Genomic DNA, 115,343 nt, shown 5'->3' on the forward strand with positions numbered 1-115,343 from the left:
GATTTAGGTGACTATAAACATTCTAACATCTAAACCCTATATCTAGTAGAATGTCTAAAAAGATGGAGAGAAAGATGTCCTAGTGAAGCAAAAGGACAATATACTGTTTTAAAAAGCATCTTCTCTAAAGGGATTGAATGGAAATTAATTAAAGATAATCCTATGGACAAACATTAAATCTTCTCGTTTGGAACCTAAAAAGAAGGACTTAGAATTTTACAACGAAGAACAGTTAAAACATCTTTTCAGAGTATTAGAAAACGTAAATCCTAAACTCAAGCTCCAGATTAAGTTGGCAGCAATGGTTGGACTACGACTAGCAGAAATAGCAGGATTATGTGTGGAATCTTTTGATTTTGAAAATAATACTATCTATGTAGACAAAACCCTTCAATTTGATATTGAAGTTAGAAAACTAAAAATTTTACCCCCAAAAAACAAAAAGCCTCGATTAGTTAACGTCCCAAAGAGTTTGATGCGTGAACTAAAGTTATTTGTTGATGGCTATTAGGAACTAAAAAATGAAAAGAGTGATGCTTGGAATCTGATAAAAGATGATGATGGAACTCCCTTAAACTTAAACTTTACAAAAATCAGATGGTAATCCATCAAAACCTGCTGCTATAAATCTTGCTTGGAGAAGAATTATTGAAAAGTACAGTTTACCAAAGTTGAATTTTCACGCATTACGACATTCATATGCCTCATTTATGGTCAGTCGGTATGTAAATTTTAAGATCATACAGGAGCAACTCGGTCACTCTGATATAAAAATGACAATCAACACATATAGTCATTTAACCAAAAAGGATAAAAATGAAGCAAGCGACCATTTCGATGACTTTTTGGTCACTTGCTCAATTTTTCATCATATTTCTGCGCACATAACTCCCTAAAATTACAGCCCCGACAATGCCATTTTTCTTGTGTTTGTTCAAAGTCCTCGATGTCCACGGGCTCGTTGGAAAAAATATCAGCCTGATACTTTTTCATTTCTAAAACACTGCGCTGAAACGTATACAAAATGTTCTCCATATCGATGTCTGTAAAACTATATTTCTTGCGCTTGCCTGTTAATAAATATTCATTATAGACCTCGATTTGCGCTAGAGACACACGGTATTTTTGCTGAACATAGTAAGCGTAGAGGGCTAATTGCTGACGGTCATCATCAGATTCTCTACCGGTCTTCCAGTCAACAATAATCCATTTATCCCTCAATTCATCATAATAATGAAAGTCCATAACAACGAATACCTGGACATCTTCTATTTTCATGGAGCGGAATTGCTCTGGTTCTCCGATACGGAGAGAGCCTTTTTGTGAGGTGATTTGCTGGAATGTTTCACTCATTAAAAAATGATTAAAAACTAGTCGTAAACGTTCTTTATAGTCTTGCACAAGCTCAGGAGAAAGGGTGCCATGATAATAGATTTCCTGCATCATATAATACTTATTTGGTTTTTGCCTCCAAAATTCAAGACGACGAGTGGAGTCAATAAAGGCTGCATTCAGCTGCCCGCGCCCCAATTGAATTAGCTCCTCTACTGTTGGAGCTTTTCCTGTTTGTAAATAATCATTAATGGCCTGCTCAATGTATCGATGGACAATTTGCCCAAATAAAATAGGCATCGATTGCAGCTTTTTTAAGCGATACACCTGTTGATGATATGGCTCCACATTGTAACTGAGCCACCCGTTATGTGAAAAGTAATATTCATAGCCGTATTTGCGGGCACAGCTTGTCAATGTTTTATGACGCGATAACGACCACGAAAAGGTTGGATAGGGTGAAATTTCAAACAGGACAATCACCTCCTAAAGCTGATGGATGAAATCATAAACAAGCTGTATAATCAGCACAATCGTTACAATACGCAGTAAAAGCTTTACCTGATGTGCTTTCACTTTTCTGGCTAGCACAAGCCCAATTTGTGCACCAATCGTCGAGCCAATCATTAAAATAAGCGTTAACGGCCATTCGATTTTCCCTGTAGCAATATAGGTAATCGCTGCTCCTGAGCACATTGCAAATACCCCTACCCGTGATAGCCCCACGGCTTTAATATAGGAAATCTTCTCATGTGCATATGTATAAAGCGCCAATGTACTACTGCCCGGACCAAACATACCGTCATAAAAGCCAACTCCAAGAAGGATAGGACCGTTTTTTCGATTCATCGTAAAACGTTCCTTGTCGCCAAAATCAGCTCCACCCATAAAGGACATGACAAGCGCAAAGCCAAGTAAAATAATAGCAATGAACGTTAATGATTGACTACTCATGAATGAAGCGAAAAGTCCCCCCAATGTACCTCCGATTAAAGAGACAAGTAACACCGAACGCATTTCGTTCCATGCTAATTCCTTACGTTGATAAATTGTATAAAAGCTTGAAAAAGCACTCACCATATTGGACACTTTATTTGCGCCAATAGCCGAATGGACGGGTACACCCATTAGCATCATCGTTGGCAAGGTAATTAAGCCACCACCCCCAACTAACGTACCAATGACATTCCCAATGATGCCAATAAGTAAAAACAACAAGTATTCCATAATATCCTTCTTTCTCTAACACAAAAAGCAATCATTCTATGATACAGTATAACAGATTGTTATTATCAATGATGATGGAAATGAGGAGCAAGGATGCATATACAACAAAAAACACCCACACCACGCTTTTGTCACCAGCTAACGGTTATTGTGGCGACTATTTTTCTAGCCGGCATTACAGCGACACTCATTCAATACGGCAAGCTCCCTGCCATGATTCCTGTCTTGCAAAACTTCACGAATGACCATGCCCAATTCGGTCCGAAAATTGCTATTTTTTATTTACCCTTTGTCGCTCTTATGCTCTTTCTACTCTTACACTATTTAGAGATAAAGGCAGCTTATCCTGTGATGCGTAAAAATAAAGCACCGCTCTCCCATAAACAGCGACAAAATGGCATCCTTACGTTTTGTCTCATCAAAAATAGTATTCTATTGTATTTTACCTACTCCCTATTCAATGACCTGACGGTAGCTCTAGGTCGTGAACGTATTTTACAACAATGGCATGCTTACTTATTTTTACTGCTGTTATTTGGCATCTTCATGATAGGGATTGTGCGAGGCATTTTGTTGGCTAAAAAAAGTTAATGTAAAAAAAGAGAGCATGTTTTAACAATGAACATGCTCTTCTTAGACTAATTATTATTCAATGGATGTCATTAATTCATAAAAATACTTTTTCTCCTGCGTCTCATAAAGCTTATACCAAGCATGTAATGTTTCAGGTGTAAAAACATCGAGCAGCCTCAAAACATGGTAGGCAAAATCCAACGGTGCAATGCCAGATGCCGTTACTAAATTCCCTTCAGTTACGGCTGGCTTCTGTTTAAAATGTTCATCCCCAATATAATGTGGACAAAGCATCTTCAAGTATTCGAGATCGTTGCTCGTATGTTGTCTTCTATCAAGCAAACCAACCTTTGCGAGACCAAATGTTGCACCACAAATTGCAGCTACGAAAACATTTTCGTTCAACGCTTTTGAGACTTCATTCAATACAGGCTCATGAATAGATTCTAGCCATGTATTGCCTCCTGGAAGAATCAAGACATCCATGCTATTCAAGTGACATTCAGCAACGGCCATCGTTGGAAGTATGGTGATGCCACCCATCGTCGTAACTGGACTTCTATCAATCCCTACTGTCATCACCTCTAAAGGCTCTAATCCCTTTTTAAAATATCTACCTGTATTTAATTCGGCCATTAAATACCCTATCTCCCAATCTGCCATCGTATCAAATACATAAAGATACACTTTTCTTGTCTGCATAATAAACACTCCTTTTATTGAAACTATGCTTAGTATAAAAAAACTTTACTGACATTCTCCGTCAGTAAAGTTTTCATTTTCATAAAAATGTATGAGCTCATATAGAACGTCAATTATCTTTTGCTTTAGACTTATTGGTTCTACTACTTGGATTGATTTTCCATAGGGAAAAAGTAAATAGGGTACATAGGTATGTAGTGCTTCCTCATCTACTAAAAATATTGCGTTCTTATTGGTGCGTTCTTGGAGGTGATACTTTAAAAACCAATGCTGACTGATTGCATCCACAGCACTTGTCTTTCCACAAATGATGAAGGGCACAAGGTTCTGTTTATCTTCGGCTTGGGGAAAAAGGCTTTTCATAAAAAAATCACTGGCAGAGAAAGATTGTGGTCGTTGGAAGGGAATGCCTGTTTGATGCAGACTACTAATTCGGCCTACTTTAAAAGTACGGATTTCATTTCTTACATGACAAAATGCAACGACATACCAGTTTTGTTTCCAATAAACCAAACCATATGGATTAACCACCCTAGACTTAGATTGCTCTTCATTATTAGTATGGTATTCCATTTCTATAGATGTTCCCTTTACTATACTCTCTTCTAATTTTTTTAACAGTGGCTCCAAGGAGGATTCATCAGGACCGATTATCTCGAAACCTTGTAAATGCTGTTGAATCATTTTTTCTTGCTCTTGATTTGAATACATTGTAAGCTTTGCTGTTGCACTGTTTAATGCCTCATCTAAAAAATAGCCAGCTTCTTTTGCAAAAATAGAAGCATGAAGTAATGCCGCTTTCTCATCAACATCAAAAATAAGAGGACTTTTAATAAAATTATTCAACAGGGTATATCCTCCATGATGACCTGTTTCAGCTATAATCGGCACACCACTGGCAGAAAGTGAGTTAATATAGCGGTAAACGGATCTAATATTAATCTCTAATTTTTCAGCGATTTCTTTCGCGGTAATTTTCCTACCTGAATTCAACATCCATAAAATCTGCATCATATGATCCATTTTAGACAAACATTTTCACCTCATTGAAATAATTTATGATTTCTGACACAAAATCAGGCTACCTGATACTGTTATCAAGTAGCCCTTCCATTATGCCTTTACCAATTCATCTTCCATTTGCTTAAAATTATGTATTAAACCGTATTTCTGTATGCCACGTGCTTGTTGGATGCTAGCATCCGCGAATTGGCGGAAATTAGCCTGATCCTTTATTGTACAGGCATAGATCGCTTCAATTGCAGGTTGCATCCACGGCTGTGTTAATTTATCACTTCTCATATCGGCCGCTCGACCTTCCAGCGCAGCAATATAGCATAGTGCATAGCTAGTTAAAGGCTCCTTATCAATTTGTCTTGCGGCTACTTTAGCAGCACCAAGATTCTCCTCCATAATGGCCTTAATAAAGAGGTAATTGTACTTAATGGCTGGCTGCTTATAATGATGGATGATGACATCGATTGCCTGAATCTGTTCCTCTTTTGTCCCGTAAGCTGATGCATAGAGAGCAGCAAATATAGGCTCTTTTCGGTGATTTTTAACCCATTTATCCACCTGCTCCATATTGTTTGTGCGATATAAAATATGTATATGGCGATAAATCATCCCTACCGCAATTAATGCAAATATCCCAAGAGAGATGGATAGACGAACACCCGCTAAGGACAGCGTCAATGCCAATAAAATAATAGCTAAATAAAAGAATGTTAATTTAACAATTTTCATATTACCTCCTACTGTAATTTCCTACGCATTTTACGAGAAAAGATATAGCCTGCCCCTATAAAAAAGATAAGAGCCATCACTTTCATAATAGGAATAATAAACAGCTTGCTAATAACGACTACAACGAGGATATAATAGACAACCATCGCCAGTAAAAACAATGTCAGCTTATTCACGAAGTTCCCTACTTTCCTTTAGTGCCGCCTCAATCGCTGCTAAAGCTTTTGGACCCATTCCATGAAGATGAGCTAATGTAGAAAGCTCAACTCTTTCTAGCTGCTTCAATTCTGTATAGCCCGCTGCATGTAATGCGCGAATTGCTGGTTTTGCTACTCCCTTAGGCCACTCTGTCATGCTTGCACGTCCCTTCACGAAAAAATCTTCTCTGCCCTATTATGCAAGTGACAGCAAAGAAATGCAAATAAGTCAAAATTTAAACATATACAAGCACGCCGCTATGAAATTTACAATACTATGGATACTCCAGCTAGTGACAATGGAACCTCCAGCAATTCGTTCGTTCACCCAGCCCATCACATAGCCAGCAAGCGCTGTAGTAAGCACAACTAATAAGATTACATGAAGCGGAAGCACCGACCATAGCATGGCCCCATGAACACAGCCAAAAACAATACTTTGCAAGAGATTTGCTACTTGAAAATCAAAAATCTTCATCAATCTCTTTAATAAAAAGCCGCGAAATAATAGCTCCTCTGATAAACCTGTTTGAATAATAGCGTAGAAAAGTGCTGGAATGACGGCAGCAGCTCCAAGTCCCGCGAATTGATTCGCCGCTAGCAAGGAGCGATCAATATAGAAAAAGACTAGCGCAAAGCTCGGTATTAACATCGTGAAAGTAGAAAGTACAATGTACATAGCATACCTTCCCTTGTGCACAATAATAGGCTTTTGCAATCCTATCCACGTTAAAAAGGGCTGTTTTTTTCTCGCTGTACAAAGCCACCAAATAAACGGAATCACTGAAAATAACATCACTTGCAAAATGGCACTGATTAAACTATTCATCATCTTATTTCCCCTCCTGTTTACTACAAGCATAGAAGAAAGTGCCATTTTTTTCAATAGTTATTTAACGATAAACATTAAATTATTTATCTTTATTGTTAATTATTAAATGTTTTACAATAAAAAAACGAAGTCAAAGGGCTTCTCCTTTGTCTTTTCAGTTATTTTCATTTATACTCTATTACAGATATTAAAGGTCTGTAATAGAGATGATAAAACACTGGAGGCTATCACAATGCGTACATTACCTACACATTTATTAGAAAAGGCACAAACATATGAGCACAGCACAAGAATTTCAGTGCCTGCCTATGACACATTATTTGCCGTGACACAAGCCTATTTCCGCATGCATTTAGGAGAACAAGAAGCATCCCTGCTTGTTGTAGGAGCTGGTGGGGGCAACGAGCTTTCTGCATGGGGACCAACAAACCCTAAATGGATGTTCACTGGGGTTGATCCATCTGAGGAAATGCTCCAAATTGCACAACATAAAGCCGTGCAACTGGATATTGAAAGTCGCGTTCAGCTACTACAAGGAACAATTGAGCGCTTACCCCAATCAACACCGAAATTCGATGCGGCAAGCTGTATCCTAGTTCTTCATTTTATTGAAGATCGACAGGAGAAACTCCATCTACTGCAAAATATTCACAAGCAATTAAAACCTGGAAAGCCCTTTGTCCTCGCTTGTGCCTACGGAGAACGAGAAAGTGACGAGCTACAAGATCGCATCAAAATATGGCAAAGCTACTTTTTAGAGGCCGGCTATACAAAAGAAAAGGTAGATAGCATGGGCAAGGGCATCATGAATATTTCCTTCCTCTCCGATCAAGAAATCCAACAGCTATTAAGTGAAGCGGGCTTTCAAAATATTACCCGCTTTTTCTCCTCAGGTCTCTTCGCAGGATGGATGAGCCACGCATAACCACAATGCCCCCACCATAGTCACAATCAATGGTGGGGGCTGAAACTTAGATTTATAGTCACATCGAAAAAAATTACCAATAAATACTGTAATAATAAACAGTTTCATCAATCGTCATGCCCATTTTTTCATAGAGCTTCTGTGCTTGGACATTATCTCTGGCAGTTTCTAGCATCATGTAACGAGCATCTTCCTGCTGACAATAGATATAGCATTGCTCCATCAACGCCTGTGCTACACCTTGTTTTCTGGCTTGTTTCGCCACAAATAAATCATTTAAGAGAAACGCTCGTTTCATAGCTACGGATGAAAAGACTGGAAACAATTGTGCAAATCCAACTGGCTCCTCCTCCAAATATGCCAGGAAAATAATAGACTCTGCTCCCATTACTCGCTCCTGTATAAACTGCTCAGCTTGCTGTAAATCAGATGATTGTCCATAAAATTCACGATAGGCATTAAATAATGGGACTACGTCTCTCATCGTTTGCTGTGTCACCATACAAATTTTCATATTTTAATCTCCATTTCATTTTGATTGTCCTTCTAGTATGATGGTAGTAAATAATCTGACATTCCAAAAGAAACAGTTCCAAACATTTTAACATGTCAAGGTGGTGCCTTATGGACGATTTTATCTTTCTATTAACAGAAAAAGAGGCAAAATATAAGCAAGTGTACCAGCAAATTAAAGCACTTATTATGCAAGGTTCACTTCAAACAGATGATTCCCTGCCCTCTATACGAAAACTTGCAGATACTTTACAGGTCAGTCGTAATACTACATTAACCGCTTATGAACAGCTTGTAGCAGAAGGATATATACGTGGGGAGGGACGAAAAGGCTATTTCGTCAATGCACTAGAGCAGGTTTTTCTAAAGGAGCAGGAACAGCCCCCTACGACACAGCCAAAAAAGAAGGCTGCATCCTATCTTGTAGATTTTCGCGCTGGGGCTGTCGATCAGCAACATTTTCCCATGAAAATATGGCGCCAAATTGCCAATCAAGTATTACAGGAATCAACCTGTTACGAATATGGAGAACTGTTTGGAGAATCAGTGCTAAAGGAGCAGCTTGTGCAATATTTACTGCAAGCAAGAGGGGTTTATACAACGAGCGACAATATCGTTATTGGTAGTAGCACACAGCAAATGCTCTTGTATCTTGGCTTTTTACTAAAAGAATCTTTCCCAAGCATTCTTTTGGAAGACCCTGGCTATGATGGTGCACGTGAAGCCTTCCAGTTACATCACTTCGAAATAGAGCCACTACCTGTAATGGAAACAGGAGCTCAACTTGACATACTCCAAAACTGTCAATCACGCTTAATGTATGTCACCCCGTCACATCATTTCCCATACGGTGTGTCCATGTCTATTCAGCAGCGACAGACCTTAATACAATGGGCTCAACAAGTCGATGGTTATATTCTAGAGGATGATTATGATGGAGAGTTTCGCTATACGCAACAGCCATTTCCTGCCCTTGCTTCCATCGACTCATCAAGGGTAATCTATCTCGGCACCTTCTCCAAATCGTTTTTACCAGGTGTGCGTTTAAGCTATATGGTGCTACCAAATGCACTTGTTCAGCCCTATAAAGAGCGTTTTGCTCATTTTGAACAAAATGCTTCGTCCCTCCATCAACGCACAATGGCCCAATTTATGGCGCAGGGAGAATGGTCACGCCATATTAAACGAATGCGTTTGACCTATAAACAAAAAATGCAGCACCTTGTACAGGAGCTACAACGACATTTCGGTCAGCAAATATCCGTGTTAGGCGAGCAATCAGGACTATATGTATTAGTGAAGATAAAGTCTCCGCTTTCCGAGCAGCAGCTGATCCAACGAGCGGCGACTTACGGTGTGAAGGTTTATCCGACAAGCCCCTTTTTTATCCATCAAAAAAATGAGGAACCAATGCTGCAATTAGGCTTTAGTAAATTAGCGTTGGAAGAAATCAAGCTGGGCATTGAGCTGTTAAAAGAGGCGTGGCAGCCATAACCGTCAACGTTATGGCTCTTACCATACCACTTAAAAATAATCAATAAATGTTGGGATACCTACTGGTAAAACCGCCTCGAGCAATGCAATTTCCTCTGCACGTCCCTGTAATCGTTCAATTCTTTCTAAATAGGTTGGACGTTTGTAGCCTAACAGCATAGTAGCCAGTGTTTGCACTGTTAAATGCACAGCATTCATGTCCAACGTCTCACTTACCTTCTGCACAGAAAGGTTTCCATCTTTCATTTTGATGATGTAGGTGCCATTATTCCACGCCACAGTGCGATCACTGACAGCTAGCTGAAGCTCGAAATTCTGACCAATAAATGGATAGCGCAGTAAAAATTCTTTGACATCGACGATTCTTGCCATGAAATAAGGCGATACCTTTTGAATGATCTCACTGTCCTCTAATAGAAAGGCTACCGCTTCATTACCGGTTGTTTTCCCGTAGACATTGTAGACCATCGAGCTGTGAGCCGAGACGAAATTCCATAAACCTTTACGAGCCTCTTCCTGCAAATAGACGATTTCATCAATGTAATAATTTTCCTCCATAATACGATAGAACATGTAGCCCTGTGCCACATCTTCTTCATCATAGTAGACCGCTGCCTGAAGGTTCACATCACTATCTATAAATTTCTCCTCCCAGAAATCCTCCTGAAATTTCTCGTTCCAGGCAATACTATTGCGCACCATTACCCCGTGCGTTTTCTGCGCATAACGTGCGTAGATATCCACCACATCCTCATGCTTCGGATCAACTCGGCGAATTTTCCCATTAAGCCCTGCATAATGTGGAAGCTGTGTATCCTTCACTTGAAATTCCACAATATCACTCATAATTTCCCATCCCTTTTTGCGGTAATAAGGGATAGAATATGGAAATAAATAGGATATATACTGTCCTTCATTTCGCATACTTTGCAGACTTTCAATTATCAAGCTCTCCATTAAGCCATGCCCTGAATATTCAGGGTATGTCCCAACTGCTGTGATGCCACCCATTTCATAAATCTTGCCATGCACATTCACCTCAAAAGGCAAACTTAAAATTTGCGATACAAGCTGTGAACCATCAAACCACCCGATAGCATGCCCTTCATTAAATTGCCTACTCTTAGCATTCACAAAGCGACGATCCTTGTGAATGGACATTGACATTTGAAAGACATAATTCAGTAAATCAATGGACTGTGCCATTTCATCCAATCGAATTTCTCGCATGATTAAGCCTTTTCGTTGATTCATGATTCCCTCTCCTCATCAAATAACTCTCTTAATATCGACTGTGGTGCATCCAAAAAACGTTTAGTCACAATGTAATGAATGGTATCCTCATAGCGAATAGATTCAACTTCTCCTTGATCAAAACTATAAATCGTTGCATTCGGATAGCCAAGCAAAATGGGTGAGTGTGTAGCAATAATAAATTGTGCCTCATGCTCAAGGTCCTTCATTATTTTCAGCAAGCTCAGCTGCCTCGTTGGTGACAATGCCGCCTCAGGCTCATCCAATAAATAAATGGCTTTACCCTTAAAACGATTCATAAATAACGCAAGAAAGGATTCACCATGAGATTGATGATGTAGTGATTTCCCACCAAAAGCGTTATATCTCCTTGGATCTTCTATCAAATCAATATGACTGGCAAATTGATAAAATGTTTCTGATCGAAGGAAAAACCCATTCGATATTTTCGGCAGCCACGACAAACGGATATATTCCCCCAATGAAGATTCCGCCTTATGTACTTCATATAAATTTTGACGACCGCCACCAGCCGTATTGAAATCGCAACGATCAGCAATCGCCTCCAGTAATGTTGATTTCCCCGAACCATTTTCCCCAACAAAGAACGTCACATTCGTTGGGAACTCCAGCTCATGCAAATCCTGCAAGCTTGGTATATTAAAAGGATACTCCTGTTTATTGGGAATCGTATCCTGTAACACCTTACATGATTTTAAATACATTTCATTTCCTCCTTACTCTTATTATAGCGAACATCCCCCTAGCTGAAACGTATTCCACCCACCTGTTTGATTAAAATTACACCTTTTTATGTATCCATTCGATCCAGCCACCACATAAATAGCCTAAAACAGCTTACGAAGTCCCTATCATTTTCACTATACACTATGAGATATTTCCCGAGAAATAAATAAAAAACATGTCGAAAGTCGCAATTTCTAAAGGTAAAATCATGTCATATTTTTGATTTTCTTATAAAATAAGCGGACATTGACCTCCTCTCTAACTGATTAAGTGAATGATTTCCCTGCAACATGCAGTAGTGTTTTCCATTGCAATTTTATTTCGCAGTGGCTTGCTGAATAAGCGGGGTGCCTCTCTTTTCGATCACCTTGGTTTCCTTTCTGAGCGATTCCATCCACTTTTGGATTACTTTCATTACCCAAATTGATCCGATTCAAAAAAAGGCTCAATACCTATTTCTTTTAATAAGAATTTCCGATGACTTCTTTTATCTACCAAATGTTGTTTAGGTATTAAAATTTCTTCTCTTAATCGCTGAAACAAATTCGGGTTATGCTCTGGAAACCATTCCTCATATCTGATCCCTTGATTTATTTCTATTTTTATTAAAAATAAAACAATATCTTTATACATATAGGGGAATTCTTTCTCTATCTGCTCATGATGTGCTAACAATGCATAAAGATAATCTTTTAAACGATAAAATCGCTTCTGGTCTAATGGATTTGAGCTCCATTTTTTATTTTCCTCCCACTCTTGTATGGGCTGAAATATCTGAAGAGAACCCGTTTCCCAAGTACCCAGCATACAAGTAAATGCAGCTATAGCGTATTTTCTTGTTTCATCATCTGGATCTCCAAAATATTTATAGTAATCCTCCCGATACTTACTAAAATTTCCGCTAGTATGATAACCCCCAATAGCAAAACCCTCCAACCCTCGTTTTGCTTGTTCAATGATATTATTTGTCATTCTACTTACTCGCCTCCTTTTCTTTACTATCTAATTATGTTAATATAACGTGATATTAACATAATTAACCAACCCGAAATGTAAAATATATTTATTCCATTCACCCACAATATGACTATTAAGTATTGTATGGGATTCTACGCCTCTTTCCCCTCACTAAGTTATAAACTTCTATAGGAAACTAATTACTAGTTTTCCTCTGTGCTTGGCTCTCTCATTTTATGATTACCTTCAGTAACTCGATGAGCGGGTTTCCTCTCTTTATGATCACCTCTAACAGCTTTTCGAGCGGTTTCATTCATTCTTTGCTCACCATCTCCAAAGTTCTAACTATTATCCCTCGCTCATAAATTGAGTAACAATCAAAAGTCAGAAGGAGAATCGCGATGTTTGTGACGCATTACTACGAAAACAAGACGTCTGTTTTAAGTCAATTGCTCGTCAAGCTACCTACTGTGGAAGAAGATATTCGCATTAAAGGGCGCAAGGCAAAGGTGTTGGAGGTACTTCAAGTTGATGACAACAATTTTCATGTGAAGATATTATTCGAAAAAATCCCTAAAAAGCAGCCTCTTAAAGAGCTTGGAAAGAAAAAGAGATAATCAACTAAAACATGGTTTATTCCCTTAATTGTCGGGAATAAAATAGGTAATGATTGCGAATCATTCACTTTAAATTTCTTCAAGCAAAACCGTTGACTTTTTAATTGATAACAATTATCATTATCAATAGATTATTTCTTTTTCCAAATTGCTTCATTCAGAATCCCCCTCTTTTTTGAATAAGCATGTATCAAACGGATATTCTTACATCAGACTAAGAGTATCCGTTTTTATCTGTACATGAGGAGAACTTTACATACTAAAGGAGCTGTTTTGACATGGATTATCGTATTGAAAAAGACACTATGGGTGAAATTAAAGTACCTGCTAATAAAATTTGGGGCGCGCAAACACAGCGCAGTAAAGAAAATTTCCAAATTGGTACAGAACAAATGCCAATCGAGCTTGTGCAAGCTATGACGATCCTAAAGAAAAGTGCGGCGATTGCGAATAATAAACTAGGCAAACTTTCTGATATTAAAGCAAATGCCATCGTGCAGGCTGCAGATGAAATTTTAAATGGTCAATGGGATGATCAATTCCCTCTTGTGGTTTGGCAAACTGGTAGTGGTACACAATCCAATATGAATGTGAATGAAGTCATTGCTCACCGTGCGAATCAATTATTAGAGGATGCTGGTGAAGCGGACCGTATTCATCCAAATGATGATGTCAATAAATCACAAAGCTCAAATGATACATTCCCAACAGCATTGCATATTGCGGCTGTTTTAAAAGTGGAAGATTATTTATTACCAAGACTACGTTTACTAAAGGCAACTTTGGAAAATAAAGCAGCTCAATTTAAGGACATTATTAAAATTGGTCGTACGCATTTACAGGACGCGACACCTCTCACATTAGGTCAAGAAATTAGTGGTTGGGCTGCCATGCTCTCAAAATCAGAGCATATGATTATCCAAAATATTGACTATATGAAGGAGCTTGCAATTGGTGGAACAGCGGTCGGTACAGGAATCAATGCTCACCCTGAATTTGGTGATCGTGTGGCTGAGGAAATTAGTGAGCTAACAGGCAAACAATTTACATCAGCTGCAAATAAATTCCATGCCCTAACGAGTCATGATGAAGCAGTTGTAGCACACGGTGCATTAAAGGCTTTAGCGGCTGATTTAATGAAAATTGCCAATGACGTTCGCTGGCTAGCAAGTGGTCCTCGTTCAGGTATTGGGGAAATTACGATCCCAGAAAACGAACCAGGCTCTTCCATTATGCCAGGTAAAGTAAACCCTACCCAAAGTGAAGCAATGACAATGGTCGTCACGCAAGTAGTTGGAAATGACGCAACGATTGCCTTCGCCGCTTCTCAAGGTAACTTTGAATTAAACGTCTTTAAACCAGTCATCATTTACAACTTCTTACAATCAACTCGCCTATTAGCGGATACAATGAAATCATTTAACGACCATTGTGCAGTAGGCATTGAGCCAAACAAAGAGGTACTCGATCATAATTTACAAAATTCATTAATGCTTGTAACAGCGTTAAACCCATATATTGGCTATGAAAACGCAGCAAAAATCGCAAAACAGGCCCACAAAGAAGGCACGACCTTAAAGGCAGCAGCCATCGCAAGTGGCTTACTTACAGAAGAACAGTTCGATGAATATGTAGACCCAGCAACAATGATTTATCCGAATGTAAAATAGAAGCAATGCACGTTGACTACGTAATGCCTTTAAAACATTGATATATCAACGCCTCTGATAATATCACCCATTTTGAGCAACGAATGTTAATGTATTTTACGGCATGTTTTTGGGGCTAAGTGGGGCTAGATTGGGGCTAAAAAATACGGCGAGCGTGTGTACAGGAATGTGTGAGTTAAAAAAAGATTGAGGCAATTTGCCCCAATCTTTTTTGTTATTCAATTATATTAGTAGCTCTATTAATAAAGATTTCGCTTGTTACAGCATTGTACCCAGATTGTATAATTGTAATTTTGGTTAACTATCTTTATTTCTATCACCTGGCATAAATTCACCATTACACCAACGAACAAAGTTACTCGCATGCAGTAAATAGGTAGCTTTTGTATTTGGTGCTAACAATGCTTTTTTTTCTTTTTCTAAGACAACCTTTTCATACTCTTTTAATTTTTCATCTAATTGAGCTAAAAATAGTTGTTCCTGTAAATTAACTATCTCTTTATTATATTTTGTCATATATTATCCCCCTCTCTCCTACTTCGCTTCGACAATAGGAAATAATCACCTTCTCAACTTGACAAATAAGCAGAAAATTATCTTACTATTCTCATAACAAAGAAACCTGTAGTAGTTGACTATATTTTTGTGGTCATCTTTAACTTTTATTTTAAGGACTTCGCAATTTTGAGCAATCCCCATCTTTGTGTTAAAGTGTTATTTAGATTGTATTTCCTTAGTCATGTTGGCGCATCGTCTTTTATATTTTTGTTCACTTTTTATAACCATTTTATATAATTCTTCAGCATGAATATTTAGGGTTTCAATATCTTTTGACATTTCTTTAAACAATGGATAGAATCCCATATCAATTAAACGAACAGTATCTCGTATTTCATCAATCACAAGACAAGCCATTCCCCGGTCTTTATCCCAACCTTTGTGAACTATATCATCAAGTCTTACTATCAATCGTGCCACAGCACCCTGGACAACTTCTAATTGAATCATTTGTGCTGATAAGTTATAGGCATTGTGACTATTTTCATGTACTAATGATTTTACCTTTTCTGCTACTTGTTCCATTCTGATACCTTCTTTCACTGTTTATTTGTTTGCTACTGCATGTAGTAGTAATTGCTTGTTGTGTTCTGACATGACACACCATTCTTTAGCGGTTACTTTCATGTGTCCTCACTTCCTTCATATTAAAATACTATTAGTTGGTCCATCTCGTTCAGTTAGCCAGTTGTAGAAGGGCATCGGACGCTCATTTACGTGTTTTTGAGCTATCGTTGATATATGCCCATCTCTACGTTGTAACGCCTTCTTATGAGCCCCTAGGAATATGGCACGTATGGTTTTAGTGACCATAAGCACACCTTCTTTAATTTCATTAGCGATTTTAAAGATGATGTTCTTGGCCAATATAAATTCCCGAATGTTACTTACATTGGATGCTAATACAACCTTGTGCAAATCGTCTTTTACGTTATCTGGGATAGGCAATGAGTACTTAAATTCAAATAGCATTTGTTGATACTCATTCATGAACTCTTTGCATGCTTCTTTTTCAGCATGAGCCTGGTTATATGCTTCATGTAATGGAACACCCTCACATTCCTCAAAAGGCTCATAATGGCTTTCACATGCTTCTAATTGGTACAGCAAAATAATATAGATATTTGCACCACGTCCTCCCTTTACCTTTGTAGTTTTCTGTCTCTTAATGATTCCTAGCGATTCCAGTTTGAAATAGCACGGTAAACTGTCTTCGTGCTGATTTCCAATGCTGCAGCAATAGTAGCAGCTTTCAAATGACAAGCACCTGGGTATTCCAATGAATGACTAGCAAGCTTGAAAACGATTGCACGTTCACTTTCCGTTAAGTCATAGTAATGAGCTGCCATGTGATTCTCTACAGCGATGTCCATATCTGCTACTGATTCAAATGTTGTGTATTGCGCTAAGTATTCAAATGCCATCGTTTTCACCTCACTTCCCTTTAATACCTATAACTTTACTTCTCTACAGATGACTATATTTTGTTGTCACAAATATATCACTGACTATATTTTATTGTCAACTATATTTCATTGTCGCTTTGTTATTATTTTTAGTATAAAATTATAGGAGAGGTGATATTGTGAGTACTCGAGCAAAATCAAGGTTAAAAATAATCTTGGATGAGAGGAGAATTTCCATCCGAAAATGTGCAGAACTTGCTGATTTAAAATTTGAAACAGTTCGTAAAATGTACAACGATGAAGCTAAACAATACCAACGTGATACACTTGGATCATTATGCAAAGCATTGGAATGCGAAATTAGTGATCTTTTAGAACTCATTGAAGAATAGAAACACAAAAGCATCTACTCTATTTGGAGTGGATGCTTTTTTTTATAAAAACTATAAAATGCTTCTATTTTTACGGAAGCAATCATATTAAACAACGAATACTTACCAATGATATTAAATTCCCTTAGGTTGGAGGCAAAATAAATGCAGCAGTTACAAGTAAATATGAAGATTACTATACCTGAAGAATATGTACTCATAACAAAGTTGAATTTGAGCATTTGCAACAAGAAAAGTTAAGTGGCCAGTATTGGACTATGAAAGACTTAGAAAAACGAGTAGGAAAAGAGTGGCGTTGGATAAAGGACAACATTCTGTATTCACCAAGATTTAAAAAGATCTTAGATGTTAATAACGGTGGTTTTGTCTACTATCCTGAAGGAAGGGGCAAAAACTGGTCTTTCCACGCTAGTAAAATGGCTCAATTTTTGGATGATAATTTTCATTTAATATTTGGTAGATAAAATAAACATAAAACAGCTACTCATTATGAGGGCTGTTTTTTGGCCATAATAAAAAGCAACCACATTTCTGCAGCTGCTTGAATATATATATATTTATTAATAGCATGTTTTAAACGATTAAAAGAATTAATGAAAAAAATCAAATTTCATCGTTTAAGACATACTCCCGCATGAGGTTTCAGCATTTATACGCTAGGACATTGCGGTGGGACAAAAAAAGTAACGCTTTTTGATTGTCCGTTTTTTATTTTTTCAATAAAATTACAACAAAGGGGATATACCACTAAACATACTAGGAGGAAAATATGGATATAGCTTTTTGTACTTTTAATAATACTAGATATAATTCTTACGATTTTAATTTACTACCAGAACCAGAAAAATTATTTCTTAGACAACATTTAGAATGTATTGAATGTAAAGGAAAAGCACGCTTTCGAAAAGCTTCCACTGATAACAAACCGCCTTGTTTTGCTGCAAATCATATTGGCAAGTGCTCAAAGGAAAGTTCATCAAAATCTATATCAAGTAGCCCTGGAAAAAATAAAGTGTCTAAAATAATTGTCAATCCAAATGAAATTAAACTAAAGAAAACGAATTTTTTCACAACATCCAGTTCTGTTACTCAAACGCAAGGAACAGGGAATGTTGGTGCAAAAAAAGGGCACAATAGAAATTCCTTTACGCTTGACCCTGCAAAAAAAACAACTAAAAGCAAAACTTTAAGGAATATATTAAATCTGCATTTAGAAGGTGCTTTAAATAATACCAAGTTGAATATCACTGTAAATAATAAAAGTTTCCCATTAAAAGACATACTCTTTGATTGGGATAAAATGATTATTCATAATATATCAGGTATTTATTGCGGATATATCAGAAATTCTAATAAACGAATATGGCTAAATACTAACTCAAACAACAACCTTAGTATTCTACTTGATGATACTGTGGCAGATATTATTTGGAGTGATTTACCTTATAAATCTGGTTCATGGAACAATGGGGTTCCAGTGATCGTATACGGAACACCTCGGGTGAGCACTAATGGGAAAACATTTATCAAAATTTCTGACATAGAAGATATATACATTTCTAAAAAACATTATAAAAAAGTTTGTGCTTAAACACTATTGGAAACTTAAACAGAACAGTATGATAAATTATATAAAGGGCTCATCACTATTACTTCCTTTTTTATTTCCACAATTAACTACATAATAAAAAGTAACGTTTAATAAATATGATTTGAACCTAAATTATAGCCAAAGGAGGAACTATATGATCGGTGTAGTAGGTATTGCCTCTATAGATTCCTGTTATTCAAAAATTGAAAACAATACTATCGTTGAAAATAATTCTGCAACAATAAAAGTCTTAAGGTCAAACACCAGAATCCTTGACGGAGAAAATTATACCGATTGTGAAGTTAAATTTCTTATTCGTATGCAAACCAATCTTGAGTGTAAATCTTTAGATGACTATGTTGGACATGTCTATCCATTCCTTAAAAATTTAATAAAAGGAACTGTAACCCGTGTTCAAATCATAAAAATTATTGATTTAGGGCCAGCTCCCTTAAAGCACATATCTCAAATATAAAGAGTTGTTCAACTGGATGGTCTCACATAAAAAAACTATTCACAAAGTATAAAGATTATTTCACGATTATTCCCCGATACTTTCTATTACCACTGTATATTTGGACTACATAAGTAAGACCACTCATCACACTGAGTGGTCTTCTATATATTCTATACTTGTCCATTAGTTATAAATGCCATTGTTATTGCTGCTAAAAATTCTTTGAAATTAGTCTAATGAGCGTATAGAAAACATGTAGTTATAATATAGAATTATGAATATACAGATGATTCTATATCAATATAAACCATAATTACCGTGTTGCTCTCCATCAGATATAATACTCTCAGTCCCTCAAAAATGATTTAGATTATCATTTAGGTACATCTGATATCCCTCATGTAAATTACTACTTAGATTGTGCGTATAATTTCTTGAACTTGCGGCAGACAACTGTAAAAGATAATCACATTCATAATTTTTCCTTTCCTTTCTAATTTTTGTCCTACCTTCCCAAAATGCTCCAATCACACCTATCCCTAATCCTAATTTTACCATGTGTTGATTTGTAGTATCAGACATAGTAACTAGCTGTTGCATTACTGGAAGTAGCGCTGGAACCATTAAACTCCTAACTCCCATCCATCCCAAAACTTTAATATCAAGCATACTTTTCTTATACTCTCTTTCAGATTCTTTTATTTCTTTAATGTGATCTTCAAAAATATCTCTGATTATTTGCTCATCTTCACATGCTGATATTTTAACACTCAATTCCTTAATACTGTTGAAAAATCGATGTCTTTCATCTTTTCGTTTTTCTCTGAATTTAATTAAATCTCTTGGCTCAATATCCATTATATTAATTGGTATAAAATTATTAATCGTTAAGCACGCTAATTGAGTTTGTGATTCGTGTTCATAATCCGAAATATTCCCATCATATTGAAAAAAGTTAGATCCACACCAAGCTTCTGCATAATCTGTAGATAAAGATATGTCATTTCTTTTTGCAATGTAATTCGCTAAAAATAACATATATATTGAAGCCATATCGTGTGGGACATTAATCCAATCATTATTTTTTGTATCTTTAGCAAGTATCATTTCACGTAATTTTACATCAGCCTTATCTTTGTGCAGTTTTACATACTCTTTTTTTGTATAGTTTGAATTATCTAGTGCCGCTGCCCACCAAGTTTCCTTCTTGCACCCCTTTATAAATTCTTCACATGCTTTTGATGAATATACACTAGGATCAATGTTCGATATAAAATCACTATTTGATATTAGTTCTTTAATATTTTTACTATCTTTGGGTTGATAATCATTTGGAACAATTCTATATACTCGATCCCATATTAATGCTGCAGACCACAACCATTTTGGATTATTAAACTCAATTGTTGGATAATATAAAGTATAATTATTTATCATTCTAGATCTCCTATCTTTGTCTTATTTAAATGTTTAGTTTAAGAAATTCATATTACAGATATTAATTACCCTGTTATAAATTTCATCCTACCATACTCCATATTCTATAGATTGTAATATTTTCCTTTAATTTAGTTACCTCTTTAACTAAAAATAAAAATATCACTTGCTTTTTCATACTGAAAAGTAAGTGATTTTTAATTTTTGTACTACTGTATTAGCCTCATTGATATTTATCACAATATCTCTTCTTATGTAGTTCTATTCTGTCATTTCTTAACATGTACTCTTACATTCAGGAAGCACTACACCGGTCCTAATACTTCGTTTTAGGCACTAGTCCATCAATCTTTGCACTGATCTCTTTTGTCCGTTCCTCGGCTGCCCTTGTGTCAGATTCATAAACTGCCTCTATCGTTGTGAGGTGTTTTTCAATAATTTCGCGCAACTGCTCATAATCCACCTTCTGAGGCTTTATATAAAACGCTCGTATGCCCTCTCTAAACGGTCTATTTGTTGTTTCCTGTTCTCTTTCTCCGCAATAATCATTAAAGCGAGTCGTTCTGCTCTTTAAATTGTTAAACTTTTTGCAATATAACATCACTTCGGGTTCAATAACTCGTAAAACATTTTTAGCTCCGTTTTCTCTCAATATTTCTATACTAACAATTCCGAAGTAAAATTTTTAAAATATAAATAGGCAAGCCGCGAGCGTCGCTAGCCCCGCATAACCCCTCCCTCCAAGGAAGGACCCAAAGCCTTGGCATCACTAACTTTTCTGTCCTTATTTAATGTTGTATCACTGGCTGAATACTATTTATACAAATGGATATAATATACTTCATAGGTGGTGAAAATATGCCAATATACATTAAAGTAAAGCTCAGGTACATTGAACTTCTATTAATACTATTTATTGTGAAGTTCCTTTTCTTCTAAGAAATCTCATGACAGGACCATAAATATTCGGTACTGTCAGCAGAAACGTTATCTAAATAAATACATAAAAAACGCATAACAAAAAGCCACACCTTGTTAGATGTGACTTAAAGTTCATTATTCTCCAAAAACTAAAACATAACTTTCATAAAATTCTATTCCTTCAATAGTTATACTAAATTTAGTTTCACCATTTCGATTAATAAAGCCTTTCATACTTAAGTACTCTAATGCACAAGCAAATTCTTTATCAGTTTTAATCTTTTCATCAAACTCTAAATAATTTTCACGCTTTTGAAACTGATTTTTATATATTAAAGTAATTAAGTTTCTACGTAATTCTTTTTGTTCATTTACCCATTTCACATCTTCTTCTGTAATATCAATATCCCTATTTAAAGTATTCATAACCTCCACCTCCCTCCACACTAATCATAATGCGAATGGAATCATATGTCACTAATAGAAATTCAAAGAATTCTTTAGATCTAATAAAAGTAGCCTTCTTTTCTCTAGTACAATTTACGGATTAATTTCCTGTTATAATAGGGAAAAGGAGGTGATAAAATGGAAAAGAGACCAGCTAGCAAACCTATTTCTAAACCTAGTGGTTTGCCATCAGATAGAGTTACTCATTCTGCCGATAAGCCATCTTATACTAGCAAACCATCAAGACCTGTAACACCTAAGAAGTAATTCCATTAGGGAATCTTTGGTTAAACTCACTTTGTGCCTCAAGAGCTCTAGTAAGATTGTAGATATTTATAACGATTCCATTATCTATGTCTACATAAGTATGATCAATTTCAACATCATAGTAATCCATAATATTTGTCCAATGTTCTACCGCCTCGAGCACAATCGATTTTCCCACTTCGTGAGCTCGAGGTACTTTTATTAAGCAACCCTTTATTGACTCCGTTTCCCCATATCTTTTATACTCTATTATTTGACCGGTGTTATTTAGAAAGATTGAATCCCATACAGTCGTATGTATTCCTAAAGGGGCAATATTATTCATCTTCCTAACCTCATTTACTTGATCAATCATTCTCTTATAAGCAAACTTTGAAATGAGCTTTGCTAAGAAAAAACTTACGATAACCGTTAATAAAATATAAAATAGAATAAACCATATACTTCCTGATAGTTTTGTTAAACCCTCTAAACTATCAATATATCCCCAGTTTTTTTTTAAAATTGGTATATCAAAGGTTCTAGGATGAATTGTTTCCAAACGTGAATAAAACGCAAGCAAATTATAAAACATCAGAACAATACATACTATTGGAATCCACAACAGTATACTAATTGCTGCTACTTCACTATTATTTCTTTTTGTGCTAGGTGTAATTCCAAATAGATTAATCCAAAAATATGTAATCAATCCTGGTACAGTAAAAATAATTAATGTAATGATTTTTTCCAAAATGAACTTCCCACCTTTTTAGCTATCTCTCCATATCATAGGTTAAATGGAACGTATTTTCATTATAAAACGAAACTACCGAATAGTAATAATTGTATTCATCCTCCATTACAGATGCTTATAACAAGTTAAAATTCTCTCAGCTTATCTCATTCAGCTTTAAATTAAACGACAATTCATCGTCAATCAAATTATATGTATTACTTTTTTCTTGTTTAGATAATTTAGAGATATAATGATAGTAGTTTGGTAATATTTCAAAATCATAATTTAAATAATCTCGTATTAATTGGTCATCTTGAAATTTTGAAACATCCCCGTCTAACAAATCATGTTTTATTAACTCTTTAGTATTGTTAGTAAAATCAGATACTACGTATGACAGAACATTGTTCTCATATCGTAAGTTTTCAGAAGCACCTGAATAATTTAGTAAAGATAGTAATGTCGCATTATTAAAATTTTGTTGGTCAATTAAAGTTGAAACCTCCATTAAGTAAATCGATTCAAGGTGGTCATGATAAGGATTTTCAATATCTACTCTTTTATACATTGCTTGTTTCTCATAGGGTCTAATTCTCCCCGTTTTTAATAGTAAAAAATGGTGATGATTGCTTAGATAGATGTTTTTGGACGTATCTAATCTAAGTAAATTATCTCCGTTTGGAAGGTAAGGATTTAATCGTTTTATCTCTCCTGTTGAAGTGTTTATCAAAAAAATACATTGATAAAAAGGACGTCCATAGTTCATTTCTCTTTTCGTAATAAAATACAACAAATATTGATGATTGAGGTAAATTAACTTGGAATAATAGCTTTCCTCCTTAAGTTCTTCAGAAGAAAAATAATTGTTTAAGTCTAATGTTATTGCATTGATTTGACTGAATGTTTGAAGATTAATTCTATGAAAGTTTATGCTATTATTAGCTTTTAGACTAAAACAAAATTCATTATTCACAGTATCCAAAGCAAATTCGTCATAGCGGGTGTCTAATCGTTGTTTATTTTTGATCGTGCCGTTTTTTAAATTAATCTCACAATGCGCAATACTAGCATGTTCTAATAAAATAGCCTCAAACTCTTCTTTAATTTCATTTGTAGGAATTAGTTGTTTATTATTCAAAATATCCCCCTTCAATATAGCTAATAAATATTTCACTTTGAGCTTTTACTCCTTTCTGGCTTCTGTATAAAGAAGTTTTTCGAGTTCGTCCACCTTGCTCCCGTCTAATTGGTGTGTGAGCCCATATGTTTCACCCTTGCCATCGTTATTGATGATTACGTTGAGATCGTGAAGTAATTCAGTGAAATACGTAAAACACTTAGTTAATTCTTCATAGGACTCAGCTGTATCAAGACCTTGCTGTTTCTCAACCGATATTACATAATCCAGATGTCCCATCAAAATTTGCAGTACATTTAAATTTTCAAAATCCTTTTGAAGGTCTTCCCCTTGAACCCTAAAATATAGCATTTCCTTCGTGAGACGATCTGCCCTTAGATAGTATTCGTCTACGTCTGTTGTTTTGTTAATATCTTGGGCATGATAGGCAATCCAAGCTTCCAACGTTGGTTCAATCTCATAGTTATTGAAGCCTTCAGGGGTTGATACATCACTCCAGATTTTCGAAGGGTTTACTGCTGCTACGTGTTTGATTGTTGTTTCTTCTGTTTTTACCTGTTCCCCTTTCGTTTCTCCTTCCTCGGTACAACCTATTAACAATCCACTTATCAATAGTCCTGTCAATACAACATTTACGAGCTTAATCTCTCTCACCCCTCTTTAGAAGGTTAGCCATTTATTATAATAATACCTTACACTAGTTAATTTTTATAATATTTTCCATTTAAAAGTTACGTTTAACATGGCTGATTCTCTATGTATCTCGCAGTAATAGCAAAATTAAAAGCCACCCTCATGATGAGAGCGACTTTCCTAACCTCCTAATATTCACTTTTCAATAGGGAAAAGATAGCGAGATCCACATACTTCCCTTTTTCAAATTCATGTTGCCTCAAAAGACCCTCTTGAGAAAAGTTTAATTTTTCCAATAGTTTGATAGATGCTGTGTTTTCTGGCTCTATTTTTGCTTCGATTTTATTGATTCCCATGGATGTAAAGGCAAAGTGGATGATCGAACTTAAAGCCTCTTGCATCACACCCTTCCCCCAATAGTCAGGGTTTAAATCATAGCCAATTTCTATACGATTATGCTCTTTTTCATAATTCAAATAGCCACATGTGCCAATCACCTTGTTGGTCTGAATTTCCTCGATTACCCATCTTAAGCCTTTTTGTTCTTTAAAAATTTTCTCATACCAATTGATTTCATCAATAGCATCTTCAACTGAAGCAAACAATGGTAATGGCAGGTACTTCACTACATTTTCATTAGAATAAAGTCTCAAAATATCTTGGCCATCATCCATTATCCCTTTTCGTAAAATAAAACGCTCTGTTTCCAATTGAGGAAAAACCGTAAATTCGAATTGTGTATGCATACTACTCCCCTTTTTCACCATTTATTAGCATTTTACTATTGAATAATAACACAAAAATCTCTCATACTCTCTTTTACTGCTATTACAAATCACTCGTTATTATAGTAAATTGATTACAACCAAATGGCACCAACTCCGTCTAATAATTGAAAGGGTGTGGAAGATGCTTGAACATGTGAGAACATCAATAGAAGTTAGCGGTGAATGTAGTAAGGAGGAGAGGCTTGAATGGTTGATGAAGGCATACGGAGATGACATAGCACGTCTTGCCTTTACGTATATGAAGCACAAGCAGCTTTCGGAAGATATTGCGCAAGAAGTGTTTATAAAGTGCTATGAGCATTTAGATAATTTCAGGAATGAATCTTCCTATAAAACATGGTTATATCGAATTACTGTCAATCTATGTAAAGATAAATTAAAAAGCTGGTCTTATAGAAATATTGTTCTGACAGAATTTTTCTCAAAAATTAAGAGTACTAGTCAATCCCCTGAGTTGGAATTAGTCGGACAGGAGGATAAACGATTACTTTCTGAAAAAATCCTTGCTCTACCAATAAGATACCGAGAACTCATTATTTTCTATTATTATGAAGAGCTGTCCTATAACCAAATAGCTGATTTGTTAGATTTGCGTTTACAAACCATTAAGTCTCGACTTCATAGGGCTCGACTTATGCTCAAAAAATCAATGGAAGGGTGCAAGATAAATGAATGATATGTTTAAAAATATAGGCAAGGCATTGGATGACACGGCATTCCAGGACATTCATTTTAATGAGAAACATAAAGAAAAAGTAAGGCAGAGGCTTCGAAAAGATTACAAGAAACAGCCCCAATTCCAATCCATTTTCAATCATTTGTTACCTATAGCAGTCATTGGTTTTTTTCTTATAGGAGCTAGCTATTTTATGGTCACGGAGCTGACAGTACAACCAGTTGATAAGGGAGACCGTTCACAAGAACCTATAATGGAAACTACTCTTTATCATCCCCCGATCCAAGAAGAATTTTACGGGGATATGACGAAAGAGGATGTCGTGAGTAAATTATTAAATTCGATTGATTATTTTCACTCAGCAGCTGGAAAATTTGAAGAACATAAAATTTCTCAAGACGGTTCCACTAGAACATTGGGTGTTACTTATAAAGTAAGTACCAAAAAAGAAGTTGGAGGCTATGAAAAAATAATCGCTTTAGATGATAACACGACGGGAATCAAGAACGATACACAGGAGTACTTTTATAACAACAGAAAGAGCTGGTTAAAATATACAGCACTTTATGGACAAAAAGTTTATACAGTTAGTGAAACGAAACAGAAATCAAAACGAGACGTAGTTACTCCTGAGCAAGCTTTTAGTATTGACTTGAAATATCCGCCTATTTCATATAATAAATTGAGAGAAAGACCTTCATTTGGAAGTTCAAGTATGTCGTTATTCGCTTATGAGAAAGCTGCTAGTTATTTAAGAAATATGGAGCATTGGGAGATTGAAAAACAAAATGAAGCGTTGTTAGGTCATAATACAATCGTATTAGCTGGGAAAATGGATGAAACGGTGACAAATAGTGAAAATTTAAAAGGCACGACAGAAGCGTTTCGTTTTTGGGTGGATAAAGATACTGGGATTCTCGTTAAAAGTGAAACATATGACCAAAATGGTGAGCTGACAAGCTATGTTCATCCAGAAAGGCTTGAAGTGAATGTATCTATTGACCCACAAGAATTTATTCCAGACTTAGAGGGCTATCAGCTTCCTAGCAAACAGAAAAAAGATTGAGGCTTATTGCTTCAATCTTTTACTTTATGAAGATTTTAATTTCTCACCATCAGCAAACATTTCTCAACTATTTCTACCTCATCTACTGACAGTTGGTCTAACAGAAGTGCCAGTTTTTTCTCATGTTCCTCTCCTTCTTCTCCTATCCAGCAAATGTAGATTTCGCAATAATCTCCTTTGGGAAGGAATTTTTTTAGAAAGTCACATACATGGTGAAAAGTTCTTTTGGCTTTTTCATAGTTATGGGGGGAATACACTTTATTTTCGTTATGCATTTGCCAAATGGGCTCTCCCTTTGTTTCGATTTCATATACATAGGGTGTTGTAAAATGCTTTGCCTGTACAATTTGGCGATTCTCTTTTACCGAGAAAAAATAATTTATGTCAACTTCATTTTCTGTATAGTCATCCTGTATTTCAACTGGAAAATTGAAGCCTATATAGGTTGTCATACTCATATTTTGCTCCTCCTATTAAAAAAACCCTGTAAATGTACAGGGTGTCAGCAACGTAGCTGTTGATAATGTAAATAGACACGCTTTGGAGTTCGTGCTTCTACGAATATTTCTTGCATCACCAATTCCTGGACCACGCTTTGAAGAAATTGCTTGAAGCAAAAAGGCTTCAAACGACGGGTTGTCCGCTTCCTTTTGTGAGGCTTGCTACCGTAGTTGGTCTACCGTGATGGCTGTTGCTTTGATGGTTTGGTGTTGCGGCGGTGTTTTTGGTTCAATATAGAGCGTTGTGTAATACGCATCCGCAATGACAATCACGTAAATAATGAATAGTAATCGTTTTGTTCAATGGTTCAAAAAAATCATTTCTCCCTTTTTTTATAGCTAACAATGAAAACTTATCTACTTATCATACGAGCATTCGATCAAAAGGTTTCAAAAATATTTAAAGGGAGACAAATTTCTGTCTCCCTTACGCCTCTAGGCTTCTGCCACCATCATTTTCCCAGCGATCAATGTCCCAGTGATCCTCATCTTTTTCTCTCAAAATACCCATTGCATTCAATGGAACGAATGACATTTTGTCCCTCACCCTTTTCAAGCGTTCTTCTCTAGTTTATGAAGGGAAAGGGGTTTTCGTTCATCGTAAAATAGGCTTAATTTTAAAGCCTAAGGCAATCGCAGCCCCAATACAGCTAAAAAGACAGCCTAAAATTAAATAAATACTGAGTGTTGATTCGCCAATGACAACAGACGCAATACCACCAATCACGGGGAATAATGCAACCATATAGCCACTTTTTGCCCCTCCAATTCGTTCGACTAGTTTTAAGTAAAATAACCATGCGAAAAAGGATGCAATAAGCGTTAAATACAAGAGCGCTGATAAGTAGGTAAAGGATTTGGGTATTACGACTGTTTGTCCCTGTAGCCAAACAATGGCACACATGACTGCACTACCCACTGCAAAACCAATGGCATTCGCATAAATCGGGTTGATTTGATGCTTGGCATTTCGGGCAGAGCTTGCATCCCCAATGGCTGTTAGGATAGTCCCTACGAAGGCAATTAACACTCCTTTTAACTCCATATTATGTAAAGATGGATAAATCAGCACCCCCACGCCGATGACGCCTAAAATACCGCCAATTAAAACACGACGATGCAATGGCTCCTTGAGAAATATCCGTAGGGCGATGGGTGTTAGTATAACTTTTAATGAAAAAATTAATGTGACAATAGCAGCCGAGCTCCATATCGTCGCATAATACAGCGCTAAATAGCTGAATGCAAAATTACAAACGCCAAAAACGATGATAAAAGGTACGTCGCCCTGTTGTGGTTTACCCTGTGGCTTCAAGAACCAAGCAAGGATGAAAAATAAAAGGGCTGTCATGACTAAACGATAGGTTAAAGATAATTCTAAACTGACTGGCGTTCCTTGAATTTTGACTGCAATAAAATTAAGACCCCAGACAATCAAACAAAAGATATACATAAAATTTGTCATGCTGTTTTAAATTCCTTCTCCGATGCTATTCCTGCCATCTTCCCATAATGATCGTGTGATAGAACCTGCCATCTGCAAGGCATTTATCATTTTTCAGAATGCCTTCCACTAAAAAGCCCATTTTTTTATAGAGCTGTATCGCTTTCTCATTGGTTTCTAACACTTCTAGTGCTATTTTGCGAATACCATTGGCATCTGCCCAATCAATGGATTCTTGCAGCAAGGCTTTTCCTATGCCATAGCCCCAAAACTCTTTACTGACTCCAACACCAAAGGTTACTTTATGGGCAAGCCTTTTGAGTGGAGAGCCCTCACATCTTGAGAACCCAACGATCCGATCACCGACAACCGCTACTAAACATAAATTTTTTGAGCTTTCGCTATCCTGTTGAATAAGCTGCTCAAAGCCTGCTCGATCAATCAATGCCTCGCCCTGTTCACGATCGAAGTTTTCCGTTTCACCGTCTAATTGCAAGCGTAAATCTGATAAGGCTTGGGCATCTTCGCGTCGGGCACAGCGAATTGTATAGGATAGCTCTTTTATCTGGAGCTCTTTCTGATCAATCAGCATGTTGGAATCCTCCAATTGACTGAATCCGCACAAAACGATTATGCCAAATGGATTCGTGATGTTGAATAATTTGTGGTGCTGCCAGTACATTACTATCTAAGGTGCTATGTGCATCTTCTATTAAAATATTATGATGGTAGCCATGACTAAAAGCACTACGGATTGTTGTATCAAGACAAAACTCTGTTTGAGCACCCGCGAAAATCAATTGGTCGATGTGATGCGCTTGTAAATAAGCTGCAAGCTCCGTTTGATAGAAAGCGTCCCACGTTGTTTTTTGAATCACTTGATCCTCCGCCTGTCTAAGTAATCCATGATACAGTTCCCAGCCTGGTTGACCTAATGCAAAATCCACATCATCTGCGTCTGTATGCTGAATAAAAATAACGGGTACTTCGTTGCGCCGTGCCCATGTAATGGAGGCATTAATATTTTTGATAATAGCTTCACTATTCCAAAGATTTTGCTGGCCATCTAGAAAGAAAGCCTCCTGTATATCGATAATGATGAGTGCTTGTTTCATCGTATCCTCCTTTGTGCATCAGTAGTAACTTTTTTAATTGTACAGAAAACGATCTTCCATTAAAAGAAAATTTTGCACAACAAAAAGCACCTTTACAACATCGTAAGGTGCCTCAACTATGTACACTACCATCTAATACATGCCACTATTAGATGGTGTCATGCGCTCGCATCATTTGATATAGGCTAATGTTTGATAAACTTGGTGAACCGAATGATTAAATGCTTGCTGTTCCTCTTCGTTTAAATGCAATTCAATTACACTTTCAATACCAGCTCCCCCTAAAACAACAGGGACACCAATGCAGGCATTGTCTACTTGATATTCGCCCTGTAAATACGTAATGATGGGCATTACTTTCCGTTGATCCTTCACAATCGCTTCAATCATTTGGACAATGGCGGCAGCTGGGGCATAATAAGCACTGCCATTGCCAAGTAGGGCGACAATTTCGCCTCCACCTTTTCGCGTTCGCTCCACTAATTGCTCAATCTGTGCTTGTGGCATTAATTTTTCTAATGGTATTCCTCCGACATACGTATAGCGAACGAGTGGCACCATTTCATCGCCATGTCCACCCAAGACGAAGCTCGATATATCCTCGACAGCAAGCTGAAGAGCCTGTGCGATAAAGGTATTAAAGCGCGCTGTATCTAAAACACCTGATTGTCCCATGACACGATTTTTGGGAAAACCCGTTGTTTCCAGACAAACATAGGTCATAGCATCGACAGGGTTACTTAAGACGATAATATAGCTAGTTGGCGCATAACGTTTGATTTGTTCGCTTACCGTGCGGATGATTGCAGCATTTGTATGAATTAAATCCTGCCGTGTCATGCCAGGCTTTCTTGCAATACCTGCCGTGATAACCACAATATCAGCATGAGCTATTTCCTGATACTTTGAAGTAGCCGTCACCTGTACGTTAAATCTTTCTATTGGTCCAGCTTGGAGAATATCTAATGCCTTCCCTTTCGCAGCATTTTCGAAGTCTGGTAAATCGATAAGCACAATATCCCCGATCTGTTTCTGTGCGACCATTAACGCTACGGTTGCACCTGTATGTCCAGCGCCAATGATGGCGATTTTGGGTCGCCTAAAGCTCATTTGCCTCCCCCTCCTAACGACATAGATTCATCGACTACTTATCTGCCTGCTCATCCTCTACAAGTTTTGTTTGTTGAGGCTTCTGGCGAGTGCTTGTTTTTTTGGCTGCTGCCTCCGTCACTTTTATCGGCTGTGTTTCATCAATAATCGCTGTGAATACTTCATTGGCTGCTCGTGGAATTACATGTGCGCTTAGTAGCTTGCTCGTTCGCGTTGCTGCCGCTTTACCAGCATCAACCGCAGCCTGTACTGCACCAACATCTCCCTCGACAATAATGGTTACGATACCACCGTCTACTAGCTCCTGTTTCACTAATTGGACATTGGCTGCCTTTAGCATGGCGTCTGCAGCTTCAATGGAGCCAATCAAGCCATACGTTTCAATCATTCCTATCGCTTCTGTCACTTTGCTCACCTCACGATTCATCTGTGCCATCTATAATGCCAACAACAATGGCATCAATTGGACAAATACTGGACGTAGAAAAACTTCGTACAGCAGCACTGCCCATTGTTAAAATGACGTTATCTCCAACACCTGCACCTATACGATCTGCCGCAACAATTTGTTCATCACTCAGTTGACCATCCAGCTTTATTGGCTGGATAATGAGTAATTTCAATCCCTGTAGCCCTTCCTCTTTACGTGTTGCCCAGATATTTCCGACCACTGTTCCTATCCGCATGCATCCTCATCCTTTTTCGTGAAACTGAAGTTCAATTTCTAATTTTTCCACGGCCTCCTTCGCCAGTGCCGTCAACCTTGCCTCTTTGGGGACTATCACTGTCTCACCTTGATAACGGCTTACATCATTTGCCGTTATAATCTTGTGGTTAATTTTAATTGGAGGACTGACTAAGTTATTGTAAGGCTCACCTGCCATCTTGCCTGTTATAATTGTACCCGTTTCACCCTGTTGGATGAAGCCTGCGTTTGCTTCATCTGTATCAATATGCATTTCTAAATGATAGTGATCAGCCACACGAATTTTCACTTTCTCAAAGGTAATGGGACGTCGCCCTTGCACCTTAACGGAGACGGATTGACCGTTCTGAACCCCTAACTGCTGTGCATCAGCAGGTGCCATATGAATATGTGCTTGTGCGATAATGACCCCTTCTTGTAAAATCAAACTTCCTCTAGGTCCTACCAGTATACAGCTAGCTGAGCCAGCAATTTCTCCCGATTCACGCAAAGGTGGTTGAATTCCTAGGGAAATGGCATCTGTATGACTAATTTCAATTTGTGTGAAGGTGCGAGCTGGACCTAATACACGTACATTTTGGATGCTTCCTTTTGGTCCCACCACCTGTAGCGTTTCATGTGCTGCAAACTGACCGGGTTGAGCTAACATTTTTTTTACACTCAGCGTAGCACCTTTGCCAAATAGCTGCTCGACATGCTCTTGTTGTAAATGAATATGCCTTGCTGAGATACCTATAGGAATTTCATTGGGTGTAGGAGCTGCTTCTTTTTTAGGTAGTAATTCGGCTATGACATCATTAACAATTTTTATTATTGCTTGTTCATTCATATAGCCACCTCACTCATTATTGCATTTTTAAAATCGCTTCCAATTCTGCATGTGGTCGCGGAATCACATGTACAGATAATAGCTCTCCAACACGTTGTGCAGCTGCTGCTCCTGCATCTGTTGCGGCTTTCACAGCCCCTACATCCCCACGAACAAGCACCGTGACAATACCGCCACCCACATGGACTTTACCCACAATATTCACGTTGGCAGCCTTGACCATTGCATCAGCTGCTTCAATAGAGCCCACTAAGCCCTTTGTTTCAATCATTCCTAATGCGCCTAAATTCATTTCGTATCCCTCCTTCTATTAAAATGCCTCTGCATCTTCAGGTAATGTTTGGCCACCATCAATAATGATCGATTGACCCGTAATAAAGCCTGCCTCCTTACTACTAAGGAACAATGCAGCATACGCTATATCCTCCACACGACCAAGGCTGCCAAATGGAATCGCTTTCGCCATCTTCTGTAGATAGGTGTCACCAAGACCATCTAAGCCTTCTGTTGCGATATTTCCTGGTAACACGGCATTGACCGTAATATGATAGGGTGCTAATTCAAGAGCCGCAGTCCGCATAAACCCTAATTGAGCTGCCTTACTTGCGGCATAATGTGTCCATCCAGCATAGCCAGTCACTGGACCCGTTATCGACGAGGTAATAATGACCCTGCCAGCATTCGCTTTCTTTAAATGGGGCACGCAAGCTTTGACAGCAAACATCGTTCCTCTGGCATTGACATTTAATACCTGATCCCAATGGTCCGTCGTCATGTCCTCTAGTTTCCTCGAGGGAAATATACCAGCATTGGCACATAAAATATCGATGGAACCAAAAGAGCTAGCAACCTCCGTAGCCATGCTTTCAACAGATTCATAGTTTTCAACATCAACAGTGGCAGCAGAAGCGGAGAATCCTTGCGCTTGTAATTGATTTGCTACATCTGTGGCAGCTTCCATACCTCTTGCTGCAATCACCACATGAGCACCCTGTTCAGCAAATACGGTAGCAATCCCCTTCCCAATTCCTTTACTACCACCAGTAACTATGACAACCTTCCCTGTTAAATCGACCTTCAACTCGTTCCTCCACCTTTCCTTTTATTCATTTTAAGTACTTGGCTTTTTCGCAATTTCTGTTACTAATCCATTCACCGCGATATCTGGCCTTAAAATAGTTGAAGAGGCAATCCATTGATTGGCTGCTTTAGCTAGTTGTGTACCAATGGCTATCGCTTCCTGAATGGCCGCTGTGTCCCCTTCAATGGCAATGGTTACTAGAGCCAAATCGATGGTTTCTTGTCGAAGTATTCGAATATCCGCTGCTTTAAGCATAGCATCTGCGATTCGTATTGAAATCGCAAGTCCTCTTGTCTCCACAATACCAATCGATTTCATCATGTAACAACACTCCTGCTAATATCTTTGTATCGTCATCCCTTTTTCCTGAATCATTTCTTGTGCTAGTGGTGTAAGTTTTGTGTGGGCAGGTAGTGTCAGCCGTTGCCCCTTGTACGATTGAAGCATCTCTGCTGTCAAATAGTTTGCCACTATAGTCGAACGAGCCGGTTCCTCTTGCTGCTTTAAAAATCGAATAAGCTGTGCAAATAACTGAATGTCACAGCCAAACTCCTTTAAGCGCTCTATATGATGCAGCAACATTTTCATGTAAGGATTCGGTTCCTTTGCTGTGACAACAGCAGATAATTTTTCATTTGGAATTAAAATTGCTGTTTGATTGCTAACCAGCAACTCAGACAGGTACAAGGCTGCCGGTGTAGTAGGCAAGCCTTGGGCACTGCTGACGATAAATGCTTGATCCACTTCGAGAAAAACAATAGCATCGTAGAATAGCTGAGTGGGACTTGTGGTTTCATTTGCCTGCCACTCCTCAACATGGCAATAGCTTTGTAATACGTCCACCTGTTTCTTAGAAATGGTCGTATGAGAATGGACAAGCAAAAGTCTTTTATGCTTTTTATCCATCATCGATATGACTACTTCTTCGATGATTCTCTGTAATTCTTTTATATCCATACCTGTCACTCCATTTTGATAAGCTTGCCAATTGTATGCTGTTGAAGAGCGGCGGCATTCGCTTCATCTGTATCTACATGCATCTCAAGGACGAATGCTGAGGAGACACGCACAACCACATTCATTAATCGGAGCTGACGTCCATCCCCACAGATTTCAACCGTCACGATTTCCTTATCTTGGACATTGAAGGCAGCAGCATTGGATACAGCCATATGAATATGTGCTTGTGCAATAATCAATCCTTGTGTTTTATGGAGAGTTCCATGAGGTCCAATCAATGTGATTGATTCAGATTTTTCTAAGTCGCCTGACATACGAATCGGTGGTGTTACACCAAGCTTGATGGCATCCGTTTGACTGATTTCGACTTGGGTTGCAGTGCGAAATGGGCCTAAAACCCGAACCTTGTCAATTTGGCCTTTGGGTCCCTTAATCGTTAGAACATGCTGTGAAGCAAATTGACCTGGCTGGGAAAGTTCCTTCCATTTCTGTAACGCTGCGTCTCTACCAAATAAATAATAGAAATCCTCCTCATTAACATGACAATGACGGGCAGATATCGCAATCGGGATAATTTGATTTGTAACTTCAGTGGCATGTATTTGATTGTTTGTCATCACAATCCCTCACTTTTCACTTAGGTAAAATTGCGTATAATTCTGAATGAGGGCGTGGAATAACATGTACCGATAATAGCTCACCTACCCGACGTGCGGCCTCAGAGCCTGCATCCGTCGCTGCCTTGACTGCCCCGACATCACCTGTCACCAGCACCGTCACAATGCCGCCACCAACATGTACTTTCCCTACAATATTGACGTTTGCTGCCTTTACCATGGCATCTGCCGCCTCAATTGATCCGATTAAGCCTCTTGTTTCAATCATGCCTAAAGCTCCATTTATCTCTACGCTCATTTCCTTTTCCTCCTCTAATTACTTAGCTTTGTGAGTACTTCCTCTACAATCTTTTCAATGGACAACCTGTCAATAGACACCCCTTCAATTGCTTGCATCGCTGGAGCCTGTATATTTTGTGGATGCTTTGGGGGTGGAATCGTTAGTGCCTTCACACCATAGGCCACTCTTTTTTTATTTAATAAATGATGTGCAGAAATATTATCACTCGTAATATTTCCCCCATAGGCCCCACAGCCCAATGTAAAGGAAGGCGTTAAACTTGTCGTACCGCCTGCAGCCCCAACAGATGCTAAAGTATTGACTAATATTCTGGACACGGGCATTTGAGCGGCAAACTGCTTAACAAAATGTTCGTCCTGTGCATGAATAGCTAGGCTATGTCCTCTCCCTCCAACGTCAAGCAAGCGACGGCAAATCTTTACGGCTTCTTCCTGAGAACGAGCCGTATAAAGACCTAGGATGGGAGAAAGCTTCTCCATGGAAAATGGATACTCCTTCCCAATCTGATGTTCCTCCGCGACTAATACGCGTGTATGTCGAGGGACATCAATATTAGCCATTTGGGCTATTACGGTTGCTGGCTTTCCAACAATTTGGCTATTTAATGTACGAGCTACTGGTGAAATCACCTTTGCTAATTTTTCCTTGTCCTGCCCACTTAGAAGGATGGCCCCATTTTCTGCTAAAGCAGCCATCACCTGCGCTTTGACCTCCTGATGTACGACAATAGCTTGTTCTGTGGCACAGATCGTACTATTATCAAATGATTTACTATCGATAATTTGCTTCATTGCCTCGTTCACATTTGCTGTGCGATCAATATAGACAGGAACATTCCCAGGGCCAACACCATAGGCTGGTTTCCCTGAGCTATAGGCAGCTTTGACAAGCCCTGCTCCACCAGTTGCTAAAATTAGCTGTACATCACGATGATGCATAAGTTCCTCTGTTCCTTTTATTGTTGGATGGCTAATCCATTGAATAAGTCCCTCTGGTGCTCCTGCATGAACGGCTGCCTGCTGACAAATTTTCAATGCCTCGATGGTGCAGTTGACTGCTGTTGGATGAGGACTAAAGACAATGGCATTTTGCGACTTTAAGGCAATTAGCGTTTTAAAAATGGCTGTAGCAGTCGGGTTCGTGACAGGTGTAATTGCCGCAATAACACCGAATGGATAAGCAATTTCCACCTGCCTTGCTATCCTATCCTCATGTATAATGCCGATTGTCTTTTCATGCCGAATGGCTTCATAGACACCTTGAGAAGCCAACTCATTTTTTATTTTTTTATGTTCAATAATGCCCATCTTTGTTTCCGTAACAGCTAATACAGCAAGATTTTCTGCCTGTTTATAAGCAGCTTGGGCAATGGCCTCTACAATTCGATCGACCTGCTCTTGCGTAAAGCTGGCATACATTTTTTGCGCAATCGAAGCGGCTGCTATTCCGTCTCTTGCCTCTTGTATCGAAACCAAATCTTGGTCTCTCACCATATGACGAACCTCCCGTCATGTAAATTTTTTTAGGGCAATTAAGTCGCTCGAATTAGCTACAGAGACAGTGCCTGATGATTGCTGGTGCAGACTTTGCCAATGCTGTAATTCATGCGTAGATAATGCTACATATGCAGGGGCAGTTGTTTGCTGCGTCTGATGTTGGTTTTCTTTTATTAATCGAAATGATTGCCATTCCTGTAATTCCTCATTTGATAACGTTTTAGAAGCTTGTTCAGGCTGAGAGCCTTGCGTTAGTTTTTCCAATACCAATTCAGTAATCTTGGCAATTAGCTGATTGTCCATATGCTCACTCCTTTTCGATTAGCATGGTGAGAACAGATTCGTCATACGCTTCAATAATTGCGGTTGCATCAGGTAAATACTCCTTTGGGTATGTGGCACTAGGAATGATGCCAATTGAAAAGCACATGCCAGCATTTTTAGCAAAGAGCATATCTGCATTCGAATCGCCAATCATCACGGCTTTCTCAAGCGATACTTGAAATTGTTCCTTTGCCACATATGCTAAGTCTGGGAAGGGCTTACTGGATGTAGCTTGGTCACTTCCTAGAACGAAATCAAACAAAGCTAATAACTCTAGCTGTTGTAAATGTGATTTGGCTCGTGCCGTTTGATCAGCTGTAATCACCCCTAATTTCATCCCTTTATTTTTTAAGGTTATTAAGAGATTACGAATACCTGGTAATGCCTGTACCTTGCTATTTTCCTGCTGCGATGTGGCTAAGTTGGAAGCTGCTCTCGCAAGTGTTACCCCTCTGCTCCATGGGATTCCCTGCTGATAGAGTAAGAACGCCACGATCGTCTCGGCTTCTTGTATACTTCCAATAGCTAGAGGACTCGTTGGGTCAATCGTTTTTCCATTGTCATTAACCCCTATGTTTCTTAAAAAAGTTTGTAAGGAAAAATAGATCTCTAAGTCTGAATTTTCAGTTAAATTAGCATATAAATTTTTGGCCCAGGCAATCCATAAAGAATCCATTTCTATGATTGTTCCATCCTTATCAAAAATGACCCATTCCACTTTTGTCATAGAAAAACCCATCCCTTTATTTATTCTCGTATAGCCTCTATTGGCGATACTGGTGCTTGCACCTCTACCTGCACTGTAGCGTCCTTCGCAAAGCGTTCCTCTGGTGCATCCTCGTTAATATGGTGTCTTGCCCACACCCAATAATAGATCGTTGCCACAGCAAAAACAGCCAAACAAACGATGAAAAAAATCAAATTCGCAAAGAAGCTCGCAAAGATAGCAATGACGGCTAGCACAAGTGAGACAATAGGCGTAAATGGATACAGCGGTGTCTTAAAGGTACGTACTAAATGAGGTTCTTTTTTACGCAAAATCAACACCGATAAATTCATCGTAATATACGATACTAATGCCCCAAAGGTAGAAATTAAAATTAAATCATCTGGATTAAATAAAATGACTAACACTAACCCGATAAAGCCTGGCAAAATAATGGCCATATATGGTGTCTGACGCTTTTTATGCATCTTCGATAACATGCTTGGCAAATAGCCTGCACGTGATAAAGCATAGACCTGACGAGAGTAAGCCAAAATCACACCCGAAAAGCTTGCAATTAGTCCTACTAAGCCAACAGATGCTAAAATCTGCGCCAACCAATACGTATTTCCAAAAACAGCGGCAATCGCTGCTGGCAATGGATCTTCAGCAACCGTCATGACATCGATGCCAGCTAGCCCAATGGCAACAGTTGTTGTCAAAATGGATAAAATCAGCAAGGTCACCATACCTGAAATTAACCCCTTCGGCATGTCCTCCTGCACATCTCTCGTCTCCTCCGATAACATAGGCAACATCTCGATTGCTAGGAATAGCCACATCGCATAGGGCAATGCTGACCAGATGCCTTTAAATCCACCTGGTATAAGATCGCCATTCTCAGGGAATAAATGGCCCACATTAATTTGCGGTAAACCAACGAAATACATTAAGACTAGTAAGCCTAAAGCGATAAAAACAAGCACCATTTCGATCGTGGCATATTCTTTAATGCCAATAATATGAACCCCCATGAACAGAGCATACATAAAGGCAGCTGCCACCACTGTCGGTACGGCTGGAAACAAAAAGCTGATATAGCCCCCAATACCAATCGCGATAATTGGTGCGGCAATGACATATTGCAGCACGACACCAACTCCTGTAATAAAACCGATATAACGCCCCATCGCCCGTCGAGCAAAGGAGTAAGGTCCTCCTGCATAAGGTAACATCGTCGATAATTCAGAAATACCTAAGGTCATCGTTAAATACATAATCGCCATAAATAATGTGGCAATGAGCATTCCTAAAAAACCAGATTGACTTAAACCAAAATTCCAGCCAAAGTAGTTACCAGAAATCACAATGCCGACGCCAATTGTCCATAAATGGATGGGTGTAAGGGCTTTCTTTAATACGATGATTTCATCCTTTTTCGAAGACATGTTATTCGCCACCTTTTATCGTTATTTAGTTGGTACAGTCTTGATACTTTTCTACATAGGCTTTCACTAAATCATCACTCTGAAGCGTGTAATTTTCACCAAGTAAGCGCGTTGTCTCATTATCACGACTTCCAATCCACGAAATAAGCTGTAGTCTTCTCATTAATATAAAAGTTGGAATCATTTCTTTTTCTTCGTCTGTTAATAATCGAATTTTGCTGTAGCCCTTAAGCCATGAAGCGATCAACTCATCAAGATACGGCATGTGCTCAATAAAGCTCACCGATGTGGCTAAATCATATAAAAACCACCCAAAACCACAATCATCAAAATCAATCACTTTAATTTCGTCCCCATAGATGAGTAAATTAGCTAAGCGTAAATCCGCATGGATAAGACCAAAACGTGTTTTCTCTTTCCCAAATGCCTCAAGCTTCTTTTGAATGATATGTGATGCTTCCTCATATAAAGCGATTCGTGCAGGGGTCATTCCTAGTCCATCCTGCCATCTCGCCCATTTTGGAGATTGACCTAGAATCGTGTCATAGTCCCATGTCATGCGCTGAAAGGCTTGGTAATAATCATGCTGCTCGATTGTGTGTTTATGGAACATGGCTGTAATTTCGCCTAATGTTTCAAATTGCTGAATTAGGTCATCTTCATTATTCTCATCAGGAGCATTGCCCTCCAAAAATGTAAATAATGTGCTATAATATATCGTGTCATTATACGAATGAGCATGTACGTAGTCACCGTCATCTGCTCGCATCGGTAGTGATACATCAATAGGAGATTGCTCATGGAGCGAGTTTAACCAGGCAATCTCCGCTTCGATCTCCTCTTTTTTATGGTAATTTGGTCGGCTGATCCTCAGAATATATTTTTTGCCCTGCCCATCTTCTACGAGATACGTCGCATTTTCGGAATAATCAATCATTTTACAAGATGCTTCTAGTAAACAACTAAACTCCTTTAATGCATCATTTGCTGCTTGATGAAAGTTGGAAAGGACCAATTCTAAATCTATGAAATCCATTTGACCCATCTAGAAAACCCCCTGTTTACTAAATTGACAAGCTTTCTTTCCTTTAATAGCGTGCAAATTTTACAAGCTGCGCTGCTTCTTTAATGCCCGCCTCACATTTTTCAAGCAATTCATCACAGTATGCTTTATCACATAATAGCCCTGGCTTAAATTGCAACACACGTGTATCCAGCATTGAATAAATGGCCCATACACCATGTTTGTACAAGGAGCTCATCACATATTTAGCCCCTTCAGGATGATTAAACTCTAGGCCCATAACAACGCCAAGCTGACGAATGCCCACAAAGAAATCAGGATATTGTTGTTGAATACGCTCTAAACCACTTCGTAGATAACGAGCAACATATTCTACATTCTTTACTACTTCAGGACGTTGGGAGATTTCTAATACTTTCATCGCCACTACACAACCTAGTTCTGCTCCACCAAATGTAGAAATATGAGCTAGTCCATCTTCTTCCATCCAGCCGCCTGCTCGTTCATTGACCACTGTAGCTGCAATTGGATAGATACCGCCACTTAGACCCTTTGCTGTCACCAGAATATCTGGTTTCACCCCATAATGCTCAATTCCCCACAGCTTACCTGTTCTCATTAAGCCCGTTTGCACCTCATCTGCAATATATAATGCCCCGTATCGTTCACAAAGTGATTTGACATCAGCCAAGTAATTAGCAGTGGGCAAGGGGAAACCATATGTCGCAGGAATAGTCTCGATAATTACGCTAGCTACATCCCCTCTAGCAAGCTCTCGTTCCATTGCCGCAAGATCATTGAATGGTACGTGCACAAATTCATGGGGACTGCCCTCACTTAAAAATGGTTTTGAATAGCGTTCATTGCCAAGCGAAACCGCAAGACCTGTGTGTCCATGATATCCATTTTTAATGGAAATCGTTTTTTTACGTTTTGTAGCATAACGCGCACACTTTAGAGCAACATCAATTGCTTCACTTCCACCACTAGAGAAAATAGAGTATGTTAAGCCTTCTGGTGTGCAGGCTGCTAATTTTTCAGCTAACTGTGCACGTGCAGTAGATGGAAAATGATGATTGCCAATGTCAAAATAATTGGTTCCTTCCACTAATGCAGCAATGACTTCTGGATTACGATGGCCAAGGTTATACGTTCCGCCATTGAGATGCGCATTCATTAATTTTTTGCCATCCACATCGTAGAAATAATAGCCCTCTCGTTTCCCGATAACGACATCGACACCATCGATTTGCCACTGTTTCGTTTTTCCTGGATTCCACCAGTCAATTGATTTTTGTAAGGTTGCCTGTTTATTTGCAAAATACTCCATAGTTTCCACCTTCCTATACATTGACGTCATCCAACATTTCACCTGCAATGAATAATTCCACTTTTTTCTGCTGTAATCGTTCCTGCCATTGTGTGGAGCTCTTTTGATCTGTAATCACCATCGAAACGTCCTCTAAATGACAAATATGCGCAAATGTAGAGACACCAAATTTCGTATGGTCTGCTAAAATAATCGTATTTTCTGCCCGCTCTATTAATTTCTTTGAAATCGCTGCGCCCGTAATATCATAGTCGGTAATACCATCTGCTAACGAAATTCCGCCTGCAGCAACAAAGGCTTTATTTGCCTTTAGTTGATTAAAAAATAAATCAGCTAATGGACCTCCCATAAATTTTTGTCGATGTTCATATTCTCCTCCCGCAAAGAGCACCTTCCCTTGAAAGCATTCTGCGGCTAATGATAGAACTGGGAGTGAATTTGTGACGACAATGACGTTGGGCTTATCACCTAAATAACGAACGATTTCATAGGCTGTTGTACCATGACCGATAAAAATAACATCACCGTCTTCCACAATACTTGCAGCAGCCTTACAAATCCTTCTCTTCTCTATATTGTTAAGTGACGTTTTCTGTTCAAAGGTCCTCTCATACTTTTCCTTTGCCTTCACAGCCCCCCCATAGACTTTGTGTAGAAGCCCTTCCTTCTCCAATCGATCCATATCTCTACGTATAGTCTCGCCTGATACATTTAATAGCTGCTCTGCATCACTTACCTTCACTTTTCCTTCTAAATCTAAAATATCTAAAATCACTTTTTTACGTTCCTCAAACGAAAGAGACATACATCATCACTCCAAACACAAAGTTAAATCCAACAAAATCCACAAATCCAACACTTTATTTCTGTATTTATGTGGATTTGTTTTGAATTTTAAATAATAGTTTAACAATTGTCAATACTCTGAATCTTATTTTCTGTATGATTTTTTCTCTCTAAAGCCACTTATTTCTCTTAAGCGTAAAATGAAAACTCCACAAAAAACCAATTTCAGTTGTCTCCAACTGCTCTCTAAAACCTTTTTTAAAATATTTTTCTACAACTATTTTTTCCCATAAAAAATCCCCCTTCATGGTAGAAACCATAAAGGGAGATGACGAGATTATTTTGTTAATTCCTCTACAAATTCAACAGGTACGTATGTTTTGCCAGATTCTAATAAAGCAGGGGCTACTTTAAATTGGCGAAGCGCTTTATTATAACCATATTCTTTTTGACCTCGCGTAATTGTATACGAAAGGGCTCCTTTTGAAACAATGGCACCTTTTGGCGTTACTTCTACTTTAAAGCCTAGCTTTTCAGCGATTAAGCGTAGCGGCACCATTTTTGTCCCATCTACTTCGTAAAAGTCTTTATTGATAATTTCTTGAACCGCTGAATCAACTGGAGCTGGAGCTGGTTCTGGTGTTGGATCCACTTCAACAGGCTCTTCCTTCTCAATTGTATCTAATACTATCACTTTTGATGGCGGTGTTTGAGCAGGGATGCTCATCGTTGCGATTGTGTAGAACACCACTAAATGTTGCTCTTTTAAATCGTCCACTTTCACAGCTTTGCCAGTAGCACTTGCTAGCTTCGTGTCTTCCCCAACATTTAACTTGAGGTTATTTTCAGTATCCACTAAATCTTTATTGAAGAAATCCACTTCCACGCTACCCATTTCTTCTGTTTCTACAATGATTACTTCTGGGTTGTATTGTGGTGGATAAATCGCAAGCATCGGCTTCTTGGCATATGAGTAAGCTGACACCTTATCTCCTTTTTGAAGCTTGGCTTCTTTTCCCATATTGTCAAAAACTAATGAGTCTTTATTGGCAATCACAATATTTGTATTGTCACCATCAACCACTGTATAGTATGTGGCATTTTCACGTACTTCTACGTTTTCAACTGTACCTGTCACTTTAATAAAAATAGGCTGCACTTGTTGCTCCGAAGTTTCTGCGTTAATCACAGTAGCCTCTCCTTCGTTCGCTGATGCAGTTGGAGCTCCAATCGCGCCCCCTAATAATAATGCTGTCATAGCAAATGGTACGACTTTCGTCATTTTCATACAAAAAGCATCTCCTTCATTTTCCCGAATTCAATAAAGTAGTCGTGTTCACACAAAAAAGGTTACAAACTGTCTCCATTTTTATGGCTAGAGCTTTGCTTCCTCATTTTGAGCGAAAGCGATTTGCGAGCGACTTCTCTTGAATATTCGATTTACTAGATGGCGGTGCTTTGCTTTCGCGGATATTCGCTTCTTCGCAATTTTATTCTCCCCCGATCAAAAGATAAATCTCAGACGATTCAGGATGCGCTGTAAGAAATACTGGTTTTCGCTTTGCTGGGCTCTTAGCTCGCGGGCGACGTCGGGGTGGTCAGTGATGACGCCGCTGACATTTTTTTCTATAAAAGTTTGCAGGGAGCGGTCGTCATTGAGTGTCCAAACAAATAAATCGGTCGGATGTTGCTTCAATTCTTCTATAAGCTGCTCCGTTACCCAGGATTCCTCCAGTGCGATAAAATCAACATTTTCCTCCATCGGTCCAATATTGAGTGCATAGACAATACCGACTCGCAAATTCGGCACCAATTTTTTTAATTGCGTCATTTTCTGTCCATCAGCGGATTGCACATAATAGGAATCTAGCACCTTGTATTTTCGTAGCTTCTCTACTAATTTAGGTAAAACATCTTCTGTTTCTTGACCATGCACCTTTAATTCGATTAGAAGCGCCACATCTAACGCTTTGGCAATTTCAATACAATCATCTAATGAAGCAATTTTATCGCTAAAGCCATTTTGATGAATGGTTAACGTTTTTAGTTCGCTCAGGGTCATATTCGCAATAACACCATTTTTACCTGCTAACCTTCGTAATGTTCGATCATGGAAGACGACGAATTCCCCATCCACCGTTTGTTGAATGTCGATTTCAATTAAATCTGCCCCCGCATTGGCTGCACTCACCAATCCACTAATTGTATTTTCTACATTGCCTGCTACATAGCCGCGGTGGGCAATAATTTTGGTATCTGGCGCATAGACACTTTTCTCTAATGAATTGATATTCATCATACTTAATACGAGAAACACAATGCCACTGATCAATAGTAATGGCTTATAGCGCCGCTTCCGATGTGTAGTCCCGCTCACTTTGCCTATAACTAGCGTATTATACGTAATGGCGACCATAACTTGTGAAAACATCGCCTGTAATAAACTAAATAGCACCACAAAGACCATTTCTAAAAAGGCTAGTGTCAGCCCAGCCGTAACCAAGGCTGCACTTGGCATTAAACGTTCAATTAAATAGAGCGGAAACGTAGCGACCACTGTGATACCAAGCATCATCAACAGATGACCTGTTAAAAGCATAGCTAGTAGCACGACTAGTTCAAATAAACCACGCTTGGAAAATCGCCAGCTTTGCTTAAAAGAACGCAAAATAGAGATGTTCGGCTGGATTGTAAAGATAGGTAACGTTAAGATACTTCGAATACCTATCATCACGATGATGCTTGCCACCGCAGCATATGCTAGCCTACCCGCTCGACTACTCATGATTTCTTCAGTTAGAAAATGTGGTAGGGAGATGGATTGAGTCAATGTAAGGGGTAGCATAAAGGAAGCTAGTGGCATTAATAGTGCTAAATAGACGATGAGAAATAGAACTTGCACACTAAAAAAATAGACAACCTTGCGATTTAATTGTTGCCATAAAGGAAGAAATCGGTAGCGAAGTCCTCGTTGCTGATGAAAGGCCATGAGAAATAGAAAGCCCATCTCATAATATACAAATAATAAAAACAGCAAAATTAATAGACAAATCATTATCATCACAAAGGGATGCGTCACAAAGCTTTGCCAATTTTGCTCAGTAATATGTGTAAACCCTGTTACTCGTAGCATGAGCTTCAAAACGATAGAGGTTACAGGGATCATTAATAAAAACTGAAAGATTCTAATTAATGCGAAAACCTGTACATAATCGAATCGATAAACATAAATATTATGGACAGCCTGTCGCATTACTTGTCCTGCCTTGTGCACATACTCACCCCTATCATGCTGTTAAAATCGCTCACTACTAACGTATGTTTTGACTGCTATGACCCATTCCTCGAAGCCAATAAAATAGCACTCCTCTACACCAAAGTAGGCGTCAATTTTTGTATTAATCGTGACATTCACCATTTTTTTGAAACTTTTTAGCAGGCTACCCTGTATATAACTAGATACCCGCTACAGAAAGGAGCGCAAACATGAAATTCAACCTTGGTGATATCATTAGTACAACCGTTCTTTTATGTATGTTTCTAGCGATCTTTTTCGTAATGATCCATATGATCAAAAAAATGAAATCCACTGCCCCTGTGTCTCCTCCACCAACCATGCAACAGCAAGTAGAAGACTTATCAAAACGTGTGTCGACCCTAGAACAACAAGTAAAACAATTAACTGACAAACAATAGTCCCATAAAAAAATCGCTGGGAAGGATAACCTTCTCAGCGATTTTCATATACTATCTGACCATTCACAACCGTACATGCGACTTGAATGTGTGGAAGCTGCTCCATCTCTACCGTAAAAACGTCTTCTAGTAAAATCGTAAAGTCTGCAGCAAAGCCTTCTGCAATTTTGCCACGCATCAATTGCTGTCCAATGATTTCAGCCGCTCCTACTGTATACAAACGGACTGCCTCAAATCGGGAAATTTTCTCATGAGGGTTATAGCCATCATGTGTTTCCTCAAAATTTCTTCTAGTGACAGCCGCATAAATACCATGCAACGGGTTTGGCACTTCAATTGGCGCATCACTGCCGCCTGCGACAATCAGCCCTCTGTCAAGAAGCGATTTTAAAGGATGTAAGCCCTGTGCGCGCTCCTCTCCAAGTCTCGATAGCTCTGCTTGGTATTCTCCCTGTACAAACTGCGGCTGCATATCCACTGCCACTGGTAATGCAGCTAGCTTGGCTAATAGTTCCTCATCGACTAAGCTACAGTGAATTACGCGATCAAGCTGACCTTCCTGAGGAGGATATGCCGCAAAAACGTCTAAAATCGTCTCGATTGCTAAATCCCCAATGGCATGCACGGCAACGGTTTGTCCATATTGACGTGCCAGCTGAACATAGCTTGTTAATTGCTCAGTTGTATGAATAAGCATCCCTGCATTGTCCGAATCATCGCAGTAAGGCTGACGTAGTGCAGCCGTACGACCTCCAAAGGCTCCATCAATAAAAATTTTCATCGCACCAAACTCCAAAAATGGTGAGGAAGATAAATCCATCTTCGCAACCTCTTCAAAGACTGTATGATGCTGTAATACATGCACCTTAAAGGATTGCTGTGCCTCTACTATTTTGCGATAAGCCTGAATCGGCTGGCTTGGCGGTCCATAATAGCTTAAATCCTCTGAATGTCCCCCTACTAAACCATAGGATTGCAATGAGGTCACCGCCTTTGTCAGTGCATCCTCAATATAAGCAGGTGTAATATGTGGCATCTGGTTAACAATTAAATACAAGGCAGCATCCTTTAGGATCCCTGTGAGCTGACCATCTACTTTGTCAATGACACCCCCCTCTGGCGTAGGAGTCCTATTTGTAATTCCTGCAAAAGCGAGTGCCTTGGAATTGGCTAGAATCAAATGATGACAGCTCCGTTTAATGATTAAATGAGCATCTCCAAGGGCATCTAGCTCTGCTAAGGTCGGAAAAACGGGCTCCTCAAATTGGTTTTCATTTAGTCCAATCGCAATGACCCATTCATGTACTGACGCCTCAGCCATTCGCTCCTGAAGCTTCACAAGTAACGCCTCTTTACTCGTAACCGCCGATACATCAAGATGCTTGAGTTTTTCTCCGTAGCCAATAATATGTAAATGGCTGTCGACAAAGCCTGGATACATGATATTACCCTCTAAATGTTGGATAGAAGCAGCTAGTGGCGACAAGCTCTCCACTGAGCCTGTCGCCACAATTTTTCCATCTTCAACAAGGACTGCATCCACTGTTTCACCAACCTGAGCCATCGTGTAAATCTTACCACCTGTCCATAATGTTGCCAAAACAATTCCTCCCATGTCCTATGCTATTGCTTCAATTAAGTGCGCTCTTTCTAAGCGACGCCGAACGATCACACCAATCCATGCTGCAAGTACCGCTTTGACGATACCAACCACGATAAATGGTGCAACACCACCCATAAAGGCAGCTGTCCATGTATAATCTGCTACAATTTTTAACCACACTGTCCCAAACGCTAATGTAACAATCATCCCAATGATATTCGCAATAATAGCTTGAGTAAATGTAATACCAAATTTATCTAAGTATAAGCCCATAATAATGGCTGTGGCAAGGAAGCCTACAATATATCCACCTGTTGGACCAACTAAAATTCCTAGTCCACCTGACATACCGCTAAATACAGGTAAACCTGCTGCCCCTAGTAAAATATATAATAGAACAGATAACGTGCCTAATCTTGTCCCTAAAATCGTCACGATAATTCCAACCGCTAACGTTTGACCTGTAATCGGGATAAGTGGTAGTGGGATTGTTACCTGTGCTAAAACTGCGATTATTGCTGCCCCAAATGCTGCTAACACATATTGATATGTACTTCCTTTTTTCAATGTAAAAAGCCTCCCCTTGTGCGTTAACTAATAATAAAAATAAGTTAACACAAAGATAAAGCAAATGAAAACCATTGTCAATCTATTTTAGAATAAAAAAAGAAATTGCTAGATTAGCCTAGCAATTTCTTGCCAAAATCATTACCATAAAGGTTCATTCATCGGGTCTTTCTCTTGTAGCTTAAACACATATGGCGCAATTTGATAATGGTAGAAGAACATGCCCACTAAAAAGAAAATGAGACCGATAACAAAATGATGGAAAACATGCTGTAGCATAATCAGCAGTGGCACTGGCATCGTCATTACACCACTGATTTGCATGGATTTTTTTGTGCGATATTGTTTTTGTCCACAATGAGGGCACACAATTTCACTATTTTTGCGATATAATTTACGTGCATCCTTCTCAGACCAACTCTCCCCACATTCAATACAAACAGGTAAACCATACCCCTTTTTCAATAGATAGCGTTTGACAATAAATGTAGCGCCTATAAAAATGCTCAGTAAAATCATTCCTCTTACATAATCCGAAGCAAATAGTGACCACCAATGCCAATTATCGGACTGTAGGCTAGCCGCCTGATGGCCTGAACCCTGTTGCCCCTTCTGTTGTGTCAAGATATAGCTAAAACCGATAACAAAAATAGTAAAGGTTGCGAACACGATGCGATACGTCCATTGACCATCTGCTTTACGTTGAACTTTTCGTCGTGCTTTTTCCGCGATTACTTGTTTGCGCTGCTGTGAGAGCTTGACATCTTGTAGCTCCTTTAATAGTTCCTCTTTAAATTGATTCATGGCGTAGCACCTCCCAATCAAAGTCCCCCATTGCTGTTGCTAATTGTTTACGAGCTCGCTGTAATCTTGTGCGAATCGTTGCTTCCGGACAGTGTACAAGCTGTGCAATTTCCACTGTCGACATCTCCTCAAAATAATACAAAATCAAGACCTCTCGATAGGCAACTGATAATGTAAACAGTGCCTCCACCAGCTCTTTTTTTACAGTTTTCTCTAGCATCTCCTTTTCAGGTGTCATAGCTGTTGTGCGCCCCGTGATCTTTTCAAACAATGTCAGTCGTTTACTTTTCCAACTTCGTAAATAATCGTGACTTCGATTAACCGTCATTTTCACTAAATATGTACGTAAGGATGCTTCCTGACGAAACTGTCCCTGCTTTTGATAAAAGGCGATGAACACATCCTGCACGATGTCCTCCGCCGTTGCCTTATTTTTTACATATAGATAGGCGACCTTTAATAAGTAATCACCGTGCTCCTCGATTATCTGTTCAATAGCCATCATTGCCCTCACCTACTTTCTACACTACTGACGGTCGCCGTAACGAATGCGATTCATTTTATCAAAAAAAATCCGTAATTTTTAAATCATTACGGATTTCTTCAAGCTAAATACCTATTTTTTGCATAGTAGAGACAACTTTGACCATTCGATCGTCTAAATCGGCGCCTGTGTATCGAGGCAATCTCAATTCATTCACGATAGCACCATCAGACATAAAAAGGATACGCTCTGTTCTTGCGGCAATCTTTGGATCATGGGTCACAAGCATCACCGTTGTGCCTTCACTATTGATGGAGGCTAATAAATCCATGATTTCCTGAGCAGACGTTGAATTCAATGCGCCTGTGGGTTCATCTCCAAAGATCACTTGCGGGTTGCTAATCAAGGCGCGGCAGATGCCTGCCCGTTGAAGCTGCCCACCAGACACTTGTGTAATATCTCGCTTTGCCAAGTCTGCAATCCCCATTTTGTTCATTATTTGTAGTGCCCTTTCTGTCAAGGCCCTGACATTTTTTCGCCCATCACGCATCGCAGGTAACAGGATATTATCAAGGATATTTAAGCTTTTTAGAAAGGTCGGTTGCTGAAAGACAAAGCCCATTTTCGTTCTACGCAAATCAGCCAGTTCTTTGTCACTTAATGTCGTTAAGTCCATTCCATCAAAGATGACCTGACCTTGATCAATACTGTCCATCCCGCTAAGGGCATACAACAGTGTCGATTTACCACAGCCTGATGGGCCCATGATGGAAATAAACTCCCCTTGATTGATGGCAACTGATACATCCAGTAAAACGGGATGCTGTTCTTTGCCTACCTGAAACGTCTTTGCTATTTGCTCACCACTTACGATATTCATAGGTTCTACTCCTTTATATGCTCAATAATTTTTACCTGCCCTGCCCTTGACGTACCAAATAGCGTAGCTAGCAGAACAACGCTTGTAAGCGCTAGTGGGCAAAAAACATACGCTGCTAGTGGATTAATCATAAAATCAAAGGAAGCCGCCCCGAATGAGGCAATGACCGTACTAGTTAAATATTCACCTAACGTGTTTGCGAGCAACGTCCCCATCGAGATAGCAAGCAGTAATACAAAAATCGAACGTGCAGCATATTGTGTAGCTATATCGACATTCGTGAATCCCAATGCCTTCATGATAGCGATGGGCGCTTGATCCTTCGCAATCAGCATATTCATAAATAATAATGTCACGAGCACACACAGCAATAAGGCAATGACGAGTGCTGCACGAGCTGCCTTTTCGATGGCATGAATCGTCGTACCAAAAGTTTGATAAATATAATCATCAATACCTGACACTTTGGCAAATGAGAAGGTTTTTGCATATTCCGCCCTTTTATCTGCAACAAGAGATGGATCTGCCATCGTACTATAGACGACACTCCACATGCTATCCGTAGACTGGTCAGAGAAAGCTGCCTTCGCAGTCTTGCCTCCATTGGTAATATCTGAATAAATACCGCTAATCCTCAAATTTTTCTTCTGTCCATTAATGACCACTGCTAAACTATCGCCAACCTTTTTTTGAAGCTCCTCTGCATTGAGCACCGAAAGTGCCACTTCATTAGGAGCAACTGGAGCCTCTCCGTGTGCATATTCTAAGGGGAAAATCGTATGGTCACCCAGTTCTATTTTTAGGTTTTGCGCTGTTCCGTCCTCGGCAATCGTTGTGAATTTTTTTGTTGTCAAAACAGTGTAATTCTTAATGGCTGTGTCATGCTCAAGCCTATCCATCACCGCTGCCACCTGTTGTTCATTTTGCTTGCCTTGTGGGATATCAATTCGGATGTCACTGTTCCCAATACCCATATACGTAATAAAGCTTTTAGCTGCAATTGTGTTGTGTAAGTTTTGAGGGACGATGATAATAAATGTTGCCAATACTAATACTGCGAGCATTGTCGCATAAAGTGTTTTTCGTGATAGCACATCCTTTATGCCAAGGAAAAGATTAATCGGTAGCCTTTTATTGGCGCTGAGGTTCAATAATTTTGCATGTTGCCCCTTTCCTTGCATTGTGCCAAAGCGCAGAGCCTGCGTGGCTGATAGCTTGCGAAACTGTTTCAGTACCGATTGTACATAGCCCATAATCACGATAAACACGAGCAACAACCCCAAACCTGTGAACAACCAAATGAGTGAAACATTGTCCGTTTCTCCCATGAACAGACGAATATTTTCTAATAGAGTATCTCGAAGGAAGAAGGAACAGGCAAAACCGAGCATACAACCAATCACAGCTATAAAGCCATATTTGGCTAGATACATTTTCTGAATATCTGCCACTCGTAGGCCAATTGCTTTCATCACACCGATTTCTCGAGTATCCTCTTCAATTTTAGTGAGCAATGTAAATCGAATACACATAAACGCAATAGCGACTACAAGGACACTGATGAGCAAGATCACAGCAATCATAAGCCCATCTGATATGGCATTCAGCATTTGAAAAAGCTTATAGGTAATGGTTGGTCCATTTGCTTCTAACCCTGCACTTGTATAGGCTTCTTCAAAATTCTTTAAATCCGCCAAATTTTTCAAACGAAACTCAATTAAATATTCAACTGTTCCCGCTTCCTGGATTGCTGCATAATCTTGTTCACTGACAAGAAAGCGTTTGGAGGAAGCCAGCATTGAGTTCATCTGTGAATCCCTTAGAAATCCAGCTATTGTAAAGGTTTGATCTTGAACGATGACAGTATCCCCCAAGTCGGCAATACCGTCCTTCCAATAGCTTACAGGTACATAAATATCACCATTTGCCACTTCAATCACATGACCATCAAGATCAAGTAAATAATCAAATTTCTCACTTTGTGTGCTGAAACCATTGTCCTGCACACTATGTGCCAATGTGGTCCCCGCAATATGGATCTTCGAGCCCTCTACATTTAGAAATTCATTCATTTGATATTCATCTACATATTTATTTTGCTCTGCAAATTCAGTAAGCCGCACTTGATCGATTTCCCCTGCATGCATCTGAAGAAAATGAGACGTTTCTGCTTGTTTCATCAGTGTGTCAATTGCGCTTGTCAAATGGACCATAAGTACTGCTGATAGTGTGACAAGTAAAGCTGCTACCGCCACAAATAGCATGGTCATACCTGTAATTAGCTTGCTATTTGCCATATCATTTCGCACAATTCTCCAATACATAAGTCACCTCTTTGTATATTGTTAATCGCCATCAAATCTAACAAGACCTAAAATATTTAGTTCGGACTGCCTTCTTCTTTATTTCCAAACATTTGCATCATATACAATAAGCTACCACTTTCCACCCCTAGCATTCGTTCAATATTAAAAATCAATGCCGGAATACGAGCAGCTCTTTCCTCATCTGTCATCAAGACGAGATCATCATCGAATACCGTATTGGTATAAGCGATAATCATTTCCATACACTCATAGGGATAAGGCGTTTGGTAAATACCTTGCTCAATGCCCTCTCGAATAATGGCAGTAAGGATTGGTGGTACTTGATTGATGACCACTTGCTGTATTTTACGGTGCATCAAGGCATTTTGCGGCCTATGAACATGCTCCATCATTTCCTGTCCACCCTGTTCATTTTGCATATTCAATGCCATGACAACGCGCAATATCCGCTCATTTACAGCTATAGTCTTATCTGCTGCAACGGTTTTCGCCTTTGCGAGCATTGTGCTTGTATAACGCTCAATGAGCGCATCCATAATGTCTTCCTTAGATTTAAAGTGATAATAGAGGGTACCTCGAGCAATGCCTACTTTTTCCAAAATATTACTCGTACTAGTGCCATCAAATCCCTTCTGTGCAAATAATTCATCCGCTGCATCTAATATTTCATTTCTGCGTTCTTCCGCTTTTTTTATTTCTCTCATAAGACAACTCCCTATAATTGACCGACTGCCTGTCGATATATCTTTTCTTTATCCTAGCATAGGACTACTTCTGTTGGCAATAATTTCTACAAAAAAAAGAATCTGCTTTATGCAGATCCTTATTTTTGTAGTTCCTCGTTCTTCCGATATTCCAAAATATCGCCAGGCTGGCAATCCAATGCCTCACAAATAGCCTCTAATGTTGAAAAGCGGATGGCTTTGGCCTTGCCGTTTTTTAAAATCGAAAGGTTCGCCATCGTGATGCCAACTTTTTCTGAAAGCTCTGTTACACTCATTTTTCGTTTCGCCAGCATTACATCAATGTTAATGATCATTGCCATAGTATTCACCTCAAACCGTTAGATCATTTTCTGATTTGATATCGATGGCATTTTTTAGAAGCTTTTGCAGCACAGCAGCAAAGACTGCCACGACAAAGGAAGCAAAAATAATGACCATTCCGATAAGGATAAGACCTGGGGCATCGTCTACTTCCGCAGCATAGTATATCAGTGGCATGCCAACCACGTAAACACTACTAATAATAATTGCACAATATTTGATCTTAATTAAAGCTTTGACTGACAGCTCTGAAAATGCAATGTTTTGGTCAATATAGCTTAATAGTTTGATCGTCGTAAATAGCGCAACAAAATAAGCAATAGCCGTTGCATAGACGCCAATTAAAGCAACAATGGTTAAAATGGGAGAATGCTCCACTGTATTCAAAGCAACACGAGGCACCACCCATACACATAAGGCAAGAACGGGTATACCTATTAGAAAAACAGCTATCTTTAAAAAGAGCGTTTCTCGTTTCATCTTACGCACCTCTTTTATTTATTCTCCTGTTTAATTTATCATATAATTTATCGTTTTTCAATAAATTTTTATTCCAATTCAAGATACTTTATAACACCCATTATTTGGTTTACTTTACTTTTTATTGTGCTATAATCAATCCAACCATTGAAAAGGGGGTATTCGATGATTTATTCGCCAACCGAAAAGACGATAGAAACGACACGTTTAATACTTCGAATTTTTACGAATGCAGATGCACAGGAAGTAAGTGTTTTATGTAACAATTATGCGATCTATAAAAGCACATTGAGTTTACCTTATCCTTATACATTAGAATGTGCATTATCATGGATTTCCACGCATCAACAAAACTTTGAGGAAAATCGAAGTTACGAATTCGCGATAACAGACAAACAAAGTGGACAATTATATGGAGCGATAGGACTGTCAAATCAATCCCAACATCAAAGAGGAGAAATCGCTTATTGGATTGGAGAGCCCTATTGGGGTAATGGCTACGGAACAGAGGCTGCTCAAGCGATGATTGAATTTGCATTTCAGGTGAAACAGTATCATCGTATTTATGCCCGGTATTTCCAATCTAATCCCGCCTCTGGGAAAATTATGGAGAAATGTGGCATGCACTATGAGGGAACCTTAAAGGAGCATATTTATAAAAACGGGACTTTTGAAGATATTGTGTTTTATGGCTTGCTTAATCCATCACACTAGCAACACGTTTACGAAAGAGGCACTTTCCGCGTAGATATGCCTCTCTCTCTTTTAAATACCATTTCCCACATCGCAATAATGATTATAGTGCGTAATTTGGTTGCGGCCGTTACGCTTTGATTTATAGAGCGCTTCATCCGCATGCTGGATAAGCTCCTCTACTTTCTGAATTTTGCCATGATCATTCGTACTGACACCAATACTAAATTCCAACTGAACCGTTTGATTATTCACTGTTAGTGATAGTGCCGTTAAGGTTTGATACAGGTTGTCAGCCAATGTTTGCACTGATTCACCTTCCTTTACTTGACTCAACACAATGAATTCATCCCCCCCAAATCGGGCAACAATGGACTCAAAGGGCTGAAAATAGTCCTGTAAGGTTTTGGCTGTATTCGTCAAAGCATCATCGCCAAATAAATGGCCATTCATGTCATTGATTTCTTTAAAATGGTCTAAATCCACCATCATCAAGGCCAATTGCTGATGATTTTCAGTCGCCTTTTCGACCATCTTTTTGGCCTGTTCATCAAAATAGCGACGATTGTAAATATTCGTCAGAGGATCAATATAGGCATTTTTTTCAAATTGCTTCTTATGATCGTTATATTCCATTTCAAACAATACATGTGAATAGTTTTCACGCTGGATTTCTAACAAAATATTTATATATTCCTTTTGTATCGCACATAATACAATTTTATTGCCTTGCTCCTCAATTAGCTTCACTAAAGAATTATAAATTAGTTGAAGTAGAGAAAGGTCATTGTTTTGTAAAGCATAATGCTTTGTCTTTTGATATAAATCTATGGCCTCACTTATACGTCCCTGTCTTTCACACAGGAAGGCATAGGCATTGAGTACCTCAAGTTGTACTTTCGAATAGGGTGGATGATGAATCGTTGCCATTAATTCTTGTAATATCGTATTGGCTTCCTCAAATTCTTCAAGCCAAATAAGTGCAACAGCTAGGTTTGTCTTCGGATGGATAATCCCTGTATAAGGCTCTTTATGCTTCATTTCAAACGCATTCGCATAATATAAACTCTTTAAGGCAAATTCCTTAGCTGTCCGATAGCTTCCCATGGATATTTCTAAGTCGCTCAGATTGTTATAGATTTTCCCCATGCTCTCCACGTGCTGGATTGCTTCAGCAATTTTTAAGCCTTTCAGCATCAACTCTTCTGATTTCTTTAAATGACCAAATGTTCCCCAATAAATGGCTGCTAAATTGTAATATTGAATTACATCAATATCGTTGCCATGTTGAAAAGTTAACTCACGATATTGTTCAAGAACACTTATAGAAAGCTGTAAATCACCCGTTTGAAAATAACTGGCACAGCTATAACGTAATAGAAGGATAGCCTTATCATACATTTCAAGCTTAATGGCACTTTCAATTGCGGCACTACTTATTTCTATATATTCTAAAAAACGATCCGCATTATATAACTCATTAAGCGTAATCCATAGTTCTTCAAATTCTTGTGCGTTCATACCGCCCCTCCTTTTCTTCATCCTTACTTCTTTAATACTACCTTTGACCTTAAAATATTACAATTCTTTGGACTCATTTATTTTTTCGACATTAAGTAATTCAGCCTAATAAAGAAAATCACTGTGTATTTTTTCCTACATTCAATTAAAGGTTATTTTAACATGGTACTTTCACTATAATTTTCCCCTAAACAAAAAACAAGCCTCTTTCAAGAGACTTGTTAAGATTCTTCTATGCCTAGGATGGCTATTAATGCCTTCGCTCTGTTGGCACTAAGGTGAATTTCTCCGCTACCAGCCTTTTGGAGATAAATTGAACCGCCATAGCCCTTCCACATTTCAATACGGACGCCTTCTACTTCAAATGAATATTCGGGTGGCCTTTTCATATAATTTGCGGGCTGCCAAGGGATATCCTGTAAAAACTGAGCGACCTCTTTATCATTTTCTAGCTCAAGCTTTTTTGTAATGGTTGGCTCTAGCTTTTCCAGTTTAGATAATAAACCATATTTTCTTACGACCCCGTTTTCCTCTATATTGCCTGTTCCCATAGAAGTTAAAGTAATATAATCCCCCTGCTTGACAGGAAAATCATCCAGCACAGGATACCAATTGGCCTGTTCATATTTTTCAGCAAGCTGTTCTTCCGTCATATGATCAAGGTCCTCGGGAATCACTCCTTCAATAAATAAGAAAACATTCGATTCAACCTCTGCAACTGTTCCAACCATTGAAGAGCCATGTGAACTGGTCCGTATGACGATGTTATGCTCCTCTTGAAAGGCTGTTGCCTGATCAGTATAATGCGCTTGGAAATATCGTTTGGCATCAATATTGGCTACTTCTTGGTAAGCATAAAAAGTTGGATATTTTTCTTTATAGAAGGCATAAAGCTTTGTTCGCGTTGTATACATCGGCAGTAGGGGCTCGAGATATGTTTCAACATACTGTTTCGGTGCTAATCCCTGAAATAGTGCTTCGTATTCAGATGCTTGATAAAGCATTTCCAACTGTTCTACCTGCTTCTTTCTCTCCGCCTCTAGCTCTGCCTTAGAATAATCAATTCCTAATGATTTCGCAAAATAGTAGGCGGCAACGAGCTTCTCATACGATAGATAGGCTTCCTCTTTATAAAATTCCTGCTCTTTCCCTGGCCACATTAGCCGATTAATACGTTCGAAATGCTCAAGCTGTCTTTCATGAAATAGTGAGGTTGTTTGCTCTGTTTCGTTCGTAAGAAGCTGCACCATCATAAACCCCACCACACAAAGTGTCAGTAGGATAGTTAATAGAGTGAAACGAAATGGCTTCCTTCTATTGATAGACTGTTGTAGTACTTGTTTTTTGACTCGTTCTTTGCTTGCTGTCATATCACCAGCGACTTTGAGTAATTCCTTCTGTATCTCATTCATGTCTAAGCACCTCCCATTCCTCCTGCTTTAGATGAGGCTTTAATGCTTCTCTTGCCCGCTTCAGTCTTGTTTTCACCGTATTCTCCGCAATGCCAAGTAGCTGGGCAATATCACGAATTTTCATTTCTTCAAAATAATAAAGGATAATAGGCTCCCGATAGGTAAGTGAAAGCTTTAAAATAGCTGCCCCAATGTGAGACCGTTCCTCTGCTGCCACGAGCTCATCTCGTTGTCTATTCCCCTGAATAGGAAATATTTTTTCTTGTAATAGTAATTTCTTATAATGCCAGCTTTTTAAATAATCCTTGCTTTGATTAATCGTTAGAGTGGATAAATACGCACGCAACTGCCCGCGTTCTTCATAACCACGCTGAGAAAATTTAATAAAGACCTCTTGCACAATATCCTCTGCGGTTTGTCGGTTTTTTACATAAAAATAGGCGAGACGTAATAAATGTGCTGCATGTTCTTCGATCATTTCCTCAAGTATGCCGTCCACCTCCCCTTCTTACACTATAAACGACTGCCACTGAATGACCGTTTCATTTTTTTAAATTTTTTCCTCAAGCACCTTGACCTTGGAGCATACTCCAATGTTAGGATGAATTTAGGAGGTACTTACATGAAAATTAAACAATTCGCCGAGAAATTTCAATTAACAACTGATACCGTTCGCTACTATGAAAAAGAGGGACTCTTACAGCCGCAAAAACAAGACAATGGCTACCGTGTGTATGATGCCATGTGTGAACATACAATGAAATTTATTATCGTTTTACGTCAGCTAGGCTTTACGCTTCAAGAAATTAAACATTTACTGACACTCGAACAAAAGCCTATTTCAACAGCATGTAATGAAGAAACGGTACAGCTATTTTCCACAAAGATTGCCCAAATTGAGCAGCAACTACGATTCTATCAGCATGCGCTTCATTCGTTACAACTGACAAAAACATTAATGGCTGACGGACAATTTGAAGAAAATCAAGAAAAAATTGCCTTACTCATTGAGGATATGTATCAAAATTTACTGGAAGGTCGTGGTTAAATGTCACTACGTAAAATCATCTCAATCGAATATATCCTTGCTTTCATCATCACAGCTTCTTTCTATGGTCATCTAAATTTTCCATGGCTTTATTTTATTGTGTTTTTATTGCTCCCAGACATCACCATGGTTGGCTATCTCATCAATACAAAAATAGGCGCTCTTTTCTATAATATGGGGCATAGTTTTGTGCTACCTGCCATGTTGATGGTGATTGGTTTACTAACGACTACATCAATACCTCTGATGGCTGCCCTAATTTGGCTCGCACATATTTTCTTAGATCGCGCACTTGGCTATGGTTTAAAATATGATGACGCTTTTAAGAAGACACATTTACAGCAGATTGCGTAATGAGGAGGAAAGTATGGCTAGCCATTTAACACTGCGACTTTTAGTAGAAATGGGTTAGAAAAATCTCCCAATTAAATGCTCTCTTGGGGTGGGATTACCATTATTCATCATTGGAATATGGAGTTGCTCTCTTTAAGCTAGCTGTTCGTGCTTTGTATAAAACAGGCAGAACACTAATTCCAAGCATGGTCATTTTCAGTCAACTAGTCTCCTTTCTCTTGCATCAAAAAACCAGCCGCCCTGCACAAACAGGTGGCTGGTTTTAGCGAATTAAGCTAATAATAGTATGTGGTTCATGTTTTATATCGTCATATTTATTGACCATATCCAACACGATAGCTCCATCCTGTGTTATAGCATACACCCAGACGGCATGAGGATTTTGTTCTACATAATCCTTAAATGTAAATACTTCTGTAATTTTCGTTTGACGAAGTTGTGCACCTTGCTCTATCAGTTCATTGAGCTGATGAATATCATGCTGTGCATCGACAAGAAGCTGTCCCCCGTACTTCCGTGAGTAATTTTTAGGGTCTGTAGAATGTAAAGCCGTTTGAAAAATATTGAGACGCCCTAATTCTGGAACAAAGTCTGCACAAACAAGGACATTATAGGCGTCCTGCTTTGTTGCTACAATTAGTTGATCATATGGGGTTAAATCAACATAAAACTCAGTATGCTCGCTTAAAATATCACCTGTTTCCGTCTTAATACCATTTTGTCGAGCAGCAGATAAATCTTCCCATGCACGATCCATCATCAACACATCAATTCCGTTATTTTGCAGGGACGTTGCGAGCTGTGTTGTAAATGGAGAAGCGCCTACAATCACAATACCTTTCCCAGTGGAAGCTTGTAGATCTAATTTTTTCGCAAGCCAGCCAATGCTAAAGCCATGGGCAACCACTGTCGCAAAAACAAGTGCTAATGTGAGCGCTGTTAATAATTGTGCACTTTGAAAACCTACGTCTTGTAGTGCCGTTGTAAAGTAACCTGAAACGGTTAATGCTACAATCCCTCTCGGTGCAATCCACCCAATTAAGGCCCGTTCTTCCAATGTTAAGCCCGTATTAATGGTCGCAATCCAAATCGATAACGGTCGAACAATAAACATCATTGCTAGCACGAATAGTAGCATACGCCAATCAACGATTTGCCATAACGTATCGATGGTTAAAGACGATGTCAGCATAATAAAGACACTTGAAATTAAAATAACCGAAATATTTTCTTTAAAATGCAACAGCTCATGATGACTTGTTAAATGCATATTTGCCATCACAAGCCCCATCACTGTCACAGCCAATAAGCCCGTCTCGTGCATGATGGCATCGCTTAGGGCAAAAACAAGTAAAATAGTAGCAAGTAACAGAGGTGATTTCAAAAACTCTGGAATTAAACCACGCTCCAAGCATTGCCCCATTACATAACCGACGCCCCCTCCTAACAGGGCGGCTAAAAAGGCGGAAACAAAGAAAACGGTTAGAGATGTCCCACCTTCTAAATGATATATACCCAAAACGACCTGATACGCAAATAGCGCTAACAATGCGCCAAAAGGATCTACAACGATGCCTTCCCACTTTAAGATAGCTGCTGGTCGCTCCTTCAATTTTGCTTGTCTCAATAAAGGCAAAATAACGGTTGGACCTGTCACAATAAATAATCCACCAATGACAAAAGAGACTGGCCATGATAGCCCTGCAACAAAATGCGCGGCAGTAGAGCCTGCAATCCAAGCGATGGCTGCCCCTACTGTGGAAATACGCAATATGGACTTCTTAAAGCCACGTATTTCTCGAAAATCAAGGCTTAAACTTCCTTCAAATAATATAACGGCAACTGCCAGAGAAATAATGGTATGAAAAATAGGGCCAAATGTCTCTTTTGGAGACACTAACCCTGTAAACGGACCAATAATTAGCCCAGCGATACTCATAATGACAATGGCAGGCATGCGAAAACGCCATGCTAACCACTGTGAAAACAAACCGATAAAAATAATAAAAGGTAACTGAAATAGTAAATTGTCAAACATATGTACCACCTACAATATCCTAGGATGAATGTATATTCCCTCATTTTAGAAGGACTAAACCTGTTACCTTACATTATGTACGTATTGTGCCAAAATTATCACTTTACCTCATCATGACCATAAACGTAATCACATTATAAAGCGCTGGTGCAACCAAAGCGAAAGCTAAACATACCACTGCAGCCCATTTTGTGTTCTTAATACCACGATCATCGCCTGTCTTTAGATGATGAAAATAAGTTAAAGTGAAATAAAAGCATAAAATCATAAACAAGGGGAAAATGAGTTGTTGAGCAAAGCCATGTAGAAATGTAGCCACTGAAGAAGCCTCCTATTATATCCTCTTTATATAAATATTGTAATATACCAAATCTATTTCTACCATAAAAAAAGCAGGATCCTCCACTCTGATCCTGCTCCTAATTATTTAGATGAATCTTTTTAACAATGATTCATATAGACCCACCATTAACAATCCAATTAATATTGGAATGAGGGATGTAAAACTGAAATAAAAGCCTACATCCTGATATTGTCCCGTAAAGTGAAATTGTAGCCAAGACACCTCATATGTTTCCCCTACCCCATATAAGAAAATAGTGGTAAATAAAAATAATGCTAGACATTTTAGTCCTTGCGCTTTTTTCATAGTATCACCTCATTGTACAACGGTCATTTGTTGCGCATAGCTTAAAAGATCCTCAACTGTTAATTCTGGATTTTGCCCAACCATACTATATTGGTAGCCGTTTTCTTGCCAAGCAAGGGAACGGAAATTTTCACCATCCATAACAGTGCCTTTTTGTCCTCGAATATCTATTTCTTTTTCATTTAAAATGGGACCAATATCTGCAACACTAGCATCTGCTTTAAAAATCGTGACGAAAAAGGCTAGCTCTCCATCTAAAACATAATCGAAAGAGTATTCTGGTCGTTCCTCTATCCCTTTAACCATGGATATGTTGTCTAACGTTAGACCATTTACTTCTGGTACTAATAAAAACTTTTCAAGCTGCTGCTTTACGTCGTCCAATGAAACGGATTCAGAAGTATCCTGTCCGCTAATTTCCTGAATCGTTACATCCTTTGGTAGATCTAGTGTAAATTGTTGAGCATCTATTTTTTCACCAAAATTAATCTTAGAATATTCAGTGAGCATATGAGTCCCTGCACTATCTGTCTTCATTTTTAATGTCAGCCAAGTCTTTTTATCAATCCAAGCTTCAATATCGCCGAATAACGATTCCGTATTCTTCGTTTTTGCGACGATTTTATAGGTATCTCTACCTGCAACCTTCTCTTCTCCTGCTATCTTAATATCATGCGTATCTTTAACCATATTAAAAATAAGCTGTACCTGATCTTTAGGTGATTGCAAGCTGTCTAATTCAGGTTGTGAATAATCCATTGTGTAGGCTGTCTTTTCAGTGACATCATAGCTAATCACTTTAGCATCATTTTTAACTGTGATAACATGTTCACCATTATCGCCTGTCATTTCTATCCGTCTATTGCTATCCTTTACCCATTCCTTCACTTGAGCTTTACCACCTAGCTCTCCCATATCTAACGTATATTCGCCATAATAAGTGAGTGGCTCTTTCGATTCTTGAAGGGCTTGGTCGATAATTTCCTGAGGTGTATAAGTTGCCTCTGAATTACAGCCCACCAAGCTAAATGTCATAACAGCAATTAAGCCTGCTGCTCGGCAAGATCTTTTCCAATTCATCATTCATTTACTCCTTTATAAGGTGGTAGCCAGCAAATTACCGCTGTTCCAATGTTCTCTCTAGAAAGCAGTTCGACAGTACCCCCATGTTTTTCAATAATTTGTTTTGTAATATTTAAGCCTAGTCCTGTTCCTCGTTCACCAGCCTTTGATCTCGCATAATCTGCTTGATACATTGGCTCGAATAATTTAACAATGTCCTGTTGTGGTATGCCTCTTCCGTGATTTTGCACAATTATATACATGCCTTCTTGCTTGTTTAAAGCAGACTTCAAGAAATCAAAGCCCCATTCGGGATCATTTCCAGCATTGACTGCCGCTAAGCCTATTGTTGTCCCCTTTTCCCCATAACGCCAGGCGTTGCTCAATAAATTATCAATGACACGCTGAAGTTGTTTAGGATGCACAGCATAGAGTCCATCCACGGCACAGAAGACTTTTAATGTAAATCCTTCTTCCTCACATAACGGTTCATAGTCAGACAAGGCCATGTCAAAAAATTCTTCTCCATCCACAGCAATGAGCTCTAATGTATAGTTCGTTGATTGAAGTAAGGTAAACATCATTAAATCCTCTAGCATATGCTTCATCCGATCTGCCTTCGTAACGATGACCTGCTGATATTCTGCCACCTGCTGTTCTGATAAGCCTTTATTTTGTAAAGATTCCGCATAGGCTTGGATGGCTGTAAGGGGTGTTTTTAAATCATGGGAAATACTTGCAATCATCATTTCTTTTTGCTGTTGTTCCGCTTTTAAGGAAGCCCGAGTCTTTTCAATTTCAACCTGCATCGCCTCAAATGTTTTGGCGAGTGCCCCAATCTCATCTTTTCTTACGCTTAGAGTTGATTTAACATGCTGACCTTTCGCAAAATGACGCATGTGCTGCATCAGTTCACCTAATGGCCGATTCAGTTTCCGATGAAGCAACAAGATGACAGTTAAATAAATGATAAGAAACAACAGGATCGTACTTGCGATGACAAGCCATGAACGCTTTTCTACACCCTTTACCCAATCTGTTCGTATTAATTGAATTTCATAGATGCCAAGCAAATCACCTTTTAGATATACAGGCTCCTTGTATGTAAAGGCGTTGTATGCTTGCTGTAAATCAAATAAACCATTTAACATGCGCTCTTTCCCTACATAGCCCGTTAGCAAAGGGTTGGAGGAAAATAAAACATAGCCAGATTTCGTATAGAGGGTAATCGCCAGCTTCTCATTGGTAAGTTCCTCTATCTCCTCAAAATCGGCATTTTTTTGATAAAGCACTGGATTGTCAACGACATCTTTTACCTGATTTAGCTCTGTCCACTTGTCAAAGTACTCCGCCACATTTTTATCTTGGTAATAAGCATTAATCCACACATAAAGGCTATAAGCTCCTACTATGGGTATGACCATTACAATAAAAAACATAATTAGTAACCACGCTTTTATTTTCATAATGGTTCACCAATAAAACGGTAGCCCTTACCCCACACAGTTTGAATGAAATTTGGGTTTTTCACAGAATCCTTGAGCTTTTCGCGCAGTGCCTTGATATGCACTGTGACAGTATGAGTGTCCTCTAACGTTGCTTGCTGCCAAATATGCTGATACAGTTCTTCTTTTGTAAAGGTTTGACTCGGATTTTTAGCTAGCAGCCTAACAAGGGCAAACTCCTTTTGAGTTAATGCAATTTCTTGCTGATAAACACATACTATTTGTCGTTGCCAATCTATTGTTAATCCATTCGCATAGGCAGTATGCTCTTCTATCACGTCTTGCTTGTGGTAGCGTCGCCAGCGTCTAAGATGAGAGGCAACTCGTGCCTTTAATTCTTCTAAGCTAAATGGTTTAGCGATATAATCGTCTGCCCCCTGCAAGCCCTCCACCTTATCCGCATCTTCCTTGCGGGCACTCATCATTAGGATTGGCACATCACTCTCCCAACGGATATTTTGACAAACCGTTAACCCATCCATTTCTGGCAGCATCCAATCCACTAGCACTAAATCGAAAGGTTGCGTTTGAAAATCTTCCAGTCCCTCAAGGCCCGTAGTAGCCCATGTCACACAATAGCCCTCCTGTTCTAGCGTATCCTTCACAATGCGCCCAATCGCTGTATCATCCTCAATCAGTAGTAATTTTTCCTTCATCATTTTCCTCCTGCATTCACCTTACTACGGAAAAAACGGTTTTCTCCGAACTTTACACTTTCTTTATAATTACCTTAGAGCGTATCCGCACTTTACACAAGGGGGGAGGCTACCGATTTCATCGAAGCAGTTTTCTTCCTGCCTGGGCTATCCGCCAATTTTGTGGGGCTATCCGCCACTTTGCCGGTTCTATCCACTACTTTAACCGGGCTATCCGCCACTTTGCCGGTTCTATCCGCTACATCCTTCATTTTTATCCCATTTAAAAAAGGAATGCACTGTGATTGTGCATTCCTTAGCGAACTAGAAAAATAAACTTAGAATATAGTAAATCAATGCTGCCATGACAGCAGAGATTGGCATCGTGATGACCCATGTTGTAACGATTTTACGTGCCATCCCCCATTTAACGCCTTTAACACGATGTGCTGTTCCGACACCCATGATGGATGAAGAAATTACATGTGTTGTAGAAACTGGTAAATGGATTAATGTGGCACCAAAGATAATCGATGCAGAAGCTAAGTCTGCTGCTACCCCATTTACTGGGCGGATTTTCATGATTTTACCGCCAACCGTTTTGATAATTTTATAGCCTCCGACAGATGTACCAAGACCCATCGCAGTTGCTGCAGCAAAACGTACCCAGAAAGGAATATCATCTCCTTGGTGTAGGCCGCCGGCGATTAGCGCCAAGGTAATAATACCCATTGCCTTCTGCGCATCATTTGTCCCGTGTGTAAAGGATTGTAAGGCTGCTGTCCCAATTTGCATTGTACGGAAGCCTTTATTCGTTCGATATAAATTCATATCTTTGAAGATGACTTTTAATAATGTCATCATCAGGAAACCAGCTGCGAACGCTAGTAATGGTGAAAAAATAAGTGCTTGAAGAATTTTAATAAACCCAGCATAGTTCAAAATATCAAATCCTGCTGCGGCAATAGCTGCCCCTGCAACAGAACCTATTAATGTATGAGAAGAACTTGATGGAATCCCAAAATACCATGTTAATAAATTCCATGTAATGGCAGATAATAAGGCTGCTAAAATAACAACAGAACCTGTAATATCGCCATCATAGGCATTTAAAGAAAATGGGTCCACAATATCTTTTGTTAGGGCTTTGGCTACCCCAACGAATGTAATCGCTCCGACGAAGTTCATTACTGCTGCCATATAAACCGCAGTACGTGGCTTTAAGGCACGGGTCGATACAGAAGTAGCAATCGCATTGGCTGTATCATGGAAGCCGTTAATAAAGTCGAACACAAGTGCGAAAATAACGACTAATATGGTGATTAATAAGATCGTATCCATTTCGTACACTCCATCTTATGCATTACGCATAATTATTGTTTCAATTGTGTTTGCTACTGTTTGACAGCTGTCCGCAATGTCTTCAAATTGCTCATAAATATCCTTGAAAACAATCAAACGCATTGGGTCTTTTTCTTGGATGAATAATTGCTTCATTGAAGAACGGAAAATTTCATCACATTCACGTTCATTGTCCTTAATTTGAATAGCATGTTTACGCATTTCCACAAGCTTTTTACTATTTAACAGTTCCATGGCTTGTACCATTTCGTCCGTGCTTTTCGCAATATATGTGAGGAATTGACGCATTGGCTCTGTTACTTCTGTTAGGTTGTACATATTGAAGTGTGCAATACAGCCTTCCATTCCATCAATCACATCATCTAATTTATTGGCTAATGCTAAAATATCTTCACGCTCAATTGGCGTCATAAAGGATTTATTCAGCATAACGATTAGCTCATGGATTAATTTATCGCCACTTGTTTCGTATTGCTTCATTGTATCTGCAATTTCTTTTAGCGCATCTATATCTTGAATACGGGCATTATGAGCATAATAGATACCCTCATTCACGTTTTTCGCGATTTTTAATAGTGACTGAAAAAATGGATCTTGCTTATTTGAGTTGAACATCCTGTTCCTCCTGTTGAAAAAATATTGTCAATTTCTGAACCATCATAACAAAACATTTACACAATTCTACAAAATTTTAAACACTAAGATGTTGATTTTACAAAACTGTAATATAAAATTTGCCACATTTATTTTTAAGCTATTTCGCAAGTTGTAAACGTTGGAAATCAAATATTAAAAATCACTATTTTTTCTTTAAAAATGACCATTTTTTCTTTTATTTTTATAAAAATACTTGAAATAAACTTTTTTCTGCTTATTTGTTTGTCTTGTGAAATGTTAAGGAATTGTAAACGAAATTTACATGAAAATGCTGGAATTTCATTGTTATTTTTTGACTTCCGCAGTACGCTATGTTAAAACGCAATGAGGAAAGATGGGAGCATATTTATGGATATTGATTTACTTTCACTCACAATATTATTACTACTTGCTTTTATCGCATCTTTTTTAAATGCGATTGTTGGAGGTGGTGGGCTCATCTCCTTACCTGCATTAATGGCTGTTGGTTTACCTCCAAGTACAGCCATTGCCACAAATAAACTGGCCAATACCATTAGTAATGGTACAAGTATGCTAACTTTTTTACGTGCAGGTAAAGTTGATATCAAGAAAATCGGAAAAATCCTCCCTTTTATCTTTGTAGGGTCTTTACTCGGTGCCTTTACTGTCCATCTTGTGTCCCCTGCTATTTTAAAACCACTTATGCTTGTTATGCTCGTCCTTGTAGCTGCTTATACAATGTTTAAAAAAGATTGGGGACAGCAATATCAAGAGCGTGTACTTAGTACAGCCAAACATTTAGCCTATATAGGTGCATTTGCGGCTATTGGCTTTTACGATGGCTTTTTTGGACCAGGTACGGGTTCATTTTTTATTTTTATTCTATTAATGATGGGCTATGATTTTCTCCAAGCTGCTGGTAATGCGAAAGCTTTTAATTTCACCTCAAATTTAGCGGCATTAATCATGTTTTTAGTTTTAGGAGAAGTTCATTTTCTCTATGGTTTTTCGATGGGCTTTGTCATGATCTCTGGGGCAATCCTTGGATCCAAATTTGCGCTGAAGCGTGGAACGAGCATGATGCGTGTCATCTTTATTGTCATGACATGTTTATTGATTTTGAAAAATGCCTGGGATTATTTCTTTCATTGAGACCGCCAATTTTCAGTCAATTGACAAAAAATATTAGCGTGCTATAATACTTTTGGGCTTCACCGCATTGAAGCGCAGAAGTATTTATTAGGAGGATTCACATGTTTCGAATAGAAGCAAAGAGTAACCCTCGATTTCTTGAGGCAAGCTTTATCACTATTTTAATTATCGCCATAATGGCTTATAGTATTGGCTATTTAAAGGCTACGCCGCATATCCCGATTTTTCTTGTGATTGCCCTTTTACTGGCTTATGGATTACTGAAAAAAGTACCCTTTCGCGATCTTGAGGGTGGTATGATTGCTGGTGCTAGCGCTGGACTTGGCGCCGTTTTTATTTTCTTTTTTATTGGCATTTTAATTTCCAGCTGGATTATGGGTGGAACGATCCCAACCCTTATCTATTATGGCTTTTTAACTGTGTCGCCAAACTTTTTCTTTGCTATCGTGTTTTTAATTTGTAGTATCGTTGGTATTTCAATTGGAAGCTCTCTGACAACTGTCGCAACGGTTGGTGTAGCATTTATGGGCATTGCCGGAGCTATGGATATCTCGCTAACCATTACAGCTGGAGCGATTGTTTCTGGGGCCTTCTTTGGAGATAAAATGTCTCCATTATCCGATACAACCAATCTTGCTTCTGGTACAGTTGGTGTAGACCTTTTTGAGCATATTAAAAATATGGGCTGGACAACCATCCCTGCTTTTCTTATCTCCTTTGTGCTCTATGCTATTATCTCCCCAACAGGAGCTGCTACATCCTTTGAGACAGTGGAGCAATTTAAAGGGGGTTTACTGTCTACAGGACTTATTCATTGGTATACATTATTGCCAATTGTTGTTCTCGTAATCATGACTTTTTACAAGGCACCTGCAGTCATTACATTGGCTGTTGTGTCCATTATTGGAGTAGGTCTTGGCTCTCTACTTGACCCAGTTCCCGCTTCAGATGTCTTCAAAATTCTGTTTGATGGCTATGTCTCTCAAACTGGTAATAAAGAGGTAGATGCCTTGCTCACTCGTGGTGGGATGAATAGTATGCTATTTACAATCGCGCTTGTCTTACTTGCTTTAACAATGGGTGGCCTTTTATTCACACTAGGCATTATTCAAAGCATTTTAACGAAGGTCGAAAGCTTATTTAAAAGTGCTGGTTCTGTTATTACGGGTGCTGCCATCACGGGCATCGGTGTCAATACATTGATCGGTGAACAGTACTTATCCATTCTATTAACTGGGGAGGCCTTTAAGGCACAATTTGCAAAGGTTGGGCTTGCACCAAAAAACCTTTCACGCGTCATGGAGGATGCTGGTACGGTTGTCAACCCTCTTGTGCCTTGGAGTGTTTGTGGTATTTTTATCGCAAGTGTTCTCGGTATTTCCACACTGGATTACCTACCATTCACCTTCTTCTGTTTACTTGGACCAATTCTTACGATCTTGTTTGGCTGGAGTGGCAAAACATTAACAAAGCTTTAACCATAACAAAAGGTAGCTGAAAACAACATCAGCTACCTTTTTATTTTACTCAAAATTTTTGTGGAAACACCATTTCTTACTACCTTGACTATGTGTTGTATAAAATAATTTTAATCCCTTATCGGATCGGAAATTTGATAGCGTGTAAAGCTAGCTGTTGGAGAGAAAGCTATCATTCCAATTTGGAATCAAAATTCATGATTTTTCGCATTTCTGTTGGATGACCTCCTTTGCTATGCTCTACTAAAGGAGATGAAATAGGATGACAACAAAAACAAAATGGAATGCTCATTTATATGATGAAAAGCATGATTTCGTGTCAAAATTGGGTATAAGCTTAGTCAATCTACTAGCGCCGCAAAAAAATGAACATATTTTAGATGTGGGTTGTGGTACAGGAGATTTGGCTAATGACATATCAGCACTTGGAGCTTCTGTGCTCGGAGTAGATGCGTCGGCTACAATGATTTTAGCTGCTCAGCATAAATATCCTGCCATTAACTTTCAAACGATGGAAGCTACAGCGATGCACTTTTCTCAGCAATTTGATGCCGTTTTCTCCAATGCCGCACTTCATTGGATGAAGGAACCTGATGTAGTTATCGAAAATGTCTATGGTGCACTGAAAAACGGTGGACGCTTTGTTGCTGAAATGGGTGGACAAGGCAATATTGCATCTATCATTTGGGCTCTGCAAAAAAGTATGGAATCTTTACAATTTCCCTATATCGACCACTATTTCCCTTGGTATTTTCCAAGCGTCGAGGAATATCAATCAAAATTAGAAAAGGCAGGCTTTCAGGTCGAGAATATCACACTCTATAAACGCCCTACACCACTTCAAGGGCAGGATGGGCTTCGCAACTGGTTGGTCATGTTTAGTGAAAATCTTCTACAGCACTTAAAGGCTGATGAGAAAGAGCAGGTTTATGCGACATGTGAGGAATTATTAAAGCCAACTTGTTTCCAACAGAATGAATGGGTCATTGATTATTATCGTCTGCGCTTTATTGCTCGTAAAAAATAGATTACAAAAGGTTACTATTCTGTTGTAGTAACCTTTTTTCAATGCTAAGAGCGAGGCAGCAATATTACAATGACGCCTATTAAGCATATCCCTGCGCCAATAAAGTCTAAATGATCGGGCTTTTTGCCATCAATGCCCCACCCCCATAAAATAGACAACACGATGAATACCCCACCATAGGCTGCATAAACTCTGCCAAAGGTAGGGAAGGACTGGAATGTTGCAACAACGCCGTACAGAGCAAGTGCAATACCGCCAATAATGCCCCAATAAAAAGGTTTACCCTCTCGTAACCAAAGCCAAATTAAATAGCCCCCACCTATTTCACCAATTCCCGCAAGAATAAATAATAATATAGCGATCATACTGTATCTCTCTTTCTCATTTTCACTCTATTATACATGTCTTACATACTCCAATATGTAATGGTGTCCGTTATTCCGATTAAAATTAATAGGATACCTGCTGTCATTTGAATAGCTCTTCCCATTTTCATACTTTTTCGTAGGATAATACGCTTGGCATCAAAGACATAGATCAACAGAAGCATGATGATGAGCGGTACAGCGGTCGCTACGCCAAAAATACTAGGTAGAAGCAGCCCATAGGAAGTGCTCGCCACAAGGGGCATTAACCATACAAAAAATAGAACAAACATAGTGGGACAAAAGGCAATAGAAAAACTAGCGCCCATTAAGAACGAGCCAAATTTCCCCTCTTTTACTACAGGCGGCAGCAGCGATGTTAAACGTTGTAGAAAGGTTAATTTGAATAAACCGATTAGCACCAGCCCTGTTAGCAGCATCATCGGCCCAATAGCCTGACGAAAGATTGGAAAATAAACGGTCATCTTTGTTTCAAATGATTGCCCAAAAAGCCAAGCACTAAAGCCAAGCACACTAAAAACAACCACTTTCCCCACAATAAAAAACATAATTTCTTGCCAATTACTGCTCTTTTGAAGTGTTCGATTGCCGTAAAATGTAATGGCACTCATATTACCTGTTAACTGACATGGAGCAAAGGCGCCTATCAAGCCAAGAAGAATGGCCATCATCAGGGCAGAATGCTCATAGCCCTGTACAAATTGCGTAAGCGGTTCACTAATAAACTGACTAATGGTGGACAATATACTATACATCTAAACACCCTCTATCTATTATTTATACTAAAATAGTATAAAGGTACATTATGAATAAACAGTGCAGAAAAAGGCTTTACCCATAGACGCTATTACACGCTACTAAAAAATCATCATAATCAGCTGAGACATACTTTGTAAGCAAGTAAGTATCCGATACAATATGAGAAAATTCTTTTACTGAATAGCTATGTAGAAGATTTTGCTGACAATCTGGTTCAATTACACTCTTAGGCAGCAAAGCAATACCAAGACCATGCTTGACGAAATGCTTGATTACCTCTGTTTGATTAATATGCATTGTTTGATGGCTAGTAAATTGCTGTAGCACCTGTTGTACTTCCTGCCAATAGGGCGCATATTCATGTGTGAAAAGCGTTTCCTGCTGTAAAAGGGTGAAAGCATCATATTCCTTTTTAGCAATAGGAGCAATTAAATGCAATGGTTCTTGTGCGAGCATTACCGTGTGAAGCTCACGAGTTGAGGTTAATTTGGATAAGCCCATATCGATTACACCAGTAAATACCGCTTCCCCAATTTCATTGGATTTTAAAAGTTCTATCACTACCTGAGTAGAGGGCTTTCGATGCTGGAATGCTGTAATAATAGCTGGTAATGTTGAATTCGCTATTTGCGGAGCAACGCCAATCGTAAGCTTAGCGGTGTAGCCTTTTACGAAGGAATCCATTTGTTGTAGCCCTTCATCTAAAGCGGACAGGATTTTTTGTGCCTGCAGACGAAAATAAGCACCCTGCTGATTTAACGTCACCTGTTTGCTCTGTCGATTAAATAATGGGGTTTGCAATGCCCTTTCTAAATGTTGGATATGCTTCGTTACGGTCGATTGTGTAATAAATCGTTTTTCAGCTGTTTCTCGAAAGTTTTCAGTTTGTGCTGCCACTATAAATGTGCGTAGCCACTCTGTCTCCATCGCCATCCCTCTTTCGTTTTCAACTAGTATAACGAAAAATTTGTAAGTCTTGAAACCTTTTTTCAACATAAGCGTATGTATAGCTAACGATGTCAGTAGGAGGAATGAAAGATGTCTTTTTTTCATAAAGCATTAGCAAGTATTGGTATAGGTTCAGCGACAGTGGATACAAGATTGGAGAAGGATACTTATCGTGCTGGAGAGGTCATGCAGGGTGAAATCATTGTGCGTGGCGGTCAAGTTGAGCAACAGGTCGACACGATTTACCTATCCGTCAATACGACCTATATCCGTGAGTCGAATGATCACAAACATACAGAGGTTGCCGCACTGCAGAAGGTCAAAGTAACAGAGCCTTTCACACTGGGCGCCGGCGAGGAAAAAATCTTCCCTATTTCATTAACTTTGCCATTTGAAACACCGATTAGTGCAGGTAAAACACAGGTATGGATTCAAACGGGTCTTGATATTAAAAATGCGGTCGATCCGAGTGATAAGGATTATATTCGTGTCGAGCCAACAGCACTAGCAGGTCATATATTAGATGCGATTCGTGGATTAGGTTTCCGTTTACGTGAAGCTGAATGTGAACAAGCTCCTTCACGCTTCCGCGGCTACTATCCATTTGTCCAGGAATTTGAATTTGTACCCACTGGACAATATAGAGGCCATTTAGATGAGCTTGAATTAGTTTTCCTTTCTCAATCCAACCATTCTGCAGAGATTTTCATGCAAATTGATCGCAAAGTAAAAGGCATTGGTAGCTTTTTTGCTGAAGCATTAGATATGGATGAAAGCTATGTTCGCACAACGGTTACGATGCATGACCTACCGACACTACAAGCAAAGCTTCAGCAAATCATTTCAAAACATGCCTAATGAACTAAAAAGTAGTTGAAGCCTAACTTCAGCTACTTTTTTTATGATCAAATAGGAGGGTGAAAAGGATGATGATGAAAGCGGCATTATTTGATTTAGACGGAACATTATTAAATAGAGATGCATCTGTCGAACTCTTCATTAAGCAGCAATATGAGCGATTAAAGGGAGTACTAGGTTCCATTCCAAAAGAACAATATATAGCTCGTTTTATCCAATTAGATAAGCGGGGCTACGTTTGGAAGGACCATGTCTATCAGCAATTGGTAGAAGAATTTCACCTTGTTCATATTACGTGGGAAGAACTTCTTCAAGATTACCTAAACGAATTTAAATATAGCTGTGTCCCTTTTCCTAACCTTATCCCTATGCTAGAACAATTGAAAAGGGATCAGTTGGCTTTAGGCATGATTACGAATGGCTATGGGCATTTTCAGATGGACAATATAAAGGCATTAGCAATTGAACATTATTTTGATGTCATTTTAGTTTCGGAATGGGCAGGAATGAAAAAACCCGATCCTCAACTGTTTTTAAATGCCATCGAAAAGCTGAATGTCCTTCCTCATGAATGTGTTTTTATCGGCGACCATCCTGTGAATGATGTCAAAGGTGCTCAACATGTGGGAATGAAGGGCATTTGGAAAAAAGATAAACAATGGCAACATGTTCAAGCGGATGCCATCGTGGAGGATTTATTAGAAATACCGATATTCATTGACTCTTTCAGCCAATAATAAATAACCCATCTACTTGTTGGTAGATGGGTTTTTGTTTTATCCTATTTCACAGCTTGCTTTACTTTTTCCAGCACTTCTTCAGCTGTCGCTAGCTGTAATGCCTCTGTTGCTAAAGTCTGCATCTCTGGGACAGATAATTGCTTTAGCAAGGCCCTCGTTTTTAAAATAGACGTAGCACTCATAGAGAACTCATCTAAGCCTAGGCCTAGCAATAGTGGAACAGCATGCTCATCGCCAGCCATTTCTCCACACATTCCTACCCATTTCTTTTCTTGATGGGCAGCTTTAATGACCATTTGAATTAAACGTAATATGGCTGGGTTATATGGTTGATATAAATAGGAAACTTTTTCATTCATCCGATCTGCCGCCATTGTATATTGAATTAAATCATTTGTCCCGATGGAGAAGAAATCCACTTCTTTGGCAAAAATATCTGCCATTACGGCTGTCGAGGGAATTTCAACCATCATCCCGACCTCGATGGAAGAGCCTACTGCAATCCCTCCAGCTATCAGCTTTTCCTTTTCCTCAAGCAAAATGGCTTTAGCCGCACGGAATTCTTGAATGGTCGCTATCATGGGGAACATAATTTTTAAGTTTCCGTAGACAGATGCTCGCAGTAGTGCTCGCAATTGTGTGCGGAATAACTCCTGCTGGTCAAGACATAGACGAATGGCACGGTGACCAAGGAATGGATTCATTTCTTCTTGCAAAGGTAAATATGGCAGGTGCTTGTCGCCACCAATATCGAGTGTTCGAATAACAACGGGCTTGCCCTTCATTCCTTCCAAGACTGTTTTATACGCTGTAAATTGTTCTTCCTCAGAGGGTAAATTTTCTCTGCCCATATATAAAAACTCTGTTCGATATAAGCCAATTCCCTCTGCTCCATGACGCAATACACCATCCAAATCATTTGGCGATCCAATATTAGCCGCTAGCTCAACATGCACGCCATCTTTAGAAACGGTTTGCTCATTCACTAAAGTAGACCATTCCGCCTGCTGTACCCGATATTTTTGTGCCTTTTCCTGATAGTCTGCAATCACATCGGCACTTGGATTCACTAGGACTTGACCCGTCAAACCGTCAACAATTATAGTATCGCCATCCTGAATTGTTGTCGTAGCAACCCCTGCCCCTACGACTGCTGGGATTTCTAAGCTACGAGCCATGATGGCTGAATGGGATGTACGCCCACCAATATCGGTAATAAAACCGAGAACATAGTTGCGATCTAATTGGGCTGTCTCTGAAGGTGTCAAATCATTCGCTACGATAATTACCTGTTCGTTAAAATTGCTTGGATTTGGAATATGTACTCCGAGTAAATGTGCTAATATGCGATTTGTCACATCTTTAATATCTGATGCACGGGCACTCATGTATTCGTCATCCATACCTTCAAATAATGCCACAAACATAGAGGTTACTTCATGCAATGCATACTCCGCATTTACCGCTTCGTCTGCAATTTTTTGATTGATAGGCCCAATTAATTCGGGATCATGAACCACTAATAAATGTGCCTCAAAAATTGCGGCTTCTTCTGCACTAAATTTTTCTAATGTTTGCTGTCGAATGACAATCAGTTCTTGCTCTGCTTTGGCAAGAGCGGCTGCTAAACGTTTCTGCTCTGCCTCGATATCATGAACAGTTGTTTTAGCGAATGTTAAATCTGGTTGGACGAAACGATATGCTTTCGCAATGGCAATGCCGTCTGAAGCGGCAATACCAGTGAGTCGTGTCATTGTGCAAGCCCCATTTCCGTGATGAGTGTCGTTAGTGCTGCTAATGCTTGCTCTTCGTCTTCCCCCTCTACAACAAGTGTAAATTGTGAACCTTGCTTTAAGGCTAATCCCATCACACCTAAGATTGATTTCAAGTTAGCTGCTTTTTCTTCTGTACGTATTTCTATAGATGAAGTAAATGGTGTTGCTTTTGCCACAAGTTGGCTCGCTGGTCGTGCATGAATACCTAAAGGATCGACTACTGTAAATTGTTGTGTTTTCATAATTTATTCTCCTCTTCTTGTAAGTCTGTTAAAACCATTACATTTGGATGTTTCGATAAAGCAGTTGCAGGTACGTCTTCTGTATAATCAGATGCCAGTAAACGCTCTAACACCTCACGCTTAGCTTCTCCCACTGCGAGTAACAAAATGCATTTTGCCCGCATAATCGATTGAATACCCATCGTGTATGCCTGTGTTGGCACTTCGTCAATGGATGAAAAGAAACGCGCGTTAGCTTGACGAGTAGATTCTTCGAGTGTTACAAGATGTGTTAAAGAAGCAAATGACGTACCAGGCTCATTGAAGCCGATATGACCATTTTGACCGATACCAAGCAGTTGGAAATCTAAGGGATATTGTTGCAGTAATCCTTCATAGCGAGCTGTTTCCACTAAAGGATCTACTGCTAATCCATCTGGTAAATACGATGCTAAAAATGGTTTTTGGTTAAATAAATGTTTGTTCATATAATAGGCGTAGCTTTGCTGATGAGTTGCCTCAAGCCCAACATACTCATCCAAATTAAAGCTAATACAATGTGAAAAATCAATATCTGTTTTACAGATTTTAGCATATAGTGGTTCCATTGTTCCACCAGTAGCTAACCCGAACGTTGTGGCGCCATTATTTTTGGCTTCAACGATGGTCGCTACTGCATGTGAATATAAATCATCCATTGAGGAAAATCTTTTTACTTTCACCACATATCCTCCTTTGTATCCTAGAAATGAATACGCTGACCATACTGATCAATGAGCGCATCGTTATTAGTTTCCCCTAAATTACTGCTACCAAACACTGGTACACTAGTGCCCTGTGCATGCATAAGCTCAATGATTTGAGCGAATAAAGCATTTAATAAAGTCGCACCTAACACCGTTGATACAGGGGCATATTGCAATTGGTCAACGGTTAACACACCATCACCTAATGGCACATGCGTATTCAATACTTCATCTACTACTTGCTCTAAACGCTTGCCTGACGGATGGCGCGACGGCTGGTGCTGATATTCCAGTGATTGGAGTGAAATAGTCAAAGCGCCCGCTTCCTTTGCATAGATAGCCATATCAATGGGCACTGGATTATTGGCAGAGGTTGAAATGATGATACAAACATCTTGGTCATCAAATTGCAGCTGATCCTTATAGGTGGCTAAAAAAGCCTGTTTTTTTTCATTTTGTGAGGATTGCCGTGCACCCTGATGTAGCATTAACGATTCTATGTGTATCGGTTTGACAGGCACTAAGCCACCTGCTCTATAGTAACATTCCTGTGCTAATAGCATGGAATGACCAGAGCCAAAGAGCTGGATAATGCCTCCCTTTGTGAGACGTTTAACAATTTGCTTGGCAATATGCATAAGTTGGTTGCTTTCCTGCTGTGCCACCATTGTTAAATATCGATTTACTTGTTGAAAATAGGTATTCATGTTCTATCACCTTTTCATTTCCATCGTTTCATGCAAGATGTTTGTATACCTGCTGCATATTAGTAACTATTGTCCACTTGAATTTGCATCATATAAGACCTTGCCCGCCTTAATCGTTTGGTGGAGCTTTAATTGTTCATCTAAAATCACTGCATCCGCATCAAAGCCTTGTATAAGCTGACCCTTATTACCTAGCTTCAATTGTTCGGCAGCATTAAAGCTGGACATTTTGACAAGCTCCTCCAGCGTACAATTCGTAATGTGATGCATATTCCGTACAGCCTGATCCATTTTTAAAATACTGCCTGCTAACGATCCATTTGACAAATGGGCACCAGCTTCTGTTACATGAACTGTTTGACCGCCTAAATCATATGCTCCGTAGGGCATTCCCTTTGCGCGCATGGCATCTGTAATTAAAATAAGCCCGTCTGCTCCCTTTAAGCGATAGGCCATTTCCACAGCGCCTTCATGCATATGGATAAAATCAACAATCAGTTCTGCCTTAATCGCATCTAGCAGCAGGACACCGCCAACTACACCTGGATCTCGATGGTGGAATGGACGCATTTGGTTGTATAAGTGTGTCCCCTGTGTGGCACCTAATTGAGCCGCTTGTTGCATTTGCTCAAAGGTAGCATCCGAATGACCAATTGAAACAATGACACCGCTAGCAGAAATACTTTGCACAGCTGCCATGCCATTCGATTCTTCTGGTGCTAGCGTAATTTGCTTAATTTTATGGCCACTTAGTTGCTGCCATTTTGTCAATATATCTAAATTTAGCTCGACAATATATTCAAGAGGCTGTGCCCCTGCTCGCTGCTTTGAAACAAATGGCCCTTCGATATGAATACCTAGTACCTCTGCTTCATCTGGCTGTGGCTGGAACTGTGCTACATTTTCAATAGCTCGTTCAATGTTGTCATAGCTTTGTGTCATCGTTGTAGCTAAAAAGCTTGTCGTTCCTTCTTTTAAAAGGGATTGAGCCATCGTATGAAGCCCTTCATCAGAAGCATCCATCGTATCCATTTGAGCGGATCCATGAATGTGCATATCAATAAATCCTGGCAATAAAAATTTCCCTGAACCATCAAGCTGTTCTACATCGTGGATATCAAGCTGAGGAGCAATTTGCGCAATTTTACCATCCTTCATCCATACATCTACCTGTTCATCTCGTCCATTGCCATTCACTACTGTGATATTTCGAATGAGTAAACTCAAGAAAAACATCTCCTTCTTGAACAAGGGCTGTCGAAAAGGCATCCGTGTGCAATAGCTCATTGCCTCTGTATACCTTCGCTAACAGCCCCATTAGTCGTTACTTCTTCATTGTAATAATATTCGTTGAGCCTGCTCGTTGATAGCCAGTCTTTTCAAGTGTAATCTCTTGCCCCATTAAGCTTGTAAAGACAACTGGTGTGATGACAGAAGGTACTTGCCCTTCAATCTGTACAAGGTCTGCTTTTAATAACGCATCCCCACGCTTAACTTTTTGACCATCTGTAACGAGCAGATCAAAGCCATCACCATTTAGTTTGACCGTATCTAAGCCAACATGAATTAATACTTCAATGCCCGTATCAGATTTTAAGCCAATTGCATGCTTTGTTGGGAACACCATCACTACTTGACCATCAAATGGTGCATAGACTGCTCCATCTGTCGGACGTATCCCGAAACCTGGTCCCATCAAGCCTGCTGAAAATGCCTCATCAGGCACTTCTGTTAAAGGCAATAAATCACCCGTCATTGGCATTTCGAAATCACGGAATGTCATCGTGTCATTCTTCACCGTTTCTTCCATGACAGGCTGAGCTGATGGAAGTCCTACATTGGCTGGTGCTGGATTGCCTTTTTTCAAACGTTCTTTTATGGCTTCAGCTAAAAACTCAACAGATGTCCCAATGATTACTTGGACATTGGTTTTACTAATACGCATAACTCCTCTTGCACCTGTTTGCTTCAATGTTTTTTCATCGACGCTAGCAGAATCCTGTACTAATAATCGTAGGCGAGTTGTACAATAATCCACTTGCTTAATATTGTCTTTTCCACCTAATGCTTCAATTGTATAATATGCACGTAAATCGACATCATCAGCAATAGCATTTACTTCGCCATCCTCATCCTCATCGTCTTCACGTCCTGGTGTTTTTAAGTCTAATTTTTTGATTAAGAAATAGAATACCACAAAGTAAATCGCCCCAAAGCCTAAACCTAAAGGTAATAAGAGCAATGGTTTATCTGCCAGGCCAAGGTTGAGTAAGTAGTCAATTAAGCCTGCAGAGAACCCAAAGCCGTCACGGAATCCAACGAGATAGGCCACAGCCAAAGAAATACCTGTTAATACAGCATGAATACCATAAAGAACTGGTGATAAGAACATAAAGGAAAATTCAATAGGCTCTGTAACACCCGTTAAAAAGGCTGTTAAAGCGATGGAAACGAACATCCCTCCAACGATTGGACGCTTTTCTTTTTTCGCTGCAAAATACATTGCTAGACAGGCTGCTGGTAAGCCAAACATCATAATTGGGAAGAAACCAGCTTGGAAATGTCCAGCTGTCGTGTCTCCTGCTAGGAAGCGGTTGATATCCCCTTTCACGATTTCGCCTGCTGCATTTGTAAATTCACCGAAATCAAACCAAATAATTGTATTGATTACATGGTGGAGACCCACTGGAATTAATAGACGGTTGAAGAAGCCATACATCCCTACGCCAAGTGATCCTGCACCAATCATCCAATTACCGACAGCATCAATGCCACCTTGAATTGGTCCCCAAACAATTGCTAAAATACTACCTAAAATTGCCATGGTGATGGACGTAATAATCGGTACAAAGCGCCGTCCACCGAAGAATGATAACCATTCTGGAAATTTCACATTATAATATTTGTTATATAATAAGCCTGCCGTAATACCGGCAATAATACCACCAAATACACCCATATTTAATTCTTCGTTAACAGTCCCTAAAACGGCGACTAAAACAAGATGCGCAATCGCACCTGCTAGAGCTGCGCCACCACTGCTATCATGTGCAAACCCCATCGCAATACCGATAGCAAAAATAATTGGTAAATTCCCTAGTATAGCATTACCAGAAGCGGCCATAATACTAGCAATGTACTGGATGGCTTCATTCGGTACTGCCCCAAGCATATCCGCTGAACCTAAACGCAATAGTAATGCTGCTGCTGGTAATGTTGCGATTGGAAACATGAGCGACTTACCGATTTTTTGTAAGAAAGCAAACATTCATTATCCCCCTTTGGTATAGTTGTCTAGACCACTTTAGTAAAAAAAAAGCGTTTTCACTAAGTTGCTATTATTATAGGCGCAATTCAAAAAAAAATAAATACTTTTTTAATATTTCGTGATGTTAAACAAAAAAACCGCACCCTAATCCAAAATTAGGGCACAGTTCTTCTTTAGCTTATGCCGTGACATCACGTTTCATAAAGGTTGAATAACTAATGACAAGGAAAACTACTGCGTATATAGCAAGTACTGTTAATGAGAAGGGCAACGTCACATCAGCAATCATGGAGCCACCACCATGCTCATACTGTGTTAAATCAGAATGTGTGAGCCAAATATATTTGACGATGTCGTATCGGCTTAAGAACATAACTATCATGCCGCCTGTAAAAGAAAGGAACATCGTTAAACCGATTGCTAATGAGCTTGAACGGAATACTGAGCCAATCAAAAAGGCAAATAATGTAGACATTACAAAATCGCCACCAGATAATAGGTAATGATAGGCTAAATCGCTCCATACAGCCTTTTCAACGACCTGTCCATTGACCATTTCTAATTCCACACCTGTTCCCATGCCGAACAAGACTAAGCCGATAAGGGCACTTACCACAACATTGACCACATACAATAACAAACCAAAAAGGAATGTTGTCAGTAATTTAGACGTTAACACTTTGGCACGGGACATTGGGCGCGTTAAGAGCATTTTAATCGTCCCTGTTGAAAATTCGCTCGATACAATACTAGCTGCGGTAATGACTGTAAATAAAGTAACAAGCGTAAGCATACCGCTTGTAAAGGACATAAAGCTTGCAAGACTACTATCTTTTTGACTTGGTGCATCATTCGCTAAACGATATTCAGAAATAGCCATCTGCTCTTGAAAGTATGCCTTATCTTCCTCCGTTAAATCTTCACCTGCTAGCGTCTCTTTATAAGATTGAATGGCATCCTGCTCTATGTCCTGCCAAGAGCCTTCCGTCGGGGATTTTACTTCATAATATTTGGTGATTCCAGCAGGAACAAGAATGACAAGAATCAGCATGGCCACCATTGCCCATGTTCCTTTTTTATGCCATAATTTCATCCACTCATTTTGAATTAGCTTCAGCAATTTGTCCGCCTCCAGTCATTTCTAAGAATTGATCCTCTAATGTTTTTTGATGTGGCTGTACAGCAAATAATTGAATACCCGCTTGGACTAGTTGTGTAGTCATAGCTGGGACATCCTCTTTCTTCATTTCCACCACATAGCCTTGATTCTCTGCTACAAAGTTAAAGTCACACTGTTCCAGATAAGCAGACACCTGCTCTTTTGGCTGTGCCTCCACATAATAAAACGATGAGCTTTCATTATGAATATCGCGCAGATCAATCAGCTGCCCATTTTGAATCACAGCCACTCGATCACACATCAATTCAATTTCTGATAACAAGTGACTTGAGACAAAGACGGATACGCCCTCTTCTGAAGCAATCTTACGCAGGTACATACGAAACTCACGAATACCAGCAGGGTCTAAGCCATTCGTCGGCTCATCTAAAATCAAAAATTTCGGTCTGTGCAATAACGCCTGGGCTAATCCTAGTCGTTGTCTCATACCAAGTGAATACGTAGAGACCTTTTCATGTATACGATTTTCGAGCCCAACCTGTTGAATGACCTCCTGAATTCGTTCCTTTGTTACATTTTTATGCATACGTGCAAAATGTAGTAAATTTTTATAGCCTGACATAAATTTATACATTTCTGGATTTTCAACAATCACACCAACCTTACTAATGGCTTCCTCGTAATGCTCCTTCAGTGAAAGCCCGTCGATGATGACATTGCCCTCTGTTGGATGCATAAGCCCTGTCATCATTCGGATTGTTGTTGTTTTCCCCGCTCCATTCGGTCCTAAAAATCCTGTAATTTGGCCTGGATATAAATCAATGTTTAACTGTTGAATTAATTGCTTTCCTCGAATAGTTTTCGATAAATTTTGCAATTGTACAATCGGTTCTTTCATATTTTTCACCCTTTCTAATCTATTTCGCCTGAGCATTATGCAGTCTGGCACGACAACATTGCTTTATTGGCGATTCTTTCTTCACCTTTAGCTGTCTTTTACTGAAGGACGATAAAACCCTTTCATCCACTCAACTGCATCCTTATTAGCCACGTCGCGTAATGTTTCCACATTCTCGTAGGCCATGATTGATCCTGCCTGCAATAAAATAATTTGATCTAAAATAGGCTCTACCTCATATAATTCATGTGTGGATAGCAAAATCGTTTGATTTTCGATGTCCGTAAATTGAATTAAACCTTTAATCAACTGCTCTCTCACAATTGGGTCTAGCCCAGCAAATGGTTCGTCCATGACATAATAAGGAACCTCTCGTCCAAGGGTGGCAGCCATTTTCATGCGACCACGATTACCCTTTGATAATTGGCGTAGCTTTGTGCGCGTATCTACCTGTAAAAATTGTGCGACGATACAGGCTTTATCATAGGAAAAATCTTCAAATTGCGAAGCATAATGCTGGAAAAGCTGTTCACCCGTGTAGTACTCAAAAAATAAATCTGTATCTGGTAAATAAGCAATTTTGTCAGCACTTCTACGTGTGACGGGCTTACCCTCTAGTGTGATCTCACCAGCAGTGGGTCTCAGTAAACCAGCCAAAACTTTCATAAGCGTAGATTTACCACTACCATTTTCCCCAACTAGTCCAATGATTTGTCCAATCGGAAAGGAGAAGGATAGATCCTGTAAAACTGGCTTTTTCTTATATTGAAAAGATACATTTGATAGCTGTAACATCCCTTCACCTCACGCTTTATTTTTCAAAACCACAAGCATCTCTTCCTTCGAAAAGCCTAATGCCTCAATCGATGTTAAAAAATTTTCAGCCAGCTGATTTTTCATCTCTTCACGCAATAACTCAATGCGCTCCTCATTGCTCGTAATAAATGTACCCTGTCCTCGTTTGGTTTCCGTTATATTCATTGCCTCTAACTCCTTATATACACGTTGCACCGTATTGACATTGACACCTGTTTCTACTGCATATTCTCGAACGGAGGGAAGTCGATCACCTAGCTCCAACTTCCCCTTCAAAATGTCTCCACAAATTCGATCGACAAGCTGGCTATAAATGGGTTTGTCACGCGAAAAATCCATCGTCATCGTAAAACCACCCTTTCAAGCCACTTCGATGCTGCTAAAAACAGCAGTAGTAGTAATAACGTAATGGCTATTTCCTCAACGACATATATCGAGCCAAGCATCCATTCCATCGTCATTTCTTTCGCTTTTGGTAGATAGTGTTCGATGTTTTGAAGCGAAACTTCCCCATGGAGGAAGATCGCTCGATACAGCTGACTCTCCGTTACCCGCGCCCAACCAGCTGTGGTTACATAAAACACAATCATTGTCAGCACAATTGAAAAACGACCTATTATGCGCTTCAATTGCAAATAAAAAGCTAAAAAGAATAAAAGAACGATAAATAGCATTAATTGTAAAATCGTCAATATAATAACAATTATTACTAAAACTAATAAAATTTGTCCAGCGCTCGCAATCAGCTCATCTTTAATATTGAAAATGGCTATACTCGTAAAAAGGATAGTGAAGAGGACATATCCTACTAATGAGCAAACCAATTTTGCTCCGATAAGCTTTGTGATAGAGCTTGTTGAATGGAGCCAGCTCTCCTTTGCTTTAATATCCAAACGCATCGATGCTAAAAATTGTAAGATAGAATAGAATCCACCTAGAAAAAGGACGAGCATTGTAAATGCAAATGCTAGCTGATGCTCATGTGCAAAGAGATCGACATACTGATGTAAGATATAGGGAACGATCCAAGATAGCATAAGTCCCAAAAATATCCCTACTAGAAACCATGAGCGATAAAGTACCCATTCTTTTTTTAAAAGTCCTGTAAAGCTTTTCAATCACAACACCTCGTGTCATAGTGTACTAGTCACATATTACACTATGACTTTTTTGTTGGCAAGTGCTAAATACAAGAAAAAGGAAATTTTGTTTACTCAACAATTACGATTATGTTCAAAGAAGGTATTCACCTATTAAACACAGAATATATGGATAGCACTCTAACACTAAGCGTAAGGTGGTACTTGAATGGATAAAAGAGTTGTCTTTGATTTTGAAATTGAATTTACCAATGGTGGTGGTATACAAGGGCAGGATTTTCGCCTTGATATTGAAGGAGATGACATATCGGACGAAGAGCTAGCTAAGTATATTGTGGAAGATATGAGGTTGCTCATGGTTGGCAAGGTAACGATCCTAAACAAAAAAATTATTAATGAAAAACATAAACGAAAACCTCTTGATGAGCAAGAAAGGATATGAAGATCGTTGAAAGCGATACTATTTGATTTAGATGATACCTTACTTAATCGAGATCATGCTGTCGATAACCTGTTTTATATTATTTTGGAAAAATACTATGGTGCTATTCAGGGTATGCTCAAAAAGGACATGCTGGAAAAATTTAAGGAATACGATAAAAGAGACTATGGGATTGCCGATAAAACCAATGTTTTATCATCGTTTTTTGATGCGTTTCCATCAACCTTTCAATTGCCTCGCCATGACATGCAAGATTTTTGGGATCAGCAGTTTCCATATTGCTTTTCTATCGATCAACATATGTTGAAGGTTCTCCAAACGATTAAGAAGCAAGTACAAGTTGGCATTATCACAAACGGCTCTACACAGCGACAAAAGGCTAAAATCACACATACAGGTTTAGCTAGCTATTTTGATGTTATCCTTATTTCGGAGGAAGTAGGCTTAACTAAGCCTGACAAACGCATATTTGAATTAGCTCTACATCAGCTCCAAGTTCAGCCAAATGAAGCCTTATTCGTTGGGGATGACTTAGCAAAAGATATTGCTGGTTGTCAGCGAGCAAGGATGAAGGGCATATGGTACAATCCTCATCGGCTCACGAATCCTACTGACATTAAACCTGATGCAGTGATTCATTCATTTGAGCAATTAATAAAAGGAAGAGCCCTGTTTAACTAGGACTCTTCCTTTGACTGTTACACCATTTTCCCTACTACTTTTACCTTCAATCTTGTTGCATTTTCTGGATGATACGCGAGAGGTGTTTCTTCTACTTCCACTAGCTCAATGGTATCTTCAAGAGCACCTGCTAATACGGCTTGTTTCACAGCCTTGTTTTGTGCATCCTTCAAGGATTCCTCACGCGGTTCTTTGGAATAAATATAAATTTGCTCATATTGACCACTAATTTGTGCAATCGAGGCTCCGATGGCATTCGCAACACCACCGTATTCAGATTTTACAATTGTGGAAACGCCCCGAATATTTTCTGGCACAATGATACCACCACCCCCTACTAAGACTAATGACACATCCTCTGAGGAAGTTTTCATCTTATCAATCGCCTGTTCTAGTAACGAAGAAATTTCTTCTTGAACGGCTTTGGCAAAGGCTTCATCAATATGTGCCACTAACGTGGAATCACCTACATCTGCTAAGCCTAAACGGACAGCGATATCTGTTGTCGTTAAGGTCGAGCCACCGAAAACAAGGGCCTCCTCACTGATTTTATAGCCTACACTATCCGGCCCAACTGTAATTTTGTTGCCGTTCACACGAACAATACTTCCCCCGCCAAGTCCGACTGAAATAATATCTGGCATCCTAAAGTTTGTCCGAATGTCTCCCACTTCAACTGCGACCGAGGATTCTCGCGGGAAACCATCCTGTAATACACCGATATCTGAAGTGGTACCCCCAACATCCAATACCATTGTGTTTTGAATTTGGGATAAATACGATGCTCCACGGATACTATTTGTTGGTCCACAGGCAATTGTTAAAATTGGGAATTGCTTGGCGTAGTCGATAGACATTAATGTACCGTCATTCTGGCATAGATAAACCTCTACATCAAAAATGCCTTCCGCTTGTAACGCCTGTACAAAGCCCTGTGTTGTTGTCTCAATCACCTTACATAATGCAGCATTTAGAATCGTAGCATTTTCACGTTCTATTAACCCGACTGAACCTATTAATGAGGAGCAGGAAATTGGGAATTCCTCGCCATAGACTTCTTGAATCCATTCATGAACCTGCAATTCTTGATCATTTTTAATAGAGGAAAAGACACCAACAATCGCAATGGATTCTACTTGACCACGCCATTCCTCTAGTAGTTTTGTAATTTCCTGTTGATCAAGCGCACTCAATAATTGGCCGTCATATTCATAACCACCATGGGCAATGGCATAATTACCAGATAATTTATCAATCATATCTGCTGGCCAAGCTGTATAAGGGAGTACGGAAGCCGTCGCTGGATAACCTAGTCGAATGACACCAACCTTTGCTAGCTTTTTACGTTCAACAATGGCATTGGTGCATTGTGTTGTCCCTAACATCGCATGGGTAATTTTTGTTTTATCAATATTTGCGCCCTCTAGTAATTGTTGCAGTGACTTTTCAATCCCTGTTTTAATATCTAAGCTTGTTGGTGATTTCACACTGTAAATAAGCTGGCTATTATGGTCTAAAAGGATGGCATCTGTGTTTGTTCCACCAACATCGATTCCAATTTTATACATGCTCTGCTACCTCCTTTTTCACTAATTCCTCAATTGGCGTATACTCATATTCATAGCCAAAGTATTTGGGTCCAGCTGTTTCAATACCTTTTGCTGTACGCCATTTCTCATGTGCTGGTAAGCCAATCACACGCACACGTTTACCATATTTTAAGCTCTCTGTTGTAACAGGCAATAAAGTTTCATAATCCACCAAACAAATTAAGTCTGGTGTCATCGCTATAACCTGCCCGTTTTTCTCAGCTAATAAGTTTTCATTTTGGAAATGAACCTTCATTTGATCATTTTTATAAGATTCAATACCTTCAAGATTCATTTTACCTAGGTTAAAGCCACCCTTCGTTTCACGAATAACATCCACTATTTTTCCTTGGAAAAGCTCATATCCTTCCGCAAGCTTTAATAGGCTTTGTAGCTTATCGTTCACCTCTTGATCTTTCGAGGCAATAATTTCACCGATTTTTTCAGAAAGCGTCACTATATGATGAACACCGCTTTGTTTAATTTGCGCACCCGTTGTTGGGTAGAGGCTCACTAAAGAACTAGCGCCCATTTCTACTGTTGCTGTTCGGGCGATACGCTCGGTCCATTTATTATCAATCGTTTCAAAAATACCAATATTCCCTTTTTCATCAGTGATGGCCATTGGCGTTGCCGAAATCCCATCTAAGTGGAATGTCACCATTTGTAATTCCGGAAATGCACGCCCCATGCCATCACAATCAATCAATGGTAAGCCAAGCTGTGCTGCTACTACAATAGGAATCATCGAATTGACCCCACCTGCTTCCATTGGATAGGTGCCTGCAATTTTTTCTTTTCCTAAATATTGGGCAAGTTTTTGGAAGACCTTAACAAACTCATCGCCACGTGGGAATTTTTCTACTAAAACCGATGGCGCCCCCATCATTGCGGCTGGAATGAAAAAATCATCATCCGCAATTTCATCCACTGAATACAACTTTACAGGGCCATTTTTTTCGATAGCAGAAAGCGCCATTAATTTTCCAATATAGGGATCTCCTCCCCCACCTGTTCCTAAAAATGCTGCCCCTATGGCAATATGTTCAATAGCTGCCTGATCTAAATATCTCATCTATGTTCCTCCAATATGACCGTTTTTTGTACAGATACACGATACCCAACATAATAAATCACGAATGAAATAATGATGCCAATCATCGGTTGGTTTGGTAGCGCTGGCAATGCAGGGAATAAGGAAAATACCACTGGCATACAGGCAATTACAGCACCTACTAGCCAAGAAAATACACCTAATCGATTGACCCCTTCAACTTCCTGCCAGCTATCTGTTTTGCCTTTATGAATGACCCAGTAGGAAGCAATCATCACCCCTGCAACAGGCGGAATCATCGCCGATAAAATTGACATGATAGGTGTAAAATAATTTAAAATCCCTACAACGGCTAAGATTGTGCCAATTGTACCCGCCACACCTATGGCTAATCGTTCTTTGTTTTTAGCAACATCAAATACATTAATTAAGGCAATTCCACCTGAAATTGCATTGACCAAATTGGTTTTCCATGTTGCTAAAATCAGACCCACTCCACCAATAAAGGGTGTTGCGATATGCAGAAAGACTGCTGTAATATCACTTGTTTGATAGGCAATCGTTAAGACAGCTCCCACAGCAATCATTAGCACCCCTGCAGGAATAATCCCTAATGTAGCGGCTTTGAAAACGTCTGAACGTTTTTTTGAAAATTGCGAATAATCACCCGCTATAACAGCCCCTAATGCAAAGGACCCAATCGTTACAGCTAAACCATCCATAAAGCTCATGTTGCCCTGTGGCTGATAATCCCGAACGAGCTGTAGTTGCTCACCAGTTAATATTTGACCTAAACCATACAGGCAAATGATGACGAGCAATGGTACGGCGATATAGCTTAAAATACGCAACACCTTCATCCCATAAAGTGCGGATACGACCATGACCATACCACTAATGAATGAAGCGATTGGAATGGGTATATTCAAATGATAGATTGCTAATAAGTTTGCTAAGGCTACGCCACACACATTGGCCTGAATGCCAAACCACCCTAAACAAGCAATAGCTAAGATAATGGATAATATTGTACGAGAGCCCTTTTTTCCAAACACTTGTCCTGCTATATGGACAGTGGGCTTTCCTAAATCACTGCTTTGCATGCCTTGCAAAATCATGATGATCACGACAATAGCATAGCCTACAAAAGCAACAGCCAGTGCCTTTGATAAACTCATATTGGTAATCAGTGCGTTACCGACTAATAAACTAGGAATACAAATCATGGCACCAGCCCAAATAATACCTAAGCTATACCAAGATTGACCTTTATTTTCATTTTGCATGTGACTCCCTCCTTATTTGGTGATGGATTAATGTTTTTAATTATAGAAGATAGGTAAGAGTTGAGTCTTTTGCGCAAATGAAAAAAATAATCTGAAATTTTGTTCAAAATGACAAAATTTCAGATTATTCTAATCATTAATCAATCGATATAGCATGCAAGCCATGTAGGCATCATAAAATTCCGAATATACGGTAACATCTGTGCCAATCAGCTCACTAATTTTTTTGATGCGGTATTTCACCGTGTTTTTATGGATATAGAGGAGCTCTGCACAGCGCTCCACACTAGCATTTGCATCTAATAAAAAGGTTATCAATGTCTGCAAGGAATCATGGTCGCGTAAAATGGGTTCAATTACAGACAAATATTCTTCAATCATTTCCTCGCCCTGCTTACTGACATCAATTGCCCTTTTCATGGAGCGCACTTCCGCTGCAGTAAACAATTTTCGCATCGGATAAATCGTATGGGCTTTGTCCCCCACCTGATTGACCAATTGATACATTTGACGAACAGACTTTGTATTTCTCATTTTAGGTGCATAAACAATTTCTGCGATTTGGGCATCATACTGAGTAGTTTCACTATATTCAATGGCAATTTCAAACTCATGATGCTTATAAAAGCAATTGCCTACCAGTACAATCATACAATGGTCAATGCATTGGATGACTCTTGTTTGATAATATTTGGACAGTTGCTCTTCTAATTCATCGCGAATTCTTTTTTCGTCTGCTAAATCATGCATGTAGACAAGCCACATCATTTGAATGGCGGAAACATCAATATGAAGAAGATTGGCTAATCTTCTCATTTTCTCCCCTTCGTCATTGATAATAGCTTTAACTAAGGCATATTCACTAACCTCATCATGCTTGTCTCCCCATAAATTTATGGCTACTTGCACAACCTCACTTACTTTTTCAATTGTCTTAGCAGGTAATTTTGTATTTTCTTTAATCAGAAATAAAAATAGCGGCTCGCCATTTTTTTGATGTACTCTTTTATAGTCTACGACACAGGCGACATCACTTCTTAGCAGCTCGAGCTTGCCTGCTTCCCTCTGAAAATTGGATTGGGAGCATTCTTCAATGACATTCGCTACATCTAATGATGAATTTCGTGGCCACATCACTTGGTTCACAATGTCAAAATGACTATTGGTGAGTACAATATTCGCCTTTAAACGATCTGAAAGCATTTTCAGTGTAATTTCAACACTTCTTAAATGCTCAGGTAGTAACGATACCTTTTCTAATGTCTCTTTGACAAAATGATCATTAACGCCTTGATTACTAACAATCGCTTCCATAACCTCATAGATAACCTCGTTATAGCGCAGTGAATAATCATTTCGCGGCATACAAATGATAATAAAGCCTTGTGCCTCCGCTAACGCAAGCACTTCTTCTGGAATATCAGGCAATACAATGCCGACATAATATAAAATAAGCCCCAGCTCTCCTAAATCATGTAAATGCTGTATCGTTTCACATTGCTGCTCCACACTATCTCGAATGGAGTAAAAGGAGCTAATGACAAGCTCCTCTGCATACCATTCCTCCTGTACACGGTTAATAATTTTCGAATAAAAATCAACATTCGATACCTCTAATACAGATAGAGATGATACGGTACGGTGCAGATTATCTCGCCCTGTTAACACCTCTGCCCCTCGAAAAGATGGCAATTGTAATAATTCATTGACCGTTACCCCATGTTCCACCACCACGTTTCTTTACAACTCTTTTGAAGAAGAATACCATATCCCCTACTATCTTTCAAAATACAGTTTGCTCTCTATTTTAACTGGTAGCTTGTTAGTGTTAAAATAGTAACTAAATGGATAAGATCAGAGAGGAAAATGAGGATGTCTAATCAGACAAAAACCATTGGTACAAAAATCCGACACAGTCTACAGGCAGATTGTCAAAGCTGTTTTGGCTTGTGCTGTACCGCTTTAAATATTGTGGCTTCTAGTGATTTTGCAATCAATAAACCCGCAGGTACGCCATGTCCTAATTTGCAGGATAACTATAGCTGTCACATACATAGTCAGCTACGAGAAACAGGTTTTAAGGGCTGTACCGTTTTTGATTGCCTAGGCGCAGGTCAACAGGTTTCACAGGTGACATTTCATGGACAGGATTGGCGACAATCTCGTGAGCATGCTGACAAGATGTTTCGTGTTTTTCCTATTATGGAACAGCTTTACGAAATGATTGCGTATGTGGCGGAGGCTTTGTCCTATCAGGTGGATAATATGCTTTATGAACAGCTACTTGCTCAATTGAAGCACCTACAGCAGACAATAGCTCAGGATGCAGATACCTTATTAGCATTGGATATGGTAGCTATTCGTATGCCGATCAATGCACTATTGCTCCAAACTAGCGAACAAATTCGCCAGCACAGTGTGAAGGGAAAGGCTTCTAGAAACTTGAATCAGCGTGGGGCTGATTGGATGGGCAAAAATTTAAAAGGCAAGGATTTACGAGCGACTGATCTAAGGGGGAGTTATTTAATCGCAGCTAATCTTCAAGATGCAAATTTACAGGGAGTAGATTTCATCGGGGCTGATTTGCGAGATACCAATTTACGCGGTGCTGATCTTTCAACAAGTCTGTTTTTAACCCAAATGCAAATCAACGCCGCACAGGGGGATCGTTCGACTAAATTACCTTCCTATATAAAACGACCTGCTCATTGGCAATAAAAAAAGGTAGATGGCGTTTTACGCTCATCTACCCTTTTTCATTAGGCTTGTTTCTTTTTATAAAGCACAGTAGCCGCCACTAACACAAGTAAAATAGACTGTCCTATGATTGTTTCCACCGTTGGATAGAAGCCAATCAAGCTAATAACAGGTAAGCCATCAACAATCGTTGTGGACAGATTATCTGTCAGCTGCAAAGTATGCAGACTGACACCAATAATTTTAAAGGCTAGCACATAAATTAAAATAGTTGCTACTGCAAAAAATTTGTGAATTGGAATTTTGCCACTTGCTTTAAATAACACAACTGCAAGTACAGCAAGAATGAGCAGTGCCACCACAATTCCAAGAATAAACTGCGACGTTTCCATTTTAGGTGCAATCCCCGCATAAAAGACTAGTGTTTCTGCACCTTCACGGAAGACCGATAAAAAGCTAATCATAGCCATCGCAAAAATAGAGCCACTCGAAATGGCATTACCCATTTGTTTGGAAATATAGCGATTCCAACTGACCACGCTTGATTTACTATGCAGCCAAATACCCACACCGATCATCATCGCTGCAGCAATTAACCCTACATAGCCTTCCATTAACTCGCGATTCGTATCAATCGTTGCCGAATTTAAAATCGTCGACATAAGGATGGCAGCTACGGCGGATAATAGAACGCCGACAAACGCTCCGACATAAATCCATTTGCGCATCTTGTTTTGTCCTGATTTATTAAGGAATGACACTAAGGCTAAAATAATCAGTAATGCCTCTAGTCCTTCGCGTAATAAAATTAACGCAGCGTCCCAAATTGTGTAATCGGTATCCCCTTGAATTAGCTCAATTTCAGTACGGAATGTATTTAATTGTTTGGTAATAGCTTGCTGATCGACGTTGGATTTTAATAAATCACTCGCGATAATCGGCATATCACTTTCAATTTTCGTGTAAAGACTACCATTACGTGTGGAGATTTCAATTTCTACGCTTGGCCAAATGGTAATAAACTCACGTATTTTATTTGAAGCTGCCTGGTAATCACCAGCGTTGACAAAATCATTGGCCTCATCTATATAGGCAATTAATGTCGCTAATGAATACTCTCCCTTTACCACTTCGGCTGTTTCTTTACCAGCTACAAAATCCTCAATCGTTTGCTTTAAAGCAGCAAATTGAGATTGCATAAGCGCTACATCAGGCTCCTCAGCAGAAATAGAGATACGAAGAAATGCCATTTGTGTTTCGATTTGCCCGTACATTGCGATACTTTGTTCACGCACAGGTCGCTCATTTTTATTCCATTTACTATTAAAATCTTTGTAGGCTTCATCAATGGCCTGAATATCACCACTTGCTAAAGCTTTTTCAAAGTCTGCCATTATCGGCTTAAATTTTTGTCCAAACTCTGCTCGCTGTGCCGCTTCATCCACTGGATTTTCAAGCTTTTCTAATGCACGCAATGCATTGGATAGTGCGGATAGCGCCTCTAAACGCTCATCCTTAGACGTTGCCTCAGTAGCCTGTGCAAGGATTTCATCAACCTTTGCTTTTGCCTCTTTCTGCTCTGAAGATACTTTAGCCCAATCAATAGCAAATTGTTCAAGTGCCTGCTTGGCCTCCGCCTCTTTATCCTGCTTTGTATTCATCAGTGCATCACTAATCGCAATATAGAGATGACTATAGGACTGCGCAGCTTGCACAGGTAAAGCTAAAGTCAGCATAAGGGCAAACACGATACTACAGCGCGTTAAAAAGTGCTTCACCTAAATAACTCCCCTTTTGTACACCAGGGAAGCAAGCAAACACGGCACTGCCTCGATGGGTAATGTACTCATTCATTTTATCCATACGCCCTAAGCTATTTTGGATGGTTGTAAATTGGGCTGGGTCTTTTTGAAAAGAGATAAAGATTAGCCCCGCATCATGGGTCCCTGTATTCGACATCACGCCTGACGCATAAGAATAAGAGCGTCGCAAAATACGCGCACCTGATTTCCGCGCCAAATGGACATGTGATGTATCAGGCATAATATAATTGCCCTTATCATCCTTTGCCTCTACATCAAAATCATCGAATTCCTTTGTTTTGCCAAAAGGTGCCCCACTGTCGCGGTAACGGCCAAATGTTGCCTCTTGATCTTTCAATGATGTACGATCCCAAGTTTCAAGATGCATTTGAACTTTACGCGCAATTAAATAAGAGCCACCCTTTAACCAGCCTTTATCCACCCACACGACCTCATTTAAGTCTTTTTCATCCGTAATGGCTGGATTTACAGTACCGTCCTTAAAGGCGAAGAGGTTTCGTGGTGTCCCTCCACTAGCTGGAAACGAGTTAAAGCCCGCCTGTGACCATTTTATTTCTACTTTACCTGAAGCAGCTCGTACTAGATTACGAACAGCATGGAAGGCTACCTGCGGATCATCTGCACAAGCCTGAATACACAAATCACCACCTGTGTATTCTCTCTGTAGCTGATCTTTAGGGAAATGTGGTAAATCCTTTAGCTCCGCTGGTTTTAAATGCTGGATGCCCAGTTTATCGAATAATGAAGGCCCGACACCAATGGTAATGGATAGATTAGATGCATCTAAGCCCTCTGCCTCTCCAGTATCGCCAGTTGGCACTCTTGTATTTGTCGATACATCGACCATGACTTCACCATTCATTAAACGCACAACAAGGGGTGTCCATTGCTGGAACAACGCTTGTAGTTCCTTCTTTGATGTCACTAATACATCTAAAGAAGCAAAATAAATATTCGTCTGTACAGGTGTCACAATACCTGACTGATGCTTGCCATAGAAATTGACCTTATTGCTAGCCGTCGTGCTATCTGCTACTGGCTCAAAGACATCATAGCCCATTGCTTTCATGACACCACCCAAGCCAGAGGCACCGATGGCAACACCTGCCACACCGATACCTGTTAGCTTTAACATATCACGTCTAGAAATTTTTTTATTTATAAATTTTTCCTCGTTTGACGTTGTCATTGTTTATGTTCACTCCAAAATGATACCCATTTGACTTAATGGTTCTCCAAGCTGATTCACCGCTGCTGCCAGTGCTTTTGTGTTTTCCTCCGTTAATTCTTCGTAAGATATATAGCCACCATCAGCCGTTGTATGCTGTGCTAATAAATCGTCTACTGCTTTGAATTTTTCATCAAGTGTTGCCACTAATGTAGAATCTTTTGCTTCTAATTTTGAGCGTAAAATCTCAAAGATTTTTTCTGCGCCTTCAATATTTGCTTTAAAATCATAAAGGTCTGTATGAGAGTAAATTTCTTCCTCACCTGTAATTTTAGATGTTGATACTTCATTTAATAAATCTACTGCACCTGTAATCATTAAGTCAGGTGTCACTTCCACTGTTTGCACAAGCGCATGCAATTCCTTCGCATCTGCAAGAAGCTGATCTGCTACAGCCTCATAACCTTTTGTTGTATTTTCTTCCCAAAGCGCATACTCAAGCTTATGGTAGCCTGACCATTCTTCCTCACCCTTACCTTCTTCTTGAATATCTGCTAAACGTCCATCGATCCGAGGGTCAAGATCACCGAAGCTTTCCGCAATTGGCTCAGAGCGTTCAAAATACATACGTGCTGGAGCATACGCTGCCTTTGCTCCTTCAATATCGCCTGCTTTGAATAGGTTCACAAATTTCTCTGTATCTAGTAAAAATTGATCCATTTGCTCTAACGCAAATTGTTGATAGGCTGATAATTCAGAAGATAAATCCACCTCTTTTGTAGCTTGCTCTGCCTGTTCTGTTGCTGGCTTATCTTCTTTTTTTACTTCTTCTGTATTGCCACAGCCAGCCATTAAAATGCCTCCTGCTACTAATACCGACAAAAATGATTTGTTTTTCATACTTCGTACCTACTTCCGAATTTGTTTTATATTGTGATGATAATGATTATCATCATCTATTGCAACAACTATTTTTGTAAATAGAAAAAAACGTCATTTTTCAGTTATTCTTTACGAACAACTAGAAAAAAGACGTTTTTTCTACAATATAATGATTCTAATCTATGAAATTTTTGCTTGTTTCAAATTTTCATGTTTTCCATGTAAAAGGTAATAAAGCACAATCGACACTAAAATAACAAAGACCATCGAGAAGAAAATCGAGCTGTAGCCCATAGATGGTACAAATAAGCCTAAGAAATAAGGCCCGACACCTAAGCCTAAATCATAAAAAATAAAATACGTAGATGTCGCAAGTCCTAAACGCTCATTTGGTGTTACTTTGATGGCAATTGCCTGTGCCACCGAGTTGAAGTTTCCATAGCCAATCCCGATACAAGCGGCAGCGATTAAAAAGGCAATCGTAGTTGTTGCTGAGCTAAAGGCATACATGCCTATTGCAAACAACACTAAGCATGGATAGATAATGATATTCGCCCCTCTTGTATCAAGCAATTTCCCTGTAAATGGACGTGTAGCCAAAATGACAATAGCATAGATAATAAAGAAGTAGCTACCTGCTGATACTAAATCTAGCTCCTTTGCATAAAACGTCATAAACGACATCACACCTGAATAAGCAAAGCCAATCACAAGTGCCACAAAGGCAATCGGTACTGCACGCATTTCAATAAAGTTCGTCACTTTAAACCCAGCCTTTACAGCTGTATCCTTTGCTTTTTTCGGTGCATCTGGCACGGTCACAATGTAATACATAAAGAAACAAATAATCGCTAACACAGAATCTACTGCAAAAATCATACGATAATCTGCAAATAGCTGTGTTAATAATATTCCAATAAATGGGCCAATGGCTGTGGCTAGAATAGCGCTTAAGCTATAATAACCAATCCCTTCTCCACGACGCTCAGCTGGTAAAATTTGTGCAATAATGGTACCTGTTGCTGTACTGGCAATCCCTAGTGCAATCCCCTGTACTAAACGATTGATCATCAGCAGCGCTAAATTGCCTGCTATAAAATAAGACATTGTTGATAACATAAATAATAATAGTCCACAAAATAATGTTTTTTTGCTACCCCAGTCTCCAATAATACGCCCTGTCCCAAGACGACCTAATAGTGTCCCGATAATAAAAATACTCGATACAAGCCCCGCTGTACTTGTAGAGGCATTAAAATGCTCCACCGCATATGCTGCTATCGTAACCATTAATAAATAAAAGATTAACGTAATGGTAAAATTAATAAGTGAGACAATTAAAAAATCTTTTGTCCATAGTTTCTTTCTGGCTGCTTCCACGTTGCTCTCCCCTATTGATTAATATTCATACAAATTCTTGCTAAAACCTGTGTCGCAATGTCAATATCTTGTTTTGGCACGCCTGCCAAAGCCTGCTCAAAAAATGGATTTAGATGCGACTTTATTTCCAGCACAAGCTCTTCCCCATGCTTTGATAGGTGTACCAGCTTTTCACGCTTATCCTTGCCCGTCATCGTTTCCACATAGCCTAGCTCCACAAGTTTATGTACAAGCTTCGTGACACTTGGCTTCTCTATAGACATGAAATTCGCGATATCTACAAATGAATGTGGACCCTTATCATTCAAGAAACGAAGCACTGCCCACTGTGAGCTATATAACTGATAAGGTTCAAGCTGCACATTCAGCTGATTAATAAACGGCCGATACATTAAGCGGTACTGATTAAAAAATTCCTGTTCAATTGTCACACTATCACTTCCTTTTATATTAGTTAGCCTAGCTAACTATATACCTAAAAACTCTATTTGTCTAGTAGGAAATACGCGAAACATCGCTCTTGGGAGTGAGTGGTATCCTGCTCTATCCACTTAAACGAGGCGTATCCTCCACTTTCTCTGCTCTATCCATCACTTTGCGCGTTCTATCCGCTACTTTCCTTGTTTTATCCGTCACTTTCAGCACTCTATCCACTTACACGAGGCGTATCCTCCACTTTCTCTGTTCTATCCACCTACTTCAAGCGCCCTTTCTCTCTACAACACTAAAAGCTACAATTCAGACCGCTTGAATTGTAACGCTTAGTTCGCTATTCCTTAATCCAATATTTTCGATGCTTTTTGACACCCTCCGCTTTCAAAGGGAGTTGTTGCATCAACTTGTACGCTAAATCGGGAGAGTCAATGCCAAAGAATTCGCGGAAGCTTCGATTGGTTACCTGCTGCCCGACTAGTAACCTGTAGTCCTCTAATGTTCGAACCAATGCATCATCGTCCACCAATCCACAGCGTGGGCACGTCCATTTTTTATAGTGATACGATAATCGCTGCCCATTAACACATTGTGGACATAGCACACCCTTCACCATCTCCTTAAGAGGCACCTCTACCTCTTTTTTCAACTTTGTGTGCAGGGATAATAGAAGGTTGGCTACTTGTAAAAGATCAACTCTTTCTCTAGGTTGATAATGCTCTATCCACTTTTGTAGATGAAATCGTAACCCTTTCACATGAAATATCGGTTGCCCCTCAAAACCCTTTGTTAAAATTCCATTTTTCGTTGCCAGCACTACCGCATGGACAACAGGTAATTCGATACGTTCTCGCAGTAGAAGCTTTTTCATCCATATGACATGCCGATCCAGCTGAACAAATGGATCAGTCATTCCTTCCACCGTGCCATCCAATGTCGTCCGTGTAAACTGCGCAAAAGGGACATCATATGAGAGATTTCCTGTTATATTTTTGATTTCAAGAATAAGTAAAAAATGAGGGCAGAGAAAGATGGTATCCATTTGATGGGTAGATCCGTAGCTATTTGTGGTTTGAAAATCATGTAGAAAATAATGTGGGGTTGGTAAATCGATTTCGAGCCATTCTGCATCAACACGCTGTTCCCCCGCAAGACCTGCTTGGACACGGCTCAAACGTTCACCATAATAGGCGTAGTTATTATGCGTCTGTGGCAATCTACGGAGCACCACCTCTAGTATTTTTTGCGAACCCGATGGTTGTCGTGCTAATAGAATCATGTATTCACCTCCTGTTCTGATTATACAAAAAAAGAACCTCAATAAATGAGGTTCTCAAAAACTTGAAAGGCAGATGATGTAAACTCTTTTTTTCACTATTTTTATTAAATCGAAAGACTGTTTTTGTGAGCAATAACTAATACATTTCTACACATTTTTGCGCAATAAATATAGAAAATAAGGTGCGCCAATAAATGCAACAACAATCCCAGCAGGAACCGTTGCACTTGCAATAGCAACACGTCCAATGGTATCAGCAAGCATTAGCAAGCTTGCGCCAATGAATAGCGTCAATGGTAAAAAGAATTGGTAGCGTGGACCAACGAGCTGTTTTGCAATATGGGGAGCCATCAAACCGATGAAGGCTACTCCCCCTGTTACGGATACCGCGGCAGCCGCTAGTGCAACCGCAACAATTAATAATCGGAAACGTTCTCGCCCAATGTTCATACCAAGTCCGACTGCTGTTTGCTCCGTCATGGCCAAGACATTTAAAACGTTGGCTTTATAGAAAATGTAAGGGATGCCCAGTACAAGCCAAGGCATTAGCGCCCAGAAAAATGGCCAATCTGTGCCCCATACATTTCCGGCTAGCCATTGTGCAATAAATTGTACATCGCTCCGCTCAGCAGAGGATATTAATACCATCATGACCCCTGATAAGGCTGATGCTACGCCTACCCCTACTAAAATAAACTGTACGGGATGGACACCCTTATTACGCTGATAAGAGAAAAAGTAAATACCCAGTGCTGTCACTAAGGCACTACAAAAGCCGACAATCGGTAAAATATAGGCAAAGTGAGGAAGGTCGCCATCTACTAGCAAATAAAAGACAGTAATCCCAACACCTGCGCCAGCACTGATACCTATAATTCCTGGGTCTGCTAAATCATTGCGGGTTACGCCCTGTAATACGGCCCCTGCCAGTGCTAATGCCATACCCGCAGCCGCTAGCACAAACATTCTAGGTAAACGGACTGAAAAGAGTACAAAGGACTCTTTAAAACTACCATCGCCCAGTAAGGTTGGAAGAATTCGGTCAATAGAAACCGAAGCAGCACCTAATGAAATCCCTAAAATAAAAATGAACAAGGTTACCACAAGCCATATGAGTAACCATTTACGCTGTTTTTTGCGACCTTCTTTAAACAAATTGACGTCCTCCCTTCCGCACTAATAATAGGAAGAATGGAAGACCTAAAATCGAAATAATAGCGACAACTGGCGTTTCATAAGGTGCGTTAATCATGCGCCCTGCGAAATCAGCCAACACCATAAACCAGCCACCAACAATGGCGCTCATTGGTAAGACAAAACGATAGTCTGTCCCAACAAACGCGCGGACAATATGCGGTACCATTAAGCCAACGAAAGCTAGATTTCCGACTAGGGCCACAGCAGAGCCAGCCAGAATAACCACAACGAACATCATTACACCCTTTACGAGCGTAGTATTTTGTCCGACACCCACTGCTACTTCTTCATTTAAGCTTAAAATCGTTAATTGACGACTAAAAGCAAATGAAAGCAGTAAGCCAATAATAATAACGGGTACGATCAATAATGCCTGCCATGTTGTGCCAATGAAACCGCCACTTGTCCACATCGAAACATCTTTGGAAATTTGAAATAAAATGCCCGTCCCTTCAGCGATTGCCTGTAATAAGGCTGTGACAGCCGCACCAGCTAAAACAAGCTTTAAAGGGGAAAAGCCTTTTTTAGTAGAAGCACCAATCCCATAAACTAACATCATACCGATTCCCGCCCCAACAAAGCAGGCTAAAATTAACGTATAATACGAGAATTTAGGGATAAATGCCATTGTTAAAGCAAGGGCAGCATTTGCCCCTGCCGTTAAACCAAGCAGCCCTGGATCAGCTAATGGGTTCCGTGTAACCCCTTGCATAATCGCCCCAGCGACTGCGAGGGCACTCCCAACAAAAATAGCTGCAATGATACGAGGAAATCGAATTTCACGTAAAATCGTGTAATGTTTACCTCCACTATGTCCGACAATTGCTTGAAAGACATCTTGAATGCTTGTATTCGCTGCCCCTAAGCACAGCGAGATACTGGCAGTACCAATTAATACAAGCAATGCAAGCAATACTTGAAGCCAAAATGGAAGCTTTCGAAACTTTGTCATTCGCCTTCGCTACTCTCTACTAATTATTGTAAAAATTTCTCTTCAAAGAACTTCAGTTGATGTTCTAATGTGATAGGGTCATTGAAATAAAAGGCATTTGCATTCACTTCAAATAAATGACCATTTTTCACTGCTTCTAAATCTTTAAACCATGCTGCATCTGTAAAGGAATTATCTTGATCTTGGAACATACTGAAGATCACATAGTCACCTGCATATTCCCCTAAAACTTCTTGAGAAATAGCATAGTAGCCAGGCTCTAACGCTGTTTCTTTTACTTTCTCAGGCATTTTCAAGCCCATTTCTTGATATAAAATCTCTGTTCCACGACCCCAGTTATCGCCATAAATATAGAACTGTTTATTAAAGTTCTCTGCTACTGTTACAGTCGCATCTTCACCGATTTTTTCTTTAATCTTTTTACCAGCTTCTGCTGCACGTGTTTTAAAATCTTCTACCCAAGCAGTTGCTTCTTTTTCTTTATTTACCACTTTACCGATTTCGATGAACTGCTGTAAATAGTCTACTTTACCATACGTAAATAATACAGTTGGCGCGATTTCTGCTAATTTATCAGCATTTTCAATACCATTTAAGCCAATAATTAAATCTGGTTCTAGCTCAAGAATTTTTTCAATATCTGTATTTTCAACTACAACAGCATCTTTAATCGCATCTTCGAAGTTGGGATTTTTTGCTGCCCATGCATCCACACCAACAACATTTACATCAAGCTGTAATAAGCTTCCTACAAAAGAAGATAGTACAACAACACGTTTCGGATTTGCTGGTACTTCTACAGGACCTGACTCTGATTGATATGTGATTGTTTCTGTTGAAGCTTCCTCTTTTGAGCCTTCATCAGCCTTCTCTGTTTTTTCTTCCTTACTGCCACATGCTGCAAGTACTAGCACAAGCATCATAAACATTGGTAATAGCCACTTTTTCATTGTTATTCTCCTTTTAAATGGTTTGTAATAAGTCATATGTAATGCACATTGGTTTGTTCGTTCGTGGATCTTTGCCAATAACTGCATCTATATTAAATACTTTTTTCAATACTTCTGGAACCATCACTTCTTCAGCCGTTCCGAATTTTACAAGCTCACCTTGTGAAAGCGCTACAATATAATCTGAAAAACGTGCCGCTTGATTTAAATCATGGAGGACCATGACAATCGTGCGCCCCTGTTCTTCATTCAGCCTGTAAAGTAGCTCTAAAACTTCTAGCTGATGAGCCATATCTAAATAAGTTGTCGGTTCATCTAAAAAGATAATGTCGGTTTCTTGGGCCAAGGCCATCGCAATCCATACGCGCTGACGTTGTCCACCAGATAAAGCATCTACAGATTGTAAACGGAATTCTTCTGTTTTGGTTACCTGTAAAGCCCAGCCAATAACATCTTTATCTTTTTGTGATAAATTCCCGAAGCCCTTTTGATAAGGAAATCGACCGTAGGATACAAGCTCTTCCACTGTTAAACCATGTGCACTTTCTGGACTCTGTGGTAAGATTGCCAGCTCTTTTGCTAATTCTTTTGTTTTCATCTTGGAAATATTTTGACCATCTAATATGACCTGTCCACTCTCATGCTTTAAAATCCGTGTGATAGCTTTTAACAAGGTTGATTTTCCACAACCATTTGAACCAATGATTGTCGTGATTTTGCCATCAGGAATTTGCAGCGATAAGTCATGCACAATCGTTTTATTCTCATAACCAACACGAATCGATTCAACTTCTAAACGCAAATCGGACCCTCACTTTCTTTTTACTTCTTTCCATGCTATGATATTCAAAGCTAAAAATGATAATCATTATCACTAGAATTAGTCTAGTTACCTGATAAGATTTTGTCAATTACTTTTTTACTATTTGTTAAGGATGTGGCAATAAAAATGCAGCATGTGTATGATGTGACAATTATTGGCGGTGGCCCAGCTGGCTTATATAGTGCCTTTTATAGTGGTTTACGGGGTTTAAAAACAAAATTATTAGAAAGTCAACCACAGCTTGGCGGTAAAGTATTACTTTATCCTGAAAAGCTGATATGGGATATTGGGGGACATCCTCCCGTTTTGGGTGAACAATTTGTTAAACAATTAATCGAGCAAGCCAAAACATTTGATCCTACAATTTTGACAGGTACAAAAGTAGATTTAATTGAACGTCACAATGATATTTTTGTCATTCATACAGCAGCTGGTGAAAAGCATTATTCTAAAACGGTACTGTTAGCTGTAGGTGGCGGCATTATTAGCCCTCAAAAGCTAACACTTGAGGGCGCTGAAAAATATGAAATGTCCAATCTACATTACACTGTGCAATCGTATAAACGTTTTGTCGATAAGGATATCATTATCTCAGGCGGTGGTAATGCAGCCATCGATTGGGCTGTTGAATTAAGTCCGATTGCCAAAAGCGTAACGATTGTTTACCGCAAAGAGAATCTATCAGCACACGAAGCCACTGTACAGGAAGCACTGGATGCAGGTGTGCGCATTGAGTGTAATACAACGATTACAAAGCTTTCCGCAAATATTGATAAAACGGCTATTCAATTAGTCACATGTGAGAATACGATAACGAAGCAAAGTTATACGCGTCAAATCGATGAGGTAATCGTCAGTCATGGCTATAATCGTGAGGCGTCTCTTGCATTTGATGAGGCCATTGCCATTCCGAAAAAGGATGATTATTATGTTGAAGGAAAGGCAACAGGTGAAACAGCACAGCCAGGTATTTTTGCAGCAGGTGATATTTTATCATTTGATGGAAAAATTAATTTGCTACTTGGCACATTCCAAGATGCCGCCAATGCAGTCAATTCTATTAAAACGTATTTAGAACCAACTGCCTATCGTCATGGCATGGTGTCCTCACATAATGAGCTATTTAAAGAGAAAAATCGCTCTATTATCGAAAAGCAATTTGCACCAGCCCATTAAACCTAAATATAACCCTCTTAAGAGTCTGATCTTAAGAGGGTTTCTAGTTTTTATCTAAATAAACTTAATAACGCTCCCATCTGTCTCAACATATTTACTCCATTTGTAATCGTCCCAGCATGCCCCATAATTGTATTTAAATGATCTGGTAAATTTCCTAATCTAGGACCTTGCTGTTGTTGATTGGGAGAATAGTATGGTTGCACCATCCTACCTCGAAAAGGTGGGCCAAAATATTGCCTATTGTTTGGCGGATATGGACCTCTTCTAGCATTCGGCTGAAAATATGGCATTTATACACCCCCTATCTGAAAGCTTCTAACTAGTATATGTAAAAATTTTTATAGCGAATTAGACTTTTGAAGAAGAGGTTAAAAATAATAAGGGAACCATACTAGTTTCCCTGTCATACTATAAGAAAAAAGAAGGTGGTACTATACAAGACTCTCATTATCTTACCTTTTTAGCTAAGTTCGGGGTCGGAGGCGCACATCCTGGGGGCATTAATCTATCAAAGGCTGTTTTGCAAGCGGAGAATATCGAGCAAAACACACATATTTTAGATGTGGGATGTGGTACAGGGCAAACGGCTGCTTATTTAGCATCTTCCTATCAAGCAAACGTCACAGGTCTCGATATTCAGCCCATCATGATAGAAAAGGCTCGTCAGCGAATGCATAAAGCGCGTCTACCTGTTAAACTTCTGCAAGGCTCTATTGAACAAACCTCGTTAGCGAACGAGACATTTGACTTGATTCTAGCTGAGTCGGTTCTGGCCTTTGTAAATTTGCAGCAGGCTTTGCAGGAAATTTATCGTTTATTGAAAAAAGGTGGCCGCTTCATTGCTATCGAATTTACCATTCCTCAAACACTTCGTACCGAACTTGCAGACGACCTTCAACAATTTTACGGCTTTCAGTCTCTCCTCAGGAAAAAGGATTGGGTAAGACTACTGCAACAGGCTGGTTTTTATGATATCCATATACAAAAAAACAAATCCATCTCATCCAAGCCTGAATTTCAAGTTTCCAAAGATATAGAATCCGAATTCTATAAAATCATGGATCAGCATATTGCCATGAATGAAAAATACGAAGACATTTTAGACTATCGCATCTATACCTGTACAAAATAATGAGCCGGCAGCAAAAGCGTTGCTGGTTTTTGTGCTGGCACAGCATACTTTATGACACCTGTCATCAAGATTCTTTGACTGGTGTGAATAGGTTTTCTCTTGAAATTTTCTTATCCTTAAGGTAAGAAAACAAAGAAAGAGTGATCGAACTTATGCAAACACAACAAAGACTTCCCTTTATCGATATGTTAAGAGGCTTTGCCGTCTTAGGAACGCTTGGCACAAATATTTGGATTTTTGCTTATCTTGGTGATTTATCGTATATAACAACAAGTGATTATTCTGGTTGGTGGTCCTTCAATGATTTTTTACGTATGGTCGTATTATTTTTCGTTAATGGCAAGCTGCTTGGATTGTTAACAATTATGTTTGGAGTAGGCCTGCAATTAAAATATCAGCAAGCCTTACGGAGAGGTACAGCCTGGCCAGGAGTGTACCTGTGGACTATCGTCTTCTTAGGGTTAGAAGGGCTACTGCACTACACGCTTGTGATGGAGTATGATATTTTAATGAGCTATGCTGTCACAGCATTCATCGTCGCTTTTATTGTACGTTTGGGTGATAAGGTCATGACAGGAGCCTTTTATTTTTTTGGTGGCTTTCACATTCTAATGATTCTACTTATTTTTATCAGTACCTTACAAGGAGCTGGTGTTTCATTAAATGGTATGGCATCCGTTTCTGAGCTCTATGAACATGGCACATGGTTTGCGCAGGTGCAGCATCGTCTCACAAACTTTTATTTTATCGCTCAGAAGCTATATTTATTATCCCGATGAATGTCTTTTTATTTTTACTTGGCGTGAAGTTCATGCGTAATGAGGTATTTTCACCAACAGACAAAGGACGTCAAACTCGACAAAAGCTCTTTAATATCGGTGTATTCGTTGGCTTTCCTATCAATCTGCTTATTTTTATTCCTGGTGGGCTTTTTGATTTACCTGTTCGCTATCTTTGTGCCCCTCTTCTATCCATTGGCTATATTGGAATTTTAGGTAAACTGGTAGAATATAAGAGGCTAGACTGGCTTTGGCAGCGCTTTGCTCATGTTGGTAAAATGTCTTTAAGCTGCTATGTCCTCCAAAATGTGCTTGCGTCGATTATTTTTTATGGCTGGGGGCTTGGCTTAGGTGGGCAAGTCAATAGCTTCACTGTCATTGGTATTTGGCTATCTCTATCAATCTTACAACTTGTTATAGCATTCGCTTGGTTACAGAAATTTCAAATGGGCCCTATGGAATGGATTCGTAAAAAAGCCCTTCAAGCGATGATACAGTAATCAGCAACAAAGGATGGTGCTAGTAATAAAAATATATCCTAGAGAACAAATTAAGCATTATTTAATCATTGATGCAGCTTCTGTCATTTTCCTATTCGCATTAGTATTAGGGTCTCATTCCCTTCCCTTAGCTATGAAAATAACAGTGCTCCTTTTATACCTAATAGCCTTCTACATTGCTTTATGGCATCGAGATTGGACGCTACTTACTGCATCTCTAGTAGCCTTTGTCCTTATCACCTTACTTAGCATAATTGTCGATCCTTTTATGCTTATTTTTGGCTTTACCTTTGCCGACTTACTAGGACGTGCAAAATCAAAATGGCATATTGCCTGTGGGATTGTAGCCATCGCTGTCATGTTTTTGACGGTTTTGTACATGACAACAGATTCCCTTTTACCAAAGGAATCACAGGTACTAGTACCAATTATGATGTTTCAACTGGTGCTCCCGATTCTCATTTATTTTGTGGAAAAGTCGAAAAATCTGCAGGCTGAGCTGGCAGACGTAAATACACAGCTTGTTCAGCAAGATGAACGACAACGGATCGCTAGAGACCTTCATGATACAATTGGCCATACGCTCACAATGATTAAAGTAAAAACCGAACTAACGACCAAACTGATTGACCGAGATCCTTCAAGCGTGAAGCCTGAGCTACATGACATATTAGCCACTACCCGTACCGCCTTAAAACAAGTACGTGAGCTTGTGTCTGATATGAATTTTATTTCTTTGCAAACGGAGCTTATCCATTGCCAACAGCTTTTACAAAGCGCGAATATTACGACAACCCTTGACAATCAATGTCCTCAAATTGTACTTTCTAGTGTGGAGGAAACGATGCTTGCTCTATGTGTACGAGAGACGACTACGAATATTCTCAAGCATAGTCAGGCAAAAAAATGTCATTTCACCATTCAATGTTGTGCTGGACACTATACACTTGTGATGAAAGACGATGGCATCGGTTTACAGTCACAAGGACGTGGGAATGGCATCCACTCCATAAAAGAAAGAATGCATATGCTGCAAGGCTATGCCCTGATTGAAAGTGACACACCAGTAGGCACCAGCGTTACCCTCACTCTACCAATTCAAGATGGAAAGGAGCCTCTAACATGATACGTGTATTACTAGCAGAAGACCAACAAATGTTACGTGGTGCCCTAACTTCGCTACTAGCGTTTGAGCCTGATATTGAGGTCATAGCTGAGGTGGCAGATGGACAACAAGCATGGGAATTGATCCAGCAGGAGCCACCAGATATTTGCCTAGTCGATATTGAAATGCCCCATCTATCAGGGCTTGAGCTTGCTGAAAAAATTAAACAGGCCAACCTCCCTTGCAAAGTAATGATTGTAACAACCTTTGCACGCCCTGGTTATTTGCAGAAGGCAATGGATTGCGAGGTACACGGCTATCTATTAAAAGATGAACCCATCGATTATTTAATTGCTACTATTCGAAAAATCATGCAAGGAGAAAAGGTGGTCAGCAAGGATTTAGCCGCCTCCTTATTTATGAAGGAGCAAAACCCTTTAAATGAACGAGAAATTGCGGTGCTTCAGCTAGTCAAAAAAGGCTTGACCACAAACGAAATCAGTAAGCAATTATTTTTAACGAAGGGCACGATTCGCAATTATTTATCTACCTCTATTCAAAAGCTACAAGTTGAATCTAGACAGCAAGCCGCTCAGGTAGCAGGTGAAAAAGGCTGGCTATAAAAAAAATCTCGCCACAGCTGTGACGAGATTTTTACAATGTTAGCATAAAATACGTTCCATTTATTTGGCTTCAAATGACATATTCATTATTTTATTAAGCAAAAGAACGTTTATTTTCCTTATAGAACTAAATCTGTTGCTATAGCCCAGTTGTTTAATGGGATTACGGTATAGCTGACATTTGCTTTCAACGTACCACCATTCGTTAGATCAAAAATGCCCACAGCACCTTTACGTGATGAATAACGATATTGTGCTTGCAATGTACTCCCATCACTGCCTTTTAACGCTACACTTCGGCCAGCAAGTAAATCAGATTGCGGATCGTTTCTTAATTGTAATTCAAAGGATTTTTCATCCATTGCTTTTGCTGTTTGCAGAGTGATTGGCGCGATTTCTTTCGCTACAAAGCTCCTTACATCTATTTCCGCCCATTGTGCATACACACGGTAAGTCACACCTGGTTTTAAAACCTTGCCAGCAGGGAGTCTAAATTGAGGAGCCTGTCTGCCATCAGCTGCTTGTGTAAATGGTACATAATTAGCAACAAACGCTTCTCCCTCACTTGTTCTCACCGTCACATAGCGATCACGTAAGGAAGAAATAACATCAAAGCGTTTGCCGCTAGCATCTCGATTATGACCATCTAAGCTAAATGCTAAATCTCCACGGCCTGCGCGATAGGCTTCAATAATATTAGCATAATCTACTACGCCATCCTCCTGAAAGGATTCCAATGTAAATGTATCATTTGTGACTTGCTCCACATTGCGTACATATACCTTTTCATCTGTGCCCTCAAAAACTTTATTGCGTTGCTCTTTATAGCTCAATGTATAGATAAAATCATCTTCTTGGAAAGTTGTTGGTACAATATATGTACTCTTAGAGCCTGTCATTAAGCGTGGCACATTGACAATCTCTAAATCTCCATTAAACGTAAAATGTTTTTTTATAGCATCTAAATGATTTAGGTCTACATCAGCTGCTGCTAATGGCTGATTAAATGTAATTTGTAGTGTCATTGTATTTAATGGCTTGATGTTTGTAATTTTAGCTACTTGCTCGTTTTCCGCTACTACTGCTTTATTGCTTGCCGCATCTGCATTTAATGGCTCGCCTATGGTTACTAGACCTGCTGATACTACGGATAAAGCCAATGCTGCTGGGACAATACGTTTTCTTAATTTCATTTGTTGAACTCTCCTTTATGGTGTAATTTGGTTTACAAAATTTATCATAAAGTCCATATCTAAACTGCTAATAAATAAACTATTAAAAAAGAATTAAAAAATAGGAAAAATAATTTAAGAACAAAAAACTGTAGAGAGCTGTCTCTACAGTTTGCATGTTGTTGAAAAAAGATGATGTCAACGCCAGAAAAAGCAACTTTGCAAGTCGAGGGGTTGATTTCCGTTACGCCAGCGTCCTTTCCAGGGGACGTCCGATGAGCCGCTTCACTCACTTACGTTCGCTCCAGGGTCTCCTCTGTGACGCTAAATCCCCTAGGAGTGACGCTGCCTCCACTCCAATCAACCATTCTGCAAAGTGTCTTTACTTTTTTATAGTAACAAATGGTCCATTAACTGTATTCTTAGAGGGGATAAGTTGTTATTTTCAATGTGGAGAAGTGATGCATGACAACACTTCATAAAGAGTAGTGAACACCTTCACTTTATTTGAAAACCTTTGCTAATAAGTTAGTGGGTTGAAGTGGAAGGCTGCTTGACTCCCGTGGGATAGCAAGACAGGCGAAACTCTAAACGGAGCGGTGGCGGAGGAAGCGATTCGGCACTCGCCCACAGGAAAGCAAGTAGCCTGCAACGGAAATCCATTTCTACCTTTCAATTGACTGTTTTGTTTTTCAACACTAAGAAAACTGTAGAGAGCCGTCTCTACAGTTTGGGTTACTTTGCGCCTGCTGCAAGTAGAATTTGTTCGATTTCTTTAAATCCTCGTTGTTTTGCATGTTGCAATGGTGTCACGTTATTTTGATCGGGAATATTTACATCAGCACCATGTTCAATTAGTCGTTGTATTACGGTTTGCTGTGTTGGATTGCCGTTATTTAAGACAATCGCCTCCATCAGGGCTGTCCAGCCTAAATGATTCACATGATTGACGTCAATATCGGTATTGCTCAATAGCTCCTCGATGACCTCCACATGACCATGCTCTGCTGCTGGTATGAGTGCTGTCCCCCCATATCGATTTAAAATAGTCGGATCAGCACCAGCTTGAATGGTCATCTTTAAAATAGCCAGATAGCCCTCCGCACCTGCATAGAGAAATGGCGTATTTTGCTGATTATCCTGAATATTAACATCTGCTCCTGCATCTATTAATAATTTAACTGCCTCTATATCCTGATTATAGGTAGCTATCATCAAAGCTGTTCGATTATTTGAATCTTGTACATTGATGTCCCCTTTTTGTTTCAAAGCATGTTGAAGCCCATCGATATCTCCCCTTTCAGCTGCCTTGAGCAACTCACTCGCCCATTCTGTTCCCACCACTTCACTCCCACCTTTATCATGCTGTATTGTTTCTGTATCAATTGAGGCACACCCTTGAAGTAAAAATGTTAATACAATGATAACTGCCTGCCTTTTTTTCAATTTTAATACACCGCCTTTCCTTCCTCAGTGTAAGCGGTAATGCTAAATTGCCCATTAACGAATTCTTAAAAAAGTCTAAAAAAACTACCTCGCCACAAGGACGAGGTAGTTTTACTTAAACATTGAAGCGATAGCCTGCACCCCATACTGTTTCCAAAAACTTGGGATGCGCTGGCTCTCGTTCAATTTTTTCACGTAGCTTTCGTATATGAACAGTGACAGTCGAAACGTCTGCAGCTGATTCATAGCCCCAGTTTCGCTCATATAGCTGTTCCTTACTTAATACTTGATTGGGGTGTCTAACAAAAAAGACAAGTAAATCAAATTCCTTCGTTGTAAAGGCAATCTCCTCACCATTAACAAACACCTTTCTAGCCGAAGTATCGATTGTAATACCATGAATGGACATCATATGATTTGTTTGTTGATGGGTCGCCAGACGCTCATATCTCGACAAATGGGCCTTGACCCTTGCCACTAATTCACTCGGACTAAATGGTTTTGTAATATAATCATCCGCCCCTAGTCCAAGACCACGAATTTTATCAATATCCTCCTTTTTAGCTGAAACAAATAAAATGGGAATATTGTGTACCGCTCGAATCTGTTTACAAATGTCAAAGCCACTTATCCCTGGTAGCATAATATCCAAAATGATTAAATCATAATTACCTTTAAGTGCCTGCTGTAGCCCATCCTCTCCATGATGTTGGATATCTACTGTAAAGCCATTAATCTCTAAATAATCTCGTTGAAGCTCAGCTATGCTCACTTCGTCTTCAATTAGCAGAATTTTTTTCATGATGATTCACCTTCTCCTCAGCCTTTTTCAATGAAATGAATATGCTCGTCCCCTTTGCTAATTCACTCTTTGCCCAAATATCGCCACCCATTTCAACAACGATTTGTTTGGCAATGGCTAACCCTAAGCCACTGCCTCCTGTTTGCGAATTACGTGAAGGCTCCGCACGGTAAAATCGATCAAAAATATAGGGCAATGCGACAGGATCAATGCCTGCACCATTATCTGTTACCTGAATAATCGCATCCTCTGCTCGCTCATGCAAGGAAATAATGATTTGCTTATATGGCTTATCCATATATTTTTCGCTATTACTTAAAAGGTTCGTCAGGACACGTCTTAATTTATCTCGGTCCACCATTGCCAAAAGCGGCGAGCCTGCTGATAGATATTGTAAATGAATATCTCGTGCAATAAAATCAAAGCTTGCATCCTCTACATAATCATGCATATATTGGTGGAGATTGATGCTTTCCAATTGGAAGGGAATCTTTTTTAAATCCAATTTAGAAAATAAGAATAGCTCATCAATTAATACATCCATATCCTTTGCCTTTGTATAGATAGTAGTTAAATATTTATCCATCTTTTCCTCTGTATTTGCCACACCATCTTTAATGCCCTCCACATAGCCGATAATGGAAGTCATCGGCGTTTTTAAATCATGGGAGATATTGGAGATGAGCTCCTTTCGATTTTCCTCATATTGAAGCTGAAGCTGGATGGATTCTTTTAATTTGACTCTCATTTCCTCGAATGACCGATTCAACTGACCAATTTCATCCTTCGAGTGGGTCGCAATTTCAAAATCCAAGTCGCCCGATTTAATTCGTTCTGCCCCTTCCTTTAATGCCGAAATCGGTTTAATAATACTTCTTGATACTAAATAATTTAAAAAACCAATAATCATCATAAACAGGACAAATAAAATACCTAAAAGAATCGGTAGCAGTTCCCTCGTTACCTCTGCATGGGAACTAACCTCTCTCAATACGAAAATACTGCCCTCTGTTTGATCTGGAAAATAAAAATCAAATTTAACATACGTATAAAAGGCTCGATTTATCATGATGGTGTCACGAGAATTAATATTGGTCTCTTCAAAGCTAGGTAAGCTTTGAAGCAATAATTGTTTATGCTCTTTCTGTGTTGAATACACGATTTGATGATCTTTTCGTACCACAATCTCTATCGAAGGCGCATTGATTTGTTCAAGCTGTTCGAGATCTAAAAGCTGCTGGGGACTTTTTTTAGCTAGTAATTTTAAATCTAGAAACGCATTTTCCTCTACTGTCGTCAAAGGCTTTTGGACATAAGATTTTTTATAAAAATGCTCAATCGCTTTGACATCACCTGTAATGGCAAAGGAAAAAAGAAAAACCGCTGCTAGTAATAGTGTGATGGCAATGATTATGACACCCACATAAGATAGCAAAAACCTTGTTTTTATTGACATCTACATACCCCCATAAGCTGAAACTACTAGCAATGTACCATACAAATCTTAAAACTTTATAAAATCATGCTGAAAAATCTATAAACATTTTTGCCGCTTCAGTATAGTATTGCGTTCCTATAAATGAAATAAACAAAAAAAGATACGGCACAAACCCGCTGTGCCGTATCATCTTTGCTTTATTTAGTTTCTTGTGCTCTTAGCTTCTTCTTTGTTTGCCAACCTAAAAGGATAAATTCAATTACTACCACAGCGATTAATGACGCACCAAATAGCGGCATCATAATCCCTAATATGACAAGGAAAATGATGAATGGCATGGATATTTTATGAGAAATTTGCGGTGGTGCAGACAGCTCCCCTTTTTTTCTCCGTAAAATCCAAGTGCGAATGCCCCACACGATTACGGCTAAGAAGGCTAGACAAACCACTAAGTTTAAAAGCTTATTCGGCCAGCCGAATAAATGCCCCTCATGTAATGGTATTCCCCATGTAAAGAATTTAGCTAATGGGCCATAATCGTCATAATTCACTTGATCGATAAACTTGCCACTATACTGATCAAAATACATTGTGGCTTCCGCTGTAGGTTTTACATCTAGCCCTGTTACACCAGAATTACTAGCCTTCGCCACTGTATAGACGCCCTCACCGTTTGACGGATAAATTATAG

Annotated in this window: 129 protein-coding genes and 1 pseudogene (1 of these 130 cut by a window edge); 30 read left to right on the forward strand and 100 right to left on the reverse strand. The window is 39.3% G+C overall.

Annotated features, from left to right (window positions below; translation table 11 throughout):
- The first annotated feature begins 647 nt into the window (after nt 1-647).
- Nucleotides 648-896 carry a tyrosine-type recombinase/integrase gene (locus HXV90_RS23505; RefSeq protein ID WP_442916338.1) on the forward strand — a complete coding sequence of 83 codons (249 nt, stop codon included), beginning with the start codon at nt 648-650 and terminating at the stop codon, nt 894-896.
- Here the strand turns inward: HXV90_RS23505 and HXV90_RS06385 are convergent.
- Together HXV90_RS06385 and HXV90_RS06390 are read right to left on the reverse strand one after the other, a co-directional pair.
- Nucleotides 850-1,806 carry a PD-(D/E)XK nuclease family protein gene (locus HXV90_RS06385; RefSeq protein WP_333474126.1) on the reverse strand — a complete coding sequence of 319 codons (957 nt, stop codon included), beginning with the start codon at nt 1,804-1,806 and terminating at the stop codon, nt 850-852. The genes HXV90_RS23505 and HXV90_RS06385 overlap by 47 nt on opposite strands.
- A gap of 12 nt (nt 1,807-1,818) precedes the next feature.
- Entirely contained in the window at nt 1,819-2,559 is a 741-nt protein-coding gene (locus tag HXV90_RS06390) for a sulfite exporter TauE/SafE family protein (RefSeq protein WP_004228897.1), read from the reverse strand.
- A 93-nt stretch (nt 2,560-2,652) separates the two neighbouring features.
- Between HXV90_RS06390 and HXV90_RS06395 the strand changes: the two genes are divergently transcribed.
- A complete protein-coding gene (locus HXV90_RS06395) occupies nt 2,653-3,150 on the forward strand; it encodes a DUF1648 domain-containing protein (RefSeq protein WP_269898651.1) in 498 nt (165 codons plus the stop codon).
- 54 nt (nt 3,151-3,204) lie between these two features.
- On the opposite strand, the gene HXV90_RS06400 is transcribed toward HXV90_RS06395, so the two are convergent.
- From HXV90_RS06400 to HXV90_RS06425, 6 genes are all read right to left on the reverse strand, one after another.
- Nucleotides 3,205-3,834 (reverse strand): type 1 glutamine amidotransferase family protein, encoded by a 630-nt coding sequence (locus HXV90_RS06400; RefSeq protein ID WP_269898652.1) that lies wholly within the window; start codon nt 3,832-3,834, stop codon nt 3,205-3,207.
- Between the two features lie 45 nt (nt 3,835-3,879).
- Nucleotides 3,880-4,866 (reverse strand): helix-turn-helix transcriptional regulator, encoded by a 987-nt coding sequence (locus HXV90_RS06405; RefSeq protein WP_259948936.1) that lies wholly within the window; start codon nt 4,864-4,866, stop codon nt 3,880-3,882.
- A gap of 81 nt (nt 4,867-4,947) precedes the next feature.
- Complete coding sequence (locus HXV90_RS06410) at nt 4,948-5,580, reverse strand: hypothetical protein (protein ID WP_259948934.1); 633 nt, start codon at nt 5,578-5,580, stop codon at nt 4,948-4,950.
- 8 nt (nt 5,581-5,588) lie between these two features.
- Nucleotides 5,589-5,756 (reverse strand): hypothetical protein, encoded by a 168-nt coding sequence (locus HXV90_RS06415; protein WP_016993359.1) that lies wholly within the window; start codon nt 5,754-5,756, stop codon nt 5,589-5,591.
- A complete protein-coding gene (locus tag HXV90_RS06420; RefSeq protein ID WP_048390683.1) occupies nt 5,749-5,934 on the reverse strand; it encodes a helix-hairpin-helix domain-containing protein in 186 nt (61 codons plus the stop codon). The genes HXV90_RS06415 and HXV90_RS06420 overlap by 8 nt, the downstream gene beginning before the upstream one ends.
- Nucleotides 5,935-6,006: 72 nt before the next feature.
- Nucleotides 6,007-6,609 (reverse strand): CPBP family intramembrane glutamic endopeptidase, encoded by a 603-nt coding sequence (locus HXV90_RS06425; RefSeq protein WP_004228915.1) that lies wholly within the window; start codon nt 6,607-6,609, stop codon nt 6,007-6,009.
- 232 nt (nt 6,610-6,841) lie between these two features.
- Between HXV90_RS06425 and HXV90_RS06430 the strand changes: the two genes are divergently transcribed.
- Nucleotides 6,842-7,534, forward strand: coding sequence for a class I SAM-dependent methyltransferase (locus HXV90_RS06430; protein WP_066037488.1), 693 nt, complete (start codon nt 6,842-6,844; stop codon nt 7,532-7,534).
- A gap of 73 nt (nt 7,535-7,607) precedes the next feature.
- Here HXV90_RS06430 and HXV90_RS06435 read toward each other — a convergent pair whose 3' ends face one another.
- A complete protein-coding gene (locus tag HXV90_RS06435; RefSeq protein WP_259948926.1) occupies nt 7,608-8,048 on the reverse strand; it encodes a GNAT family N-acetyltransferase in 441 nt (146 codons plus the stop codon).
- Between the two features lie 110 nt (nt 8,049-8,158).
- On the opposite strand from HXV90_RS06435, the gene pdxR reads away from it, so the two are divergent.
- Nucleotides 8,159-9,541, forward strand: coding sequence for a MocR-like pyridoxine biosynthesis transcription factor PdxR (gene pdxR / locus HXV90_RS06440; RefSeq protein WP_269898653.1), 1,383 nt, complete (start codon nt 8,159-8,161; stop codon nt 9,539-9,541).
- A gap of 30 nt (nt 9,542-9,571) precedes the next feature.
- On the opposite strand, the gene HXV90_RS06445 is transcribed toward pdxR, so the two are convergent.
- From HXV90_RS06445 to HXV90_RS06455, 3 genes are all read right to left on the reverse strand, one after another.
- Nucleotides 9,572-10,795 carry a GNAT family N-acetyltransferase gene (locus HXV90_RS06445; protein ID WP_048390529.1) on the reverse strand — a complete coding sequence of 408 codons (1,224 nt, stop codon included), beginning with the start codon at nt 10,793-10,795 and terminating at the stop codon, nt 9,572-9,574.
- Entirely contained in the window at nt 10,792-11,520 is a 729-nt protein-coding gene (locus HXV90_RS06450) for an AAA family ATPase (protein ID WP_009370969.1), read from the reverse strand. Before HXV90_RS06450 ends, HXV90_RS06445 begins: the two co-directional genes overlap by 4 nt.
- A gap of 436 nt (nt 11,521-11,956) precedes the next feature.
- Nucleotides 11,957-12,514 (reverse strand): hypothetical protein, encoded by a 558-nt coding sequence (locus tag HXV90_RS06455; protein ID WP_048390525.1) that lies wholly within the window; start codon nt 12,512-12,514, stop codon nt 11,957-11,959.
- Nucleotides 12,515-12,900: 386 nt separating this feature from the next.
- Between HXV90_RS06455 and HXV90_RS06460 the strand changes: the two genes are divergently transcribed.
- A complete protein-coding gene (locus HXV90_RS06460; protein ID WP_004228943.1) occupies nt 12,901-13,116 on the forward strand; it encodes a hypothetical protein in 216 nt (71 codons plus the stop codon).
- A 278-nt stretch (nt 13,117-13,394) separates the two neighbouring features.
- On the forward strand, nt 13,395-14,786 hold the full coding sequence (gene fumC / locus HXV90_RS06465; RefSeq protein ID WP_269898654.1) for a class II fumarate hydratase: 1,392 nt from the start codon (nt 13,395-13,397) through the stop codon (nt 14,784-14,786).
- 297 nt (nt 14,787-15,083) lie between these two features.
- Here fumC and HXV90_RS06470 read toward each other — a convergent pair whose 3' ends face one another.
- From HXV90_RS06470 to HXV90_RS06485, 4 genes are all read right to left on the reverse strand, one after another.
- Nucleotides 15,084-15,302 carry a hypothetical protein gene (locus HXV90_RS06470; RefSeq protein ID WP_269898655.1) on the reverse strand — a complete coding sequence of 73 codons (219 nt, stop codon included), beginning with the start codon at nt 15,300-15,302 and terminating at the stop codon, nt 15,084-15,086.
- Between the two features lie 198 nt (nt 15,303-15,500).
- Nucleotides 15,501-15,869, reverse strand: coding sequence for a hypothetical protein (locus HXV90_RS06475; RefSeq protein WP_269898656.1), 369 nt, complete (start codon nt 15,867-15,869; stop codon nt 15,501-15,503).
- 117 nt (nt 15,870-15,986) lie between these two features.
- On the reverse strand, nt 15,987-16,316 hold the full coding sequence (locus tag HXV90_RS06480) for a hypothetical protein (protein WP_269898657.1): 330 nt from the start codon (nt 16,314-16,316) through the stop codon (nt 15,987-15,989).
- Between the two features lie 203 nt (nt 16,317-16,519).
- Nucleotides 16,520-16,768 (reverse strand): helix-turn-helix domain-containing protein, encoded by a 249-nt coding sequence (locus HXV90_RS06485; RefSeq protein WP_269898658.1) that lies wholly within the window; start codon nt 16,766-16,768, stop codon nt 16,520-16,522.
- Between the two features lie 161 nt (nt 16,769-16,929).
- On the opposite strand from HXV90_RS06485, the gene HXV90_RS06490 reads away from it, so the two are divergent.
- The 4 genes from HXV90_RS06490 to HXV90_RS06505 all read left to right on the forward strand — a co-directional run bounded on the left by HXV90_RS06490 (nt 16,930) and on the right by HXV90_RS06505 (nt 19,208).
- Nucleotides 16,930-17,142 carry a helix-turn-helix domain-containing protein gene (locus tag HXV90_RS06490; RefSeq protein ID WP_269898659.1) on the forward strand — a complete coding sequence of 71 codons (213 nt, stop codon included), beginning with the start codon at nt 16,930-16,932 and terminating at the stop codon, nt 17,140-17,142.
- 257 nt (nt 17,143-17,399) lie between these two features.
- Nucleotides 17,400-17,606, forward strand: a complete 207-nt coding sequence (locus HXV90_RS23440) for a DUF771 domain-containing protein (protein ID WP_333474121.1) — start codon at nt 17,400-17,402, stop codon at nt 17,604-17,606.
- A 305-nt stretch (nt 17,607-17,911) separates the two neighbouring features.
- On the forward strand, nt 17,912-18,733 hold the full coding sequence (locus HXV90_RS06500; protein ID WP_269898660.1) for a hypothetical protein: 822 nt from the start codon (nt 17,912-17,914) through the stop codon (nt 18,731-18,733).
- A 154-nt stretch (nt 18,734-18,887) separates the two neighbouring features.
- Complete coding sequence (locus HXV90_RS06505; RefSeq protein ID WP_269898661.1) at nt 18,888-19,208, forward strand: hypothetical protein; 321 nt, start codon at nt 18,888-18,890, stop codon at nt 19,206-19,208.
- A gap of 336 nt (nt 19,209-19,544) precedes the next feature.
- Here the strand turns inward: HXV90_RS06505 and HXV90_RS06510 are convergent, their stop codons facing one another.
- The 3 genes from HXV90_RS06510 to HXV90_RS06520 form a co-directional block, all read right to left on the reverse strand.
- On the reverse strand, nt 19,545-20,627 hold the full coding sequence (locus HXV90_RS06510) for a DUF6236 family protein (protein ID WP_269898662.1): 1,083 nt from the start codon (nt 20,625-20,627) through the stop codon (nt 19,545-19,547).
- Nucleotides 20,628-20,943: 316 nt separating this feature from the next.
- The gene (locus HXV90_RS06515; RefSeq protein WP_269898663.1) at nt 20,944-21,279 is read right to left on the reverse strand and encodes a hypothetical protein; all 336 of its coding nucleotides are present in this window, start codon (nt 21,277-21,279) and stop codon (nt 20,944-20,946) included.
- 404 nt (nt 21,280-21,683) lie between these two features.
- On the reverse strand, nt 21,684-21,974 hold the full coding sequence (locus HXV90_RS06520; protein WP_269898664.1) for a hypothetical protein: 291 nt from the start codon (nt 21,972-21,974) through the stop codon (nt 21,684-21,686).
- Nucleotides 21,975-22,133: 159 nt separating this feature from the next.
- On the opposite strand from HXV90_RS06520, the gene HXV90_RS06525 reads away from it, so the two are divergent.
- Complete coding sequence (locus tag HXV90_RS06525; protein WP_269898665.1) at nt 22,134-22,262, forward strand: hypothetical protein; 129 nt, start codon at nt 22,134-22,136, stop codon at nt 22,260-22,262.
- Here HXV90_RS06525 and HXV90_RS06530 read toward each other — a convergent pair.
- From HXV90_RS06530 to HXV90_RS06545, 4 genes are all read right to left on the reverse strand, one after another.
- On the reverse strand, nt 22,252-22,995 hold the full coding sequence (locus HXV90_RS06530; protein ID WP_269898666.1) for a hypothetical protein: 744 nt from the start codon (nt 22,993-22,995) through the stop codon (nt 22,252-22,254). The genes HXV90_RS06525 and HXV90_RS06530 overlap by 11 nt on opposite strands.
- A gap of 139 nt (nt 22,996-23,134) precedes the next feature.
- A complete protein-coding gene (locus HXV90_RS06535; protein WP_269898667.1) occupies nt 23,135-24,118 on the reverse strand; it encodes a hypothetical protein in 984 nt (327 codons plus the stop codon).
- Nucleotides 24,119-24,163: 45 nt separating this feature from the next.
- The gene (locus HXV90_RS06540; RefSeq protein ID WP_269898668.1) at nt 24,164-24,772 is read right to left on the reverse strand and encodes a hypothetical protein; all 609 of its coding nucleotides are present in this window, start codon (nt 24,770-24,772) and stop codon (nt 24,164-24,166) included.
- A 167-nt stretch (nt 24,773-24,939) separates the two neighbouring features.
- Complete coding sequence (locus tag HXV90_RS06545; protein ID WP_048390456.1) at nt 24,940-25,497, reverse strand: GNAT family N-acetyltransferase; 558 nt, start codon at nt 25,495-25,497, stop codon at nt 24,940-24,942.
- 163 nt (nt 25,498-25,660) lie between these two features.
- Here HXV90_RS06545 and HXV90_RS06550 point away from each other — a divergent pair, with 163 nt between their 5' ends.
- Nucleotides 25,661-26,215: a sigma-70 family RNA polymerase sigma factor gene (locus HXV90_RS06550; RefSeq protein WP_054550936.1), complete on the forward strand. Its 555-nt coding sequence runs from the start codon at nt 25,661-25,663 to the stop codon at nt 26,213-26,215.
- A complete protein-coding gene (locus tag HXV90_RS06555) occupies nt 26,208-27,281 on the forward strand; it encodes a hypothetical protein (RefSeq protein WP_054550935.1) in 1,074 nt (357 codons plus the stop codon). Before HXV90_RS06550 ends, HXV90_RS06555 begins: the two co-directional genes overlap by 8 nt.
- 35 nt (nt 27,282-27,316) lie before the next feature.
- Here HXV90_RS06555 and HXV90_RS06560 read toward each other — a convergent pair whose 3' ends face one another.
- The 23 genes from HXV90_RS06560 to HXV90_RS06670 form a co-directional block, all read right to left on the reverse strand.
- Nucleotides 27,317-27,739, reverse strand: coding sequence for a hypothetical protein (locus HXV90_RS06560; protein ID WP_269898669.1), 423 nt, complete (start codon nt 27,737-27,739; stop codon nt 27,317-27,319).
- 637 nt (nt 27,740-28,376) lie between these two features.
- Nucleotides 28,377-29,246: a DMT family transporter gene (locus tag HXV90_RS06565; RefSeq protein WP_048390452.1), complete on the reverse strand. Its 870-nt coding sequence runs from the start codon at nt 29,244-29,246 to the stop codon at nt 28,377-28,379.
- Nucleotides 29,247-29,271: 25 nt separating this feature from the next.
- Entirely contained in the window at nt 29,272-29,817 is a 546-nt protein-coding gene (locus tag HXV90_RS06570; RefSeq protein ID WP_066037479.1) for a GNAT family N-acetyltransferase, read from the reverse strand.
- A complete protein-coding gene (locus HXV90_RS06575) occupies nt 29,807-30,340 on the reverse strand; it encodes a cysteine hydrolase family protein (RefSeq protein ID WP_103117891.1) in 534 nt (177 codons plus the stop codon). The genes HXV90_RS06570 and HXV90_RS06575 overlap by 11 nt, the downstream gene beginning before the upstream one ends.
- Before the next feature lie 171 nt (nt 30,341-30,511).
- On the reverse strand, nt 30,512-31,450 hold the full coding sequence (gene mdh / locus HXV90_RS06580) for a malate dehydrogenase (protein WP_048390446.1): 939 nt from the start codon (nt 31,448-31,450) through the stop codon (nt 30,512-30,514).
- 34 nt (nt 31,451-31,484) lie between these two features.
- Nucleotides 31,485-31,877 (reverse strand): BMC domain-containing protein, encoded by a 393-nt coding sequence (locus HXV90_RS06585; RefSeq protein WP_269899029.1) that lies wholly within the window; start codon nt 31,875-31,877, stop codon nt 31,485-31,487.
- Nucleotides 31,867-32,136, reverse strand: coding sequence for a EutN/CcmL family microcompartment protein (locus tag HXV90_RS06590; protein WP_016995124.1), 270 nt, complete (start codon nt 32,134-32,136; stop codon nt 31,867-31,869). The genes HXV90_RS06585 and HXV90_RS06590 overlap by 11 nt, the downstream gene beginning before the upstream one ends.
- 6 nt (nt 32,137-32,142) lie before the next feature.
- Nucleotides 32,143-32,985, reverse strand: a complete 843-nt coding sequence (gene pduL / locus HXV90_RS06595; protein ID WP_269898670.1) for a phosphate propanoyltransferase — start codon at nt 32,983-32,985, stop codon at nt 32,143-32,145.
- A gap of 16 nt (nt 32,986-33,001) precedes the next feature.
- Nucleotides 33,002-33,277, reverse strand: coding sequence for a BMC domain-containing protein (locus HXV90_RS06600; protein ID WP_048390439.1), 276 nt, complete (start codon nt 33,275-33,277; stop codon nt 33,002-33,004).
- Between the two features lie 18 nt (nt 33,278-33,295).
- Entirely contained in the window at nt 33,296-34,066 is a 771-nt protein-coding gene (gene fabG / locus HXV90_RS06605; RefSeq protein WP_103117888.1) for a 3-oxoacyl-ACP reductase FabG, read from the reverse strand.
- A 30-nt stretch (nt 34,067-34,096) separates the two neighbouring features.
- Nucleotides 34,097-34,387, reverse strand: coding sequence for a BMC domain-containing protein (locus HXV90_RS06610; RefSeq protein WP_048390435.1), 291 nt, complete (start codon nt 34,385-34,387; stop codon nt 34,097-34,099).
- 15 nt (nt 34,388-34,402) lie between these two features.
- Nucleotides 34,403-35,023 carry a hypothetical protein gene (locus tag HXV90_RS06615; RefSeq protein ID WP_269898671.1) on the reverse strand — a complete coding sequence of 207 codons (621 nt, stop codon included), beginning with the start codon at nt 35,021-35,023 and terminating at the stop codon, nt 34,403-34,405.
- Nucleotides 35,024-35,028: 5 nt separating this feature from the next.
- Nucleotides 35,029-35,643 (reverse strand): phosphate propanoyltransferase, encoded by a 615-nt coding sequence (gene pduL / locus HXV90_RS06620; RefSeq protein WP_269898672.1) that lies wholly within the window; start codon nt 35,641-35,643, stop codon nt 35,029-35,031.
- 16 nt (nt 35,644-35,659) lie between these two features.
- Nucleotides 35,660-35,941, reverse strand: coding sequence for a BMC domain-containing protein (locus HXV90_RS06625; protein ID WP_004229005.1), 282 nt, complete (start codon nt 35,939-35,941; stop codon nt 35,660-35,662).
- Between the two features lie 14 nt (nt 35,942-35,955).
- Nucleotides 35,956-37,437 (reverse strand): aldehyde dehydrogenase family protein, encoded by a 1,482-nt coding sequence (locus HXV90_RS06630; RefSeq protein ID WP_269898673.1) that lies wholly within the window; start codon nt 37,435-37,437, stop codon nt 35,956-35,958.
- 15 nt (nt 37,438-37,452) lie between these two features.
- Nucleotides 37,453-37,743 carry a hypothetical protein gene (locus tag HXV90_RS06635; RefSeq protein ID WP_004229009.1) on the reverse strand — a complete coding sequence of 97 codons (291 nt, stop codon included), beginning with the start codon at nt 37,741-37,743 and terminating at the stop codon, nt 37,453-37,455.
- A gap of 4 nt (nt 37,744-37,747) precedes the next feature.
- Nucleotides 37,748-38,491 (reverse strand): HAD family hydrolase, encoded by a 744-nt coding sequence (locus HXV90_RS06640; protein WP_269898674.1) that lies wholly within the window; start codon nt 38,489-38,491, stop codon nt 37,748-37,750.
- Between the two features lie 20 nt (nt 38,492-38,511).
- A complete protein-coding gene (gene eat / locus HXV90_RS06645) occupies nt 38,512-39,918 on the reverse strand; it encodes an ethanolamine permease (protein ID WP_269898675.1) in 1,407 nt (468 codons plus the stop codon).
- 25 nt (nt 39,919-39,943) lie between these two features.
- Nucleotides 39,944-40,963 (reverse strand): phosphotransferase enzyme family protein, encoded by a 1,020-nt coding sequence (locus tag HXV90_RS06650; protein ID WP_269898676.1) that lies wholly within the window; start codon nt 40,961-40,963, stop codon nt 39,944-39,946.
- 43 nt (nt 40,964-41,006) lie between these two features.
- On the reverse strand, nt 41,007-42,272 hold the full coding sequence (locus HXV90_RS06655) for a class-III pyridoxal-phosphate-dependent aminotransferase (RefSeq protein WP_269898677.1): 1,266 nt from the start codon (nt 42,270-42,272) through the stop codon (nt 41,007-41,009).
- Between the two features lie 13 nt (nt 42,273-42,285).
- Nucleotides 42,286-43,077, reverse strand: coding sequence for a DeoR/GlpR family DNA-binding transcription regulator (locus HXV90_RS06660; RefSeq protein ID WP_004229022.1), 792 nt, complete (start codon nt 43,075-43,077; stop codon nt 42,286-42,288).
- A gap of 318 nt (nt 43,078-43,395) precedes the next feature.
- The gene (locus HXV90_RS06665; protein ID WP_269898678.1) at nt 43,396-44,346 is read right to left on the reverse strand and encodes a stalk domain-containing protein; all 951 of its coding nucleotides are present in this window, start codon (nt 44,344-44,346) and stop codon (nt 43,396-43,398) included.
- A 216-nt stretch (nt 44,347-44,562) separates the two neighbouring features.
- Nucleotides 44,563-46,332: a glycerophosphodiester phosphodiesterase gene (locus HXV90_RS06670; protein WP_269898679.1), complete on the reverse strand. Its 1,770-nt coding sequence runs from the start codon at nt 46,330-46,332 to the stop codon at nt 44,563-44,565.
- Nucleotides 46,333-46,544: 212 nt separating this feature from the next.
- Between HXV90_RS06670 and HXV90_RS06675 the strand changes: the two genes are divergently transcribed.
- Nucleotides 46,545-46,754: a hypothetical protein gene (locus tag HXV90_RS06675; RefSeq protein WP_048390417.1), complete on the forward strand. Its 210-nt coding sequence runs from the start codon at nt 46,545-46,547 to the stop codon at nt 46,752-46,754.
- Nucleotides 46,755-46,788: 34 nt separating this feature from the next.
- Here HXV90_RS06675 and HXV90_RS06680 read toward each other — a convergent pair whose 3' ends face one another.
- From HXV90_RS06680 to HXV90_RS06720, 9 genes are all read right to left on the reverse strand, one after another.
- A complete protein-coding gene (locus HXV90_RS06680; protein ID WP_269898680.1) occupies nt 46,789-48,354 on the reverse strand; it encodes an amidohydrolase in 1,566 nt (521 codons plus the stop codon).
- 18 nt (nt 48,355-48,372) lie between these two features.
- Nucleotides 48,373-48,924, reverse strand: coding sequence for a biotin transporter BioY (locus HXV90_RS06685; protein ID WP_004229030.1), 552 nt, complete (start codon nt 48,922-48,924; stop codon nt 48,373-48,375).
- A 141-nt stretch (nt 48,925-49,065) separates the two neighbouring features.
- Entirely contained in the window at nt 49,066-49,728 is a 663-nt protein-coding gene (locus tag HXV90_RS06690; RefSeq protein ID WP_048390411.1) for a TIGR04104 family putative zinc finger protein, read from the reverse strand.
- Nucleotides 49,715-50,233 carry a sigma-70 family RNA polymerase sigma factor gene (locus HXV90_RS06695; protein ID WP_004229035.1) on the reverse strand — a complete coding sequence of 173 codons (519 nt, stop codon included), beginning with the start codon at nt 50,231-50,233 and terminating at the stop codon, nt 49,715-49,717. Before HXV90_RS06695 ends, HXV90_RS06690 begins: the two co-directional genes overlap by 14 nt.
- A 103-nt stretch (nt 50,234-50,336) precedes the next feature.
- Nucleotides 50,337-51,092 carry an ABC transporter ATP-binding protein gene (locus HXV90_RS06700; protein ID WP_269898681.1) on the reverse strand — a complete coding sequence of 252 codons (756 nt, stop codon included), beginning with the start codon at nt 51,090-51,092 and terminating at the stop codon, nt 50,337-50,339.
- 5 nt (nt 51,093-51,097) lie between these two features.
- Nucleotides 51,098-53,416, reverse strand: coding sequence for an ABC transporter permease (locus tag HXV90_RS06705; RefSeq protein ID WP_269898682.1), 2,319 nt, complete (start codon nt 53,414-53,416; stop codon nt 51,098-51,100).
- Between the two features lie 56 nt (nt 53,417-53,472).
- Entirely contained in the window at nt 53,473-54,123 is a 651-nt protein-coding gene (locus tag HXV90_RS06710) for a TetR/AcrR family transcriptional regulator (protein ID WP_054550914.1), read from the reverse strand.
- A 119-nt stretch (nt 54,124-54,242) separates the two neighbouring features.
- Nucleotides 54,243-54,464, reverse strand: coding sequence for a helix-turn-helix domain-containing protein (locus HXV90_RS06715; protein WP_004229042.1), 222 nt, complete (start codon nt 54,462-54,464; stop codon nt 54,243-54,245).
- Nucleotides 54,465-54,474: 10 nt separating this feature from the next.
- Nucleotides 54,475-54,945 carry a DUF2975 domain-containing protein gene (locus tag HXV90_RS06720; RefSeq protein WP_048390401.1) on the reverse strand — a complete coding sequence of 157 codons (471 nt, stop codon included), beginning with the start codon at nt 54,943-54,945 and terminating at the stop codon, nt 54,475-54,477.
- Nucleotides 54,946-55,110: 165 nt separating this feature from the next.
- Between HXV90_RS06720 and HXV90_RS06725 the strand changes: the two genes are divergently transcribed.
- The gene (locus tag HXV90_RS06725) at nt 55,111-55,659 is read left to right on the forward strand and encodes a GNAT family N-acetyltransferase (protein WP_269898683.1); all 549 of its coding nucleotides are present in this window, start codon (nt 55,111-55,113) and stop codon (nt 55,657-55,659) included.
- Nucleotides 55,660-55,710: 51 nt separating this feature from the next.
- Here the strand turns inward: HXV90_RS06725 and HXV90_RS06730 are convergent, their stop codons facing one another.
- The 3 genes from HXV90_RS06730 to HXV90_RS06740 form a co-directional block, all read right to left on the reverse strand.
- On the reverse strand, nt 55,711-57,159 hold the full coding sequence (locus HXV90_RS06730; protein WP_066037457.1) for a tetratricopeptide repeat-containing diguanylate cyclase: 1,449 nt from the start codon (nt 57,157-57,159) through the stop codon (nt 55,711-55,713).
- A gap of 221 nt (nt 57,160-57,380) precedes the next feature.
- The gene (locus tag HXV90_RS06735; protein ID WP_269898684.1) at nt 57,381-58,571 is read right to left on the reverse strand and encodes a hypothetical protein; all 1,191 of its coding nucleotides are present in this window, start codon (nt 58,569-58,571) and stop codon (nt 57,381-57,383) included.
- A complete protein-coding gene (locus HXV90_RS06740; protein WP_048390395.1) occupies nt 58,564-59,070 on the reverse strand; it encodes a sigma-70 family RNA polymerase sigma factor in 507 nt (168 codons plus the stop codon). Before HXV90_RS06740 ends, HXV90_RS06735 begins: the two co-directional genes overlap by 8 nt.
- A gap of 123 nt (nt 59,071-59,193) precedes the next feature.
- Between HXV90_RS06740 and HXV90_RS06745 the strand changes: the two genes are divergently transcribed.
- Together HXV90_RS06745 and HXV90_RS06750 are read left to right on the forward strand one after the other, a co-directional pair.
- Nucleotides 59,194-59,619, forward strand: coding sequence for a MerR family transcriptional regulator (locus tag HXV90_RS06745; RefSeq protein ID WP_048390393.1), 426 nt, complete (start codon nt 59,194-59,196; stop codon nt 59,617-59,619).
- Nucleotides 59,620-59,973 carry a DUF4260 domain-containing protein gene (locus tag HXV90_RS06750; RefSeq protein ID WP_048390391.1) on the forward strand — a complete coding sequence of 118 codons (354 nt, stop codon included), beginning with the start codon at nt 59,620-59,622 and terminating at the stop codon, nt 59,971-59,973.
- 262 nt (nt 59,974-60,235) lie between these two features.
- On the opposite strand, the gene HXV90_RS06755 is transcribed toward HXV90_RS06750, so the two are convergent.
- The 8 genes from HXV90_RS06755 to HXV90_RS06790 form a co-directional block, all read right to left on the reverse strand.
- Nucleotides 60,236-62,011: a cation:proton antiporter gene (locus tag HXV90_RS06755; protein ID WP_103117870.1), complete on the reverse strand. Its 1,776-nt coding sequence runs from the start codon at nt 62,009-62,011 to the stop codon at nt 60,236-60,238.
- A gap of 103 nt (nt 62,012-62,114) precedes the next feature.
- A complete protein-coding gene (locus HXV90_RS06760) occupies nt 62,115-62,330 on the reverse strand; it encodes a hypothetical protein (RefSeq protein WP_048390387.1) in 216 nt (71 codons plus the stop codon).
- Nucleotides 62,331-62,438: 108 nt separating this feature from the next.
- The gene (locus HXV90_RS06765) at nt 62,439-62,660 is read right to left on the reverse strand and encodes a hypothetical protein (protein WP_004229062.1); all 222 of its coding nucleotides are present in this window, start codon (nt 62,658-62,660) and stop codon (nt 62,439-62,441) included.
- A 9-nt stretch (nt 62,661-62,669) separates the two neighbouring features.
- Nucleotides 62,670-63,743, reverse strand: a complete 1,074-nt coding sequence (locus tag HXV90_RS06770; protein WP_269898685.1) for a LolA family protein — start codon at nt 63,741-63,743, stop codon at nt 62,670-62,672.
- Nucleotides 63,740-65,188, reverse strand: a complete 1,449-nt coding sequence (locus HXV90_RS06775; RefSeq protein WP_115673979.1) for a HAMP domain-containing sensor histidine kinase — start codon at nt 65,186-65,188, stop codon at nt 63,740-63,742. Before HXV90_RS06775 ends, HXV90_RS06770 begins: the two co-directional genes overlap by 4 nt.
- Entirely contained in the window at nt 65,185-65,883 is a 699-nt protein-coding gene (locus HXV90_RS06780) for a response regulator transcription factor (protein ID WP_054550906.1), read from the reverse strand. The genes HXV90_RS06775 and HXV90_RS06780 overlap by 4 nt, the downstream gene beginning before the upstream one ends.
- 303 nt (nt 65,884-66,186) lie before the next feature.
- Entirely contained in the window at nt 66,187-67,203 is a 1,017-nt protein-coding gene (locus HXV90_RS06785; RefSeq protein ID WP_004229076.1) for an inorganic phosphate transporter, read from the reverse strand.
- Nucleotides 67,204-67,218: 15 nt separating this feature from the next.
- Nucleotides 67,219-67,839, reverse strand: a complete 621-nt coding sequence (locus tag HXV90_RS06790; protein ID WP_004229078.1) for a DUF47 domain-containing protein — start codon at nt 67,837-67,839, stop codon at nt 67,219-67,221.
- A 390-nt stretch (nt 67,840-68,229) separates the two neighbouring features.
- Between HXV90_RS06790 and HXV90_RS06795 the strand changes: the two genes are divergently transcribed.
- The 3 genes from HXV90_RS06795 to HXV90_RS06805 all read left to right on the forward strand — a co-directional run bounded on the left by HXV90_RS06795 (nt 68,230) and on the right by HXV90_RS06805 (nt 71,499).
- Entirely contained in the window at nt 68,230-68,994 is a 765-nt protein-coding gene (locus HXV90_RS06795) for a sulfite exporter TauE/SafE family protein (RefSeq protein ID WP_269898686.1), read from the forward strand.
- A 101-nt stretch (nt 68,995-69,095) separates the two neighbouring features.
- Nucleotides 69,096-70,472, forward strand: coding sequence for a Na+/H+ antiporter NhaC (gene nhaC / locus HXV90_RS06800; protein ID WP_115673977.1), 1,377 nt, complete (start codon nt 69,096-69,098; stop codon nt 70,470-70,472).
- A 262-nt stretch (nt 70,473-70,734) separates the two neighbouring features.
- Entirely contained in the window at nt 70,735-71,499 is a 765-nt protein-coding gene (locus HXV90_RS06805; protein ID WP_269898687.1) for a class I SAM-dependent methyltransferase, read from the forward strand.
- 44 nt (nt 71,500-71,543) lie between these two features.
- Here the strand turns inward: HXV90_RS06805 and HXV90_RS06810 are convergent, their stop codons facing one another.
- The 3 genes from HXV90_RS06810 to HXV90_RS06820 form a co-directional block, all read right to left on the reverse strand.
- The gene (locus HXV90_RS06810) at nt 71,544-71,864 is read right to left on the reverse strand and encodes a YnfA family protein (RefSeq protein WP_004229297.1); all 321 of its coding nucleotides are present in this window, start codon (nt 71,862-71,864) and stop codon (nt 71,544-71,546) included.
- A 41-nt stretch (nt 71,865-71,905) separates the two neighbouring features.
- Entirely contained in the window at nt 71,906-72,640 is a 735-nt protein-coding gene (locus HXV90_RS06815) for an urease accessory protein UreH domain-containing protein (protein ID WP_269898688.1), read from the reverse strand.
- 76 nt (nt 72,641-72,716) lie between these two features.
- Nucleotides 72,717-73,571, reverse strand: a complete 855-nt coding sequence (locus HXV90_RS06820) for a LysR family transcriptional regulator (RefSeq protein WP_103117863.1) — start codon at nt 73,569-73,571, stop codon at nt 72,717-72,719.
- 111 nt (nt 73,572-73,682) lie between these two features.
- Between HXV90_RS06820 and HXV90_RS06825 the strand changes: the two genes are divergently transcribed.
- Nucleotides 73,683-74,450, forward strand: coding sequence for a sporulation protein (locus HXV90_RS06825; RefSeq protein WP_054550900.1), 768 nt, complete (start codon nt 73,683-73,685; stop codon nt 74,448-74,450).
- A 71-nt stretch (nt 74,451-74,521) separates the two neighbouring features.
- Nucleotides 74,522-75,187 (forward strand): HAD family hydrolase, encoded by a 666-nt coding sequence (locus tag HXV90_RS06830; protein ID WP_115674036.1) that lies wholly within the window; start codon nt 74,522-74,524, stop codon nt 75,185-75,187.
- A gap of 44 nt (nt 75,188-75,231) precedes the next feature.
- Here HXV90_RS06830 and ptsP read toward each other — a convergent pair whose 3' ends face one another.
- From ptsP to HXV90_RS06885, 11 genes are all read right to left on the reverse strand, one after another.
- The gene (gene ptsP, locus HXV90_RS06835) at nt 75,232-76,944 is read right to left on the reverse strand and encodes a phosphoenolpyruvate--protein phosphotransferase (RefSeq protein ID WP_269898689.1); all 1,713 of its coding nucleotides are present in this window, start codon (nt 76,942-76,944) and stop codon (nt 75,232-75,234) included.
- Nucleotides 76,941-77,207, reverse strand: coding sequence for an HPr family phosphocarrier protein (locus tag HXV90_RS06840; protein WP_103117862.1), 267 nt, complete (start codon nt 77,205-77,207; stop codon nt 76,941-76,943). The genes ptsP and HXV90_RS06840 overlap by 4 nt, the downstream gene beginning before the upstream one ends.
- Nucleotides 77,204-77,908 (reverse strand): glucosamine-6-phosphate deaminase, encoded by a 705-nt coding sequence (locus HXV90_RS06845; protein ID WP_103117861.1) that lies wholly within the window; start codon nt 77,906-77,908, stop codon nt 77,204-77,206. Before HXV90_RS06845 ends, HXV90_RS06840 begins: the two co-directional genes overlap by 4 nt.
- Before the next feature lie 20 nt (nt 77,909-77,928).
- Nucleotides 77,929-78,639 (reverse strand): sugar isomerase domain-containing protein, encoded by a 711-nt coding sequence (locus HXV90_RS06850; RefSeq protein ID WP_103117860.1) that lies wholly within the window; start codon nt 78,637-78,639, stop codon nt 77,929-77,931.
- A gap of 66 nt (nt 78,640-78,705) precedes the next feature.
- A complete protein-coding gene (nagA, locus tag HXV90_RS06855) occupies nt 78,706-79,866 on the reverse strand; it encodes an N-acetylglucosamine-6-phosphate deacetylase (protein WP_269898690.1) in 1,161 nt (386 codons plus the stop codon).
- A 97-nt stretch (nt 79,867-79,963) separates the two neighbouring features.
- Nucleotides 79,964-81,907, reverse strand: a complete 1,944-nt coding sequence (gene nagE / locus HXV90_RS06860; protein WP_269898691.1) for an N-acetylglucosamine-specific PTS transporter subunit IIBC — start codon at nt 81,905-81,907, stop codon at nt 79,964-79,966.
- A gap of 178 nt (nt 81,908-82,085) precedes the next feature.
- Nucleotides 82,086-83,027: an ABC transporter permease gene (locus tag HXV90_RS06865; protein WP_009370929.1), complete on the reverse strand. Its 942-nt coding sequence runs from the start codon at nt 83,025-83,027 to the stop codon at nt 82,086-82,088.
- On the reverse strand, nt 83,005-83,925 hold the full coding sequence (locus HXV90_RS06870; protein ID WP_269898692.1) for an ABC transporter ATP-binding protein: 921 nt from the start codon (nt 83,923-83,925) through the stop codon (nt 83,005-83,007). The genes HXV90_RS06865 and HXV90_RS06870 overlap by 23 nt, the downstream gene beginning before the upstream one ends.
- A gap of 87 nt (nt 83,926-84,012) precedes the next feature.
- Nucleotides 84,013-84,720 (reverse strand): ABC transporter ATP-binding protein, encoded by a 708-nt coding sequence (locus HXV90_RS06875; RefSeq protein WP_066037440.1) that lies wholly within the window; start codon nt 84,718-84,720, stop codon nt 84,013-84,015.
- 9 nt (nt 84,721-84,729) lie between these two features.
- Nucleotides 84,730-85,086, reverse strand: a complete 357-nt coding sequence (locus HXV90_RS06880; protein ID WP_048390347.1) for a GntR family transcriptional regulator — start codon at nt 85,084-85,086, stop codon at nt 84,730-84,732.
- Entirely contained in the window at nt 85,083-85,859 is a 777-nt protein-coding gene (locus tag HXV90_RS06885) for a hypothetical protein (protein WP_269898693.1), read from the reverse strand. Before HXV90_RS06885 ends, HXV90_RS06880 begins: the two co-directional genes overlap by 4 nt.
- Nucleotides 85,860-86,049: 190 nt before the next feature.
- Between HXV90_RS06885 and HXV90_RS06890 the strand changes: the two genes are divergently transcribed.
- Nucleotides 86,050-86,283 carry a cyclase gene (locus HXV90_RS06890; RefSeq protein WP_103117854.1) on the forward strand — a complete coding sequence of 78 codons (234 nt, stop codon included), beginning with the start codon at nt 86,050-86,052 and terminating at the stop codon, nt 86,281-86,283.
- 6 nt (nt 86,284-86,289) lie between these two features.
- Nucleotides 86,290-86,964 (forward strand): HAD family hydrolase, encoded by a 675-nt coding sequence (locus HXV90_RS06895; protein ID WP_269898694.1) that lies wholly within the window; start codon nt 86,290-86,292, stop codon nt 86,962-86,964.
- Between the two features lie 17 nt (nt 86,965-86,981).
- On the opposite strand, the gene HXV90_RS06900 is transcribed toward HXV90_RS06895, so the two are convergent.
- From HXV90_RS06900 to HXV90_RS06915, 4 genes are all read right to left on the reverse strand, one after another.
- Nucleotides 86,982-88,532, reverse strand: coding sequence for a hydantoinase/oxoprolinase family protein (locus tag HXV90_RS06900; RefSeq protein WP_269898695.1), 1,551 nt, complete (start codon nt 88,530-88,532; stop codon nt 86,982-86,984).
- Entirely contained in the window at nt 88,525-89,628 is a 1,104-nt protein-coding gene (locus HXV90_RS06905) for an S-methyl thiohydantoin desulfurase family protein (protein WP_237900318.1), read from the reverse strand. The genes HXV90_RS06900 and HXV90_RS06905 overlap by 8 nt, the downstream gene beginning before the upstream one ends.
- The gene (locus HXV90_RS06910; RefSeq protein WP_112117837.1) at nt 89,625-90,893 is read right to left on the reverse strand and encodes a cytosine permease; all 1,269 of its coding nucleotides are present in this window, start codon (nt 90,891-90,893) and stop codon (nt 89,625-89,627) included. The genes HXV90_RS06905 and HXV90_RS06910 overlap by 4 nt, the downstream gene beginning before the upstream one ends.
- A gap of 129 nt (nt 90,894-91,022) precedes the next feature.
- Complete coding sequence (locus tag HXV90_RS06915) at nt 91,023-92,627, reverse strand: PucR family transcriptional regulator (RefSeq protein WP_259948813.1); 1,605 nt, start codon at nt 92,625-92,627, stop codon at nt 91,023-91,025.
- A 138-nt stretch (nt 92,628-92,765) separates the two neighbouring features.
- Between HXV90_RS06915 and HXV90_RS06920 the strand changes: the two genes are divergently transcribed.
- Nucleotides 92,766-93,611, forward strand: a complete 846-nt coding sequence (locus HXV90_RS06920; RefSeq protein WP_269898696.1) for a pentapeptide repeat-containing protein — start codon at nt 92,766-92,768, stop codon at nt 93,609-93,611.
- Between the two features lie 41 nt (nt 93,612-93,652).
- On the opposite strand, the gene HXV90_RS06925 is transcribed toward HXV90_RS06920, so the two are convergent.
- From HXV90_RS06925 to HXV90_RS06970, 10 genes are all read right to left on the reverse strand, one after another.
- Complete coding sequence (locus HXV90_RS06925; RefSeq protein ID WP_269898697.1) at nt 93,653-95,368, reverse strand: FTR1 family iron permease; 1,716 nt, start codon at nt 95,366-95,368, stop codon at nt 93,653-93,655.
- Nucleotides 95,343-96,602 (reverse strand): iron uptake transporter deferrochelatase/peroxidase subunit, encoded by a 1,260-nt coding sequence (gene efeB / locus HXV90_RS06930; protein WP_259419096.1) that lies wholly within the window; start codon nt 96,600-96,602, stop codon nt 95,343-95,345. Before efeB ends, HXV90_RS06925 begins: the two co-directional genes overlap by 26 nt.
- Before the next feature lie 9 nt (nt 96,603-96,611).
- Nucleotides 96,612-97,481: an iron uptake system protein EfeO gene (efeO, locus tag HXV90_RS06935; protein WP_048390316.1), complete on the reverse strand. Its 870-nt coding sequence runs from the start codon at nt 97,479-97,481 to the stop codon at nt 96,612-96,614.
- A gap of 162 nt (nt 97,482-97,643) precedes the next feature.
- Entirely contained in the window at nt 97,644-98,843 is a 1,200-nt protein-coding gene (locus HXV90_RS06940; RefSeq protein WP_269898698.1) for an MFS transporter, read from the reverse strand.
- Nucleotides 98,844-98,854: 11 nt separating this feature from the next.
- The gene (locus tag HXV90_RS06945; protein ID WP_054550884.1) at nt 98,855-99,274 is read right to left on the reverse strand and encodes a MarR family winged helix-turn-helix transcriptional regulator; all 420 of its coding nucleotides are present in this window, start codon (nt 99,272-99,274) and stop codon (nt 98,855-98,857) included.
- A 338-nt stretch (nt 99,275-99,612) separates the two neighbouring features.
- On the reverse strand, nt 99,613-100,554 hold the full coding sequence (locus HXV90_RS06950; RefSeq protein ID WP_066037431.1) for a nuclease-related domain-containing protein: 942 nt from the start codon (nt 100,552-100,554) through the stop codon (nt 99,613-99,615).
- A 147-nt stretch (nt 100,555-100,701) separates the two neighbouring features.
- Nucleotides 100,702-101,709 (reverse strand): FecCD family ABC transporter permease, encoded by a 1,008-nt coding sequence (locus tag HXV90_RS06955; protein ID WP_048390307.1) that lies wholly within the window; start codon nt 101,707-101,709, stop codon nt 100,702-100,704.
- Nucleotides 101,702-102,703 carry a FecCD family ABC transporter permease gene (locus HXV90_RS06960; protein WP_054550883.1) on the reverse strand — a complete coding sequence of 334 codons (1,002 nt, stop codon included), beginning with the start codon at nt 102,701-102,703 and terminating at the stop codon, nt 101,702-101,704. Before HXV90_RS06960 ends, HXV90_RS06955 begins: the two co-directional genes overlap by 8 nt.
- Before the next feature lie 23 nt (nt 102,704-102,726).
- Nucleotides 102,727-103,653 carry an iron-hydroxamate ABC transporter substrate-binding protein gene (locus HXV90_RS06965; RefSeq protein WP_048390303.1) on the reverse strand — a complete coding sequence of 309 codons (927 nt, stop codon included), beginning with the start codon at nt 103,651-103,653 and terminating at the stop codon, nt 102,727-102,729.
- A 13-nt stretch (nt 103,654-103,666) separates the two neighbouring features.
- The gene (locus HXV90_RS06970; RefSeq protein WP_048390300.1) at nt 103,667-104,455 is read right to left on the reverse strand and encodes an ABC transporter ATP-binding protein; all 789 of its coding nucleotides are present in this window, start codon (nt 104,453-104,455) and stop codon (nt 103,667-103,669) included.
- Nucleotides 104,456-104,602: 147 nt separating this feature from the next.
- Between HXV90_RS06970 and HXV90_RS06975 the strand changes: the two genes are divergently transcribed.
- Nucleotides 104,603-105,652: an NAD(P)/FAD-dependent oxidoreductase gene (locus tag HXV90_RS06975; RefSeq protein WP_269898699.1), complete on the forward strand. Its 1,050-nt coding sequence runs from the start codon at nt 104,603-104,605 to the stop codon at nt 105,650-105,652.
- Nucleotides 105,653-105,702: 50 nt separating this feature from the next.
- Here the strand turns inward: HXV90_RS06975 and HXV90_RS06980 are convergent, their stop codons facing one another.
- Nucleotides 105,703-105,945: a hypothetical protein gene (locus tag HXV90_RS06980; protein WP_004229360.1), complete on the reverse strand. Its 243-nt coding sequence runs from the start codon at nt 105,943-105,945 to the stop codon at nt 105,703-105,705.
- A 230-nt stretch (nt 105,946-106,175) separates the two neighbouring features.
- Between HXV90_RS06980 and HXV90_RS06985 the strand changes: the two genes are divergently transcribed.
- From HXV90_RS06985 to HXV90_RS07000, 4 genes and pseudogenes are all read left to right on the forward strand, one after another.
- Entirely contained in the window at nt 106,176-106,787 is a 612-nt protein-coding gene (locus HXV90_RS06985; protein ID WP_054550881.1) for a class I SAM-dependent methyltransferase, read from the forward strand.
- Between the two features lie 152 nt (nt 106,788-106,939).
- Nucleotides 106,940-108,066, forward strand: a pseudogene (locus HXV90_RS06990) (DUF418 domain-containing protein).
- A 13-nt stretch (nt 108,067-108,079) separates the two neighbouring features.
- Nucleotides 108,080-109,192 carry a sensor histidine kinase gene (locus HXV90_RS06995; RefSeq protein ID WP_269898700.1) on the forward strand — a complete coding sequence of 371 codons (1,113 nt, stop codon included), beginning with the start codon at nt 108,080-108,082 and terminating at the stop codon, nt 109,190-109,192.
- Nucleotides 109,189-109,794 carry a response regulator transcription factor gene (locus HXV90_RS07000; RefSeq protein WP_004229368.1) on the forward strand — a complete coding sequence of 202 codons (606 nt, stop codon included), beginning with the start codon at nt 109,189-109,191 and terminating at the stop codon, nt 109,792-109,794. Before HXV90_RS06995 ends, HXV90_RS07000 begins: the two co-directional genes overlap by 4 nt.
- A 119-nt stretch (nt 109,795-109,913) precedes the next feature.
- Here the strand turns inward: HXV90_RS07000 and HXV90_RS07005 are convergent, their stop codons facing one another.
- From HXV90_RS07005 to HXV90_RS07025, 5 genes are all read right to left on the reverse strand, one after another.
- Nucleotides 109,914-110,987: a hypothetical protein gene (locus HXV90_RS07005; protein ID WP_269898701.1), complete on the reverse strand. Its 1,074-nt coding sequence runs from the start codon at nt 110,985-110,987 to the stop codon at nt 109,914-109,916.
- A 714-nt stretch (nt 110,988-111,701) separates the two neighbouring features.
- Nucleotides 111,702-112,412 carry an ankyrin repeat domain-containing protein gene (locus tag HXV90_RS07010; protein ID WP_269898702.1) on the reverse strand — a complete coding sequence of 237 codons (711 nt, stop codon included), beginning with the start codon at nt 112,410-112,412 and terminating at the stop codon, nt 111,702-111,704.
- 115 nt (nt 112,413-112,527) lie between these two features.
- Nucleotides 112,528-113,214: a response regulator transcription factor gene (locus HXV90_RS07015; protein WP_048390285.1), complete on the reverse strand. Its 687-nt coding sequence runs from the start codon at nt 113,212-113,214 to the stop codon at nt 112,528-112,530.
- Nucleotides 113,192-114,670 carry a sensor histidine kinase gene (locus tag HXV90_RS07020; RefSeq protein ID WP_103117839.1) on the reverse strand — a complete coding sequence of 493 codons (1,479 nt, stop codon included), beginning with the start codon at nt 114,668-114,670 and terminating at the stop codon, nt 113,192-113,194. Before HXV90_RS07020 ends, HXV90_RS07015 begins: the two co-directional genes overlap by 23 nt.
- 179 nt (nt 114,671-114,849) lie before the next feature.
- A protein-coding gene (locus tag HXV90_RS07025) for a PepSY-associated TM helix domain-containing protein (protein ID WP_269898703.1) crosses the window boundary here: on the reverse strand, nt 114,850-115,343 show its 3' portion. It continues 868 nt past the right edge of the window; the window shows 494 of its 1,362 coding nt (coding positions 869-1,362); the start codon falls outside the window, past its right edge; it ends in the stop codon at nt 114,850-114,852.

This window comes from Lysinibacillus sp. JK80, assembly GCF_027557635.1.
GTDB classification, from domain to species: domain Bacteria; phylum Bacillota; class Bacilli; order Bacillales_A; family Planococcaceae; genus Lysinibacillus; species Lysinibacillus capsici.

Bases quoted from the DNA above. Each gene is read 5' to 3' on its own strand.
- HXV90_RS06505 (WP_269898661.1), top strand. From the start codon at position 18,888: ATGATCGGTGTAGTAGGTATTGCCTCTATAGATTCCTGTTATTCAAAA.
- HXV90_RS06825 (WP_054550900.1), top strand. From the start codon at position 73,683: ATGTCTTTTTTTCATAAAGCATTAGCAAGTATTGGTATAGGTTCAGCG.
- nhaC (WP_115673977.1), top strand. From the start codon at position 69,096: ATGTTTCGAATAGAAGCAAAGAGTAACCCTCGATTTCTTGAGGCAAGC.
- HXV90_RS06785 (WP_004229076.1), bottom strand. From the start codon at position 67,203: ATGGATACGATCTTATTAATCACCATATTAGTCGTTATTTTCGCACTT.
- HXV90_RS06460 (WP_004228943.1), top strand. From the start codon at position 12,901: ATGTTTGTGACGCATTACTACGAAAACAAGACGTCTGTTTTAAGTCAA.
- HXV90_RS06590 (WP_016995124.1), bottom strand. From the start codon at position 32,136: ATGCGGATAGGAACAGTGGTCGGAAATATCTGGGCAACACGTAAAGAG.
- HXV90_RS06830 (WP_115674036.1), top strand. From the start codon at position 74,522: ATGATGAAAGCGGCATTATTTGATTTAGACGGAACATTATTAAATAGA.
- HXV90_RS06475 (WP_269898656.1), bottom strand. From the start codon at position 15,869: ATGGAACAAGTAGCAGAAAAGGTAAAATCATTAGTACATGAAAATAGT.
- HXV90_RS06520 (WP_269898664.1), bottom strand. From the start codon at position 21,974: ATGAATACTTTAAATAGGGATATTGATATTACAGAAGAAGATGTGAAA.
- HXV90_RS06720 (WP_048390401.1), bottom strand. From the start codon at position 54,945: ATGAAACGAGAAACGCTCTTTTTAAAGATAGCTGTTTTTCTAATAGGT.
- HXV90_RS06585 (WP_269899029.1), bottom strand. From the start codon at position 31,877: ATGAATCGTGAGGTGAGCAAAGTGACAGAAGCGATAGGAATGATTGAA.
- HXV90_RS06875 (WP_066037440.1), bottom strand. From the start codon at position 84,720: ATGTTACAGCTATCAAATGTATCTTTTCAATATAAGAAAAAGCCAGTT.
- HXV90_RS06725 (WP_269898683.1), top strand. From the start codon at position 55,111: ATGATTTATTCGCCAACCGAAAAGACGATAGAAACGACACGTTTAATA.
- HXV90_RS06730 (WP_066037457.1), bottom strand. From the start codon at position 57,159: ATGAACGCACAAGAATTTGAAGAACTATGGATTACGCTTAATGAGTTA.
- HXV90_RS06390 (WP_004228897.1), bottom strand. From the start codon at position 2,559: ATGGAATACTTGTTGTTTTTACTTATTGGCATCATTGGGAATGTCATT.
- mdh (WP_048390446.1), bottom strand. From the start codon at position 31,450: ATGAGCTTTAGGCGACCCAAAATCGCCATCATTGGCGCTGGACATACA.
- HXV90_RS06510 (WP_269898662.1), bottom strand. From the start codon at position 20,627: ATGATAAATAATTATACTTTATATTATCCAACAATTGAGTTTAATAAT.
- HXV90_RS06870 (WP_269898692.1), bottom strand. From the start codon at position 83,925: ATGAAAGAACCGATTGTACAATTGCAAAATTTATCGAAAACTATTCGA.
- HXV90_RS06570 (WP_066037479.1), bottom strand. From the start codon at position 29,817: ATGCTGATTGATCAGAAAGAGCTCCAGATAAAAGAGCTATCCTATACA.
- HXV90_RS06635 (WP_004229009.1), bottom strand. From the start codon at position 37,743: ATGGACAATCAGCTAATTGCCAAGATTACTGAATTGGTATTGGAAAAA.
- HXV90_RS06550 (WP_054550936.1), top strand. From the start codon at position 25,661: ATGCTTGAACATGTGAGAACATCAATAGAAGTTAGCGGTGAATGTAGT.
- HXV90_RS06850 (WP_103117860.1), bottom strand. From the start codon at position 78,639: ATGAATACCTATTTTCAACAAGTAAATCGATATTTAACAATGGTGGCA.
- HXV90_RS06610 (WP_048390435.1), bottom strand. From the start codon at position 34,387: ATGATGAAATCGATTGGTATTGTGGAGACAAGAGGACTTGCGATTTCA.
- HXV90_RS06660 (WP_004229022.1), bottom strand. From the start codon at position 43,077: ATGTCTCTTTCGTTTGAGGAACGTAAAAAAGTGATTTTAGATATTTTA.
- HXV90_RS07020 (WP_103117839.1), bottom strand. From the start codon at position 114,670: ATGTCAATAAAAACAAGGTTTTTGCTATCTTATGTGGGTGTCATAATC.
- HXV90_RS06650 (WP_269898676.1), bottom strand. From the start codon at position 40,963: ATGGGTCAAATGGATTTCATAGATTTAGAATTGGTCCTTTCCAACTTT.
- HXV90_RS06815 (WP_269898688.1), bottom strand. From the start codon at position 72,640: ATGTATAGTATATTGTCCACCATTAGTCAGTTTATTAGTGAACCGCTT.
- HXV90_RS06980 (WP_004229360.1), bottom strand. From the start codon at position 105,945: ATGCCATATTTTCAGCCGAATGCTAGAAGAGGTCCATATCCGCCAAAC.
- HXV90_RS06780 (WP_054550906.1), bottom strand. From the start codon at position 65,883: ATGAAGGAAAAATTACTACTGATTGAGGATGATACAGCGATTGGGCGC.
- HXV90_RS06960 (WP_054550883.1), bottom strand. From the start codon at position 102,703: ATGACAAAGTTTCGAAAGCTTCCATTTTGGCTTCAAGTATTGCTTGCA.
- HXV90_RS06675 (WP_048390417.1), top strand. From the start codon at position 46,545: ATGAAATTCAACCTTGGTGATATCATTAGTACAACCGTTCTTTTATGT.
- pduL (WP_269898670.1), bottom strand. From the start codon at position 32,985: ATGAATGAACAAGCAATAATAAAAATTGTTAATGATGTCATAGCCGAA.
- nagE (WP_269898691.1), bottom strand. From the start codon at position 81,907: ATGTTTGCTTTCTTACAAAAAATCGGTAAGTCGCTCATGTTTCCAATC.
- HXV90_RS06795 (WP_269898686.1), top strand. From the start codon at position 68,230: ATGGATATTGATTTACTTTCACTCACAATATTATTACTACTTGCTTTT.
- HXV90_RS06840 (WP_103117862.1), bottom strand. From the start codon at position 77,207: ATGAAAACACAACAATTTACAGTAGTCGATCCTTTAGGTATTCATGCA.
- HXV90_RS06690 (WP_048390411.1), bottom strand. From the start codon at position 49,728: ATGAATCAATTTAAAGAGGAACTATTAAAGGAGCTACAAGATGTCAAG.
- HXV90_RS07005 (WP_269898701.1), bottom strand. From the start codon at position 110,987: ATGAAATTAAGAAAACGTATTGTCCCAGCAGCATTGGCTTTATCCGTA.
- HXV90_RS06880 (WP_048390347.1), bottom strand. From the start codon at position 85,086: ATGACGATGGATTTTTCGCGTGACAAACCCATTTATAGCCAGCTTGTC.
- eat (WP_269898675.1), bottom strand. From the start codon at position 39,918: ATGTCTTCGAAAAAGGATGAAATCATCGTATTAAAGAAAGCCCTTACA.
- HXV90_RS06565 (WP_048390452.1), bottom strand. From the start codon at position 29,246: ATGACAAATTTTATGTATATCTTTTGTTTGATTGTCTGGGGTCTTAAT.
- HXV90_RS06445 (WP_048390529.1), bottom strand. From the start codon at position 10,795: ATGAATCAACGAAAAGGCTTAATCATGCGAGAAATTCGATTGGATGAA.
- HXV90_RS07000 (WP_004229368.1), top strand. From the start codon at position 109,189: ATGATACGTGTATTACTAGCAGAAGACCAACAAATGTTACGTGGTGCC.
- HXV90_RS06500 (WP_269898660.1), top strand. From the start codon at position 17,912: ATGGATATAGCTTTTTGTACTTTTAATAATACTAGATATAATTCTTAC.
- HXV90_RS06395 (WP_269898651.1), top strand. From the start codon at position 2,653: ATGCATATACAACAAAAAACACCCACACCACGCTTTTGTCACCAGCTA.
- HXV90_RS06555 (WP_054550935.1), top strand. From the start codon at position 26,208: ATGAATGATATGTTTAAAAATATAGGCAAGGCATTGGATGACACGGCA.
- HXV90_RS06715 (WP_004229042.1), bottom strand. From the start codon at position 54,464: ATGGCAATGATCATTAACATTGATGTAATGCTGGCGAAACGAAAAATG.
- HXV90_RS06705 (WP_269898682.1), bottom strand. From the start codon at position 53,416: ATGTATTGGAGAATTGTGCGAAATGATATGGCAAATAGCAAGCTAATT.
- HXV90_RS06665 (WP_269898678.1), bottom strand. From the start codon at position 44,346: ATGAAAATGACGAAAGTCGTACCATTTGCTATGACAGCATTATTATTA.
- HXV90_RS06525 (WP_269898665.1), top strand. From the start codon at position 22,134: ATGGAAAAGAGACCAGCTAGCAAACCTATTTCTAAACCTAGTGGTTTG.
- HXV90_RS06775 (WP_115673979.1), bottom strand. From the start codon at position 65,188: ATGAAAATAAAAGCGTGGTTACTAATTATGTTTTTTATTGTAATGGTC.
- HXV90_RS06560 (WP_269898669.1), bottom strand. From the start codon at position 27,739: ATGAGTATGACAACCTATATAGGCTTCAATTTTCCAGTTGAAATACAG.
- HXV90_RS06790 (WP_004229078.1), bottom strand. From the start codon at position 67,839: ATGTTCAACTCAAATAAGCAAGATCCATTTTTTCAGTCACTATTAAAA.
- fumC (WP_269898654.1), top strand. From the start codon at position 13,395: ATGGATTATCGTATTGAAAAAGACACTATGGGTGAAATTAAAGTACCT.
- efeB (WP_259419096.1), bottom strand. From the start codon at position 96,602: ATGACAACGTCAAACGAGGAAAAATTTATAAATAAAAAAATTTCTAGA.
- HXV90_RS06965 (WP_048390303.1), bottom strand. From the start codon at position 103,653: ATGAAAAAGTGGCTATTACCAATGTTTATGATGCTTGTGCTAGTACTT.
- HXV90_RS06910 (WP_112117837.1), bottom strand. From the start codon at position 90,893: ATGCAAAATGAAAATAAAGGTCAATCTTGGTATAGCTTAGGTATTATT.
- HXV90_RS06600 (WP_048390439.1), bottom strand. From the start codon at position 33,277: ATGAATTTAGGCGCATTAGGAATGATTGAAACAAAGGGCTTAGTGGGC.
- HXV90_RS06625 (WP_004229005.1), bottom strand. From the start codon at position 35,941: ATGAGCGTAGAGATAAATGGAGCTTTAGGCATGATTGAAACAAGAGGC.
- HXV90_RS06735 (WP_269898684.1), bottom strand. From the start codon at position 58,571: ATGAATGAGATACAGAAGGAATTACTCAAAGTCGCTGGTGATATGACA.
- HXV90_RS06975 (WP_269898699.1), top strand. From the start codon at position 104,603: ATGCAGCATGTGTATGATGTGACAATTATTGGCGGTGGCCCAGCTGGC.
- HXV90_RS06890 (WP_103117854.1), top strand. From the start codon at position 86,050: ATGGATAAAAGAGTTGTCTTTGATTTTGAAATTGAATTTACCAATGGT.
- HXV90_RS06545 (WP_048390456.1), bottom strand. From the start codon at position 25,497: ATGCATACACAATTCGAATTTACGGTTTTTCCTCAATTGGAAACAGAG.
- HXV90_RS06410 (WP_259948934.1), bottom strand. From the start codon at position 5,580: ATGAAAATTGTTAAATTAACATTCTTTTATTTAGCTATTATTTTATTG.
- efeO (WP_048390316.1), bottom strand. From the start codon at position 97,481: ATGAAAAACAAATCATTTTTGTCGGTATTAGTAGCAGGAGGCATTTTA.
- HXV90_RS06485 (WP_269898658.1), bottom strand. From the start codon at position 16,768: ATGGCATTTGAATACTTAGCGCAATACACAACATTTGAATCAGTAGCA.
- HXV90_RS06770 (WP_269898685.1), bottom strand. From the start codon at position 63,743: ATGATGAATTGGAAAAGATCTTGCCGAGCAGCAGGCTTAATTGCTGTT.
- HXV90_RS06470 (WP_269898655.1), bottom strand. From the start codon at position 15,302: ATGACAAAATATAATAAAGAGATAGTTAATTTACAGGAACAACTATTT.
- HXV90_RS06630 (WP_269898673.1), bottom strand. From the start codon at position 37,437: ATGGTGAGAGACCAAGATTTGGTTTCGATACAAGAGGCAAGAGACGGA.
- HXV90_RS06450 (WP_009370969.1), bottom strand. From the start codon at position 11,520: ATGTATTTAAAATCATGTAAGGTGTTACAGGATACGATTCCCAATAAA.
- HXV90_RS06480 (WP_269898657.1), bottom strand. From the start codon at position 16,316: ATGCTATTTGAATTTAAGTACTCATTGCCTATCCCAGATAACGTAAAA.
- HXV90_RS06455 (WP_048390525.1), bottom strand. From the start codon at position 12,514: ATGACAAATAATATCATTGAACAAGCAAAACGAGGGTTGGAGGGTTTT.
- pdxR (WP_269898653.1), top strand. From the start codon at position 8,159: ATGGACGATTTTATCTTTCTATTAACAGAAAAAGAGGCAAAATATAAG.
- HXV90_RS06920 (WP_269898696.1), top strand. From the start codon at position 92,766: ATGTCTAATCAGACAAAAACCATTGGTACAAAAATCCGACACAGTCTA.
- HXV90_RS06420 (WP_048390683.1), bottom strand. From the start codon at position 5,934: ATGACAGAGTGGCCTAAGGGAGTAGCAAAACCAGCAATTCGCGCATTA.
- HXV90_RS06700 (WP_269898681.1), bottom strand. From the start codon at position 51,092: ATGAATATCGTAAGTGGTGAGCAAATAGCAAAGACGTTTCAGGTAGGC.
- HXV90_RS06755 (WP_103117870.1), bottom strand. From the start codon at position 62,011: ATGTTTGACAATTTACTATTTCAGTTACCTTTTATTATTTTTATCGGT.
- HXV90_RS06750 (WP_048390391.1), top strand. From the start codon at position 59,620: ATGTCACTACGTAAAATCATCTCAATCGAATATATCCTTGCTTTCATC.
- HXV90_RS23440 (WP_333474121.1), top strand. From the start codon at position 17,400: ATGAAAGACTTAGAAAAACGAGTAGGAAAAGAGTGGCGTTGGATAAAG.
- HXV90_RS06425 (WP_004228915.1), bottom strand. From the start codon at position 6,609: ATGATGAATAGTTTAATCAGTGCCATTTTGCAAGTGATGTTATTTTCA.
- HXV90_RS06655 (WP_269898677.1), bottom strand. From the start codon at position 42,272: ATGGAGTATTTTGCAAATAAACAGGCAACCTTACAAAAATCAATTGAC.
- HXV90_RS06995 (WP_269898700.1), top strand. From the start codon at position 108,080: ATGGTGCTAGTAATAAAAATATATCCTAGAGAACAAATTAAGCATTAT.
- HXV90_RS06950 (WP_066037431.1), bottom strand. From the start codon at position 100,554: ATGATTCTATTAGCACGACAACCATCGGGTTCGCAAAAAATACTAGAG.
- HXV90_RS06710 (WP_054550914.1), bottom strand. From the start codon at position 54,123: ATGAGAGAAATAAAAAAAGCGGAAGAACGCAGAAATGAAATATTAGAT.
- HXV90_RS06745 (WP_048390393.1), top strand. From the start codon at position 59,194: ATGAAAATTAAACAATTCGCCGAGAAATTTCAATTAACAACTGATACC.
- HXV90_RS06905 (WP_237900318.1), bottom strand. From the start codon at position 89,628: ATGAGATATTTAGATCAGGCAGCTATTGAACATATTGCCATAGGGGCA.
- HXV90_RS06900 (WP_269898695.1), bottom strand. From the start codon at position 88,532: ATGTATAAAATTGGAATCGATGTTGGTGGAACAAACACAGATGCCATC.
- HXV90_RS06820 (WP_103117863.1), bottom strand. From the start codon at position 73,571: ATGGAGACAGAGTGGCTACGCACATTTATAGTGGCAGCACAAACTGAA.
- HXV90_RS06805 (WP_269898687.1), top strand. From the start codon at position 70,735: ATGACAACAAAAACAAAATGGAATGCTCATTTATATGATGAAAAGCAT.
- HXV90_RS06430 (WP_066037488.1), top strand. From the start codon at position 6,842: ATGCGTACATTACCTACACATTTATTAGAAAAGGCACAAACATATGAG.
- HXV90_RS06575 (WP_103117891.1), bottom strand. From the start codon at position 30,340: ATGAAACAAGCACTCATCATTATCGATATACAGGAGGCTTTCTTTCTA.
- HXV90_RS06765 (WP_004229062.1), bottom strand. From the start codon at position 62,660: ATGAAAAAAGCGCAAGGACTAAAATGTCTAGCATTATTTTTATTTACC.
- HXV90_RS06810 (WP_004229297.1), bottom strand. From the start codon at position 71,864: ATGATCGCTATATTATTATTTATTCTTGCGGGAATTGGTGAAATAGGT.
- HXV90_RS06640 (WP_269898674.1), bottom strand. From the start codon at position 38,491: ATGACAAAAGTGGAATGGGTCATTTTTGATAAGGATGGAACAATCATA.
- pduL (WP_269898672.1), bottom strand. From the start codon at position 35,643: ATGACAAACAATCAAATACATGCCACTGAAGTTACAAATCAAATTATC.
- HXV90_RS06615 (WP_269898671.1), bottom strand. From the start codon at position 35,023: ATGGATATAAAAGAATTACAGAGAATCATCGAAGAAGTAGTCATATCG.
- HXV90_RS06695 (WP_004229035.1), bottom strand. From the start codon at position 50,233: ATGATGGCTATTGAACAGATAATCGAGGAGCACGGTGATTACTTATTA.
- HXV90_RS06400 (WP_269898652.1), bottom strand. From the start codon at position 3,834: ATGCAGACAAGAAAAGTGTATCTTTATGTATTTGATACGATGGCAGAT.
- ptsP (WP_269898689.1), bottom strand. From the start codon at position 76,944: ATGACACGACTCACTGGTATTGCCGCTTCAGACGGCATTGCCATTGCG.
- HXV90_RS07015 (WP_048390285.1), bottom strand. From the start codon at position 113,214: ATGAAAAAAATTCTGCTAATTGAAGACGAAGTGAGCATAGCTGAGCTT.
- HXV90_RS06435 (WP_259948926.1), bottom strand. From the start codon at position 8,048: ATGAAAATTTGTATGGTGACACAGCAAACGATGAGAGACGTAGTCCCA.